A 115,343-nucleotide genomic window follows, 5' to 3' on the forward strand; every position below is an offset into this window, starting at 1 on the left:
TGCAGACACAAAACAAAAAGTAAAATGAAACAGTAACAAAATTAAAAACTTATGCCAAACAAACAAATGAGAAATGCACATTATTTAATAATTAACGAAAAGTAAACACCTACATTAATCTTTAAATTTAAGACAATTATGGATATAAGAAAACAACTCATCATTCTTATACTGGTACTTCTATGTGCCCCGGTTTCTGCACAAAAGAAAGAGAAACTGATCACACTGAAGTTCACAAATATCCCATTATCAGAGGCTATGCCAAAAGTGGAAAAGCAAAGTGGATACACTTTCTTCTATGAATCGCAGCAAATAGACATCAAACAGAAAGTCAGCTTGAATGTTAAGAATGAAACTATTAATAAGACAATAGCAGCCTTATTGAAAGGGACCAATGTTAAATTTGAAATCGACGCAACACACATTATTTTATATACCGGAAAGAATAACAAGGCAATATCCGGACAACCACAGAACATCTCTGGTACAGTAATTGACGAAAGTGGTGAACCGATTATCGGAGCAAATGTCATGGTGGAAGGAACCAGTACTGGTGTCATTACAGATCTTGACGGAAAATACACAATCAACGCACCGGCAGGGAGTAATCTCAAAATCTCCTATATCGGTTATGTAACACAGACTGTAAAAGCTGGTAGAAACAGTACCGTAAAGTTAGTGGAAGACAGTAAAACACTGGCAGAAGTCGTGGTAATCGGCTATGGTACACAGCGTAAGTCCGACCTGACCGGAGGTCTGGTATCAGTAGACCAGAAGAAGCTGAACATGATAAATAGCAGTAACTTGATGGACCGTCTTGCAGGACAAATCCCGGGCTTAAGCGTAACTACTGGTGATGCGAAACCGGGTGCAGACCAAACCCTCCGTGTACGTGGTGAAAACTCATTAAGTGCTGACAATGCACCGCTCATCGTATTGGACGGTATTCCTTACAACGGTTCTTTGAGTGATATTGACCCAAACATCATCGAAAGCCTTAGTGTCTTGAAAGATGCTTCCGCAGCAGCTATCTACGGCTCACGCGGTTCCAATGGTGTCATCTTGATTCAATCAAAGAAAGGCAAGAAAGGTGCACCCCAAGTTACATACAAAGGGCAGTTCAGAATGTCGCAACCCCAACAGACCATTGATGTGATGACTCCAGACGAATACATCACATTTAAACAAGACATTGCACGCCTGAAAGATGGATGGAGCGGTGACCAATTGGCTCCTGAGAATATTCTGAGTGCCAGCGAACTTATAAATTACAAGAAAGGCGTTACAAACGACTGGCAGGACTATATTTTCCGCAATGCATTTACCATGGAACATCAAGTAGGCATTTCCGGAGGTACTGAAAGCACCACTTATATGGGGGCAGTTTCCTATCTGGATCAAGAAGGTGTAGTCTACAACTCCGCCATGAAACGTTACAATATCAATTTGAGTGTCACACAAGTATTAAATAAATGGCTGACTATCGGTATACAGACCCAATTTATTCAAAGAGATGGCGGTGGTATAACCCCGAATATTGAACATGCTGTAAAGCAAAGTCCTTATGGTATCTACAAAGATGAAAACGGCAAGTATTATGAAGAACCTATGGACCAATCTCTGATTATTAACCCGATGGCCAATGTCAATGCCGATCAAGATCAAACAAGACGTAACTTCTTCATCAACACCTATGCTGACATTCTGTTGCCGGTAAAAGGTCTTTCAGCCCGTACAACCTTTGGTTACAACTATCGTAGCGACTTTACCGGCACATACTATGGCCGTGACACCAAAGACGGTAGAACAGCCAGCGGAAAAGCCAGCATCAACAATGAACACTACTGGGATTACACTTGGGAAAATCTGCTCAAATATAATCGTGAATTTGGCAAGCACCGTTTCGACGCTACAGGTTTGTTCAGTGTACAACAAACTCAGAAAAAGACTTCCAAGTCAAGTGCCGAAAGTTTTGTAAACGATGATTCCAGTTATCATAACATCAATGCAGGTGAGAAAAATAAGACTGTAGGATCCGGTTTATCAGAAACCTCGATGTTGTCTTATATGCTTCGCTTGAACTATTCATATGCAGGGAAATACATGCTGACTTTGACCGGACGTTCCGACGGTTATTCTGCCTTCGGTGCAAACAACAAGTATGCATTCTTCCCGTCAGTGGCTGCTGCATGGAACATTGCTTCCGAAAGTTTTATGGAAAATGCACAAAACTGGCTGGACCAATTGAAGCTCCGCGTATCTTATGGTTCTAACGGTAACCAAGCCATCAACCCCTATCAGACATTGGACCGTCTGCACCTCACAAACTATATCTGGGGTGACGGTGGAGCAGGTGTCAACGGTGCTTATCTGGCCAACGACGGTGTCGGAAATCCGAATCTAAAGTGGGAAACAACCCAAACATTCAACGTCGGTATCGACTATTCATTCTTCAACGGCCGTATCAACGGTAACATTGAAATGTATGTCGCCAACACAAAAGACTTGCTGATGAAACGTACTGTTCCTATCATGAACGGCTATAAAACCATTTGGGATAATGTGGGTAAAACACGCAATAAAGGTGTTGAATTTACCTTGAACACCGTCAACATACGTAATAAGGACTTCGAATGGAGCACCGGAATCATCTTTTCACTGAACCGTGACAAGATTGTAGACCTACGTGGTGACAAAAAAGATGATATCACCAATAAATGGTTCATCGGCAAACCCTTGCGAGTTTACTACGACTATGACGTCGACGGCATCTGGCAGGAAGGTGACAAATTCACCTATACCGCAGCAGACGGTACAGAAAAAGAGATCCAAAAAGGTGCCAAACCAGGTTCTGCCAAAGTGAAAGATGCAGACGGAAACGGTTATATTGACTCCAATGACAAAGTTATCATCGGTTCAAAGAATCCAAGCTTCCTCATGTCTATGAGCAATACATTGACTTACAAGAACTTTTACTTGTCATTCCTACTGAATGGAACCTTCAAAGTTACACGTGAGTTGAACGAAGCCAATATCGGAAGTTGGAGTTACAACTTATACAACTATCTGCATAATGCCGATTACTGGACACCGGAACACACCAATTCCAAATATGCTTCTCCAGCATATAACAACTTCGACGGACACAGCTATTACAAAGACTTTACATACATCCAAATAAAGAATATCACTTTAGGATACAATTTTGAAAAGAATTTTGTAAAGAAATTGGGACTGAGCGGTTTGGGAGTCAATATCAGTGTGGAGAATCCTTATACATTCTGTGATATACGCAGCGTATTGAACTATGACAACAGTTGGTTTGCCTCTTACCCGACTGCACGTTCCTACGTACTTGGACTGAACTTATCATTCTAAACTTACTTAAATATATATACAATGAAAAATTATATATCAAAAGCAACTCTAGCTCTGTTAGTAGCTCTGTCTGCTACCGGTTGCTCTGACTTTCTGGATGAGAAACTGAAAAGTGAACTGGCTCCGGACAACACATATACAAGTTCCTATGGTTTCGAAGTAGGTTCTACCGGACTTTATGCCGAAGCACGCTCTGAATACAACACTTGGGGTGAAAACGGTGCCTTCATGCACAATGCCGCTTGCCCTTACGAAGCATTGCAGATTGCCACTGACCTTGCTACCATGGGCACTAAAGACGGTTCTATCCAACCGTTCGGTTTTTTGACATTAACTCCAAATACCGGTATTGTGGGTTCCTACTGGAACTGGGCTTATAGCCTGATTGCAGGAGCCAATGAGATGTTGAAATACTCGGAAATAAACACGAACTGGGATAATAGCACAGACAAGGCGCTCTATCAGGCAGAATCACGTTTTTTCCGCGCCTATGCATACCGTACATTGGTTTATCTGTATGGAGACGTTCCTTATGTAGACAAGATTCAAGATCAGTTCAGAATCGATTTTACCCGTACACCGAAGGAAGAGGTTATTGCCCACATGGTAGAAGACCTTCAGTTTGCTGTCGAGAACCTGCCTACTGACCCTGATGCCGTAAAAGTCGGCAAGCTGACCAAATGGGCGGCAGAACACTTACTAAGTGAGGTTTACTTGATGCAGGGTGATTATGCAAAGGCTGAAACTGCCGCAGAGAATGTCATCAACAGCGGATATTTCCACTTGATGGAAGACCGCTTCGGTGAAAAGGTAAAAGCAAACGGCGATGTGTTCTCCGACCTATTCGTTGAAAACAATCAAAATCGCACATCCGGCAATATGGAAAGCATTTGGGTCATGCAGTTTGAATATAACACTACTGGTGGCGGTACAAATTCCGATGACTGGACACGCCGTGCCTGGGAACCCAAATACTTCGAAATTACCGGTTTTGTTTTGGCAGACTCACTGGGTGGCCGCGGCTTGTCGCAATTGGTACCAATGAAATGGTGGATTGGAGAAGATACCGGTTTCTTTGATGAAGAAGACATTCGTAATTCCGAATACAACATCAAACGTAACTGGTATTACAACAACGAGAACATGCCCGACCTTTATGGTAAAAAAGCCACGATTACAGACGAAACATGGTTTACCACCTTCCGTCTTTATCCGGCTCTGACAAAATTCTTCTATGGCCGTTCCGAAAACCTTTCTTTGACCGGTTCCTACCGTGACCGCATGAAGTTCCGTTTGTCCGAGACTTATCTCTTACTCTGCGAAGCAAGGTTGGGGTTGAACGATATTTCAGGTGCCCGCGAAGCAATCAATGTTGTACGCCGTCGCGCACATGCTCCTGAAATTACGGACAGTGAAATGACCATGGACTTCTTGCTGGACGAACGTATCCGCGAGTTGGTAGGTGAAGAATCACGCCGCTTTACCTTATGCCGTACCGGCAAATTATTGGAGCGTACCCGCAAATACAATACAGAATCGGGGCCCGTTATGCGTGATTACCACACATTATGGCCGATTCCTCAGAGCATAATCGATTCAAATACGGGTGCAGAATTCCCGCAAAACGAAGGATATTAACAGCACAAAGACAAAATAAAACACGAATAAAGGTAAAAAGATAGTTTTCAAGATTCTCATAAAGGGAATTGTCCGCGTCCATTGAGAACAAAGGCAATTCCCTTAATTTTATCAATAAACAATCATGAAGATACACAGACAATTAACAGCAGCAGCCTTTCTGTTTATCAGTATGGCAATCATGGCACAAGTGCCATTCAGCAAAAAGGAAGTAAAAGAGAAAATGAAGCAAGTGGCAGACTGGCAAATTTCCAATCCTAACACTGCCCACGAACACCACGACCTGGATTGGACCAATGGAGCACTTTATGTAGGTATGGTAGATTGGGCTAAACTGGCAGAAGAGGAGTACAATGACAGCACCTACTATCAATGGCTCTATAAAATAGGAAGACGAAACTGCTGGCAACCCCATCAGCGGTTGTACCATGCAGACGATATAACCGTTTCCCAATCATTCATTGACTTATACCGTAAATATAAAAAAGAGGAAATACTGGCTCCTACCCTGGCACGTACGGAATGGATTGTCAACCATCCATCCAACGGTACATTCAAACTGGAGTATGGTGACAACAAAACCCTAGAACGCTGGACCTGGTGTGATGCCTTGTTTATGGCCCCCCCGGTTTATGCCAAGCTATACCGTGAAACCAACAACCGGAAATACCTCCAATTCATGGACAATGAATACCGGGCTACCTACGAATACCTATTCGATAAGGAAGAGAACCTTTTCTACCGCGATTGGCATTATTTCGGTAAAAAAGAAGCCAATGGCAAAAAGGTGTTCTGGGGACGTGGAAATGCCTGGGTACTGGCCGGTCTGGCAGAAGTATTGCAGGAGTTGCCCAAAGGCTTGATGGAACGCGCTTATTACGAAGAACTGTTTATCCGGTTATGCACACGTATCGCCGGATTGCAGAACGAAGACGGTTATTGGCATGCCAGCCTTCTGGATCCGGCTTCTTATCCTTCTCCCGAAACCAGTTCCACCGGTTTCTTTGTATATGCGTTGGCCTATGGCGTAAATGCGGGACTCTTGAATGAAGACGATTTCATGCCAGTCATTATAAAAGGCTGGAAGGCACTGACCGATGCTGTAGATGCAAGCGGTAAACTTGGCTGGGTACAGCCTATCGGTGCCGACCCCCGTAAAGTGACGCGTGACATGACAGAAGTTTACGGTGTCGGTGCGTTTCTTGCAGCAGGATGCCAGATATACAAGATGGCTGTAGATACGGAAGCTGATTATATAAAAATCTGGCCAGACAGAAAAACCATGCAGGGAAACCCTTTAAGTGGTTGGGTTGTTTATGCAAATGAGAATGTCAGCGATGACTTCTGGAAGAAATACGACCATATCTATGTACCGGAAAAAGGAACAACCGTGAAAATCTCCGATTATGCACGCACACTCTATATCCGTACGCATTGGAGTACCTTCAATCCCGCCGAAGGAGTCTACGGCTGGGATACCAACGAAAAGTTGAAAAAAGTAATTCAAGGGGCACTCGACAGAGGTATGCGTCTCTCTTTCCGTGTAGTTGTCGACAGCCGCGACCGAAAAAATGAAGCCACTCCGGCCTATGTATTCGATGCAGGAGCCAAATACTATACAGACAATGGAAAACGCTCTCCCTATCCTGATGACCCTATCTTCCAGGAGAAATATGCAAAGTTCATAGAAGCATTTGCCCAAAAATACAATGACCCTGACCTGGTGGAATTTATAGACGGCTACGGTCTTGGCAAATGGGGTGAGGCACACACTATGAAGTACATTGACCCCAAGAACCGGGAAGCTGTGTTCAATTGGATTACAGACCTCTACGTCAAACACTTCACCAAAGTACCTTTAGTTATCAACTACCATCGTTGGATGGGTGCAGGCAAAGACTGGGCAGGTGAGGAGAATTTTGATCCCGATAGTAAACGCTTGTTGGACAGCGCTTGCGAGAAAGGCTTTTCCTTACGTCATGATGCTTTCGGAATGAGAGAGTATTACGGCCAGTGGGAGCGAAACTATGTGAAACCTTGGATTATGAAACGCCCGGTTCTACTGGAAGGTGGATGGATTGTGAGCAAGCACCCTTATCACAATGACCCGAGCGGTTACAAAACAGCCAAAGATGTGCGTATCGGAGAATTTGAAGACGGTCAGGAAGCTCATGTCAACATGATGGATTTCCGTGTAGGAGACGAAACCATGAGTTGGTTCCGTGATGCCTATCCTTTGGTTGAGCGTTTCATCTCCGAAGGAGGTTATCGTTTATATCCCGATTCCATTGTAGTTCCCAAAGAAATGAAGAGTGGTTCAAGAATAAAGATAGTACATCGCTGGAACAACTTAGGCTGGGGATATTGCCCAACCAATATACCACAATGGAACCAAAAGTATAAAGTAGCTTTCGCATTATTGAACCAAGACAATCAAGTAGTCTACTCTTATCTGGACAACAATACTGATTTATCCGTCTGGATAAAAGGCTATCCCACTTCCTATGAGTTCACTCCCAAACTTCACGGGGTAAAAAAAGGAACCTATACCTGGGCAGTAGCTTTAGTCGATACAACCAAAGGCAATGGAAGCAATGTTAAGGGGCTGGATATCTCTGCCAAGGGAACCTTCACTAATTCTGGTTGGTTAAAACTGTCAGAAGTAACTGTAAAATAAATAAGACACCCCATCGACTTTATAAACAAGAGGCTGAATTCAATCTTGAATTCAGCCTCTTGTTTATAAAGTCCAATCCATCTATTTCTTTTGCGGCAACCTCTTCAGCAAGTGGTCCACCGCCGCTTTCAGCTGTGCATCTTCTCCCTTCAAAACAGCTTCCGGTTCATTATAGACCAGGATATCAGGCTGCAACGTGCGGTTCTCCAGATAGTTGCCCTGCATATCCATGCAACCTACCTGCGGAATACCGAATACAATACTTGGATCGATCTGGCTTTCCCACCAGACAGCAGTCATGGTTCCTGCCACGGGAGCACCTATCAGCTTACCGATACCCAACGTCTTGTACACAAAAGGAGTACCGTGGGCATTGCTGTAATTATCCTCGCAAACCAGCATACACGAAGGTTTCAGCCATCTGTCAAAAGGATCGCTGCCGATGTACTGGCCACGCGGCACAAAGCGTTCATACTCCTTGCCGCTAAGTAACGTCGCTACTTGTTCGTGCAGCCACCCGCCTCCGTTATGGCGGGTATCCACCACAACAGCCTCTTTCTTACGACTGCTTTCGCTCAACAAATCGGAGTAAATCTTACGGAAGCTCGGACTATCCATACCTTTGATGTGAATATAAGCAATGCGTCCGCCGGAATATTCATCCACCTTTTTGCGGCAGTTTTCCACCCAGCGCTTATACAACAGCTCATTCTGGGCACCGTAAGATATGGGCTTCAAGGTTTCTTCAAACCGCTTTCCGGTAACAGGATCATAGACCGAGAGAATCACCTTGCGGCCTGCCTTACCTTCGAGTAACGGGAAATAATCAGCGCCAGCCTTAATGGCAACACCATCCACTTTCTCGATAATACAGCCCGGCTTGACATCCGTCTTTTTCTTCGTCAATGGACTCTGAGCTATAATTTCTTTAATCTTCAATCCATCGCCCGCATAAGCTTCATCATAGAACACTCCCAAAGCAGCCGTAGGAAGTGCTGCGCCCGAAGCATAATAACGCGCTCCCGTATGAGAACCGTTCAATTCACCCAGCATCTCACTCAGCATTTCCGCAAAATCGTAGTTATTGTTGATATACGGCAAGAAGCGCTTATAAGTTTCTTTGTATCCATTCCAGTCCGTACCTTGCAAGTCTGCCACATAGAACTTATCATTTACCTGCTGCCAGATGTGGTCGAAGATATATTCACGCTCACCATAAGGGCGGTAATCGAAGAAAGCCTCAAATTCAATTGGAGAAATCTTGCTGCCTTCAATCTCTATCTTCTTCATTCCGTCGCGGGCACAAAGGAAGATATTCTTCCCTTCCTTGTCAGGCTGCAAAGCGCCTGCACCTACTTTCTTCAAAAGAACTTTTGTAACATTCTCTTTCAGATTGTGTTCCCAAAGATCGTACCCATCCTCGAAAACAGAAAGATAATAGAGTTTATCCCCTTTAGCAGAAAGCATGGCATCTGCCATATGCGAGGAGTTGACGGTCAGGCGTACAATACGGTCAAAGCGGTTTGCGAGGTCGAACTTTAACGGCTCTACCTTTTTCTCCTTATCTTTGTCGGCATCCTCTTTTTTCTTCTTAGCATCCTTTTCGTCTTTCTTCCCGGCTTTTTCCTTCTCTGCCTTCTCCGCTTCCTCGAGTAAAGCGGTTTCTTCCTTGTTCATCAAAAAACGGTCGTATGCTTCAGCATCAAAGAACATGATATAAGTATCGTCTTCGGCTCCCCAACTGCCGTGGCTGCGATACCCCGCACGGTCACTGGTCCAAATCATGGCTTTTCCACCCAATACCCATTTGGCATTGCCATCGTTGTATCCGCTCTCGGTCAGGTTCACCATTTCACCCTTGCCATCGGCATTCAGCAGCACAACATCTTTGTTGTTCCATCCACCTACACCGATATAGTCCGAAAGAATCCATTTGCTGTCCGGACTCCACTGAAACCACTGGTCACCGTCCGAATAAGAGTATTGATACTTGCCATCCATAACGGTACGCACATCCTTTGTCTTCAAATTGATGACACGGATGGTGCTGCGGTTTTCGAGAAAGGCAATCTCTTTACCGTCAGGGCTGTATTGGGGTTGGAAAGAAGCGGCATCCGAGTTTGTCAAGCGTTCTTCCTTCAGCTCTGTGGCATAGGTAAACAGCTTTTCATCCTTACGCACAATCGTCGAAGTGTAAAGTTGCCAAAGCCCGCCACGTTCGGAAGCATAAACCAGTGTCCGCCCATCGGGGGCAAAGTCTACGGTACGTTCCTGACAAGGAGTATTCGTTATCTGCTTCGTAGTCTTATATTCCACTGAAGTGACGTAGACATCGCCGCGCAAAACGAAAGCCACTTCCTTACCATCCGGAGACACTGCCATTTCCGTGGCACCGCTACTCTTAATCTGGCGGATAATGTCCTTGTCGTTTCTGTCGGAAACAATGCTGATGTTCACCTTTTGCGCTTCTCCACCGGGAAGCAGGGTGTAAATCTCACCATCAAATCCATAGCACAACCTTCCGTCCGTAGCGGCACTGAGATAGCGTACCGGATTTTTGGTATAGTGCGTCAACTGCACGGCCTTCGCATCTCCGGGAGTACGTCGGTAGATATTGAAAGAGCCGTTTTCCTCACTCAGATAGTAGAATGTTTTTCCATCAGGAGCCCAAACCGGTTCACGGTCTTCTCCTCCGAAAGTGGTCAGCTGGCGGTACTGCGGTTCTTTTCCCGGAGTATACATCCAGATGTCACGGGCAATGGGCGATACGTGATGTTTACGCCAGTAGTCCTCGTAACCTTTCTTATCTTGATACAACATCGCTCCCTCCTTATTGATGGAGATGCACTCCATAGGCATGGACGAAATCATCGTCGGGCGCCCTCCCTCCACTGATACTCGATAGACCTGGTTGAACTGCCCGTTAGAGGGAAAGACAACAGCCTCGGCAGACGGCATGATGCCCGCAGAGAACAAGACATGTCCGGCATCTGTAAAAGCAAGCGGCGTTTCGCTTCCCGAGTGGGTAGTCAGCCGTCGTGGTTCGCCTCCGTCTTTGGCCACAATGTAGACGTCCAGGCTTCCCATACGATCCGAAGCAAAAGCAATCCGCTTACTGTCCGGACTCCATACCGGAGCCGTATCATATGCGGGATTGGTAGTTATCTGCATGGCACGTCCACCGGCAACCGGCACCGTATAGATGTCTCCTTTATACGTAAAAGCAATGGTGGTCCCATCGGGAGAGATGACACTATGACGCATCCACAGCGGAGCATCCTGCGCAAAAGTAAAACCAGCCAGGCAAGCGGCAGCAATACCTAATAGTAGTTTTTTCATAATGATTCTTGTTTTTGGAGAATAAAAAAACCTCACGACTTTTCCTTTCGGAAAAAGACCGTGAGGTTTGCTTATCATTTTAAGTTACCCTCAATTAGAGAGCACCTACTTCCTTCAAAGCGGCATTTGTCTTGTGAACGGCAGCAGCGCTGGCAGCAAATTTAGCTTTTTCGTCAGCAGTCAGTTCCAGTTCAACGATTTTCTCGATACCGTTCTTGCCAAGGATTACGGGAACACCGATACAGATGTCTGATTCACCGTATTCTCCTTCCAGATATACTGAACAAGGAATCATCTTCTTCTGGTTGTGGATGATAGACTCAACGACATAAGCGCCTGCCGCACCCGGAGCATACCATGCAGAAGTACCCAGCAACTTAGTCAGTGTAGCACCACCTACCATAGTAGAAGCTACCACTTCGTTCAGTTTTTCTTCGCTCAGCAGTGTGCTTACCGGCTGTCCTTTGTAAGTAGCCAGACGAGCCAACGGAATCATGGTAGTATCACCGTGACCACCGATAACCATGCCTTCCACTTCGTTGGCGTTGCAGCCCAAAGCCTGAGACAAGAAATATTTGAAACGAGAGCTGTCCAAAGCACCACCCATACCGATGATACGGTTCTTCGGCAAGCCCAGAGACTTCAATGACAGATAAGTCATGGTATCCATCGGGTTGGAGATAACCACAAGGATAGCATTCGGAGAATATTTCAAGATGTTCTGTGCAACCGACTTAACGATACCTGCATTAACACCGATCAATTCTTCACGAGTCATACCCGGCTTACGGGGAATACCGGAAGTAATCACTACAACGTCGGAGTTGGCAGTCTTCTCATAATCGTTGGTACAACCTACAACAGTGGTGTCGAAGCCCAGCAGTTGAGCAGTCTGCATCATATCCATTGCCTTACCTTCTGAAACGCCTTCTTTCACGTCCAGCATTACCACTTCGTCAGCCACTTCATTAAAGGCTAACACATTAGCGCATGTAGCACCTACGTTACCTGCACCTACTACGGTTACTTTTGACATAATTTCTAAAGTTTTTTGTTTATAAGTGTTCTTTAAAGATGACGCAAAAGTACAGCGAACTTCGTAATTAGAGAAATATTTCCGTAATAATTTTAGTTAAATACACATTTAGCCAATGATTAGTGGACGATGATTAATGATTAATGATTAATTTTGCGGACGATTAATGAATGTAGGACGAATAATCAGCCACCAACCATTAATCACTTAACCATTAATCATTATCAAAAATGGCAGTTAAGAAGAATACACTTCTCATCGTGGCAGGCAGCCTCCTTATCTTATTATTAATAGGAGTTACCATTCTGCTGATTTCCGAAAAGCAAACCAACAAGGAACTGGTGATGGAATTCAATCTGGATAAAGAAGACCTTGAAAATCAATACACAGACTTCGCCAGACAATATGACGAACTGAAGTTGACAGTCTCCAACGACTCCCTCTCCGTACTCTTGGAGCAGGAACAATTGAAGACCCAACGTTTATTGGAAGAACTCCGCACCGTGAAGAGCAGCAATGCCACCGAGATACGCCGTCTGAAGAAGGAACTGGCCTCTCTCCGCAAAGTCATGATAGGCTATATCAACCAGATTGACTCGCTAAACCGCCTGACTGCTCAACAGAAGGAAATCATAGCCGATGTCACCAAGAAGTACAACGCCGCTTCCCGGCAAATCAGCAACTTGTCCGAAGAGAAGAAGAACCTTACCAAGACCGTGACACTTGCCGCCCAACTGGACGCCACCAACATCTCTGTGCAGCCCACAAACAAACGCGGCAAGACTGCCAAGAAGGTGAAAGACATCGTGAAGTTCAAAATAAACTTCTCCATCGTGAAAAACATCACTGCAGAGACCGGCGAACGTACCCTCTACATCCGCATCACCAAACCGGACAATGACGTGCTGACCAAAAGTTCCTCGAACACCTTCCCATACGAGAACCGGGAACTGGTATATTCCATCAAGAAGTATATAGAATACAACGGAGAAGAGCAAGCCGTCACCGTATATTGGGATGTAGAAGAATACCTCTATGCAGGCACCTACCGCGTAGACATTTTTGCTGACGGTACCCTTATCGGTTCGCAATCATTCAGCTTGAATTAATACAAAAAAATCTAAATTATTTTGCAATATCATTGAAAGCCTATACATTTGCATCGTTGTTTATGCAATTATTGTTGCTGTATAAACTACAGATTCATCACCTTAATTAATGTATAGCCCAATGAAAAAGTTCTTCTGTTTCATCTGTTTGGCATACCTATCCTTCCCCATGAAGGCCCAGGAAGCATTAAGCTTGGATAGTTGCCGTGCATTGGCAATCTCCAACAACAAAGAACTGCTGATAAGCCAGGAAAAAATCAACGCCGCCCACTATCAAAGGAAAGCGGCATTTACTAATTACCTTCCCAACATTTCGGCCAGCGGCGGATATATGCGCAGTCAAAAAGAGTTGTCCATCCTCAGCGACGCTCAGAAAGGAGCCTTGTCCGGATTGGGTACAAGTCTCAGCGGACCGTTACAGCAGGCTGCCCAAGTTATCGCACAGCTTCATCCAGAACTGGCAGGCCAATTGCCGGCTTTAGGACAAAGCCTGGTAGGTGCCCTCGACGGTGCAGGCCAATCCTTGGTTGACGCCTTTCGTACAGACACCCGCAACATGTATGCGGGCGCACTGACCTTGACCCAACCCCTATATATGGGCGGCAAGATACGTGCCTACAACAAAATTACCAAATACGCCGAAGAGCTGGCCCGCCAGCAGCACAACACCGGTATGCAGGAAGTAATTCTGAGTACAGACCAGGCATATTGGCAGGTAGTGTCCCTTGCCCATAAAAAGAAGCTGGCAGAAGGTTATCTGAAACTACTGCAGAAGCTCGACAGCGACGTTGACAAAATGATTGCCGAAGGCGTTGCCACCAAAGCAGACGGACTCTCCATCAAAGTAAAAGTGAATGAGGCCGAAATGACCCTGACCAAAGTAACCGATGGCCTGAGCCTTGCCCGGATGCTGCTGTGCCAATTGTGTGGTCTCGACCTTTCCACTCCCGTCATGCTCACAGACGAACAGAAGGAAGACCTGGCTCCCACTACTCCGGAAAACGGTGCCATCGACATCAACAATGTTTATGCTACCCGTCCCGAAGTGCGTAGCCTGGAACTTGCCACGCAGATTTATAAGCAGAAAGTAAATGTCACCCGTTCGGAATATCTTCCTTCCATAGCACTAATGGGCAGCTATATGGCAACCAACCCTTCCGTCTTCAACAGTTTCGAGAAAAAGTTCAAGGGGATGTGGAATGTGGGTGTCATGGTGTCGGTACCCATCTGGCACTGGGGCGAAGGCATCTATAAAGTAAAAGCAGCCAAATCGGAAGCACGCATCGCCCAATACCAGTTGGATGACGCCAAAGAAAAGATAGAGCTGCAGGTCAACCAGTCGGCTTTCCAAGTGAACGAAGCTGCCAAGAAACTGACCATGGCCGAAAAGAACCTGGAAAAAGCCAACGAGAACCTGAGATACGCCACACTTGGCTTTGAGGAAGGCGTTATACCTGCCAGCAATGTGCTCGAAGCGCACACCGCATGGCTTTCTGCCCAATCGGAAAAGATAGACGCACAGATTGACGTAAAACTGACGGAAATCTATCTGAGAAAGGCAACGGGGGAATTGACAATTGATAATTGATAGTTTCTTCAATCGTAAATAGTAAACAGTCAAATAGTAAATAATATGTTGGATACAAAATCACAAAACAGTAACATGTTGTTGGCATTCCTCACGCTGACGGGAGTGATTGCCATCGTTGCCCTTGTAGGTTTCTTCATGTTGCGTAAAGGGCCGGAAATTGTGCAAGGACAAGCAGAAGTAACGGAGTATCGAGTATCGAGCAAAGTGCCGGGACGTATTCTGGAATTTCGTGTAAAAGAGGGACAAAGCGTACAAGCCGGAGACACCCTTGCCATTTTGGAGGCTCCGGACGTGCAGGCCAAACTGGAACAAGCACGCGCCGCCGAATCGGCAGCCCAAGCCCAGAACGAAAAAGCTCTAAAAGGCGCCCGTCGGGAACAGATACAAGCTGCCTATGAAATGTGGCAAAAGGCACTGGCCGGACTGGAGATTGCCGAAAAATCCTACACGCGTGTGAAGAACCTGCACGACCAAGGCGTGATGTCTACACAAAAGCTTGACGAAGTTACCGCCCAACGCAATGCAGCCCGGGCTACGGAGAAAGCCGCCAAAGCCCAGTATGATATGGCCAAGAACGGTGCGGAACGCGAGGACAAAGCCGCTGCCGCTGCCTTGGTGGAACGTGCCAAAGGAGCTGTGGCCGAAGTTGAATCGTACATCAAGGAAACTTACCTGATTGCACAGACTGCCGGTGAGGTATCCGAGATATTCCCCAAAGTAGGCGAGCTCGTGGGCACGGGTGCTCCCATTATGAACATCGCCATTCTGGACGATATGTGGATAACCTTCAATGTACGCGAGGACTTGCTGCAAGGGTTGGGTATGAATACCGAATTCGAGGCGTTCATCCCTGCACTCGATAAGAATATCCGCCTGAAAGTGTACTATATGAAAGACCTCGGCACATATGCCGCCTGGAAAGCGACCAAGACTACCGGCCAGTTCGACCTGAAAACATTCGAAGTAAAAGCCGCTCCGCAAGAGAAGGTGGAAGGACTGCGTCCGGGAATGAGTGTTGTATTGAAGAAGTAAAGGAGTTATGAGTTATTGGAGAGGATGATGGAAAGAAATAAGAAACATACGGCTTTGTGGAATGTAGCAAGACGCGAATGCCGCCGTCTTGTTTCCCGCCCGCTCTATCTGTTCTGTATGGTGATAGCACCGTTGTTCTGCTACATATTCTTCACCACGCTGATGGACTCCGGGCTTCCTACGGACATGCCCGTAGGTGTGGTGGACCAAGACATGAGTGCCACTTCACGCCAGCTGATACGTAACTTGGACGCTTTTGAGCAGACAGCCGTCGTCGCCCGCTACCCTACCATCAACGAAGCCCGTACCGCCATGCAGCGCGGAGAGATTTACGGTTTCTTCTACATTCCCGAAGGTACCTCTGCCAAAGCGCAGGCCGGACGGCAGCCCAAACTCTCTTTCTATACAAACAATACCCTGCTCATCGCAGGTTCACTCCTCTTCAAGGACATGAAGATGATGAGCGAATTGGCATCCGGTGCCGCAGCACGTAGCACCCTATATGCCAAAGGAGCTACCGAGGAACAAGCGATGGCCTTCCTCCAACCCATCGTCATAGATACGCATCCACTCAATAACCCGTGGCTGAACTACTCCGTATATCTGTGCAACACCTTTGCACCGGGCGTATTGATGCTGCTTATCTTCATGGTAACCGTCTATTCCATCGGAGTCGAGATAAAAGACCGCACCGCCCGCGAATGGCTGCGCATGGGCAACAACTCCATCTGGATTTCCCTTGCCGGCAAACTGCTGCCGCATACCGCCATCTTCTTCCTGATGGGAATATTATATAATGTATACCTCTACGGTTTCCTCCATTTTCCCTGCAACAGCGGCATCCTGCCGATGCTGCTTGCCACTCTTTGCCTGGTGCTGGCATCGCAAGGCATGGGAATATTGATGATAGGAACCCTGCCTACCCTGCGTCTGGGACTCAGTTTCGCTTCCCTATGGGGCGTACTCTCTTTCTCCATGTGCGGATTGTCATTCCCCGCCATGGGCATGCACCCCGTATTGCAGGCATTGGCAAATCTGTTCCCCCTGCGCCACTATTTCCTGATTTATGTGGACCAGGCACTGAATGGATACCCCATGATTTACTCGTGGGTCAACTACGTAGCGCTGCTTATTTTCATGATGCTCCCGTTCCTTATAGCCCATAGGCTGAAAGGAGCGTTGGTTTACTATAAATACATGCCCTAATGAAAGACCTGACGTTCAGACAGAAAGTGATACAAGGCATTCATGACTTGTTCTATATATGGAAACGGGAATTCGGCACCACCTTCCGCGACCAGGGCGTGCTCATCTTCTTCGTGCTCGTTCCGTTGGTCTATCCGTTGATATACGCTTTCATCTATACCAACGAAACTATCCACGAAGTGCCCACTGTCGTGGTGGATGACTCACGCTCCTCGTTGAGCCGCGAATACCTGCGGAAAGTGGACTCCAGTCCCGAAGTGAGCCTCGTGAGCTACTGCGCTGATATGGAAGAAGCCAAACTGATGTTGAAGGACCGCAGGGCATACGGTATTATCTACATCCCCTCCACCTTCAGCGACGACATTGTACGCGGTAAGCAAACGCAGGTCAGCATCTTCTGCGACATGAGCGGACTGCTGTATTACAAAGCCTTGCTGACTGCCAACACCAACGTGTCGCTTGCCATGAACGCAGACATCAAAGTGGAGCGAAGCGCCAATACCACCGACCGCCAGGACGAGATTACCGCCTACCCGATAGAGTATGAGGATGTCGCCCTCTATAATCCAACCAACGGATTTGCCGCTTTCCTGATTCCGGCAGTATTGGTATTGATTATCCAGCAAACGCTGCTACTCGGCATCGGCTTGTCTGCCGGGACGGCACGCGAACAGAACCGCTTCCGCGACCTGGTGCCTATCAACCGCCACTACAACGGCACACTACGCATTGTGATGGGAAAAGGGCTGAGCTACTTCATGGTATATTCACTGGTATCGGTATATATACTGTGTGTGGTTCCATGGCTTTTCAGCCTCAACCAAATAGCGATACCCGGTGTCCTGACTCTGTTCACCCTGCCCTACCTGGCCGCTTGTATTTTCTTTGCCATGACAGCATCCATTGCCATCCGCAACCGCGAAACGTGCATGCTGCTGTTCGTGTTCACCTCCGTGCCGCTGCTGTTCCTCTCCGGCATTTCATGGCCGGGAGCTGCTATGCCCGCTTTCTGGAAGTACTTCTCGTACATCTTCCCTTCTACCTTCGGCATCAACGGCTACGTACGCATCAACAGCATGGGAGCCACACTCAATGAAGTCTCTTTCGAGTACCAAGCACTATGGATACAAACGGGCTTCTACTTCATCACCACGTGCCTGGTATATCGCTGGCAGATATTGCAGAGCAGGAAACATGTGATTGAAGAGTATAAGAAGCATAAGAGTATAGAAGCGTAACACATTGTTCCAAGCCTACGAAACAAAGTGTTCACATGCGTTTGAACACTTTGTTTCAGCGTATCAGAACAATTTGTTCCAATATATAAAAACAGTTTGTTCGCCATATTGAAACAGTCTGTTCCCTTATAGGAAACAGACTGTTTTGTTAAAGGAAACAAATAGTTGCCCTACAGCATCGGCAAGGCAGCAAACAGACAAACGGTTGTAATACCTAATTACGGTCGCACGTGTTTCTCCAATATCGGGTAAAGTATCTCAGCATACCTCATAAAGCCCAAATCGGTAAAATGAATGCCGTCTACTGTAGCCTCCCCGTCGTGGCCGATGATGTCACGGGAAGCAAGGAAATAGATGTTTTTCTCTCCACGTTGCTTCAAAGAACGGAAAAAGGCATTCAATGTCTCATTCTTGTCCTTTACCTCCTTGGCAATCCTGGTGTCAAAAGGAGAGTGGGTAAAGAGAGGGTCTTCCACGAAAAGGACAGGCGTATCGGGATGCTTGCTGCGGATGATGGTATAGAATTTGTCAGCACGCTCCTTCATCTGCTCCACAGTGGCATTGGGTACGAAGTCAAGGACAAACATGGAAGCATCTACGCCAGCTATGACATCAGCAATCTCCAAATCGAGCAAGGCATTGCCACTAAAGCCCAGATTGATACACTCGCGATTGAGCCAACGTTCCAGAATATTGGTATGTGCCATACCCGGACGAGAAGCACAACCACCCTGCAAGATACTGGTACCATAGAACACCACCGGTTTCTCGCGTTGCGGCAAGTCCACTGCCGGTTGAGTAATCTCGGCAAGAGAATCCACTCCGATAGAAAGTGAAGTAACCCCGTCATATAAAGAAAGGTACAAGAGATATTCACGCTCCTCAGGCAACATATTACTTACAATAGTCGCCTTGTTGACTTTGCCCTGCGGACGCCCGCTACCGGCAAATATCCACTTACCGTCTTGCAAGCAGTAGAGGTCGAGGCCTTTAATGCCGGTCGGTGTCATGTGGTTCATACTCATATTGTTCCTTACTTCCCATTTGGCGGAAATGCTTGTAGAGTTGGAACGGAAGCGCACGGCGAGTCCGGCACTGTTGCGGCCTAAGTCCCACAATGGCTTGCGGGAGATGTTCTGCAGAGAGTCCGGCAGACGCTCATAGCGGGTAAGGGTAGATTCTGTTGCTTTGCCCAGAAGGGGGAAGGTGGAAGCATCATGATAAACAGTCTGGGCATTGGCAACAGCGGCCAACAACAAGCCCATCAGAAGAATTCGGATTCTCATATGACAAGATATTAAGTGTTAAGTATTATGTGGCAAAGATACAAGGTTTCTTTGAAAAATGAAGAAATAGGAGCATTTTACATCAATTAACTCCCACATGCTTGTTTCTTTACGAAACATTCGTAATTTCGCAAAAAACAATCCATATGAGACACATCCATTTCATCTTAGCAGGCTTCCTACTGTGTATCTGCTGTACCCTGCAAGCCAAAAACCGAGTGATTGACCAACCACCGTTTATCGTAAGAAACACGACTTCCATCGAAGTGAGTAAAGTAGTCATCAGTGACACGGCAACCGTGCTCCACATCTATGCCAAGTATCGTCCCAAGTACTGGATACAGATTGCACCCGACAGCTACCTGACAGACAATAACGGAGAAACCTACCAACTGCGTTCCGGTATAGGCATCATACCAGGTAAAGAATTTTGGATGCCCGAATCGGGCGAAGCGGAATTCCAGTTGGTCTTTCCTCCCCTATCCGACAATGCTACCTCCTTCGACTTCACCGAAGGCGAAAAGGTGGAAAACGGATTCAGCGTCTGGGGAATACAACTGAAAAGCAAGAAACTGCCGGAACTGGCACTTCCCCAGAACGCCGTAGTACACAAAGCCGACCCTAATGCCGAACTTCCCGAACCGGTCATCCAATACGGAAAAGCCATGCTGAAAGGAAAACTCCTGGATTCACGCCCCAATATGGGAATGCCAATCAGTATTGCCGTGTGGGAGAATATCAAAGGAGACATCACGGACATACCACTCGACATCCAGCCTGACGGCAGTTTCACCAAAGAAGTAACATTGCCCGGCACTACCCCATGTACCATATATTTGGGTAGAGAGCATATGCTCCAGTTCTTCATGGAACCCGGCAAGACAACAGAAATATACGTCAATCTACGCGAAGCTTCCCGGCGCAAGTCTAAATTCCACAGCGAAGGGAAACCCTATGGAGAAATGGTATATATCAACGGACCGCTGGAAACCGTGGCACAAGAGTTGAACGGAAACCACCTCGGCATCGACATGCAAGACAAGCTCTATCAAAACATAGCTGCACTGGCTGGCAAGGATATTGATGCAGCCAAAGCATACGTACTTCAAATATCCGACGAAACACAAGAAGCAATAGACAAGTTGCCTTATAGTGCTTCTACCCGACAACTTTTGACTATCAATAACAAACTGATTACAAATGCCATGCTGTCTTCCGTTGCCAGCATCTTGACATCGGCTGCCCTACACGCCAATCTCATCAAACGGGAGGAAGCAAACAACTACTATCAGGAACTTGCCCGGAAAGTACCCGCCAACTACGTGTCCGACGAAGATATGAGTATATTGAATGTGCCGCAAGCAGTCTTGTCCAACCAGTATGTACAAATGGCTTCAAGGAATGTCGAACGGAGTGGAGAATTGGCCAAAGCCTGGGGAAGCGACAAAGGTATCTTCTTCGATATAGCCCGTAATGTCACCCTCTACCGGGGTATCAAGAACTTCACCCCGCTCACCGACGAGCAAAAGGCCACCGTTGCCGCCATGCCCGCCGCATACCGTGAAATGCTGACTGCCGCCAATGACGAACTGCTGGCACAACTCGAAGCCAACAAGAAAAAGACGGGCTACACCATCAACCAAGTGGACGCCAACGTCAGCAACGAAGATTTGTTCACTTCTATCATCAGCAAATTCAAAGGAAAAGTATTGTTAGTAGATTTCTGGGCCACTTGGTGCGGTCCATGCCGTATGGCAAACAAGACGATGGCCCCCATGAAGGAGGAACTGAAAGACAAGGATATCCTATATCTGTACATCACCGGCGAAACCTCCCCCTTGAAGACCTGGGAGAATATGATTCCCGACATCCACGGCGAACATTTCCGTCTGACAGATGCCCAATGGAAATACCTATCGGATGCATTCAAGATAGAAGGGGTACCGACTTATCTGATTGTAGACCGCGAAGGAAACACCACGTTCAGACAAACCGGCTTTCCGGGAGTGGAGAAGATGAAGGAAGAGTTGCTGAAAGTGACTAAATGACAAACTGATAAAAAAAAACAGCAGGCTTATCACCTGCTGTTTTTTGTTTTATCAGTATACCGCTATTACTTTTCAGCCCATTCCTTGGCTCCCTGCTCTTTCAGTTTAGCAGTAAATGCCTTTGCCTTCTCCATAGCAGCCGCTTCCTCTTCCGGAGTTGCATATGCATGCTTGTAGCCCTTCACCACATTCCATTCACCACGGGTGAAATCGGGGAATGCCACAGCCGCACAACCGTTGTCCATAGAAAGTTCTCCCAATTCTGCAAGGCAGCACCACTCAGCAAGGTCGTATACATCCATATCCAAAGGAAGACCGTTTTGCAGGCAATATACCAGACGGCTGTCCATCACGAAGTCCATGCCACCATGACCTCCTACTTCCTTCGCCATCTCACCGTACTTCTTTAAAATGGGATGCTGGTATTTCTCCACGAGTGCCTCCATCTCCGTCTCCGGCAGGAAACCGTGTGAATTCAAATCATCCACTTTGGGCTGAACGCCCGATGCACTCAGCTGGTCAGCGTCAAGCGCATACCCTTCTACCGGATATTTGTTGGCGAATCCCTTGGTACCCGTAAGCTGATACAAACGGTTATAAGGCTGTGGTGTCATTACATTGTGCTGAATCTCAATCACCTTTCCATTGGCTGTACGAATCATGGTCGTGGTATGGTCACCGTTACGGAATTCCTTGCACTCCTCGCCGGTTCTTTTTTCTACCAGCTCCTTGCCCACTACAGACTTGGTATCCATGGCTACCAACGTTTCCATACGGTCACCACGGTGAATATCCAGTGCTTGCGCCACCGGGCCAAGGCCATGGGTGGCATACACGTCACCACGATGCTTCATGTTGTAGTCCAAACGCCAGCCCAGCTTGTCATTTTCTCCATTCTTCCAATAATGGTCCCAAAACGGGCTCAAATTATGTATATAAGCACCCTGCGCACGGATAACTTCACCGAACACGCCATGCTGCGCCATGTTCAGCGTATTCATCTCGAACCAGTCATAGCAGCAGTTCTCCAGAATGAAGCAATGCTTACGGGTAGATTCACTCAAGTTAATCAAATCCCAGCATTCCTGCAGATTCATAGCCGAAGGCACTTCTATCGCTACATTCTTTCCATTCTCCAACGCACACTTGGCAACGGGGAAGTGATGCAGCCAGTCTGCAGCAATATAAACCAAATCTATATCATCACGTTTGCAGAGTTCCTCGTATCCTTTGTCACCGGAATAGACGGCGGCTTTGGGCATGGATGCCTTCTTCAAGAGCTCCTGACATTTATCTGCACGGGCCTCTTCATAATCACAAAGAGCCACTACCTGCGTACCCGGAATATAAGTGAAACGCTCCACTGCTCCGGGGCCACGCATCCCCAAACCAACAAAACCCACACGGACTGCCTCCAACTTCGGAGTAGTCAGTCCCAATACACTCTTCTGTCCTGCCGGACGCTCGGGAGTTTTGACAACAATGGTACCATTCTGCCATTCCCATTGAGTTCCCTTCTCTGTGGTTTGCACAGTAGAAGTCTGGCTTGTGCATGCACCCAATACGAAGCACATTCCCAGCAACAACGATTTAACTGTTCCCATATTTCTGCTTTATTTAAGGTAAAAGAATTCATTGCAACAAAGACAGCGCAAACCGAATGCAGAATAAAATGAACCCGTTCATTTTTTATGCTGAGGTGCCGCCAGTCTTCGCTTCTTCTGCAAAGATAGACAATCTTAGCCAAAAGAAGATTATCAACAGCCATGTTCTTTTCAATCTGGCAAAAGAATATACACACAGCAGGAACATTTAGATTAATTAACTCACTGTTTGATGTTTATTTACGAAATATTCGTAGATTTGCATTGAATTCATTTAAATACTTTATCCATGGAAAAGTTAACGATACAAGAAGAAGAAGCAATGTTGTACATTTGGGAACTGGGCAGTTGCTTCGTAAAAGACATTGTTGCCAAATATCCCAAACCGGCGCCTCCCTACACAACTGTAGCATCTATTGTGAAAAACCTGGAGCGCAAGCAGTATATCCGTGCCGCACGTGTAGGCAACACTTACCAGTATACCCCGCTTATACGCGAAAGCGAATACAAACGTACCTTTATGAGCGGTTTTGTGCGCAACTACTTTGAAAATTCTTATAAGGAAATGGTTTCGTTCTTCGCCAAAGACCAGAAGATTTCGGCCAATGACCTGAAAGACATTATAGACATGATAGAGAAAGGAAAGGAGTAAACATGTTAGCCTATTTTCTGAAAGTGAATGTAGCGATAGTACTGTTTTATGCATTCTATCGGCTGTTCTTCTACAAAGACACGTTTTTCGGCTGGCGCAGAACCGCACTGCTCTGCTTCTTTGCCGTTTCTGCCGCCGTACCTCTGCTGAACATACAAACGTGGATTACGGAGCAGGAACCGATGGTGGCCATGGCAGACCTCTATGCCAGCGTTGTGCTACCGGAACTCACAATAGGCACCGAAGCGGCTCCTACCGACTGGAAAAGCATCCTTTCAGAATATGCCAATATCGCCTATTGGGGAATAGTGGCATTGCTGATGATACGCCTCATCATGCAACTGGCGGGCATCATCCACCTGGCATGCCGATGCCGCAAGGTACAAATAGGCAACACAAATATACATCTGCTTCCCAAAGCAGACGGGCCTTTCTCCTTTTTCCACTGGATTTTTATCCATCCGTCCTCGCATACGGAAGAGGAATTCAACGAAATATTGACCCATGAGCAGACACACGCCCGGCAATGGCACTCCATTGATGTCATCATCAGTGAACTGGTGTGCATTTTTTGCTGGTGCAATCCCTTTGCCTGGCTCATGAAACGGGAAATCCGCACCAATCTGGAATATATGGCCGATGCCCGCGTATTGGAGAACGGCTATGACTCCAAAACCTATCAATACCATTTGTTAGGATTATCACATCAAAAGGCTGCAGCAACCATCTATAACAGTTTCAATGTTTTACCTCTAAAAAAACGCATCAAGATGATGAACAAAAAGAGAACAAAAGAAATAGGAAGGACCAAATATCTGATGTTCCTTCCTTTAGCGGCCTTACTTATGATTGTCAGCAATATCGAAGCAGTGGCACGTACCACAAAGAAGATTGCAGCGGAAGTCATAGAGGCTGTAGACGCCAAAACCGGACAAGCGGTACCGGAAGTTCAAGCCCCTCAAGTAGCTCCCCTACCGGAACAAGATACGAAAACAGTGACTTACAAAGGAAAGGTAGTGGATAAGGATACTCTCGACAATCCGATTTTTGAGGTAGTGGAACACATGCCCGAATTCCCCGACGGAGGCATGTCTGCACTAATGGAATACTTGAGCAAGAACATCAAATATCCGGAAGCAGCCATGAAGAAAGGTACGCAAGGACGGGCTACCGTGCAATTTGTAGTGGAGAAGGATGGCAGTATTACCAATGTAAAAATACTGCGCGGCATTGACCCGGAATTGAATAAAGAAGCCGTACGCGTAATCAGTGCCATGCCCAAATGGAAACCCGGCACACAAAAAGGAGAAGCCGTGCGGGTAAAATATACAGTTCCCGTGATGTTCCGTCTGACGGAAAACAATACACAGGTTAAGTATGCTCCCATTGAAAGCAAAATAGATGAAATGGTGGTAGTGGGTTATGCTCCCGAAGAGGCAACCTACCCGGAGGAAGTAACCGTTTTCGAAGTCGTAGAAAAAATGCCGGAATATCCCGGCGGCATGTCCGCAATGATGGAATTCATCGGCAAAAATATCAAATATCCGGTAGCCGCACAAAAAGCTAAGATTCAGGGAAGAGTGGTCATACAGTTTATAGTGGATAAAGAAGGGAACATCATCTGCCCCAGAGTAATCCGTGGTGCCGACCCACTGCTAGACGCTGAAGCAATCCGTCTGACTACTATCATGCCCAAGTGGAAGCCCGGCATGCAAAGAGGACAAGCTGTAAACGTAAAATATACAGTCCCCATCATGTTCCGTCTGCAAGAACCGGAGAAAAGCCCTGCTGTCCAGAATGCCACTGTTACTCCAACTAAATAAACTAATTTTCTCTCTAAACAAGTCTAAATGAAAAAGGAGCAGTTACCCGTCGCCGGGTAACTGCTCCTTTTTCATAAGGAAAATATCCATGTTTATTTATGCACTTCCACAATCCGTGTCGGCGCCATTTCCATATTTCTGCGGTCTACCTGACGGACTACGGCAGCAGCCAGTTGCAGGAAAGCGCGCCCGGTCACCGTATTCTCATCCAAAGCAACCGGAGTCCCCTTATCACCGCTCTCGCAGATACTCTGCACAATAGGAATTTGTCCCAGCAAGGGTACGTTCATTTTCTCAGCCAGTCTCTTTGCGCCTTCTTTCCCAAAGATATAATACTTGTTTTCCGGCAATTCGGCAGGCGTGAACCAAGCCATGTTCTCCACCAAACCGAGAATGGGCACATTCACCTTATCATTGGTAAACATATTGATGCCTTTGCGGGCATCTGCCAGCGCCACAGCCTGCGGCGTGCTAACAACGATAGCTCCTGTCAGTGCCAAAGTCTGCACCACTGTCAAGTGAATGTCGCTCGTTCCGGGAGGAAGGTCGATAAGGAAATAATCCAGTTCTCCCCAATCGGCATCACCAATCAGCTGCTTCAAGGCATTGCTTGCCATACCTCCCCGCCACAAAGTGGCCTGGTCGGGGTCTACAAAGAAACCGATGGAAAGCAACTTGATGCCATACTTCTCTATCGGAACAATCAAGTCACGTCCACCAATGTTCTCTGCCACCGGACGGGCATCTTCCACTTGGAACATCTTTGGAACAGAAGGCCCGAAGATATCAGCATCCAGCAGACCTACTTTATAACCCAACTTTGCCAAAGACACGGCAAGGTTGGCAGCAACCGTGGACTTGCCTACCCCACCTTTTCCGGAAGACACTCCGATAACATTCTTCACCTGGGGTAATAGTTTACCCACTTCCGGACGTGCCGCCTGACGGCTTTCAGTCGTAATCACAACCTCCACCTCGGGAGAGACATACGTATGTATAGCTGTCTCGGCAGCCTTCACCATTGACTTCATGAACGGATCAGTCGGTTTCTCGAATGTCAACGAGAAGCTGACCTTCATCCCGTCAATCCGCATGTTATCGGCCACCATCTCAGCCTCAACAAGATTCTTTCCGGTACCGGGATAACGCACTGTTGCCAATGCATCAAGGATTAATTTTGGATATAATGTCATTGTATTTACTATTTGACGATTTACTATTTACTATTTTTATGCGAATCAGTAGTAGTTTTAACCACTGATTCACATCATTTGCTGGTTTGCAATCCGCTACGCTTGCTACGGTTATAACTGCGGTACTCATCCAGCTCTATCTCCACATCCGGTTCCTGCAACTCGCCCTCTTGCGGAAGATGGAACTTGATGTACTTGATATTCAAACCACGATCCAGCCATTGTTGTTCATAATAGGTCTTGATGCTGAGTATCTCATCAGCCATGCCGGAGTGGTACAAGTCTTCCGTCATCACATCCACCGGCAGCCGGTTTCTTTCAATCATGTACCGGGTATAGGTAAACATGAAGTTGCTGTCCGTCTTCAGATGGACTATGCCGTCATTCTTCAGGAACTTGCGGTAGCGCTCCATGAAATAAGTGGAAGTAAGCCTTTTGGTCGCCTTCTTCATCTGCGGGTCCGAGAAAGTGAGCCAGATTTCGCTCACCTCATCCATAGCAAAAAAGCGGTCGATGATTTCGATATTCGTACGCAAGAAAGCAACGTTCTTCATGCCCGACTCCAGCGACTCGGTGGCTCCCGTCCACATGCGGGCACCCTTTATATCCACTCCGATGAAGTTCTTTTCGGGAAACATGCGTCCCAATCCGACAGTATATTCTCCCCTACCACAGCCCAGTTCCAGGACAATGGGATGGTCGTTCTTGAAAAACCGCCCGTGCCAGTTCCCTTTCATGTCAAACGGCACATTATCCACCGCGGAATACGGATACTCGAAAACATGCGGATAACTCGCCATATCGGCAAACTTCTCTAACTTGTTCTTTCCCATTTAAGAAGCATTGAAACATAAAACATATTATTTTAGGCACGGATTACACGGATTTTCACGGTCTCTCTTCAATCTATCCGTGCTTTCCGCGCAATCCGTGCCTAAAAGTATAAAAAACAAAGTCCCGGCAAGTCTTATACGATAGACATTGCCATCACCGTATTATTCAACAATCGTCACCCACCCGTGAGTATCCGGCTCGTCACCATACTGGATGGCACGCAGCTTGTTGTAGAGCTTCGTACATACCGGTCCGGGTTTTCCATCCTTGGAAATAACGTATGACTTGCCGTTCTCTACGTCGTCTATACGTTCGATGGGGCTGATAACGGCAGCCGTACCGCAGGCACCCGCTTCCTCGAAAGTCAGCAACTCTTCTTCGGGAACCGGACGGCGTTCTACCTTCATGCCCATGTCCTCTGCCAGCTGCATCAGGCTCTTGTTGGTGATGGAGGGCAGGATGGAAGTGGACTTCGGAGTGATATATGTATTGTCCTTGATGCCGAAGAAGTTGGCGGCGCCACATTCGTCCATGTATTTCTTTTCTTTGGCATCCAGATAGAACTCGCAGGCATAGCCCAAATCGTGCGCCTTCTTGTTGGCACGCAAGCTGGCTGCATAGTTGCCTCCTACCTTATAGACACCCGTACCGAGCGGTGCCGCGCGGTCGAATTCGCGGATAATGACATACGGATTGGTTGAGAATCCACCCTTAAAGTAAGGACCTACCGGGGTCACGAACACCACAAACAGATATTCGCTGGCAGGATGTACGCCTACTTGTGCACCGGTACCCACCAGCAACGGACGGATATACAGAGAAGCACCCGATTCATAAGGCGGAATGAAACGCTCGTTCAGCTTCACCACCTTCAGAATAGCTTCTTTGAAACGCTCCGTAGAAAGTTCCGGCATCAAGATGCCACGGCAAGTGGATTGCAGGCGGGCTGCATTCTCCTCCAAACGGAAGATACGCACTTTACCGTCTTTGCCACGAAAAGCCTTCAAACCCTCAAACGCTTCCTGACCGTAGTGCAAACAAGTGGCAGCCATGTGCATAGGAATGGTTTCCTCACTGCAAACTTCCAGTTCGCCCCATTGTTCGTTACGATAGTAAATTCTCACATTGTAATCTGTCTTCATATATCCGAACGGCAGATTAGCCCAATCAAGTTCTTTCATATCTCAAAGTATTAGTTACTTCTATTACGTACATTTTGCAACAAAAATAGCTTTTATTCTTCAGATTCCCACTTCTCCGACAGTAATTTTTCAATTTCCTTGTCAGCTTTGGTCAATTTATCGCTGCAAAATGCTATAATTCCGTTTGCTTCCTTTATTTTTTCAGCAAGCACATCTATCTCCAGTTCGTTGTTGTCTATCTGGCTGACAATTTTCTCCAAACGTGCCATGGCTTCGGAGTAGGTCTCTTTTTTCTTGGTTACCGGCATAATTGAAATTAATTAATCGTTGTACTTCTCAAGCCGTTTGTCAGAATTCCCGTCTTTGGGCGATGCGTTCTCCCACTTCATCTCCTTGGACGTCAGTTTCAAAATATGATATTGTTCAGTACAATGTTCCTCTTTATCATACAACTTAATCAATTTTTCATCAAGACTTATGATATAAGTTCCACGAAAAGGGACTCCGTTAGATAACGGGCTTCCGGTATAAACTTCATAGGTCTTGTCTGCATTAAACGTATAGCAGGTCACAAAATCGTCCTGCAGGACTGGTTCTTTCACAATCCACTTACCTACCAGTTGAGGAATTTCGACCTTATCATCCTCATCCGTACATGAAATAAAACTAAATGCCATACTTATCAGTATCAGCATAAAAAACAAATTTTGTGTTTTCATCTTTGTTCATTTTAAATGATTTAAACAATATTCATAAAATGCAGAGATTTGCAAAACACTGCATGAATGAGAGGAGAGTTAAATATGTACTATTGAAACCACTTCACCATTCTGCAGACGGGTTGTTATCATATCATTCTCCTGCAGTTCATCTGCATTCTTCACTACTTTCCCATCTTTCAACGTAATGCTGTAACCGCGGGCCAACAACTTTTCCGGTGAAGCATCTGCCAATCGTTGTTGCAACAATTCCAGGCGATGGCGATGGCGGAACAAAGAGGAAGTCACAGCCTGCACCACATCTTTCCGCACAGTCAGCAAAGCCATTTTTGCATCGGATATACGATGGTATGCGGCAGAAGGAATCCGGTTCTTGTAACCAGAGAGTCTGCGCTGTTCCTGCTGCAACAGATTCCTGACACCCTCATGCAAGCGAGAAGCAAGCATTTCCAGTTCATCAGCAGCGCTGTCCATGGACTCTATTAAGAATTCGGCAGCCGCCGTAGGGGTCTTTACACGGGTATGTGCCACAGAATCCAGCACCGTGTCATCCCGCTCGTGACCGATGCCCGTTATGACAGGCAACGGAAACTGTGCACAAGCAGCAGCAAGCAGATAAGTATCGAAACCGGATAAGTCGGACGTGGCGCCTCCACCGCGAATAATGACAACCACATCAAACTCGGACAAGCGTGCATTTACCCGGTCGAGAGCAGAGAGGACAGACTCCTCCACACGGTCGCCCTGCATCAGGGCAGGAAACAGTTCCGTATAAAAGTAGAAACCCCGGGAATTGTTTTCCAGCTGATGACAGAAGTCACCATAGCCCGCCGCCGTCGGTGAGGATATGACGGCAATACGTTGCGGCAGGCGGGGCATATCCAGTTCTTTATTAAGAGTGAGCACCCCCTCTTCCTCGAGCTGTTTCAGTATCTCCCTGCGGCGGCGTGCCATATCGCCCAAGGTATAGGTGGGGTCTATGTCCTGCACCGTAAGGCTATAGCCGTAAAGTTCGTGGAAGCTGACGGTGACCTGCACCAGCACTTTGATGCCCGCAACAAACGCCTGCCCCGTGGCTTCCTCAAAATAGGGCTTCAGCAGGCGGAACACATTTGCCCAGATTGTTCCTCTCGCCTTAGCTATCAGGCTGTTGCTGCGAGGGTCTTTCTGCACAAATTCCAGATAGCAATGCCCCGTACTGTTGGTACGCACATCGCTCAACTCCGCCTGCACCCAACACTCGTCAGGAAGGCATTGTTCCAGACTGCGGCGCACAAGGGCGTTGAGCTCATACAAAGACAACGATTCCATATGGCTATCTTTTGAGCAGATAATCCTGATATGCTTTCCACATATCGGGCACGCCATAACCGTAGATGTTATCGGGAAAATCGGCACGGTCACCGGAACGGCGCACCAATTCCATCACTTCTTTTGCCGTAAGTTCGGGGCAAGCCTGCCACAAGCAGGCCACCATGCCGCACATAATGGGTGAGGCAAAAGAGGTACCGTTCGCCCTTCCCTGGTTGCCGTCCGTGCGTATCACGTCGGCACCCAGCCCGACGGCTACAATATCCGGCTTTATCCGATGGTCTGCCGTATTCCCTACAGACGAGAAAGGAGCCAGGACAGCCTCCTTGTCGACAGCGCCCACCGTCAACACATTCCCGGCATCGCCCGGAGGCGTAATCTTCTTCCAAGAACCGGCGCCCGAATTTCCGGCACTGCATACCAATACCATGCCCTTATCGGCTATGCGCGATGCCTGACGTGACATCAGCGCATGGTGCCCATCCAGATTGCGGAGCTTATAATTCTTGGATTTATCATCGAAAGCGTAATATCCCAATGAAGTATTGAGTACATCCACTCCCACGCTATCGGCATATTCCACAGCCGCAGCCCAGTAGTCCTGCTCTACCAGATGCTCGGAGTATTCGTCTTCGCTGCGCAGCAACCAGAAAGAAGCTTCGGGAGCCGTACCGGTCATGACACCGGGGCGGTTCATGGCGATGCACGAGAGCACCGCCATGCCGTGGCTGCTTTCGGCAAATATATCCGATTGGGGGTTCACAAAATCCTTCGTACCCAGGATGCGGATATTCTGCATGGCGGTTATCTTGTCGGCATTGTGGAAGCCCGCGTCGATAACGGCAATCGTCATTCCTTGTCCCTTGAAGCCTTCTTCGTGCAGCTTATCGCCATTGCTCAGCCGTATCTGGTCGACAGCCAGTCCATAAATGCTGTCGGGATGCACGCTCGGGCGGTTTATCAGAGAGTCGCGCTCCGTTGCCATGAACGGCCCGTCACCTCCGGGAGCTATCCATACCTTTTCCGTCTCCCGGACAAAAGGCAGAGCGGCAATGCGCTCCACCAATGCAGAGTCGTTGCAGGACACTGTAACAAAATTCTCCCACTTGCCGGTAACGACAATCTTCACGCCTTGCCTGCGAATCTCATCCACATACTTACGGCATACCGGAAGGTCTGTCGAGTCTATCGGAAGGTTCTGCTTGCGGCGGCGCTCAATCGCCTTTTCAGAAAGGAACGCTTCCGGATGTTCCAGCGAATACGTGGTGGCAGCCTTGTCCTTCAGGCTGATGCGATACTTCAAAGTGTCTTGCCGGGCCGATGCGCCTACAGCAGCCAAGATGAAAAGTAGAAGGAAAAAGAGTTTTCTCATATATCTGTGTTTTTATTATTTTCTGCAATATACATCCCGATGCCCCGTTGGGAAGCGATGAATGAGCCGCCAACCACACGCCGGCCGACGTAGAACACGGCAGACTGTCCCGGAGCAATGGCAGAAGCCTCCGACAAGAAGCGCACCAGCAGACGCCCGTCCTCCAGGCGCTTCACGGTGCAAGGGATGGGTTTGCTGCGGTAGCGGATGCGCACGGTAAGCTCTTCACTGCCAAAGAATTCCGCCTCGTCAATCAGGTTTTCCTCTTCGGCAAGCATGTATCCGGCTTTCAACTGCTCCGCATCGCCCAGCATCACGGTGTTCTTCTGCGGATTGATTTTCAGCACGTAGGCAGGTTTGCCCAAAGCAATCTCCAGCCCCTTCCTCTGCCCGATGGTGTAGTAAGGGAATCCTTTGTGCCCGCCCAGCTTGACGCCTTCCGAATTGACAAACCATCCCGGCCCCACCTCGCTGTCTATCTCCGGAGAGTGCTCGCGCAAGAAGTCGCGGTAGTCGCCCTTGATGAAGCAGACTTCCATACTTTCCCCTTCTTCCGCCTTGAGCGTATATCCTTTATCACGAAGATACCCGCGGACCTGCATCTTGGTGAACGCCCCCAGCGGGAAGATGCACCGCTTCAACACCTCCTGCCCCAGCCGCCAGAGGAAATAGGACTGGTCTTTCTTGTCGTCATCTCCGGCAACGATGTAAGTCTTCCCGTTCCGCTCCTCCAGACGGGTGTAGTGCCCGGTAGCGACGAACGCACAGCCCAGCCTGTCCGCCCACTCCGTCAGGATGCGGAACTTGAACAATGGATTGCACATCACACAAGGATTGGGAGTACGCCCCCGGCGATACTCATCAATAAAGTTCCGAACGATAATCCGGCGGAAAGCATCGCGCTCATCCGCCACATAGTGCTCAATTCCCATACTGTCGGCAAGGCTGCGGGCTTCCACCGGTTCGTCTCCCCACACCCACATGGTGAGACCGATTATCTCATAGCCCTGCTCCCTCAGCATCAGACAAGTGGCGGTACTGTCTATACCTCCGCTCATGCCGACCAATACTCGCTTCCCGGGTTTGTTCATATTCTGCAATTCATTTATATAGTCTGCAAAAGTACGCGTTTTCAAGCAGAATACACAGCTTTTTCGCTAAAGAGAAATGTATTTTCATCCTCCATCTCCTTCACCTTCTCCCTCAATCTTCCTATTCATCGGCTTTTGCGGTGAAACTCCTTTCCTTCGCGCTACCTCGCCCCGCAGGTGCTCCCGCATCTTCTTATCGACTGCGTACCGGTCTTTCACTGCACATTCCCTCCCCTCGGCATAACCATGTATGAATCAGCAGACAAGCACTGCAAAGACAGTGCATCCATTTTGCAGTAGCACTGCAACCGTATTTGCAGTGACGCTGCAACTGTTATGCAGTGACACTGCAACCCTTTTGCAGTGACGCTGCAACCGTTGTGCAGTGATGTTGCAGAAGTGAGGGAGTGAGGCTGATGAAGGGAGAAAGTGTCGCCGCGCCTTTACCGCAGTGAAGCCGGCAGCTGTCAATTGACGGCTGCCGAACCTTCAACGGGAAAGCGGACACAGAGTAAAAGCAGTTTCATCGCAAAAACCGATGAACGGGAAAGATTGGAGGGGGATTACTTCCTCAGCAGAACCGAGACAGTCTTCGCTCTGAAATAATCTTCGGACATGTAGAGCAGCCCTGCGTAGGCGCCATATCTTCCGTACGAATTCTTCAAGAGATAGTAGAAGCGTCCCGCCTCATCGTGCGCCGTGCCGATGAGGTGCATCATGTGGTCGTCTGTGGTAAGGAAACGCTCGAACTCATGTTGCCGCATCTCCTGTGTCACCGGATGCTGCGTCCAAAGAGCCATTCCCTGACGCGGACTGAAAGTATCTTCGCTCACATCTCCATGCCAAGCCACCGTCTTGCCGGCAGACAGCGCACGGCGCACCACCTGCTCCAACTCGTCCAGCGGAAGGTTGAAATAGCACTGATGCTCCCAGTTGTCCGGTACTTCCAATATAAAAGGGGTATAAAAAGGATGATGCGTGAAGCTCGTCAACTGCACATAATCCTCCGCCTTGAAGCGAAGCGAGTCGGCAAACGAACGGGCGGTATAGCTCCTGCCACGGTAGAGAAACGAATCGGGCACCGCCCCCATCTGCTCGTCCAGCAGGGCTACAGCGCGTTTCCTGTAGCCGGGGAGGTCGCAATGCTTCACGGCCTCCTCCGCCAGCTTCTTCAGTTGTTTCAGCAAAGCCCCGTGGTCATGCCTTTTGCTTCCCTGCCGTCGCCCCCGATATGCTTCCAACGGCAGCACACCGTCTTCCTCCAGCACACGGAGGAAAGAATGTCCCAGTCCGCCATTCCTGATTTCTTCCCTGCCGCAAGAGTAATAGTAGGCATCAAGCTGATTCAAGTATTTCTGCCTGACCATGTACATAGGCGACAGGCGCACGGTATCTCCGGGATGCCCCGCCAGCCAGTCAGACTCCAACAGAGAGGCCGAAGCATAAGTCCAGCAGGTAGAAGTGCGGCCCTGGTTCAGCGCCGGCGTATGGGCACACACTGCATCCGGTACGAAAACATGCGCCTCCAACCTCTTTTCCGTACGTGAACAGGCGGACAGAGCGAGGGAAAGGCATAAGAGGGGAAGTAATTTATTCATATGCAATCTATTAAATACAAAATTATTATTTCTTGTCTTGCCCTGCAAATATATTCATAATGAAATTAAAACTCAACCTATTCCGTACGCGTAATGCAAACCATTACGGAATATTGTAAAGAGCAACCATCTCTTTTGCTATATCACCCAACCGGCTACGCAACAATGAAGGCTGCAAAACCTCCACATCTGCCCCGTGCGAAAGCAACTCCTGCACAAAATCATACGTTGGCCGTATTCGGTATTCGTAAACGGTATGTCCTTCCGTAACTTCTACCGTACGTTGGGAATGATGCAATGGCAAGGCATCAAAATACTTGTCCTGAGGAGCGTAGACCTTCAACTGCACAGTCTCTATCCCTATATCATCATCTGCTACAATGCCAAAGCAGGCATCAAAATAAGACTGAGGATTGAATTCTTCCGGATAGTAAAACGTTTTCTCCGACACCTCCAAATCAAGAATACGGTCAAGCGAATAAATCATCACGCGATTATAATGCGGACTGCGTGCCACCACATACCAGCGCTGCCGGAACAATTTCAGACAATAAGGTTCTATTTCAAAGTTAGCAGGTACCTGTTGCCGAAAACTCTGATAGTCCACCTCAACAATCATACCGTCGCGCATCGCTTCAATCAGCGGAATCAGATACCGCTTTCCAGAAGGAACTTCTTCAAGCAAAATACGTGATTTTAGCTTACGGCTTTCAACTATCAGGTTGTCTACCGCAAACGAATTCAACAGCCACTTGCGCACACAACCTTTTTCCAATTCTTCTGTATCCTCTATATAATAGCAATAACCTCCACGCTTGATGCATTCAATATTGATGTCAAACAGCTCTTCTATCGCATCCCGATGATGATGAAAAGTACGGAGTGAAAGAGTTTCTCCACCACTTAGTTCCGAACGAAGCCAGCGAGCGTTGATTTCCTCGAATGTAATCTTACCCGCACGATGAATGGTCTCCAAGAGCCAAACATAACGACTAAAAAGTTCCTTACCCATATTGTTTTAACTTATAATTATTTATAGCCAAGTCTCAATCCTCAATTATCTTATACCAGAGTTCTGCCGCCAAATGGCATAATCCCTACCTACCTTTGCCGTAATCAAACCAATTCTAAAAACAACAGACCATGGACGTATACTCAAAAGAAACCTTTGAACTCATCCAATCAGAACGAGACACTGCCCGAAAACGGCACATACTGACAGCCATCGAGATGGAACTAAAACGAATTATCCCCACCACAACCATCCCGGGCCACCATTGCACTTATCCGCGTTTAGACAAAATCCAAGATAGAGAGACTTTGGATAGAATAGAATACCTCTTACACACAAGAAGCTATCTGCTGAACCAAATGTTCCTATGCAACCAGGCCGAAAAAGAACGTTTCAAACAAATCAATGAACTGCTTCTCGGACTGACCAGGCAAATGTATGCCCACACTGCTAATCTATATCGAGCCATGCACCAATCACTGAAAGACGAAACTTTTGATGATGATTGTGAGATTGAAGGTCGATTGCTGTTTAGCCACAACGGAAGCGAGTCCGTACTTGTTCTGGAAGAAGATATGTTCTATTCTTCGGACTTCAACCGCATAATCAAACTCATCGATACACTGCTCGATAAAAAAGGGCTTGCCGAGATAGAAAGTTGTTCCATTTCAAATGGCATCGACAATATACCGGATGTAACTGACAAAGCACTCGGTTTAACCGATGAACTCGATGACGAAACAAGCTGGGCAGAAGGCTGCTTGAGCAGGTCTGAACTGGAAGACATCTGCATTTGCCATGCAGTACACGACATTTGCACCCATAAGCCCTACTCTATCCCCGACCTATTGCGGATGAATGATTTCTGGGTGGAAGCCGAAGTGACATTCCAGCACTTTGCTTCCCAAACCAACGAGTAACGTCCAAACCCCTTATCTGCATCATCTTTTTCAGACATCAATAAGACAAGCTGTAAAAACATGCTGTTTGAAAAAACTGTTCCTACAATGTCTGAAAAAGATTTTGATTCCATCCACACTATCTTGGTCAGCGAATGGCGGCAAATGTATCAGCCAAGCTCCCTGCCATCTCTTCGATGTTGGTTCCTAAATAGGAATAACGCCGGGGATGGGAAGTCCATATCACCTTGGTAGAGTAGCCGGGCAAGGTATATACAGCCTGTAGCTTGTCCTTGTAATACACTTTCTGCCACTCAAAGTCCATACCCTCGAATACATCGTCACGTTCTTCCCAATTGAAAATGAAGATAAAATCCGGGTGGTAGGCTTCTATCACCGACTTCAATTTCTCAAAAGGGCGACCGGCTTCCCGGATTTGACAATAACCGTCCAAAGAAGTTATCGCTTCCCAATACCCTTCTTTCGATAAGCTGGTCTGCTGCTCTATGGCATTGATGTTTCCGTAACCAATCTCTTCGAGTATCACTTTGTCTGCGGCACTTATCTGCATTATGTCTTCAGTGTATCTGCCCGTGCGTATCAGTAGATGCAGTTTGGCAACCATTGTCCAAAAGGAACCGGCGTTATTTTTCCATCCCAACATTTTTTCAACATCTACACATGCCGCGTTTTTCCCCAGATAGTCTTCCAAAACATGATTCGTAAAAGCTTCGAAAAGTTCTTCTTGCTCCACCCAATAATAAGTATCCCTGCCCATATAGAATATTTTCACATCGGCATCGTTATATCGGGGCATCGTATAGGGCACAAATGGTCCCCATGGATACCCACAAGTATACAACGGTTGTGTCTTCTCGCAAAAAGCCTGCAAAAAAGGCTTGAAGTAATCTGTGTTAATACAGTTCATATCTTTAGCTTTTTAAGGTTGGCACAAAAAAATATACCGGTCAATCAAGTGCCGCGAAATCAAAATCCCCTCTGTTGCAACAAGCTTTCTCATAATCGAAGCTGTAGAGACGCATATAAGCCTCCTTCAGTTCTTTTGCACAATTACTGAAAGGATCCGACATATTGATTTTAGTCGTAACAATCACTTCCATCTCCGGTGTCAATACCAGACCATTTACTTTTTTAAGTCTCTTGGGCTTTACTTTAAATACTCTTGACATAATTACATTGTTCTCTAAATTCACCTACTCTTCTCGGTTTTCGGCATTTCCGGCTGTCATAACAAAAGAAAAAGGACACAGCACTCACTTTTTCCTATTTCTCCGGTTAGGTTCTGGTAAACCTTGAAATCAAAATAAGTAAAAGCAGCCTGTGCCCTTCGTGAGGGTACAAACCAACTTAGACCTATTGTTCTTGATTTCATGTTTAATTTACCAGATTTAACCGAATCGAACAATTGTCCGCAAGTTTGCAATATGTCTTGCCCGAAGGCTATTATTATCGTTTACATTCCAAAAAATCTTTTATTCAACACAAAGCTATAAAAACTTTTCCAAAATGCAAGCAGTAATCCCCAACATACCATGCAGACTACTTTTACTTTACCGCAAAAGTAGCTGCCGGATATGCCAAACAGTTGCATATCATCGCTTAAATGCAAGGCACTTCCGCCACAATTCCTAAACAGAAATTTATGTATCGGCATGAAAAGTTGCCTTACCATTCTCACTGCTGTATCTTACAGTATTACCGTCTCTACCCGATAATCCACTTACTGCCCGGTATCAACGAGATGAGCTTGGTTGCCACGAAACAACTGATAAACGTACATACCGCTATAACCGGAATGGCAGCCACGGTGGGCAATCCCAATGTAGACTTAAACACCGACACCCACAAGCCAAGCCAGAATATGTGCATAAGGAACATGCCGTAGCTGAGTCTCGACATTTCGGCAATGAAGCGCGGAGGTTGCGGAATGCTGATGCAACTGAACAGCAGAAACGTGCCTGCCGTCAACGCCACGCAATTAAGGGTGCAGAAAGCCCATCCCACCTCAATGACCGGCGTAGAATGAACCACTCCCGGAACAGCCTGGACATAGAACGACCATATGGTAGCCACCGCCCCGACCAGCATAAGCAGGAAACCGACCCACAGACGCAAGGAACGCCCCCAAGTAAGATGCACGCGGATATAATGTGCCAGCACAAGGTAGCCCAAATAACCCGAGAAATACCATAGCATGTGATATTCGTTCCAGAAGCACTGTCCCCACACCTCACCAAACCAACGGTTGAGGAAAGGTATGCAAGTAGAAACCAGGAACAGTCCGATGAAGAAACGTTCTTCTTTCGCCGAAACCTTCTCCAGCCACGGTGAGATGACCGGGATGAACAGGTAAAGGCCTATCAACGGATACATGAACCAGAAGTGTCCGGCAAGCATAGGAAAGTTCAGCCAGATGCGTGAAAGGTCGTTCATAGACTGTTCGCCGTCTATCTGTCCCCACAACATGGGCAACGTGCTGTACAGCACCATGAAAAAGATGAACGGCGGCATGATGCGCAGGAAACGTTTGCGGTAAAACTCCCAACAGCTTTGTCCCTTCTTCATAGGCGCAAGCAGGTAAGCCGAAACAATCATAAACAGAGGCACAGACATACGTGAGAAGCCATCGTAAATAGATACCCATAACCTATCGGCCTCGTTCTGAAGGAAAGCCTGCGGTCCCACCATGTCCGTAGAACCTACAGCTCCATAATAATTCTCGCTGGCATGAACCAGCATGACCAAGAAGCACGCAAACACGCGCACATAATCCAAAAAAGCAATACGTTTCATTTTATTTCAAGTTTTCTGTTTATGCAAAGGAGTTAAAGGTATCAGCACTTCACTACTGTCCGCATCATTCATCAATTTATTCTTTTGTATTCGGGAACGCAGTTATCCTTAACCGCGCCGCTCCCATGGGGATGAGTGTGATTTCTTCTTTATCGCCTCTCGCCGCATCCTCTTCGGGCAACACACCACACAACCCGGTTTCATCTATTTCCCATTCGGGAACCAATCGGCCGACAGCCTTCACCTCCAAAGGTACATTGGCCACCGTAAAAGGGTAGTCGTCAGCCGGCCATGATTTACGGATTACCTCGAAGTGCTTCAAGGGTTCTGTCTTGTCCAACACCAGCGAATAATTCCACGCGCTGCCGGGATATATCTCAGTAGTGGGCCATTTTTGAGGGTCAGCATCTTTCTGCCATTTAGAATCACCGATGGCCGTTTCGCGGCTGTCCTTCTCCACATATTTCTCAGCAATCTTAAGAGAGAGCGTGAGAGGACCGTAATCCACACTTACGCTGTTTTTATTGACCTGCCAGGTGCGCATGGACAAAGACATCGGAAACGTCAATTCCACGCGGTCCCCATCCGACCACTCGCGATGGATGCAGAGATACTTTCCTGCCACGGGAGCCGCATCCACTTCCTCACCATTCACGCGCACTTTCGCCTTTTGAGTCCATGAAGGAATCCGGAAATAGAACGGGAAGACGACTTTCCCCCCGGTAGAGACAGAAAAGCGGATGTCTTCCTCAAAAGGATAATTCGTCTCTTCGTGCAAAGTGATTTCCTTTCCATCAGCTACTTTCACCACAGCCTTGCAAGCTGCATAAAGAGCCGTTGCCACTCCATTGTCGGGAGTTGCCAAAACCAGATGTTCGGCAAAGTAGGGCCAGCCTTGTGCATGATTGTGCTGGCAGCAACGACTGCTGAAAGGATTCATCGAAAGAAACGGTCCGCGGTTGTCGATGCCCGGATGATGATTCTTGGAATCACTGACGACATGGTTCGGGCAAGTGATGTAGCGCAGCGCTTTAAAGTCCGGCATCACGGCAACCGGATAAGAGTTAAATGCCACTTCTTCGCAATGCTCGGCCCATAAGGGGTCGCCCGTCATGCGAAGCATAATTTCATCGGAAGCCATCTGCTCAACCAGCCCGCAGGTTTCCACCCCCTGGCGAGGGTCGATATATCCCAAACGGGCATTCTCATCCGCCCCGAACATGCCGCCGGGCACCTGCCCGAAAGTACGACGGATCAGCCGATGGACATTATAAGAGGCTTTCAGCATGGCAGAATCACCGGTCTGCATATAATAAGTGGCAGGCTCACGGAAACATTGAGCAATGTTTACGTTGTGCCAGTTGGGCAAAGAGGTCGACTGAGTCCAGTCCGCAGTGTTGCGATGAATCTTTTCGGCCAATTCGAGCAAAAAAGCATCTCCCGTATGGCTGTAAAGCCAGTAGATGCTGATGATATTATCACCTCCACGACTGTTCTCCCAAAAGTCTTCCAGAAGCCGGTCGTCGGGGACCGTCATCTGCCATTTAAAGTAGTTTGTCATCAGGTCTATGACACGCCGGTCCTGAGAATACTCGTAATAAGATTGCAGGCACCAGAGCATGATCATCTGTGCCCAAAGTTCGCGCTTCCCATTGCGTTCGTTGACCGGGCCGAAATAACCGTCCGGCTGGCAGCTGGCAAATACGCCTTCAATCCAGTATTTGGTTTCTTCTATCATCTCCGGATCATTCAGAATATATGCCAAACTGCTATACCCTTTGAGCCAATAGGGAACTTCCTCCCAACCATGGTCTCCGCCGGTCGTAAGCCAGGCATTGTCATCCTTTTCCAACCAAGCGCTGATTTCCCCTAAATGTCCGGTCAGGCCGTCGCGCTGCAACTCCAGAAATTTCCTTACCCAACCCTCGGGGCGGATGCTGCCTACCGGCAATTTTATAAAGTTCAACGGACGAAGCGGGGCACGGTAACCCATATAATTGGCATTGACAGCATGTGTATCCGGCCGGTCCACCACCGTCACCGTACCGGCAGAAGAGGCAGAAGTACAAGCCGTAACCGAAACTGTCAATGCCACGAAAAGGAGGGCAGCCACCCATGTATATAAGTTCTTCATGTTATATCTTAATCAATGTTATTCAATAAATCCACCTTCCCCTCATTAACCAACTTCAATATCAGCTCACCGAAAAGGGTGTTCTGCCAGGCAAACCAGGGGCGGGTGAAGTTGGTTGCATCATCCTTATGAAACGATTCGTGCATAAAGCCGGTACCGGCATCCGTATCCATCAGCATCTTGATGCAAGTTTTGATTTCGGCATCATCCCGGCTTGTGAAGGCTTTCATCATAATGCTCATGGGCCACACCATGTCATAGCCGATATGCGGTCCGCCGATGCCCTCGCCGGCTTTGCCGCTGAAGAAATAGGGATTGCTGTCGCTCCACACAAAACAGCGGGTATTCTGATAAATGGGGTCATTGACATCTACATCTCCCAAATAGGGCATGGCAAGCAAGCTGGGCACATTGGCATCGTCCATCAGCAGATGATTGCCGAAACCATCAACCTCGAAAGCATAGATGGTACCGAATTCAGGATGGTTGTAGGTTGCATAGCGTTTCAAAGCCATCTCCACCTCATCGGCCAAGGCACGGCAGTCGGCAGCCAGGGCAGTCTCCCTGTTCACTGTTTCCAGAATCTCGGCAGCCTTGCGCAAGGAAGTGACGGCAAAGAAGTTGGAAGGCACAAGGAACTGAAGCGTTGTGGCATCGTCCGACGGGCGGAAGCAGGACACGATGAGTCCCACCGGACGGACAGGAGCACCCAGACCGTCATTGTTCAGCGTATCGAGCGCACGCTCCGTCTTGCGTTGGAATTTGTAGGGACTGACACCCTCTTTGCGCTGCTGCTGACAAAAAGTAGTATAAATGTTGCGGATGGCTTCCAGCCATTCAGCACCGAAAACCGAAGTGTCACCCGTCACCTGCCAGTAGTGATAAGCCAACCGCAAGGGATAACAAAGCGAGTCGATTTCCCATTTGCGTTCATGCAGTTCGGGCTTCATGTCAGTAAGGTCACTCATCCAATGCCCATCGGGCAGCGCACCGTCGTTGTAGGCATTCGCATACGGGTCGATATTGATGCACTTGAACTGGCGCAGAATAACACCAGCCAGCATCTCTTTCAGTTTCGGGTCGTTGTTGGCAAGCTGCACATATGGCCATACCTGCGCCCCTGAGTCACGCAACCACATAGCATGGATGTCACCCGTATATACAAAAGTATCAGGCTTTCCATCGCTACCCTTGCGGAAGTGCACAGTAGTATCCAGCGTATTGGGAAAACAGTTGGCAAACATCCAGGAAAGCTTGCGGTTCTTCAAAAGTTTCTGTACACGGGCAATCTCTTTCTCCACGGCAGTGGAACGGAAAAGGCGTTGTTTCTCTTTAGGACGGTTAGAGGAATAGTTTCCGGCAGATGCCGTATTGTCCTGCACGGCCACAAAACCCGCATCGGCAAGAAGGCAGCTACCATTGGCAGCCTGAACCATCCCGGCAGCCGCAGCCAGAACAAGACTGAAACAAATCTTTTTGGAATTAAGACTCATATTTCTTCTATATAAATTTGAATTGAAAATTGCTATTAGTCAAGTGGGGTTTGGGTAGCTTTCACTCCCTCGAAAGTCATGCGCACCGGCTTTATCTTTCCTTTTTTGTCAAAGTACATCCGATCAATGCAGGTGGCACGGCTGTTTGCAGCCGTTTCTCCCAACGGGCGACGGTGGTAAATGATGTACCATTCGTCCTTGCCTTTTCCACGCACCACCGAATGATGTCCGGCACCGGTAGCTACACCGGCATCCTGCTGAAGAATTATTCCCTCGCGATGGAACGGTCCGAAAGGAGAGTCGGCAATGGCATAGGCCACACGGTAGTCGGGGCTTCCCCAACCGCCTTCCGACCACATGAAGTAATACTTTCCGTTACGTTTCAGCATGAAAGGACCTTCTACATAGTCCTGAGGAGTCACTTCTTTATAGACTGTGCCATCATCAAAAGGAACGACACCAAGTAAATCGGGAGACAGTTTCACGATGTTGCAATGCCCCCATCCGCCATAGTACATATAGTAAGTGCCATCGTCATCGCGGAACACAAACTGGTCGATGGGTTGTGCGCCATTCACAATCTTATCAATCAAGGGCTTGCCCAGCACATCTTTGAAAGGACCTGCCGGATTGTCTGCCACAGCCACACCGATACCGCCAATCTCAGAGTTGTTCTGTATGTCGTTCCCTCCGAAGAAAAGATAATAACGGTCATTGGCCTCGATGACAGCCGGTGCCCACAAAGCACGGCGCAGCCATGGGATGTTTTCCTTTGAAAGCACGCGTGGATGCTTGGTCCAATGCACCAAGTCGGGCGAAGAATAGGCATCCATAAAAGTCTGTTCATCATAAGGAGCGGAATATGTAGGATAAATCCAGAACTTCCCGTCCAGCACCACCCCCTCAGGGTCGGCATACCAACCGGGAAAAATCGGATTGCCGCTGCGTTTCTTTTGAACTTCTTCACCGGATTGCGCATAAAGAGAAGAAGAGGCACAAAACAATGCCAGGCAGTAAATAGTAAGTTTCTTAAGTTTCATGGTAAATAGGGTTTTCGAACAGTGATTTATCGTAAAAGAGAGAGGGTGTGCCAAAACGTTTTTCAGCTATCATTCCGTCAGACATTCGGCACACCCTCATCATTAATTGCTATGGTTTTGGCTTTGAAATCACTTCTTCTTTTTAAGCGTTTTCGAGAAGGAGTAAGGAGCGTCCTCCTCTCCTGCCCCACGCTGTTTGTTGGGCACATTGTCCATAGTGAAACGCAGTGAGGAGCCGTTCATCAGTTGCCCGTGCGTCAGATAGTTGCGTGTATAGTCAACGCCGTCCACTGTGAGTTTCTGCACGTAGCGGTTGGCGCGACTATTCTCAGGAGCTTCAATCGTCACAGTCTTGCCATTTTCCAAGTGCAGACGCACAGAACGGAAGAGAGGAGCACCCAGCACATACTGGTCTGTACCCGGACAGACGGGATAGAATCCCAAAGCTGAAAATACGTACCAGGCAGATGTCTGGCCGTTGTCTTCATCACCGCAATAGCCGTCGGGATTGGCATTGTACATGCGCTCCATGACCTCACGCAGCCAGTACTGCGCCTTCCACGGCTGGGAGGAATAGTTATAGAGGTAAATCATGTGCTGTATGGGCTGGTTGCCGTGAGCGTAGTTGCCCATGTTCATGATCTGCATCTCCCGGATTTCGTGGATGACACTGCCATAATAGCTTTCGTCGAATACAGGCGGCAGCACAAACACGGAATCCATCATCCGGTTGAAGGAATCCTTGCCCCCCATCAAATCAATGAGCCCTTGCGGATCGTGGAAAACCGACCATGAATAATGCCAGCTGTTTCCTTCGGTAAAGGCATCACCCCACTTCAAGGGATTGAACGGCGATTGGAACGTACCGTCCTCATTCTTGCCGCGCATCAGCTTGTGGGCAGGGTCGAAAAGATTCCGGTAGTTCAGCGCGCGTTTGGCGAAAGGAGCCAGTTCTTTCTTCGACTTGCCGAGCGAAAGTCCCAACTGGTAGATGCACCAATCGTCATAGGCATACTCCAGCGTACGGGCTGCATTCTCGTTGATACCCACATTATAGGGCACATAACCCAGCTTGTTGTAATACTCATGTCCCAGGCGTCCGGTAGAGGAAACCTCGGGATGCACATTCTCCGTACCGCTCTTCACGGCTTTCCATAATGTCTCGATGTCGTAGCCACGCAGACCTTTCAGCCAGGCATCCGCCACCACAGAGGCGGAATTGTTGCCCACCATGCAACCACGGTGTCCCGGACTGGCCCATTCGGGCAGGAAACCGCTCTCCTTGTAAGTGTTGGCCAATCCTTCCTGCATCTTGGCATTCATGGATGGATACATCAGGTTGAGGAAGGGGAAGAGACAACGGAAAGTGTCCCAGAAACCGGTGTCGGTAAACATATAGCCGGGTAGCACCTCACCATTATAGGGGCTGTAGTGCATTACCTGACCTTGCGCATCTATCTCGTAGAAACTGCGCGGGAAAAGCACCGAACGGTAGAAACAAGAGTAGAAAGTACGCAGACGGTCGAGGTCGGTATCCTGCACTTCAATGCGGCCCAGCACCCGGTTCCATTCGTCACGCCCGGCTTTCGCCACCTCTTCAAGCGTCCGGCCACCCAGTTCCTTCAAGTTCAACTCAGCCTGCTCGTGACTGATGAATGAGGAAGCCACACGTACATTCACCTGCTCGCCACGGAGGGTATGAAAACCGATGATGCCACCGGCATGATTGGCACCTGCCTCGGTGGTACGGGAATCAATCTTTCCGTCCTTCACGGCAGCAGTATAAGTAAAAGGCTTATCGAACTGCAATACAAAGTAGTTCTTGAAATTGCTTGGCACGCCACCGCTGTTCTTGGTAGTGTAGCCTATGATTTTCTTTTCAGCCGGAATGATTTTCACAAAAGAGCCGTTGTCCATGGCATCTACCACCACATAGGCTTCCTCCGTTTCAGGGAAAGTGAAACGGAAAGCAGCGGCACGCTCGGTAGGAGCAAACTCCGCCGTCACATCATGGTCGGCAAGATAGACCTTATAATAATAAGGAGTGGCAGTCTCGGCTTTGTGAGAAAACCAACTGGCACGCTCGTCCTGGTCGAAAGCCACCTTTCCGGTAACGGGCATAATGGCAAACTGTCCGTAGTCGTTAATCCACGGGCTGGGCTGGTGCGTCTGCTTGAAGCCGCGAATCTTGTCGGCATCATAGGTGTAAGCCCATCCGTTACCCATGGTTCCGGTCTGTGGAGTCCAGAAATTCATGCCCCAAGGCATAGCCACGGCAGGATAAGTATTACCCGTAGAAAGGGAATGCTTGGACTGCGTGCCAACCAAGGTGCTGACGTAATCCACAGGTGTAATCGGCTCATCAACCGGCAACGAGGCCGCCTGCATACCGCCAACAAGAAGGAGGGCGGTTCCCCATGCAAAGAGTCTTTTCATTCGTTTGGTAAATTTTGTCATTGTTTATTTTGCATCAACTTGCCTTCAAGCATCTTCATGTAATATCCGCCTATTACCGAGCGGGCCTTGAAGCCACGCCAGTTGGGTTTGTCGGTAAACACCCAGTCGGACATCGGCACGCGGTCTATCGTTTCGTTCATGAACTTATGCACCGGGACGATGAATTCACGGAAAGTAGCCTGGTCGGGAGCCATAGTGGCAGTCCACATAATCCAGTCGGTCTTGGTGTAAGTCTCACGATTGTCGAGGGGCAGACCATAGATATTCTGCTTGGCCAGATAATAAGGTATCTCCATTTCTGCAATTTTGCTGTCGAAGATGTCCAGTCCGAGCAGTCTGTCCCAAACCAGGTTGTACTTCTGGCTCCATGTACCCGGCTTGTCGAAAGTCAGGCGATAATGGTCGCCGTCGTTGGCCATGCGCTCCCATTCGGTAGCCATCTGGCGTGCCTTCGTTGTATAGGCTTCGGCCACATCCTTCTTGCCGAGCATTTCAGCCAACCGGCCATAAGAGGCCACTCCTAAAATTGCCTTGATGGAAAGATTGGTGTTATGCGCAAAGTGTCCGGCGAAGTCATCGGTACAGAGTTGGTTTTCAGGGTCAAGTCCCTTTTCCACCAGATAGTCTGTCCAAGTGGTGAGCACTTCCCAATGTTTGGCAGCATAGTCGGCATTGCCTTCTACGGCAGCAATGGCAGCTGTAAGAATCAGCATGTTTCCACTCTCTTCCACCGGCATATCGCCTCCGTAGACCTGGCCGTTGGCAAGAGGATAGGTACCCAAATCATGGGCGGCGAAGGGCTTGGTCCATTTGCCGCTTTCACTATAATGGAAGATACCGTTCATCATGCCCTTCTCCAGTTCCGGATTATAAATCAGATAGAGGGGAGCTGAGGGATAAGTCAGGTCCACCGTATTGATACAGCCGTTACTGTTGTTTTCCTTCGACAGCCACAACAGGTCACCGTTGGGGGCTTCCACCAGTTTGTGGGCGGCAATGGACTGACGGTAGGCCAACGCGCAGAGTTCGGCATATTCCTTGCCGCCTGCTGCTGAAGCGTCTTCCATCAACTTCTTATCGAAAGCATAGCAACGTGCCAGCAATTTGTCATACTCATTGTAGGCAGCCAGCATTTCAGCCTCGATGGTACGGTCGCCTTTTGAGTTCCAGTAAGGACGCAGGTTTGTACCGAAGTACTGGATGGAATAGATGTCGTCATAGCCCAGCATTATCTTGTCGGTAACATTCTTCACTTTGCCATGGCTACGCACCAAAGCCATGTTTCCATTGCTGTCCTCTCCCTCGAGCGAAGCTGAGTTCAAAGTTCCGTTCACGAAGTTCTTGCGCAGTTCGGTACTGTTGCCGACACTGTATGCAGTGTTTTCCTTGCCGGCAACCATGTAGAAATATCCCCAGTCAATGCGGAGGTCATCGCCCTGCTTTGCCAGGATGTTCTGTTCCTTGCTTCCACTCTTCAGGTAGAGCAGCCCGTCAGCTTCATATCCCTTGCTTGCAGATTGCTGGTAAGGCTGGTCGAGCGCCCAGCGCGGAGAAGCCTCAAAATACACCTCCACTTCGTGTTCCCTGCCGTCACGGGCAGCAACACTATAAGTAAGGTAATTCACGGGACGGCTCAGCAGCTTCAGGTCTTCCATAAAGAGAGGTGCCGTGAAGGTGACTTTCAGGTCGACACCACCACAGGTAAAAGCGTAGTGTGTCTGCATGGGCTGCACGTCGGCAGAGGTCTGCACGGCTGTATTGCCAAACACAGTTTCCAGATGTTTCGGAATCTGCAGGCCGAAGTCGAGCAAGCCGTTACCAACCGGATTGATACATTCGGCGGCAATGATGTTGTCGCCCTGCTTCAAAACCGCCAAAGCCTCATCGGGAAGTTTCACGACTTTGTTCTTGTTGCACGTGGTTCCTGTGCCGTGTATTTTCACTCCGTTGATGTAGAATACGGCATCGTCATCGTTGGAGAATTCCAGATAGACAGGTATACCGGTCAAATCACGGTCAATATTTACCATACGGCGCACCCAGATATTACGGGTTCCCCACTGGGTTTTTGCCGTAGGCTCATTTTCCTTGGTACCAAAGGCACCACGGTCTGACTTCCATTTGGAATCGTCGTAACCCGCAGAGGTCCAATCGCCCGCAGGCTTCTCCGTGGTATACCGGCCCGTCCAATCGCCTTGCTGCGAGGTGGGCACGATGGCATTCATCTCCAATTCCTCGGTTCCCATAAAACGGTAGGAAACACCGTCTACCTTCACCACGCCAATCAGTGGGAAATCCTTACCCGTCCAATGGCGAACGGGGCTGTCATAAAGGTTATCGCTCATGGACCATGCACTGGCATAAGGGTCGATGGTAACAAGCGGGTAGGCTGGAGCTCTCAAGTCATTCTTGACGACTTCATAAGACGTATCCTTGTCACTGCACGCAAAAAGGCATGATACCAACAAGGTGTATAAAAGCTTTTTTCTCATATTGTTTATATAAAATAATTGTTTATGTTGTTACACTTAAAAAAATAAAAGGCCTGAGATTACCAGCAAAACTTCACCGACACTCCGTCAGGATTATTCTCAAACTCTATCAAATATGTATGGCTTGCTGCATGCCAACGCTTGGCATCGAATACTTCTCTGCCGTCGACTGTCACACTCTTAGGACAACGGGGCAGCAGCACCCGCGATACGTTTGAAGTCTCGGCAGGACTTTTCGCCACATAGGAGTACCGGCCTTTTCCGCGTTCTTCCTGTTCTTCGCGACTTGCTGAAGCCAGAACCTGCGGCTTCTTCTTACCGGCTACACGTTCTACATTCAGCAACAAGGCTTGCTCACCCGGATTTATCCGCTTGGAAGTGTAGATCGGTAATTTGGGGTCGAAAAGGTCAATCAAACATCCTTCCACAGTAAACGGCTCGTCGCTCACGCTTTCTTCAAGCACAGCAGCCAAGTCGTAATCTCCCCTTTGCAGATAGAAGTTATTTTTGAACTCCAGCTTCCCCGCTTTCGCATTCTGCTCGTACATTCGGGCCGCAAGATACAAAAAATCTTTGTCACCGCCTTCATGCAGGACATAATCTTTAGGGTCGGTACGGACAATACATACGGTTCCCTTACCGTAACTGTATTCTCCCTGTTCCGGTCTGGCAGGAAGTCCCATCTGCTCAAAAAGATGTGCGGAAGGAGTAGTATAGTTATGCCCGTTGGTATTCCACCATTCTCTTACATTCTGAAAAGGGTCGTTGTCCGTCCCGCTGTAAATCAGCACTCCGCCCTTCTTCACCCAATCGGCAATGTGGCTGTGCGCTTCGGACTCAAGCGGTTTCATGTTTGCATAAGTCATCAGCAACACTTTTGTGTCAGCCAGCGCTTCTTTATAGCCGAGGTTCTCAATGTGGACGGTCTTGACGGGCACACCTCGTTTGAGCAAAGGCAACGCCTGACCGTAGAAGTTGGCAAGTTGTGGGTCTTCATATCCGTTGTGCGTAGGGAAACGCTGGAACATCAAAGAATTTGCCATCAGTACGCTGAATCCTTCGCTTCCGGTCAGTTTATTATCGGTCAGAGGCATACGGTTCAGGGCGTTAATCATCACTTGCATCTGTGTGGAATAGAAACGGGGAATGCGTTCTTTCTTGTCGCTATTGGCACTTGTACGGTATAGCCCTTCGTAGATACGTTCCGGCCAAGGCATCACTTCGTAATCGGCTATGTTGGGATAGAGCAATTGCGCCGTAAAGGTGGCCTGATAATTCTTCTTATAGTCTGCCCAGTCACGCGGCCAGTCTTCAATAGGATCTGTCAGAAAGAACATCTTACGACCGGTGGGAGCAGTCATCGACTCCATGGAACCATACTCCAGATAGGCAGTCTCGAACACACGCTCACGTTTGCGACCGTCAAAGAAATTCGGCTCGCGCGAAGTTCCGGTCCATACCTGAGCGATGTAACCGTCTACACAAGGAAGTGAAGCAAGACTTGCTTCCGGACTGACAATCTGCCATTGCGAATAGTTCACCAACGAGTGGGTGGGAACGTAGCACTTCACGTCCATCCCTTTGCTTTTACCATATTCCTTGGCAAAGGTGAAGACTTCATTCAGTGCACGATAGTACAAGTAATACTTGAGTTTGCTCGACAAGTAAGTGTTTTCCGGAGATTCATGTTGCGGTCTCCAGTCGAAGCCATAGTATTTTTTCCATTCTTTCTTAAAGGACTCACTGTAACCGGCTCTTGCCCAGAATTCCGGTTCCTCCATGAAGATGGCATCCACGCCGGCGTCGATTACTCTCTTCACATGTCTCTCTTTCAGATAACTTAAAAAATTCTCCGATGGTACGATATAGGGCACCATGTGACCGTGCCATATCGTGTCTCCGGCCTGCGTGACCTGCCCTTCGTCCAAATGCCATTTCCCGTCCCATTGTCCGGTGAAATAGTCCTGATATTCACCCCAGGCAATACCGGTCATAAAGTGTATGATATATCCACGCTCTTTCCAGGACTTTACCCGGTCCTCGAAAGACAGCTTGCGTGACTTGTCCGAGGGATTTCCCCCTACTCCATACACCATCACCGCATCGGCCCTGTTGTCGATGGAAGGCTTCCACTCGCGTGAGGTTTGAAAAGTGGTCTTGACATTATCCTTGGTTTGGGCACTTACGGAGATGCCTGTTGCCAAGACAGCCAAACTTATCAAAAAATGTTTTTGCTTCATATTGGTTTCTCGTTTTTATGGTATTAATCATTACTCTTGCCATTATAGTGGCAAAAGATTGCCTATATACAGGCAAGACCGTGCCACTATAGTGGCACAGTCCCGGCTGTATGTCATCAGGCTACGGAATAAGCACTTCCATCGGCTCGCTGTAGTTCCAACGGCGTGTACCGCTACCTACGGGTGTGTCGTAGTTAATACGTGCGGCAGCGCGTACAAACACTTTGCGGCCCGAAGGTACGTTACCGTTCGACTGGATGGTAACTTCCTTCCCCAATAAGCCCTCGAAACTCTTGCCTTCATAGTTGATGCTGCTCGACCAACGCTCGTCGCGTGCCCGGTAGCCTACTGTGTTTGAGTAGCTGACGAAGAATTGGATGTCGGTCACGTTCAAGTATTCGTCCTTCCAATTGCCCATCGGCTGGATTTTCTCACGGAAGACCTCATCCGACACGCCGCGTGTTACGCGTACTTGTGCCTTGATGACACCGTTGCTCACCTGCGGATTGCCCACAAACTCGACGTTCAGGAAGGGCTGCACCTCGAACTTCACTTTCGTCGTGCCACTGATTTCAGTATTGACAGAGCCGTCGTGAAGCAAGGTACCGTCTGTATTCTCACGTACTAACGGAATGAACGGACCGTCGATACGGACATTATACTCACCCTTGAAGATTTTCGTGTTCTGGAATGTACCGTCCATCATGCAGTAAAAATCCGGGTTGTGTTGCACATTGTCACCCCAACTCAATTCGGTCAGGCGGACACGGATGCCCTCACTGCCCTGGTCGGTCAATACACGCTTACCGGTCGCTTCATCTACCACCTCACCCCAGATAGTCTCGGAAGGTTCCTCATAGTTGTCTATTTCGAACATACTACACGAGGTTAACATGAACAGGGCGCTGAATAAGCTATAGAATATTGTCTTTTTCATACGTTTTAAGTTTTTAAATTATTGAGTTTTATCGATTAGGCTGCTGGTCAATCACAGGACTCTTAGAAACCTCACCACCCGGAATCGAGAAGTAATAGTCCAAAGGAGTGTAGCCAAAGTCTTTGTCACCGGCAGTCGTATAGTTGAAACAAACGTCGAAGAACCACTTGCCTGTCTCCGTCGAATAGAACGGATAGATACCACGGAAACGATAACGGGTCGTGTTGCTGAAACGGTCCTTGTCACGTTGCTCACCCCAGAATCCGTCGCGACCTTCATAGTGGTTCACACGCCAGCGGCGCAAATCCCACTTGGTCTTATGTTCGAAAGCCAACTCTTTGCGGCGTTCCTTGCGGACGATGTCGCGGCTGTCGATTGTACCAGCCAGTGAGGAAGTCAGTAACCGGGCACCAGCACGTTCGCGGATGTCGTTGATAGCTTTCGTTGCAACACTTAGCATATCCGTGTCGTCCGGCGAAGATACACCAGCCAGTGAAAGTTCCACAGCAGCCTCGGCCGCATTCAGCAACACCTCGGCATAACGCATCAAGATGAAAGGTTGTGCACTGTTACCTTCCCGGGGAACAAATGCAGGGTCAGGATTCAACCATTTACGTGCCAACAGACCGGTCATGGCACTTCCACCATCTTCATAGAAAGGACCGTTCTGACCGGCAGCCTTCATCGTAGAGCCGTCGGGCAGGGTTACAATTTCCTGCTGGTCTTCCGATTTCGGACTGAGATAAAGCGTTTTGGGCTTCTCTTTATAAGCACTCAGATGGTTGTACTTAGTAGTGGCCGAACCATACGAATAGTCGCTAAGAAGTGGCTTGATAGGCGTGGAACCCGTATAAACACCGGCATAAATCTCAATCTCCTTGCCTTTGAACATATCACCGGGGAAGATGACATAAGCACGCAGACGAGGCTCAGCATTTTTGTAGTAATCCATCGGACTATCATACATAACGTAGTTGCCTTCGGTAGAAGAATTGCCCGTCGTCACCTTCAGGGTACCATCAGGATAACGGTCGAAACCGTCGAACAGCTCTACAAAGTCGGCTGTCGGGCAAACGCCACAATTCAACGGAGCCTTGAAGGTAAGCGGCAGATTGTAAGAATCGTAAGCGTGAGTGCTCGTGGGATAAGCGTACTCCTTCACATAGATGTTCTCAGGATTATTACTGAGATCGGAGAACATATCTACCATATTCTGATATTGCGCTTCCGGATCGTTAGCAGCCCATTTCTTCTTGTAAAGTGAATATACACCGCTTTTAATCACCTCTGAAGCAGCTTTGTAGGCTTCGGTGAAGTACTTCTTGGATGCCTCTTGCCAACGGCTTTCATCGAATCCAATCACACGTACGCCCGTTTTGGCACCCAAGCCGGTCAGACGGCCGGTTACCGTTTCATTGTATTTAGCTACACTACCTGCATAGAGCATCGCTTCCGACTTGAAAGCCAGAGCCACGTACTTGTTGCTATAGCCGCTCTTGGGACTGCCGGGCATCATCAGTTCGATGGCCTTGTCATAGTCAGCCAAAACCTGATTCCAAGTTTCTTCCTCACTGGCACGGGGCACTTCCAAGTTGCCGTCTCCGGGATACTGGATGACCTTTGTTACCAAAGGGATACCACCGAAACGACGGGCCATGGCGTAGAAGACCGTGGCACGCACGTAATAAGCTTCACCCAAATAGTGATTGTAGGTAATCTCGGCGTAAGAGCCTTGGTATTTCGGCAGGTTCTCAATCAGGTAGTTGGCATCGCGCAACAATTCAAAAGCTTTACCCCAGTAAGCATTGTCTTCACCGGTAAACGCACGGCAAATACCATCGCGGTTCATTGCTTCGCCGGTACCATCGATACCGATAGCATTCAGCCATCCGTTAAAATTCAAACCCCATTGAGACAGATATTTGAAATCTTCCCACGGCATATTGCTATATAGACGCGCCATGTAGATGTCCATACCCGATTCGTTGGAAAGCAACGACTCGGAAGTCACGATATTTTTGGGAGCAATATCCATATCGACACATGAAGTGGCGAGAGTCATGCACAACATCGCGGATATCAGTTTATGTTTCATATTTACTATTTTTTAGGTTTATATCATTGATTACTTAGAAAGAGAGGGAAACTCCCAGTGTATAGGTCTTGTTCAACGGATACATACGGCCCAGATCGTCATCGGGATGCTCAGGGTCAACGAACTTCACGCCAGTGAAAGTCAACAGGTTGTAAGCATTGGCATAAACACGCAGGCTGGCATTGGGAATCTGCTTCAGTTTTGGGAAGGTATAGCCCAACTCGATGCTCTTCAGACGGAGGTAAGCAGTGCTTACGCGGTTGAAAGCAGAATTATTTTTTGCCCAACGGCCTGTGTAAGCATAGTGACCGGAAGTCCAGACTGTAGAAGGATCATAGGGATCGGCTTTCGGGTCTACAGGATGCCAGCGGTCGAGGAACTGTGTCAATGCACCACCGCCATTCTTACCCCAAATTTCGTGCAGAGGCTCTTTGTATTCCATAGAACCCAGTGCAGAACCTTGCAACAGCATATTGAAGTCGAAGTTCTTCCATTGCAGGCCGGCATTCAAGCTGAATTGCAACCACGGAGTCTGGTCAAAGGCAAACGGATGTTCGTCCTGACCGTTAATCTCGCCGTCACCATTCCAGTCTTCATACTTATAATCACCCGGCAGGACGTCGCGTTCCTTGAAGCCGTAGTAATTCCAAATATCGTTCCAACTGGTGTAACGACCGGCGGAAGTATAACCAAACTGTACCCCTTGATAACGGTTCGTCAGGTTGTCGTTGCGCCAGCGATCATACGAGTTGGCCCAAGGTCCTTTTTCCGAAGCAGTCAGGTATTTCTGACGGGTAACGGTAGCAATACCCTTCAGGTTATAGCCTACTTCACCAATCTTATTACGGTGGGTCAGCTCCAATTCCATACCGAATTGGCGGTCGCTGTCCAGGTTTTCACGCGGAGCAGTGGCACCTACCACGGTAGGCAGGGCACCGGTACGGCGAGCGAAACGGCCGGTACGCAAACGGTTGAAGTAGTCGAACGAAACACCCAGCAGACCGTCCCATCCTTCAAAGTCGAAACCGATGTCGAATGTCTTCGATTTGAACCAAGTGATGTTCTCGTTAGGCAATGCCATAGGACTGGCTGCACTGATAAACTTGCCGCCGAAAATGTAGCCCGGCGAATAACCGTTGTAGTCGCCGTTGGCCATGTTGCCGCTAGTCGAAGGATAGGTGTACCCCATAGCCCAGTCATAATTCAGGTCGCCGTCATCACCAAGTACACCGTAGCTGGCACGCAACTTCAACTGATTGACAAACTTCAGAACATCGATACTCTTGAAGAAAGGTTCTTCGGAGATTCTCCATCCAGCCGATACGGAGGGGAAGAAGCCCCATTGGTGTCCCTTGGCAAACTTGCTGGAACCGTCGTAACGGAACTGTGCTTCCAGCAGGTAGCGGTCGGCAAACGAGTAATTGATACGGCCTATCAAGGCTTCGTTGGCCTGTTCATAAAGGTCGTTATTACCGGTCTGCATGGCACCAATCTGGCCTTCGGTCACACCTGCCAGCAGGTAAGGCATGGAGAATGCTAGGTCGCGGACAGCGTAGAAGTTGTCGCCGTTGCGTTTCTGCACCTCCCAACCAATAACACCACCCACGTGGTGAACATCGTTAAAGGTGCGGTCGTAGTTCACTGTGAATTGTCCCAACATCTGCGACTTGTCATAAAACTCGCGGCGCATGTTGCTGGGCGAACTTTCGTTATAGACTTTCTGCTTGTAGGTACCGGTCTGTTCGTCATAAGCATACTGGTAGTACTCTTTACGGAAAGCCTCGTTGTTGTCGGCACGGTAGTCGTAACTGAACATGGCTTTGGCAGTCAACCCCTTCAATACCGGAGTGTATTCGCCGAAGTCTGCCGTCAGAGTAGCCGAGGACTGGAAATATTTCTGTTTGTACTTCTTGTAACCGGAAATGTCGGCCGTCATCATGGCCACAGTGTTCTGTTCCATATCCAAACCGTTGTAGTTCAGCATTGTTCCCTCGGGATCGGCGTATGCCGGATAGAGAACACCTTGACGCCAGTAGTTACGGATGATGTCTTGTGAGCTGGTGTAAGGCGTGTTGCGTTCGTCGGAGATACCGCTCACGCCGAGTTCGAACTTTATACCTTTAGCAATTTCAGTCGAAATGTTAGAGCGCAGGTTGAACTTGTTGTAGTTCAAGTCTCCTGAGCGGAAGATACCTTCCTGATAGAAGTAGCCCATGCTGATGTAGAACTTCGTCTTCTCGGTACCACCGGAAATACTGATGTCGTGTTGCGTTTGCGGAGCCACGTTAGAGATAATCAGGTCGTTCCAATCCGTTGTACGGCGCGTGCCGTTGCGGAATGCTTCGAAACTCTCTTCGCTGAAAACCCATGAACCGCCGTTGATGTTATTCATCGACATTTCGTTGAACAGTGTCATAGATTCATAAGGATCACACAGTTCAGGCATACGTGAAGGCTGTTGGAAAGTGTAGGAACCGTTGTAAGAGAATTCCGTTTTTCCTGCTCCTCCTTTTTTAGTAGTCACCAGCACTACACCGTTGGCGGCACGTACACCATAAATAGCGGCTGAAGCATCTTTCAACACAGAAATGTCATCAATATCCATTGCATTCAAACGCTGGAATTCTTCCGTGCTCCGGGGAATTCCATCGATGATAATCAATGGAGCACCCATACCGCGAACATCGAAACTGTTGTTGAAAGTTCCGGGTTCAGAGCTCTTCTGCCATACACGCAAACCGGGAATACGTCCCGTCAGCATGTTCTGCGGATTTTCGTTCTTGGTCTTTATCATATCCTGACCTTTTACGGCAGAAACGGCACCCGTCACCGATCCGCGACGCTGTGTTCCGTAACCTATCACCACCACTTCGTCTATCATCTTGGAATCGGTTTCCATGATGATATTGATAGTGGTACGTCCGTTCACTTTCTCTTCCTTGTCTTTCAATCCCACATAAGAGAAGCTGAGGATACCGTTCGCGGGAGCACTGATGGTGTAGCGTCCGTCAATGTCGGTAATGACACCGGTGGTAGTACCTTTCACCATGACGGCAGCGCCAATGACCGGCTCGTTGGTATCGTCCATAACTATTCCCGAAACGGAAATAGAGTTTTGTGCGAAAATATCTGCCGGAATCAGCATCAGAAGTAACGCCATAACCATGCAGGATAATCCTTGTCGCATCTTGCTAAAATTCTTCATAGTCCATTATTTTTAAAATTATTTTTTGCTCCATTCATAATTCGCCAACACTGCATACTCGGCTGCAAAAGCAAAAGTGAACATGCCTTCCACATTGTTCTTGGTCCTTTCGGCTTTATTCCAGCCCACCAGCAGGTTAGTGGGAAGCATATGCTTGTATTGATAATTTTCGTAGGCATAATCCAGATTGTTCTGGAAAGCCTCGATACAGCTTGCAGCAACAGTGTGGGCTGAATAAGCATCCACATATCCGCGCATCAGCACACCGTTGAACCAATTGCAGAATCCACTGATGTCAAATGTATAGCAACCTGGTTTTGTGGCATCAGGTTTGGCAAAGTAAGCAAAGCTATTATCAGTCAATTCAGCCAAGTCCGTCCGATAGGCAGCATCGCCCGTAGCTCTGAGAAGGTCGGCAGCACCGGAAAGCATCGTACCGCTGTTGTAAGTGATGGCCGGACCTACGCGATCGCGCAATTTGGAACCCGTCCGATAGCGTTCGCCATCAATGGTGACATATTTTATGTCCGGCGAATCATAACCGCCCATCATGTCGTCGTACACTCCATCGGGTCTCAGCAAATACTTCTTTTGCCAATCATAAACGGCTTTGGCAAAACCCAGATAATAGTCGGACTTTTTCTCCGTGCGCAGCTTGCGGCTGTTATCGGCAGCCACATAACCGTAGGTCACTTCGTCTGACTTGCCTTTGTAAATTTCATGAAGCCACACCAACGGGCTGACAATGGGACCGTTGCTACAAGAGTGCTTGGTGAGATACCCGGGGCCCCATGTGATGCCTCCCAACGGATTGCCTTGTTCATCAAGAGTGCAATCCCAACCGTCGAGCACGTATTCCATCAGGTATTCCGCCTTTTCCAGATAACGTTGCTCACCAGTGATATGATAGGATTCCAATAATTCACGTACCAGCCACATCTGGTCATCGTAAACATTGAGGATGCCTTCTACCTGGGCAGCTCCTTTGTCGTTTCCACGGTTTACGCCGTATACCGTCCACTGCTTGGTCTGCGTATAAGAGGTCAGCGTAAAAGTACCTGCATAATACTCCAAATTATCATAAAGTTGGGTCAAGAGTTCCTTGTAACGGTTAAAGTGAGAATCATAAAGAGCCGTTTCACCCTTTGCCTGCCCGGTCTTCATGGCTTTCATCGCAGCGTTTACAGCCTCAATGGAACTGGTGTACATCCACACACTGCCCAACTCGCTGGAACGATTGCCTGTATAAGGATTGTAATAACGTGACATAGCCATGCCCGTACCCGTGAAATAGCACTCCACGGCATTGTCAATCAGCTCTATGGCACGCGCCACGTTCTGCATCGGCAGATTACCCGCAGGAATATCCGTCCCCCCGCTGCCCGGCTTTTCATCAGCAGCAGAGTCGTTGCTGCAAGCCACTAACGTCCATAAAAGCAAAGTCAGTAAAGTAAATAAATTTTTCATTCTGTTCATATCATACTATTAGTTTCTTCAGCCTTCCCCCTCCTCCTTCTTCCATAAGATGCAGAAAGAAGTAAGGGGAAAGCTTCAAGAATAATTAAAATCAGTAGTTTGTCATTCCATTGTTATGCTACGCAGCACCAGCTTGTTCTCGTCGCCGTTCTCTTCTCCTTTGAAGATACCGATAGTCAACATCACGTCTTCTCCGTTGAACTGAGACAAATCGTAAACAAAATCGGCATATCCTTCCGGATCTCCCTTTCCTCCTGCCTCATGGATAAACTTCCAGCAACCGTCGGCGGCAGCCTCGGCAAACTGGGCCGTATTGGAGGCAGGTGCCAAGTGCATGAGAGTTCCATCCATGCGGATGGCTGTCACCTTGAAGAAGGTGGCATTCGTTCCGCTGAAATTGCGGGTCTTCAATGTCATCTTGTTGCGTCCGGATGCAATGGAGAACTTGGCATAGAAATAGGATTCGGGCACGGTTGTGCTCACATTGTTTCCACCACGTGTCTTTATCAGATAACCTTCGGAAGGGAATACCTCAGGGTCTTTGCTGAGCGGCATATACGACCACTCGGCACAAACGTGGTCTACCTCGCGCCATGCACGATAAGCGTCCACATAGTTATCGCGGCTTCCTCCGATGGGGCTCATACCCGTGAACTGCGACTTCACTTGCGGCATGGTAGAACGTACCATTTCCTGAGTCATCTTCCAGCCGTCCAGTTCTTCGACTGCTGTTCCCGGCAACCATCCCCATCCTTCAACAACTTCCTTGGCAAAAGCGATGCGACGCAACACCAATTGCTTCCAGTAGTCGCCTGTCTGGGCGCGGAATGTACCGATGGCAATGATTACTTCCTTACCGATGTATTTGCTCAAGTCTACCGGAACAGAAGTGTAATTTTCCGAGGCATAGGTTCTGACGTCGCCCACCATCTCAGCCTTCGGATCGGCAGCAGTCAGGTCTACCACCTGCACGCCATAGTATGCCGGAGCAGCTTCGTCGGCACTGTGCGTACGAATCTGGAGGGTCATCATGTAGTTGTCTTCTGTAATCAGCTTGCTTCCGAATACAAAGGAATCGAACATCTCCAAGTCGGCGGGGTTCTTGCGGTCGTCTTCACTGTTGCGAATGCGGAGAGTGGTACCTTCGTTCTGCTCTTCCCAGTCGCCACGGAAATCCATCGTACACATGTAATTGCAAGCCCAGTCCCAATGGGGATAGCTTTCGGCGTTTCGTCCACCGCGGTATTCGTTATAATACCATTTTTCGGCAGCTTTCAAGTCGTCGATGGTCAGTCCGCGCAGGATTTCCGTTCCCCCCATACGCACGTCTGTAGTAGCAATGCCATCCACAAAGTCGGCCATAACCACTTTCTTCACGATAGAAGCATAACCATCTTTCGTAAATGTAACGGTATAGTCCGCCAGCGGCAAATTGCCAATTTCAAACGTACCGTCGCTTCCGGTGGTGGTAGTCTGTGTAGAGCTGATGCTGACTGTCACCCCTTCCAACGGAGCACTTCCCTTTCCTGCATCGGTCACTTTTCCTTTGATTTTTGCAGCTGCATACTCCATCTTAGGGCTGACTTCGGCTACTTGTTCTTCGTTGAATTTTCCTGCCACAACGGTAACGCTTACCGTCTGGTAATCGGCTTTCGTAAATGTAATTATATGTGTACCTATTGAAATGTTTTCGAGTGTATATACACCCTGTGAATTTGTCGTGGCTTGAGGACCGTCCGGTGTAGCCGTTATACCGGAACCATCGACCAAGACCGTTACCCCTTCAAGGGGAGAAGATAAATCGTCTGTGACGACACCCGTCACTTTTCCATAAGATAAAGCCCCTCCGCCCGTGTCATCATCCGAGCAGGAGCTTACCATGAACACCATACTTATAAGCATGGTCATCAGTCCGAAGACTTTTAGCTTTTTTGCCTGTTTCATAGTTTAATTATTATTAGAAGTTAATATAACAAAGGAGCCGATGCCAATCGCCCACATCAGCCTCAGGGCATTGTAAACCGCCCCCTCGACCACAAATTTGATTTTGCATGGGTTAATTTTAGGGTTAATTTGCGTATAATGGGACAAAAAAAACATTAATCCGAGCTATTTTAACCCATAAAAGAAAGGACAGACTGCACTTGACTCTTCAAGTATCGAAAGGGGAAACGTGAATCAAACAATTATCGCACGGTTCTACTAACCCCCCATTTCCAACAGTCCATTTGTCCTCTTTTATCAACGCCGGAACCTTAATTCTTAAAACGCTAATTATCAGAGGCTTTATAATAGTGTTATCTCAGTATACGACTAAGATACCCTAAGTATACGACTGAGGGTACCTAAGTATAAGACTGAGGTATCCTGAATATGCGACTGAAGTCAAAAGCTTTTTGATTTGTAAACATTTATCAGACATAACAAGAGCCATCGGACAAGCTGAAAGAGGCAGACCGAAGAATAAAAAGAGAGAAGACTGAAAGCACCGGATGCAACGTGCCGGGGAACTAACTCCAGTAAAGACTGAAAGGATGAGGATAATCTTCCCCCGTATATTTTTTGTATTCTGCCACAAATTTCTGGTAAGTGCCAATAGCGGCATTCTCATGCTTGAGTATGAAAAGCGACTTGAGGCAACAAGACAAGGCTGTCTCGTTCACCGGGTCGATATTGAATTCCGCTTCGGCCAAACTCACAGTTTCCGCATAATCCTGCGCCTCGAAAGCCTCCTTCATCAACTGCAAGACAAGCACTTCCAAGAGGCACTCCACATCTTGCTTAAAACCGTCGAACAACGGACCGTCCATAAAGCCGACAAACTTGCCACGCCCTACGATATACAAGAACTCTTGTCGGCACTCCTCTATCCGGTTTTCGGCAACTATCGCCATAAAACGCAAATAGTCGCAATAAAAATCGGAGGACAGCGTGAAACGGAAACATCCTTTTTCGTAAACCAGTTCTATGCCATCCAATTCTTTTAGAATTTTGCGCAGGTGATTGATGGCTACTCCACGCGAGTTTTTCACTTTGTCCTTTGGCTTGTCGGGCCATATCAAATCGCTCAGTTGCTTGGAAGAAATTCCGTCGGCATCGCTATAACGCAAAATGAGACAGAATATCTGCTTGATACGCAAGGAAAACATATAGGAGATATTGCGTCCGTTCCGGTCGAAAACGGAGAAATCACCGAATAAATACATCGAATTGACAGTTCCCGTATCCACTGCCATCTTCTCCACCTTTACATCAGAGGCTTCAGGAAGTTGTTCCTTGTCCTGTCGCACAGCTTTGCCATCCTCGCCCTTGCCGGAGTTTCGATGCCGCTTGTACACTATCCACACGCTTCCGCCAGCTACAGCCACAACCGCGGCTACCAGTACCAGCCACACATGTGAAGCATTTCCTCCACCGTTATTTGCTGTATATTTTTCAAGAGAAACCGGTGGAAACAACAGTGAGTAGACAGAAAATTTGGAAGACACGTCGTCGCTTGTTTCCTGCACGGTCACAAAAAGCCTGCTTTGACGCTCGTTGTAATAAAGACGAGCGTTCGTCGTGATTTTGTCGGAGTAAATGGGAATGGAATCACCCAATATATGACAACTGCCATCTTCTACAGAAAAACGGTAAAGATGCAAAAACGAGTTGGAGACACTCTCGGGATAACGCAAGACATAGAAACAAGAGTCATTCAGTATAACCATATCCTGCGCCGGAACCATATTAGGCTGTCCTTCTGAAATGTCCCAAAGCTTCTGCACACGCATTTCTTGCAAATCCACCTTATAAAAATCGTGAAAATAACGACGACCTATCACCTGGTCGCCCGACTCATTGCCCATGCCCCCGAAAATGTAGACAGAATGATTACTGTCCAGATAACCGGCCGAAGAGAAATAGCGCGGACAAAGAAAATCGCCGGACAGAGAACCCAGCGTATTCCAACGTTCCTCCTCTGCATTGAACATATAGAATTTATTGCTGTAGTACATATTGCCGAAACCGCCGAAAATGGTGTAACGTTTGCGAACTGCATCATAATAGGAACAGTGATGATGCAATTGCATACTCAGCCGACTGTAACTCTCCACCCTCCAGCCCAACGTATGCAAGTCCAAACTCGCTATCATAGGCTCTGAATCTCCATTCTCAGTATACACCTCGTAGGCATAGAGCCTTTCACTGCCACTATCGAAGAAACTGCCGGCAAGAAACAGCTTCACAGGACACCGTTCGGCAAAAGCCTTGGCAGAAGTGCTTCCCGTCTCCATATTGTAGACGAACAACGAATCACGGTTGAAATAATAAATCTCGTTTCTGTCGGCATTGTAGCAAGAACCAGCTTCCGAAGCCGACGCAAAGCCACCCTCTTTCCTCCAGTGATAGGCCTCGTTAATCAGCCATATCGGGTTCTCCACTTTTCCATAAAGAGTACCCTCTTGGTTACAGACAGATTCTCCGTCCGCCTCATCCAAGGGAAATGTGTAAGTATGCTCGGCATTCACAACCAGCTTGTCAACAGCTATCTCCGGAACGTCAATGATGTGGTCGCTCTTACCGAACACGATTTTCGGACTGAACTCATCAGAGAGCAACACCCCCTTACATACCTTTTCTTGATCGTGAATTTTGAGAGTAATCTCATCCTGCTTCAGGTTGAAAGCTATCTTCACCTTGAACCAATGGGATTTCATCGCCTCCGCCTTACTGACAGGCAAGGCTATCAACACACACTTCCCCTCCTGGTTCAGACGGAACAAGATGTCATCGCCACGAAAATCAAAGAAAAGATTGAAAATCTGTCCTTCGTCAGCTCCCTTAACCCGCAATACATAGCCGACACTCTCGGTAGAATACAGAGCCATGTTGAACTCCAAGTCAAAGTAGTCTTTGAAAGAGGGACAACTGTGGGCAAACACATCATAGGATGTCCTTTCGTCGATAGGGCTGGCTGCGCCACGAAATCTCAATCCGTATGCGGAAACCAGTTGGGTAGTGCAAAGACTTATTATTAAAATGATATATCTATATAAATGTACCATTAGGTTTTCATTTAAGGTTATGCAATGCCATCATAAAACATTAGCCAACATTTATTAAGAAATGATGGGAAGATTAAAATGCAAATATATAAAATATTAATGAACGAATAATATTTTGCTTAAATAAAGTAAGTTCCTATACAGCTATTATAAAAGACTAAAAGTCCGTATCATCTCCGCTCCTATAGAGGCGGAAGATGTACGGACTGGATGAGAAGTAGATACAGAGATGTTATGAAGACTACATGGAAAAGTTATGACGCAGGTACTCCCGTCACAATTCCCCGACCATGTGTCCCTATATAAACCCGCCCATATTCCTGCATGTCACCGCAGATATGCAATACCAGGCCATATTGATGGGCATCATCGTTGATACGTACCCAAGAGTTCGCCGCATCGTCAGAACGGAAGAAACCGTATTGCCCGTTGACTACGCCTATCAGATAGATGGCAGGATAATCATTGCCTGGCTTTGCCTTGCCGAAACCAAAAGCATAGATGGTACGTACCTTATCCAAAGCACGGAAATCAAATTTTTCTGAAGCAGCAGAGCGGTACAAACCATCATAAGCTGCAATCCACAAATCTTTTTCATGACCGGGAGTAGCGTAGATACGGTCTTGTCCTCCACGCGGATCTCCTCTTCGTACGGCGGCACCGGCATTACCCCGTTGGAACCGTTTAACAGTTAAATTCAATGTGTCGGCATGAAAAGTCGCCCCACCATCCTCGCTGCTATACAATATTTCGGCCACAGCATCTACAGCATAAAAACGTTGGGGGTTCACCTTGTCTGCAATGATGCGGATATTCTTAGGCAAACCACGGCAAGATTGCCAAGAAGCCCCCTTATCACGGGTCAGATAAGCCTCCGAGCGGTCGGGTGTCCAAATCCAAGAAGAGCCGTCTGCTGCCACGGCGATATGCCCATTACGAGACTTTTCCGTCGGAACGGTGGCACACATAGTCCAGTGCCTGCCCCCATCTTCTGAATATGAAATGGTCTTTGCACCCGGCTGATGGCCGAACAGTGTACCAACCCTGACTATCAAATCCTGCTTCAGCCAGGCACCCGTCACTCCATTCGTATTTCCGAAATGAGGATTGGCATGGCTGCCCAACGAATCGGGCCGATTGAGGTCGAAATGCGTAAAGCCACCATAGTCACCGATACCGGAAATCAGGCGCGCGCCTTTTTCGGGAGCATAAAGTTCGAGGGGCACGGTCTCTTCAATACCGGCAGACATGATGCTCCATTTCACCGGTTCCCCGCGTTCCACGGCCGACAGGTTGAAAGTTTCCCAACCGCCGAAACCGGTGGTAAACATGGCATGTTCGGCGTCAGCAGGGTCTATCTCAATGTCGAACATCCAGTGCAGGGGCGCCACCTCTGTATAGGGAGCTTTAGAATAATCATACTCATATCCCGTCTTGAAAATCGGTTTCCAGCTTTTGCCACCGTCGGTCGTACGGAACATCTCATCACTCTTATAACCGTGTTTGCCTCCCAAGCTGTGTGTACTGGCAATCAGATGTTTCGGATTACGGGCATCCACTGATACAGCTGCATAGCCAAATCCCGCTTTTCCGCCATCGGACAGTCGGACGGGCGAAATGTCCGTCCATTTGTCTTTACGTATATCGTACTTCCAAACTCCACCGTCCTCCATCTGACTCGGACCGGGAGTATCTCCGTACGTCAATACTAATTGGCCGTCACCGGTCAAAACCATATGTGTGGGACGATACTGCACCGGCTGTCCCTCAACCGGCTGCCAGCTTTCACCATAGTCGTGGCTCACGAACAGATTTTCCCTTCCCATCAATGAAGCCGCCACATAAATGTCACGGGTACCACGCCCATCTTGAGTACCTTGTACATCGTAGACTATGCAGACAATGCCACTACCGCGATTCCCCCATGCAGCACGGTCGGCAGGATTGAACTTCTCGGAGACATCCGGGAAAGACACCACCCGTGCCCAGCTCTGCCCCTTATCCATACTGCGCCACAAACCATGCAAACGGGTTCCCATATAAATGATATTCCCATTCTGCGGGTCCACCATCATCCGTTCCCCATTACCACGCCCGTTCTCGTTGCCGCCCATCGTAAAGGGCACATCGATACGGGCAAAGGTTCTGCCGCCATCATAAGAACAAAGTATGGCCCCATTGGAGCTACTGGTATACGTACCGCAGGCAATATACACGTTCTGCGGATTCTGCGGGTCGATGGCAATGCTCTCCACCCCCTGCAGATTACTTTCATCCAGACTTATCCAGTCCAGCAAGGGCGTCCACTGGTTGGAAGCAGCGTCCCACCGGTAGGCTCCTCCCATATCGGTGCGGCAATAACGGACACCAGGAGCTTCTGGGTGAAAAACGATACCGTCCACAAAGCCTCCTCCCACTATCGGTACGCTCTTCCATTCGTAAGAAACGGAATTCACCGGAGATATATCTTGGGCGAGCATCGGCATGCCGCCCAGTATCAAACTTATTCCTGCTAAAAACAACTGTCTTTTCATAAGCATCAGGGTTCTAAAACAAACGTTCTTGATATTTCCTTCAAAGATAAGAATATTTCATTGATATTTCAGACTGAAACATTTGTGGCAGTGCACATACAATCCTAACAACCAACGTTTTAATAAAAACAAGAAACTAAATCAAGCCATAAAAAGATTAAAACGGCACCCATCGCAGTTCTTCCCTCCAACAGTTTTTTGTAACAACAATGCAACATATATGACACAAAAACACAACACGCATGTCCGAACTTTGTCGCCGACAAATCATTCGACAACAACAGATTATGAAAAAAGGTGCATTGACAGTACTAATTGCCCTGCTGCCGCTGGCCGCAATTGCCCAAACGCCCTCCATCAATGAGGACGGAAAAAAGATTGAAAAGGAGAAAATGGAAACCAAAGACTACCTGCCGGAAGTCCACGGAACCATCCGCGCCAAATACGAATATCAGACCACCATGGGTGCAGGACGTTTCGAAGTACGCAATGCCCGCGTCAGCGTGACGGGCAACGTATTGCCCAGCGTAGCCTACAAAGCCGAGATAGACCTCTCCGACGAAGGCCAAATCAAGATGCTGGATGCCTACGCCCGGCTTTTCCCGACAAAAGGACTGACAGTCACCGCCGGACAAATGCGCGTCCCCTTCACCATCGACGCCCACCGCTCGCCGCACCAGCAATACTTCCCCAACCGCTCGTTTATCGCCAAGCAAGTGGGCAATGTACGGGACGTGGGATTCACAGTAGGATATACCCTGCCTACCGATGTACCTATCACCGTGGAAGGAGGACTTTTCAACGGTTCCGGACTGACCAACCAGAAAGAATGGCACAAGGAAGTGAACTACTCCGCCAAAGCCCAGTTTCTCTTCACCAAAGGACTGAACCTGACACTAAGCGTGCAGAGTATCCAACCGGAAGAAGTACGCATGCAGTCCTATGACATCGGCGCTTACTACGAAACCGGCCGTTTCCATATCGAAGGCGAATACTTGTACAAGCAATATTCCGGCAACGCTTTCAAAGATGTACACGCCGTCAACACCTTCATCAACTACGACCTGCCTCTACGAAAAGTATTCAACAAGATGTCTTTCCTGCTACGCTACGACATGATGACCGACCAGAGCGACGCCAAAACCGCCGATGAGGAAACCGGCAGATTGACAGTGACCGACTACAAACGCCAACGCCTGACGGGCGGCATCACCTTCAGCCTCAGCAAGGCATTCCGCACAGACCTCCGGCTGAACTACGAGAAATACTTCTATGCCAAAAACAGCATAGCGAAAGAGTCGGAACAAGACAAGGTGGTATTGGAATTGATGGTACGCTTCTGATATTTCCTGACTTCCCCTTGCTTTTTTCATTCCAAAAAGGTATATTTGGAATAAATTATTCCGAGTTATGGCAAATCCAATCATACCCGGCATACTGCAGACTGAACAAGACTTATTGTATAGTAAGCTGAATGCATACAATCAAGGGAGAGCCTCTTATAAGGAAGTGGGCGCCTATCTTGTCGTACTGCCCCGACCGGAGCATCTCCAATATACTTTATGGATTTACTCTCCACTGCCCGGAAGACAGTCCATCTTCTACATTTGCGACCTTTCCACCGACATTCACGAAACGCTGCGGATGGCAAGCACGCTATGCTTCTACTCACCGCGCAGCCTGTTGCTTGTGGAGTACAATGCCAAAAGAATGCAGAGCAAAGGGGACGACATTATCTCCGTAGGCAAATACCACGGACACTTCCTGCACGAAATCCTCCGTATAGACCCTGCCTATCTTACGTGGATAGCTTTCAAATTCCAACCACGCATCCCCAAGCAGGAACGTTTTGTACAGATTGCCAAGATTTACCATTCGGTCCATCTCGACATACAACGGAGAAAAACGTACCAGACCACCGGCGGACGTTTTCTGGGGAAGGAAGGCGAAAAAGTGGAGAACCTGACGCTGACGGTGTTCAGCGTGCGACTGGAGGACAACCCCTACAAGACGCAGCTCAAAGGGACCACTCCTTATTTCTATGTGCGCCAGGTGCTGAAGCTGAAAGACTCCATCGGCAACTTCGTCAGCATCCGGCTGAATGCACGCACGGCAAGCCGGAAATCATGCCAGCTGCCCGCCGTGGAACATGCCTACCAGGTAGGGGAACTGATGGAGATAGCATCGGCACGCATCGCGCGTACCTATATAATAGGAAGTACGAAATACACCCGGTTGACACATGTGAAGCTGCACATCCCTACCGGGTAAAAGATTTTCTATCAGATACGAACCACACGCTGCATACGGCTGCTTTCCCAGCCTGCCTCTATCAAGCGGATGACTCCGACCACCTCGCGGGCATCGCTCTGCAAAGGTTCGCCGTGACAAATATGCCGATAGATATTCTCGTAAAAAGCTGCATAATCACCGGGAAGGCTTGGATAAGGTTCATGCACGATTCTACCGCCCTTTTCCGTATGAAGTATCCCCCAAGAGGATTTGTCCTCCTCGCCCCAGTGCGGAGTGACGGGCAATACGCCTTCGTTCAAGGCGGCTTCCTGCGGGTCGAAACCATATTTCACGTAAGAACCTTCCCTGCCGTGGAGGACGAAACGGGGTTCGCTCGCACACATCAGATAGCTGGATTTCAGCGTTATCTTTACTTCGGGTGCCTTTGAGGGGCGTAGCAAATGAATGATGAAGTAGTCGTCTACCTTGCTGTCCTTGCGCAACGTGGCAATATCTGCAAAGACGGCTTCGGGCATACCGAACAGCTGCACAGCCTGGTCTATGACGTGGGCGCCCAGGTTATAGGTCAAGCCACCGCCATCTTGTCCGGTTTCCTTCCAAGTATTCGGCTTGATAAAATTACGATAACGGGGGAAGGTGGATTCAAACTCCACCAGATGTCCCAGCAGGCCTTTGGACAGTATTTCCTTGACCGTCAGAAAATCGCCGTCCCACCGGCGATTCTGGTAAACGCTCAAGGTCAGCCCCCGGCTTGCGGCAAGTGCCACCAGCTCCTCAGCTTCTGCCACGGTGGTAGTGAAAGGCTTCTCCACAACCACATGCTTGCCAGCTTCGAGGGCGCGGCGGGCATACTCATAATGAGTGCTGTCCGGTGTGTTGATGACAACCAAATCCAACCCTTCCAGTCCGATAAGTTCCTCAAAACTCCGCACAATACAAGCGTCGGGATACTTTTCCCGGGAGAGTTCCTTACTGCGCTCCGTAACGGCAGTCAATTCAAAATGAGGGTTGGTGGAGATGAAGGGAGCATGGAAAACACGTCCCGACATTCCGTAAGCGGCTAATCCAGTTCTTATTTTGTCCATATGATATTCTTTTTTCTTTCCTGCAAAATTAATAAATCCAATGCTATAATTCAATGAACGGAGAGTGATAAAGTTTCAGCTGGGCAAGAAAGCTAAAATTCACAAACGAACGGTTCTTCGTTCAGAGATAGAGATTTTCGACCAAGGCGTGACGGATGTCCATAAAGCCAAATCATCTAATGTGGCCGGATAAGGGTATTCCTCCTTTAAGTCTGCTTCCAGAGCTTTCAACATGATGTAGTCCATCCCCTGATGATGGCTATCAACTTCCAGTGCCTTCCTACCCCACTGTTGCCAATAGGAATGTTCATAGCAGTCTATATAAGTACGGTCCGCCTCCCAAGTCTCATCGGGACTGCTCCCTTCTATATATATAAGCCGTCTGTCTCCCTGCCAGATTCCTTTCGTGCCTTGTATCTCGAAGTCCAAACTGCGCGGACGGGGCAAGGTGGTGTCGTGGGTCAGCGAGAGAAGGATGCCGTTTTCCGTTTCCAACTGAGTGATGACAACATCTCCCGTCCGTATCTCTACATCTGTATTTCCACCGAGGTCTTTGATACGCTGCAACATGCCCGCCGGTTTGGAGGCGAATGAGGTAAGACTTCTAATCCGGTCTTTCCGGTTGATGCCCGCAATCATGCAAAGGGGAGCCAGACCATGGGTGGGATAAAGGTCACCGTTCTCCTCTTGATAGAACTTGCTACGCCAGACGCTTTCCGTCTTTTCCCGATTACCGATATTGCCCGCATCGTCCAGCAACAAGTGCCGCAGGTCGTGCCGATAGCCACCTCGCATGTAGACAATCTCTCCCAACAGACCTGATTCCACTATATTGAGAATGGAAAGGTTTTCGCGCATAAAAAGTGTATTCTCCAAAGGATATACGCGGCAGCCATGCTGCTCTGCCAGTTCCATCAAAGGAGTATATTCATCAATATAGAGCCCTCCCTTAATCTCCAACGCCACGTGGCACCCGTGCTCCACACATAGCAAGGCATGCTGCACATGGTATTGCCAGGGAGAGGCGATAAACACCAATTCCGGATGATGCTCCTTCAGCATGTCAAGGCAGGCATCCTCCCCTTGGTTATAGCAAGGGATACCGGATATTTCCGACGACTTCACACCCGGGTCGGCAACTGCCTGAACCTGAAAGAAAGGTATATTCTGCAATAATCTAAACAGTTGTTTGCCACGGTATCCCACACCGATAAAAGCAGTCCTCACCTTATCCATCTTCCTATTTCTCTAATTTTACCAACTCTACAACTTTATGGGTTGCATCTATGCGATAGGACAACTGCGGAGTAATGCTACATAGCAACGACAGAAATTCATTCAGGCTTTCATCGCGCAAAGTCGCTTTGAAACTGAGCTGATGCAACTCCGGCGCTATCTGGAAGCGATAACCGAAATGCCGGGACAATTCTTCTTTCTTATTTTCCAGAGTATGCCCCTCAAAAACAATCTCCTTATGTTCCCATGCGTATATCTGGTTCAACGAACGCTTCTCTATCTTGTAAGTTCCGGAGCGGTTGTCATAGACAAAACTTTCCCCGGGTACCAACACCGCATTCTCGACAATACCTTCCACATCAATCTCCACCTTTCCATTTTTCAAGGTCACAATGTCCTCGGCTTCTTCCGCATAGGAAGAGACATTGAAATTCGTTCCCAGAACGCGGATGTCATAGTGACGGGTATGTACATAAAACGGTTTACCATTTTTATGCTTCACATCGAATATCGCTTCTCCCTCCAGCTGTACACCGCGTGCTTTCCGCCACCCCCCCAATGAATAGGTCAGTTTGGAACAAGCGTTCAGCAACACCGTAGAGCCATCTGGCAGCACAGTCCTGGCCTGCTGTCCTACTTCTGTTTCCAGAGTAACCAGCTCCACAGATGAACTGATACCAGAGTAATAAGCATTGGCCTGCCAGCCCACGAAGGCAACGACCACGACAACAGCGGCGTAAAGGAAGAAACGCCTCCATGACACATTCTTCTTTTTTGGAGGTGTGCCCGCCTGCTGTGACAGACCGGTTCTCTGAGCAAACTTCTGCCACTCGTGTTCCGTATCCGCTTCCTTGCAATCATTCTCATAATTGAGATATACATAAGAGTCCTTCAGCGAGAAAAGGAAGTCCTGATTCTCCTTCTTTTCCTTCACCCAAGCTATCAACTGCCGGGTTTCTTCCTCCGTCAGTTCATTCTTCAGGTATTTTATAAAATAATCTTCGTTTATCATCATCACATCGTTATTTAAACAAATCTTTGACAAATAGCAGAATTAATACGGGCAGATAATCACCCAATGATTTCTTAATTAGTTTGAGTCCGCGGTAAAGTTGGTTCTCAACGGTACGCACAGACAGATTCAGCACTCCGGCTATCTCGTCGCTACGCATTCCTTGGTTCCGATTCATTCTGAAAATGGTTTGGCACTGCTTGGGCAGCTTGTCAAGCGCTTCCAGATACCTCTTATTCAAATCCTTGAAATAAAGATCATTCAAAATATTATGCTCAGCCGTATAACTGGCAAGTTCTAGTTCCCGCAGGGTCATCGTCTCTATTTTAGAAAAGTTATTCAGTATGGTATCCCGGCGGATTTGTTTCACGCAGAGATTCTTCATAATGCGGAACAGGTAAGCACTGATGGCTTCGGGAGCATCAATATGAGTACGATGTTCCCAGAAGGCGATAAAGCACTCCTGGACAATGTCCTTTGCCTTGTCACTGTCATGCAACAATCCGTAGCAAAAGACGTACATCCTGGGATGGTACTTTTTGTACAACCACTCAAAAGAAGCGGCATCCCCCTGCTGTATTTTGGAAAAGAGAATATGTTCTTCCATGTATCCCCTCCTTTTCAAGTATAGTTATTCATAGGCATAACAATATGAACCAGATTATCAAAACGGGTTAATAAAAAAGGGACCAGAACATTAAAGAGCGTCCAAATATAAAGGTTTCCATATCATCTGCCAAAAAAAAGGAGTTTTTTAACGAGGTGCAGGAACAATATTCATCATGAATGTTAATAAATGTTTTATTTCTATTTTCAAATGAGTAATTCTATATTTGCCGGACTCTTTAATTAATAAAGGCCTTAAAACATTAAAGAGAAAAATTATTATTAACTAAAATCTAATTCATTATGGGAACATACTGGTCACAGAATGCCCTGACAAGATGTCCAAAAAGACTTTGTCTTCTATTACTGCTTATTGCAGGCATATTCCCTCTTGCTTCTCATGCACAGAATGCAGGTATCAACATCAAGCTGACCGACAAACCTCTATCCGCATTCATTCAAAGCATTGAACAGCAGACAGACTTTAAATTCTTCTATGAACAACAACAAGTAGACGTGAAACAGCATGTCACTGTAAATGTACGGAATGCATCCATCAACGCCGCCCTGGAACAAGCTTTGAGGAATACGAATATTGCCTATTCAATCTCCGAAAAACGAATTCTTCTAACCCAAAAACAAGATAACGCCCCGTCGCAGTCTGGTAAGGTCATACTTGCCAAAGGACAAGTGACGGACAAGAACAGTATCCCCGTCATCGGTGCAAACATTCTTGTCAAAGGCAGTACTCTAGGATGCATTACCGACATAGACGGTAATTATTCACTGGAAGTACCTACCGGAAGCACACTCGTTGTCTCTTATATAGGGTACACTACCCAGGAAGTGACCTTAAAGAACAACAAGTTCCGGCAGATTGTGCTGGAGGAGGACAGCAAAATGTTGGATGACGTGGTAGTGGTAGGATACGGTACGGTCAAGAAACGCGACTTGACGGGCTCTGTGTCCAGTGTAAAAGGAGACGACCTAAACTTGAACGGCGTATCTTCCATCGGACATGCACTCGAAGGTAAGGCTGCCGGACTCTATATCCGCCAGAACAGCGCACAGCCCGGTGGCGGTCTGGACATTCTGGTCCGCGGTGCCGGTTCCGTCAATGCCAGCAATGACCCGCTCTATATCGTAGACGGTTTCCCCATCGCTAAGCTGGACCAAGCCTCGGGTGGAGATGCCAAAATGGACCCGGGTACACAAGGAATCCTAAACTTCCTGAATCCGAACGATGTAGAATCCATCGAAGTGCTGAAAGATGCCAGTGCCACTTCCATCTACGGTGCACGTGCTGCCAACGGTGTCGTTATCATCACCACCAAAAGAGGTAAGGAGGGGAAAGCCCGTGTGAACTACTCATACAACTACTCTTTCCAGAAATACACAGACAATTATGACCTCTTGTCTCTGCAAGAATGGATGGTAGAAAAGAACAGCACCACCTGGGAATCCTGGTTATGGAACAACAACGTGTCCCCTTGGGGAAACAGAACGCTGGAAGAAGCACAAGCCAATCCTGCCAACGGAGTGGCATACAGCCGACCTTACTCGGACAATGACATTGCAGGCGCCGGCCCCGGAACCGACTGGTTGGGACTGATTACACGCGACGGACAGATACAGGAACACAACGTCAACCTGCAAGGTGGTAGTGAAAGTACGCAATACATGGTGTCGTTCAACTATTACGACCACCAGGGTATCGTCAAGAATTCCGGTATGACTCGTTATACTGCCAAAGCAAACATTGACCAGAAGTTTCTGAACATCTTCAAGGCAGGTCTGAACCTTACATTGACCCGCATCGACAACGACAACACTCAGTTAGGTTCCGGGCAATTCGAAAACTCCGGTATCATTCGCTCTGCCATACAGATGGGTCCCAATATCCAGGCGTATGACGAAGCAACCGGTACGTATCCCATCAACCCCTTACTGGGACAACAGCCCAACCCCTACTCCTTGCTGAACAATACGGACAAAGGACGTACTGACCGCCTCTTGGGTAATATCTTCATCGAAGCAAAACCCATCGCAGGACTGACACTGCGCGTCAACGCCGGTTTGGACCACGCCAATGTGGACCGCAAAACCTACCAGCCCCGCAGCACGCTGAACGGAAAGAATCTGAATGGTGTAGCCTACATCTACAATACCGACAACAACCAGTATCTGATGGAAGCAACTGCCACCTATCAGCGCACTTTCGCAGATATCCACAGCATCAACCTGCTGGCAGGCACCTCTTACGAAAAATTCAATTATGACGCATCGGAACTGGGCAACAACAATTTCATCACAGATGCATTCCTCTGGAACAACATGGATGCCGGTACAGGTACCAAAATCACCAAATCCACCTCTACCGAGAATAAGATGATGTCCTACTTCTTCCGTGCCGGATACATTCTGAAGAACCGCTATCTGCTGACAGCTACACTGCGTGCCGACGGTGCCAGCGTATTTGCCAAGAACAACAAATGGGGATATTTCCCATCGGTTGCAGCAGGATGGACCATGAGCGAAGAAAACTTTATGCGCAACATTGACTGGCTATCCAACCTCAAACTGCGTCTCAGCTGGGGACAGACCGGTAATGCAGACATCAGTACCAATGCCTTTGCCAGCTACGGAGCACAAGGCAGCTGGATAAACTCCGACTACAAAACGGTAAGCGGCGTCATGAAAAGCCGCCTTGAAAATCCAGACTTGAAATGGGAAACGACAACTGAATGGAATCTCGGACTGGACTTCGGCTTCTTGAAGAGTCGCATCACTGGTTCTGTGGAACTCTACCAGAGAGTGATTTCGGACCTGCTGAACTACAAGCCCCTGAATACCTATCAGGAGGTGAAGCAAGTAATGGCAAACATCGGCAAGACGCAGAGCCGTGGTATCGAAGTCACCTTGAATACCCGCAACATTGTCACCAAAGACTTCTTCTGGGAAACATCACTGACGTATACCAAATACAAAGATCGCTGGAAAGAACGCACTCCGGACTGGAAACCGAACGTATATGAGAAAGAGACAGACCCGATACGAGCCATCTACTCCCGCCGTGCCGACCATATCATGCAGATAGGTGAAGAAGCTCCTACCGCACAGCCGGACCTGCGTCCGGGACAGATTGTCATCAAGGACCTCGACGGCTATGTACGCGATGAAAACGGCAACCCGAAAGTGGATGAGAACGGTCGCTTCATGCTGCTGGGACGCCCCGACGGCATCATAGACGAAGCCGACACCGAACTTATCGGTACGTTGGACCCGGGCTGGATGGCAAGTATGACCAATACATTCAAGTACAAAGGTTTCGACCTCAATATCATGTTCAACGGTATGTTCGACCGCATCATGCAGGACCCCACTGAAATGGATTTCGGCGTAAACGGCGGTGGAATCGCCCAAAGCGGCTACAACATGTTGCGAACCATCAAAGACAGATGGACCTTCGACAATCCGTCGACCACACGTCCCAGCTCTTACTACATCACCGGAACTAACTATACGGCAGGAGACTTCTTCTACCAGAAAGCCTGGTTCATCCGTCTGCAGAACATCAGCCTGGGATATACACTGCCCAAGTCTTTACTGGCAAAAACTAAGGTGCTGAGTAATGTACGTTTCCATGCTTCCGTCAACAACCTGTTTGTTATCACTCCCTATAAAGGCCTTGACCCCGAAACAGATGCTTATGCGGCAGCCTATCCCAATGCACGTACCTTCAGCTTCGGTGTAGATGTTTCATTCTAATCATTTATAAAAAGTATTCTTATGAAAAAGTACTGTAAACTATTTATATTGGCAGCAGCTCTGATGGGAGGCTTGTCTCTGAACAGCTGCATAGACCTTGACCCCATAGACTATTCCGACATCAATCCGTCCAATTTTCCACAAACGGAAACAGACGTTGAGTCGATGGTCAACTCATGCTACTACTCTGTACGCTCCAGCTGGTTCGACGGGCTCTTCTCAACCAGTGAACGCGGAGTAACCGTAGTAAACGACCTTACCACAGAAATTCTAACCTGCAAATCCGGTTTCCTGAAAGACGTATCCGACCTTAATTTTTTCCCAACCACCGCCGACCTTACCCGCTTCTACTACACAGATACAGATGCATACAGCGACGGTTGGCTCAATGACATCAGCCGCTGCACCTCCGTACTGGCACAGATTGAAGCATGCGACTTCCTGAGCACGGAGAAGAAACAACGCTACGCTGCGGAAATAAGATGTGCCCGCGGACTCATTTCCTATACCTTGTACGACATGTTCGGTCCACTGGTCATAGCTCCGCTGGAAGTACTGGAAAATCCCACAGTGGAAAAGCCGCTGGCACGCCTTTCCAAAGAGGAAATGGTAAAGTTCATAGAAGAAGACCTGATCTTTGCAGCTAGCTACCTGCCCACCCCAGCAGAAGCCGAATACGGCAGATTCAGCCAGGGACTTGCCAATATGCTCCTCATCAGGCTCTATCTGCACGAGAGCCCAGACGACAAGAGTTACTACACAAAAGTAGAAACGATTGCCCGCGAACTGATGAGTTCGTCTTACGGTTACCGCTTGTCTGCAGACTATACGAAGATGTTTGAGATAGGTGGACAAGGTAAGAGCAATACGGAAATAATATGGGCAATCCCCGTCAACACGGAAGCAGTAAGCTGGAATGACTGGCACATGTTCGTACTGCCCACCGACTTTGCAGACCATGGTATGGCAAGTGGATACGAATGCGTGAACAGCACCTGGTATTTCTATGACAGCTTTGAGGAAAATGACGTCCGTAAGACTTATCTGGTGGCTTCTTACCAGGCTCAAAACGGTGACATCGTAGATCGTGAGAACCCCAGTTCACACCTTGAGTTAGGTCCTATTCCATTGAAATACGGCTACGACACCAACGTCACTGGCAATGGAGGCAAAAGTTCTATCGACCCGATTATCTACCGTCTGGCAGATGTGTATCTGACACTGGCAGAAGCGCTCTATCTGAAACCCGGCTCATCTGCTGCGGATAAGGAAGAAGCGATGACCCACATCAACACCATCCGCAACAGAGCCGGACTGGATGGTATCAGCAACAGTGAGGTCAATACGGAAGAAAAGTTCGTGGAAATACTACTGAAGGAAAGAAGCCATGAACTATGGTGTGAGAACGGACAATACCGTGCCGACTTGATTCGCTTTAACAAGTTCGTGGAACATGCCGAAACGGTAAAAGGTACGGCCTATGCCAACAAGAACAAGGAATTATATCCGTTACCACTCTCGGCCATCAACGACGGTAAGGGATTGGTTACACAGAATCCCGGTTATTAATATCCATTGCTCCTCGTCCCCATTCAGGAGATTGGGGAATCATTTAAATACAATATCCTATGAAAACAAGATATACTTTTCACACAGTATTACTGATAGCCCTATTGCTTGGCGGCCTCTTCCATTTCTCCGCCTGCACCTCTGACTCAAAGAGAGCCGAAACACAGATAAGTGTCTCCACACCACCCCGCCCTGCCGGACAGACCGATGTAGTGGGGCTGACCTGCGAACCTATCGAAACCGTGCGCATCGGATTTATCGGTCTGGGCGCCCGGGGTACCGAAGCCATCCGCCGCTTCACCTATCAAAAAGGAATCCAGGTAAAGGCTCTGTGCGACTTGAACCAGTTCCGAGTGGACAGCTGCCAAAACATGCTGAGTCGCGCCAACATGCCCGAAGCAACCACCTACTACGGCAGTGAAGATGTCTGGAAACAAGTGTGCGAACGCGATGACATAGACCTTATCTATATAGCCACCGACTGGATACACCATGCTCCCATGATGATTTATGCTATGGAGCACGGAAAACACGTGGCTTGCGAAGTACCCGCCGCCATGACACTGGATGAAATTTGGAAAGTGATAGACACCGCAGAACGTACCCGCAAACACTGCATGATGCTGGAAAACTGTGTCTATGACTTCTTTGAGATTACCACCCTGAACATGGCGCAGCAGGGTCTTTTCGGAAATATCACCCATGTGAAAGGAGCATACAACCATTGTCTATACGATATCTGGCCGGACTATAATGCCGACTGGCGCATGCAGTACAACATGGCCCACCGGGGAGACGTATACCCCACTCATGGAATGGGTCCGGCATGCCAGTTGCTGGACATTCACCGGGGCGACCGTATGAAGTATCTGGTGGCCATGGACAGCGATCCCGTTTCCCTTCCCGATTACCTGGATAAGCACGGAAGGACCGAAGATGCCAAGAACTTCCAGAACGGAGAAGTCACACTTACCTTGATACGTACAGAAAAAGGTAAAACCATCCAGATTGAGCACAACGTGGCCTCCCCCCGCCCTTACAGCCGTTTGTACCAATTATCCGGAACACAAGGATTTGCCGATAAATATCCGATGGAAGGATATGCTCTGGAAAGTAAGAACCTTCCAGAAACCATCACCAGCGGGCAGACCTTCACTGCCCACGAATACATGCCCGAAGCTGCCAAAAGCAGACTGATGGAGCAATACAAGGACCCCATCATCAAGGACATGGAAGAAAGAGCTAAGGAAGTGGGTGGACATGGCGGAATGGACTTCATCATGGATTCACGCCTCATCTACTGCTTGCACAACGGTCTGCCGCTGGATATGGACGTCTACGACCTTGCCGAGTGGTGCTCACTCATCCCGCTGACCAAACTCTCCATCGAGAATGGTTCGGTTCCCGTAGAAGTGCCCGACTTCACACGGGGAGCATGGAACAAGATACAAGGCTATCGACACGCTTTCGCCCAATAAGAAAAAAGCCATTTTATGAAACCGACCTTTTTATCTCATTTCTTAACACCCATACTGTTGTTCTGCGGGGTAGCTACGCTACCCCTGCAGGCACAGTCCTATAAAGACCCCACACTCTCGCCCGAGGAACGTACCACCGACCTTCTCCGACGGATGACACTGGAAGAGAAAATCGCCCAAATACGCCACATTCACTCCTGGAATATCTTTGACGAGCAAGACCTCAACGAAACCAAGTTGCAAGAATTCGTAGGTGACTTGTGCTGGGGATTTGTAGAAGGATTCCCGCTGACTGGAGAAAGCTGCCACCGGCACATGCGGCGCATACAAGAATATATGGTGAAGCATACCCGGCTCGGAATTCCGGTCTTCACAGTTGCCGAAGCCTTGCACGGTTCGGTACACGAAGGCTCCACCATCTACCCGCAGAACATCGCACTGGCTTCCACTTTCAATCCGGAGCTGGCCTACCGTCGTGCCGCAGAGATATCCAAAGAACTGCATTATCAAGGCATCCGTCAGATTCTGGCACCATGCATAGACGTGGTGCGCGATTTAAGATGGGGGCGTGTAGAAGAGAGTTACGGCGAAGACCCTTTCCTGAATGGCATCTTCGCTTATGAAGAGGCAAAAGGCTATCTGGACAACGGAATATCCCCTATGCTGAAACATTATGGTCCGCATGGCAACCCGTTGGGAGGTCTCAACCTTGCCTCGGTCCATTGCGGTGTGGGAGAACTGCATGATGTCTATCTCCAACCGTTCAAACGGGTTGTCACCTCCCTGCCGATACACGCTGTGATGTCCACCTACAATTCATGGAACCGTGTCCCCAACTCCTCCTCACACTATCTGCTCACCGAGGTCCTGCGCAACCGCTGGGGCTTTCAAGGGTATATATATTCTGACTGGGGAGCCATAGACATGCTACACACCTTCCAGCGTACCGCCTCCAACCAAGCGGAAGCAGCGGTGCAAGCCATTGTTGCCGGATTGGACGTAGAAGCCTCCAGCGAATGTTTCCCACATCTGGCTGCACTGGTCAAGGAGAAAAAAGTAGATGAAGGGATTATCGACAAGGCAGTGAGCAGGGTTCTTCTTGCCAAATTCCGTATGGGATTGTTCGAGGACCCTTATGGAGACAGATTTGCAGGACACTCCTTGCACTCGCAGGAGAATATCCAGGTAGCGCGACAGATAGCCGATGAATCTACCGTCCTTTTGAAGAATGACAAGGACCTGCTACCGCTAAACCTATCTCAGTTGAAATCCATTGCTGTCATCGGACCGAACGCAGACCAGGTGCAGTTTGGAGATTATACTTGGAGCCGTACCAACCAAGATGGCATCACCCCGCTGGAAGGCATACGCAAGCAGGTGGAACCGGTCGGCATAAAGATACGTTATGCCAAAGGATGCAACATGATGTCCATGGATACCACGCAAATTGCGGCGGCTGTTGAAGCGGCACGGCAGAGCGATGCAGCTATTCTGTTCTGCGGCAGCGCTAGCGCCTCGCTGGCAAGGGATTACCACGAAACCAACTGCGGAGAGGGCTTCGACCTTACCGACCTTTCTCTGACAGGTGCCCAAGGGAAGTTGATACAAGCCGTCCATGCCACCGGGAAACCGGTCGTGCTGGTCTTGGTTACGGGAAAGCCTTTCGCCATCGCATGGGAAAAGGAGCATATACCCGCCATCCTTGTACAATGGTATGCAGGAGAGCAGGAAGGCAGCTCCATCGCCGATATTCTGTTCGGAAAGACAAATCCTTCCGGCCATCTGACCGTCTCGTTCCCCAAAAGCAGCGGACATCTGCCTGCCTATTACAACCACTTGCCTACGGACCGGGGATTCTATCATAAACCGGGAAGTTATGAACAGCCCGGTCGGGACTATGTATTCTCCTCTCCCGGTCCCTTATGGGCCTTCGGGCACGGACTGACCTATACAACCTTTGAGTATGCGGATTTGCAGATAGAACAAACAACGGATTCGGTAAAAGTCCTTGTAACAGTGAAAAACACCGGAACACGGGCGGGTAAAGCCGTACCGCAACTCTACGTAAGGGATGTGTTTAGCTCCATATCCACCCCGGTCAGGCAGTTGAAAGCGTTTCAGAAAGTAGAGCTGAAACCCGATGAAGAAGTTCAAGTCCCCCTGCACTTTGCCATCGAAGATTTAGCCTTTACTAACGAAAACGGACAGACGGCAGTAGAACCTGGTAACTTTGAGATACAAATGGGAGATGCTTCAGACCATATCTTGTTGAAAGACATCATCAGTATAGGAAAGACCTCTGCCGATGGGCACCAAACAGAACAAAGACAAGCCGGAAAAGAAATAGGTAAAGGAACCATTATATCCATCAAAGGCATGGTGCGCGATGTGCAGGCCACTCCGGCAGACAGAGTGGAAATCTACTCTACCGCACAGCAACGGGTGGTGGGTGTCACTGATAAAAGCGGCAGATATACCATAGAGGTACCGGAAGATGATATACTTGTTTTCCGCAAATCCGGATATCTAAACGAGGAGGTCAACGTGGCTGGAAAGAGCAGCATTCTGATTACAATCAGAAACGGAACAGACCTTTAGCCGTGAACGTGAAAGAGTAAGGGAGAAGAATCAAAAGACAATAGGTATTCATGCACGAGATGTACATCTCATCCTGTACGAGATATACATCTCACGCAGCATAAGATGTGCATCTCGTACATGAAAAACAATAATGTTTCTATCGGGAAAGTATAGGTTCCCACCCATTATGGGATAAGGCTCTCCATTTCAGTCTATTCCGTCACCAACGGACGCTTACGCCAATCGTCCTTCACATAGCTGTCGGGGTAGACCGTCTTATCAATGATTTCACCACCTTTCAGACGAATCCAGGTGGTGAAAGTACGGGCGCCTTCCTTCATCACAATGACACGTGCACCGTTGGGAAGGTGGTTGTACTCAGTATTGCCACCTGTGAAACGGCCGTAGGCCAGAAGGATTCCTTTCCACATCACGGCATAGTCGTTGTCATGGTCGTGCCCGACAAACATACCCATCACATCACCGGCCTCTTTCATGGCAGTGAACATGCCCGTATTCAGTTCCGGAGCGCAAGCCTTTTCCATGCGGGTACCTATCAGTATGGCGTTCTCGTCAGAAGCGGCTTCATTATATTCCGGCAGAGGGATATGAAAGAATGCCAGTGCAGGCAAAGGTTGCCCACCGTTTTTTGCTTTATAAGCGGCACTCTGCTGGCGGTACCAGTTCACCTGGTCGAAAGTGAGCCAGTCGTACCCTTTTACATCGGGCAGTTTGGAGTAGGAATGGGAATCCAGACAGTAAAGCAGGGCTGCATCCTTCTTGCCGTCCGAGGATTTCAGTGTGAGGACATAGTCGGGGGATTCAACTCCGCCACGGTCGGGTTGGATATTGAAAGGCATGGAACGGATAACATCATAAAGTTCGGCACGTGTTTTTCCCTGCTCGTTGTCGTGGTTACCAAAGGTTACGACAAAAGGAATCTTACGGTCCGTAGCATAGGAAAGCACCTTGCGCATGGCCGTATCGGCAGGTGCGGCATAGACCACATCGCCGGTAAAGACTACTAAATCGGGGCGCTCAGCATCGAGCACCTCGCCAATACGCTTCAAAGCAATGTCTGAAGCCGGATTACCATACTTAAAGTGGATGTCTGTAAACTGGACGATTTTAAACTCTCCGTTCTTGTTGAACTGCAAAGGCGATACTTGTGCCGGGCAGAACAAGGAGGATAAAAGTGTCAGACAAAAGGCCAAAGAGATTTTCTTCATATAAGTGGATGATTAAATTGAGTTGATATTATTATTCCTTTACTATCAATACAGTGGCATAGGCGGATATACCTTCCTCTCTGCCCGTAAAGCCAAGTTTCTCCGTGGTGGTGGCCTTGATGGAGATGGCATCCTCATCTATTCCCATCACCGCGGCAAGCGTACGCTGCATTTCGGGAATATAGGCCTTCAACTTAGGCCGCTCAGCGCAGATGGTGGCATCAATGTTACCTACCGAATAGCCTTTGGTAGCTATCAATTCTATTGTTTTCTTTAGCAGAATCTTGCTGTCTATGTTCTTAAACTCACCGGCAGTATCAGGAAAATGATAGCCGATGTCACGCATATTCGCCGCTCCCAGCAATGCGTCACAGATAGTATGGATGAGCACGTCCGCATCCGAGTGCCCCAACAATCCCTTTTCATGTTCCAAGCGAATACCGCCTAGCCAAAGCTCGCGCCCTGCCACCAGCTGGTGGACGTCAAAGCCAAAACCTACACGTATCTTCATATCGTTGCTTCTTTAAGTTGACACGAAAGTACGGAATTTATATCTGAAAAGAAAAATTTTCATCTTCTTTTAAATGAAAAAAGGAACTGCCAAGCCATCCAAATGATATATTTCAGTTGAATAGCGTAAGCAATTCCTTTAAAAACAAATTATTCTTAAAATCTAATACCTATTGTTTTTTACCTACTTCTTTACGCTAAATTTATAAATACAAGTATGAGTATATTTTTCTTCCGGAGACAAATAAGTTGAAGGGAAATTCACATGATTAGGACTATCCGGGAACTTTTGGGTTTCCAAAGCTAAGGCCTCTCTATATTTTATAGTTTCACCATATTTACCTTTCACCTCACCATTAAAAAAATTCCCACTATAAAACTGTAACCCGGGCTGGTCAGTATACACCTCCATCAAACGCCCACTTTGCGGTTCGTACAAAGAAGCTATCAATCTTACTTTCGCCTCAGTTCTCTTCAGCACCCAATTATGATCATACCCCAAACCATTCCGTAACTGCTCATCCTCCATATTTATCCTGCTTCCTATCACTACTGGATTACGAAAATCAAACGGAGTTCCATCTACCGAGACAATCTCTCCTGTAGGAATCAATAAGCTATCAACCAAGGTTATGCTATCAGCATTAATGGTCAAGATATGGTCAGTAATCGTTCCACCAGACTCACCTTTCAAATTAAAAAAGGCATGATTAGACAAGTTTACAACCGTCGGCTTATCCGTAGTAGCTTCATATATAATTTTAAATTCATTTTCAGATGTCACAGAGTAACGAACCTTAATATTAAGCGTACCAGGAAATCCTTCCTCATTATCCGGTGAAACGTATGAAAAATCAATGGACTTATCAGAAATCCTATCAACATTCCATACTCTCATATCTAATCCTTTCAATCCTCCATGAAGGGTTTGTCCATTATTATTAAGAGGCAATTGATATTGTACACTGTCTATCATAAACCTTCCTTTTGAAATACGATTGGCATATCTTCCTACAATAGAACCCAAGAAACGTTCCCCTTCATTATTCAAATAGCGATCTATATTTTCATAACCTACAGCTACATCTGCATACTCTCCATCTTTATCAGCCGTCCAAATAGAAACAACCCGTAACCCCAAATTAGTGACTTGTACAACAAGTCCATTACCAGAGTCTATCGTATACAATGAAACAAGTTTACCATTCACCTCCTTTTCAAAAGCAGATGCGTTTAACAACGAAATTTTCCCACTGTCTTTTGGAACACATGAAAACAGAGACAGAAGCATTATAAAAGTAAACAAATATCCCTTCATATTCTTTCTTTGCTATAAATTTATTCAAATTCGCGACCCTACCTAAATAGAAGAGGCTCTAATTGCCTCCATAATATTGGCAGGAGGCCGTTTATTATTTAATTCGTTTTTCATGAAATTCATATACGGAGCCACATAATCAAAAAATTGATAATATCCTTTACATAAATAATTTAACCCAGACTCACCCAATTCAGTTTTACAAAACCGGTTCTTTGGACATTCACCATTACAAGCAAATAAGAATTTACAGTTTTTACATTGTCTTGGTAAAGACCTATACTTGTTTTGTCCAAATTCCAATTGCTTCTCTCCATAAAACATCTCTATCAATGTTTTTGAATAAATATTTCCTAATTTATACTGAGGGAACACAAAATGGTCACATGAATACACATCACCATTAAACTCCATTACCCCTGCATGCCCGCACGTTTTTCCCATTGTGCATATGCCTGGATTTTCACCGACCCAATTCGCCAAAGTTGCGTCAAATAACTGTATGTAATACTCACCGACATCATTATGCACCCATTCCTCAAAAATAGTACATAAGAAATTTCCCCATTGTTCAGGCGTAACAGAAAATTCCATCAATTCAGGAGTATCCTCTCCAATTGTAGCCAATAGGCGTCCGTCATTATGCCTAAAAATACGTTCGACAATAGGAGTAAACTGTATATAACGACATCCTATCTCTTTAAAGAAATTATAAAACTCCAACGGATAGTCTGCGTTGAGATTATTAACAACAGCCATAGCATTCCAATCAACCCCATATTTATTCAATAAATGGATTCCCTTCATCACCTTCACAAAAGAGGGTTGTCCCTGCTTATTCCTTCGATATCTGTCATGAAACTCTTGAGGGCCATCAATAGACACCCCTACAAGCCAATCATTCTTTTTTAAAAATTCGCACCATTCGTCAGTCAACAATGTACCATTAGTCTGTATGCAATTGCTAATTGTTCTTCCGTGAGCATACTTCTGCTGCAACTCCATAGCCCTCTTATAAAAAGCAAGGGGACGCATCAATGTTTCTCCTCCATGCCACGTGAAAAGAATCTGAGGCATAGTTTGAGAATTGATATATTCCTCAATAAACTTCTCTAATAGCTTGTCATTCATTACATGTTTCGGCTCATCTTTATACAATTTAGACTTTTCCAAATAATAACAATAACTACAAGCTAGATTGCATACAGCACCAACCGGTTTAAGCATTACATACAACGGATGGGCAAATGGTGCGAAAATTGCCATATCTTCTACAACTAAAATAAAATATTACACAAATAAATATACAAGCTCAATGAAACAAATAATTGTGTTCATTTCTCCTAAAACGATAACGCTGGCGTGGTATTGGCAAAGGGTCATGCGTTGAAATATCCCATCTCAAAAGTTCCTCTATCATTTCATTTTTTACTTTATTAAATTTCTTGTCAGAAAACAAATTATTCAGTTCTGAAGGATCCGCTTTGAGATTATAAAGTTGACCATTAGCATTCATATCATAAACCAGTTTCCAATCCCCCTTCCGGAGCATGCGCATCGTTCCACTTTGTGTCCATGTATTAAGTTCATCAAAAAATAATCCCTTTTTACCTACTGCCCCCTCTTCCCTATAGTCCGTGGCATCCACCTTCGTATAATACATTCCGCCAAATCCATCTTGAGCCATGACGCTTCTGAATTCTTGTTCCGGATATTCTTTCCCTTGTAAGAGCGGCCAAAGACTACGTCCCTGCACTCCCATTGGAATTTCAGCTCCTATTATTTCACAAATAGTAGGAAAAATATCAATAATACTCACATGAGCATTGTGAGGAATAGCAGATGCTTTAATACCAGGACCAGTCCACTGCATAGGAATACGCGTAAGAACATCATCAAGTCCTACCCCTTTTTTCATTAAACCGTATTCGCCTACATAGTCACCATGATCTGCAACAAATATAATTATCGTATTATCATATACTCCGTTTTTCTTCAGTTCCCCGACAAAGCGTGACAATTGGTCATCTATCATACGCAACATTCCGTGATAATTTGAACGTAAGCGCTGCAGATTTTCCCTATATCCGACATGCCCTTGTGCCATCATTTCGGCTAATAATTGATATTCCTCGCCTTTAGTATTTAAATCTTTGGCTGAACTTCCCATTTCAGGAAGTGATTCTGGAGGAAACATTGAATAATAGGGCTCGCAAACTTGATAAGGATTATGAGGCTCAGCAATCGAAAACCACATCAGAAAAGGTTTATCCTTATGCGAATCAATCCAATGACAAGCATCATCTACCATCCGATAAGGCAACTGCGCTTCTACTCCATAAGGGGATGGTTCCATACTGGCATACATATCCAGAGTTCCCAAATACCGGTCAAAAGCCTTTCCTTTCTCACTCTTGTTCCTTGACTCCTGTCCACCGTGATTATACGGACTCCAATAATCCACCCGGTCAGCAGTAAGATGTGAGTGATTTTTTCCAACCATAGCAGTGGTGTATCCTTTTTCTTTAGCTACATCAAAAAGATCCTTTGTATAGTAGGCATCTTTTATATTATGATTGGACTTAACATGGGTCGCACTCGGAAATCTTCCGGTCAACATTGAAACACGTGCCGGACCACTGGCTGGAGCAGAGGTATAAGCACAGTCAAACCATGTACCATTTTTGGCCAGATTATCGGCAAAAGGCATCGTGTTCAGCGGATATCCTTCCCGTTGTAACAAATCAACACGCAATTGATCTGCCATAATAATGATGATATTGGGCTCCTTCGTTACTTCCTGTGCAGAGATAGAAGATAAAACTGAAACTGAAACTGAAACTCCTGCCAAGATTTTCTGCCTAACATTACTTTGCATAATCAAATATAGTTATTATTCAATACAAATTATTTCACAAGTGTTTTATTATTTAGGAGAAGGAACAACCATACAGCGTTTCGCCCATTCTTCATATTGTTTTTGCATCTTCGCTAACCTATCTGGATATTTGTCAGCAACATTGTGCATTTCGGTTCTGTCCTCATTAAGATTATACAGTTCCCACTGTGCTTTGTTACCTGGCTGAATTATTTTCCATCCGTCTTTAGCAATAAGAGCTTTTTCATTGAAATGTTCGAAGCCCAAATATTCATGTCCCTTCCTTTTACTACCCTTTAAAATAGGAACAAGACTCTTACCTTCCAACGGAAGAATTGAATTGCCTTGATATTTTTTTGGATATTTGGCCTTTGCCAAGTCAATGCACGTAGCCATTATATCTATTACATGTCCCGGCTGATTTGTAATTCCCCCTTTTCCTTTATTTATACCTTTGGGCCAGAAGGCTATCAAAGGTGTATTGATTCCTCCCTCATAAGATTTCGCTTTCCAAAAACGGAACGGCGTATTAGCAACATTAGCCCATATCGGCCCGATAGATGCATAAGAAAGCTCGGAACCCGGCAAAACTTCTTTCTTACGAGGATAAATAATCTTTTCTCCAATGCGAGTCATATCCGGACGGTCATTCTCTCCTTCGCTGTAGTTTTGACAAACCTCACTACTACAACCATTATCGGACAAAAACAAAATCAATGTATTGTCTAATTGATTATTCTTCTCTAAAGCATCTATCAGTTCACCAATTCCCTGATCCATTCTATCCACCATGGCAGCATGTACAGCCATTGCTCTTGCATCCCATTCTTTAGTCGGATTATCTTCCCATTTTTTAGGACTTTGACGAGTAGTCAGAAAATTATCTGCACCTGAAAATATACCCAGTTCTTTCATTCTCTCATAACGTTTCTCCCTAATAGCGTCCCATCCTACTTTATAAGTATTCTCATATTTTTTTATATCCTCAGGAAGAGCATGCAACGGCCAATGAGGAGCGGTATACGACAGATAAAGAAAAAAAGGTTTATCTGCATTCGCATATCTATTTACATAAGATACAGCACTATCAGACAAGGCACGTGTTATATAATAATCTTTAGGTACATTTCTTACCGGAATGTCACCATTGACTAAACTGAATGGATCAAAATAATTTGCAACGCCATAAATAATCCCATAAAAATCATCGAATCCACGATTAACCGGGTAACATGCCTTATCGGCAAAATCTTCATGGTACACATGATGAGCAAGCCATTCACGCTGGTCAGACTTCAATGGAGTTTCAGCGATATGCCATTTACCTACCATTCCTGTTTGGTAACCAGCCTCTTTCAGAACCTCTGCTATAGTAACTCCATTCTCTGTCAATTGTCCTCTATACCCCGGCAAGTTATCATTAAATGTCATCCGTCCGATACCCGCTTGATGAGGATACAATCCAGTAAGTAAAGATGCCCGCGTAGGACAACTACGACTTGCATTATAAAAACTATTGAATCTTATCCCTTCTTGTGCCAACTTATCCAAGTTGGGGGTCTGAATTTCTCCTCCATAACACCCCATATCAGAGTAGCCTAAATCATCGGCAAGAATTACTATTATATTCGGACGGTTATCCTGCTGGGCATAAGCATACATGGAAGTCAATGTTAAAGCCCCGAAAGCTGTTGTATGTAATAACTTATTCATTATATTTTATATTTAATTGGTTACGATTATCAGTTCCTTACCTTCTTTCAATTGACTATGAGATATGAAATAACTATCTAATATTTTCTCTCCATATCTAATCTCATTTATCTTCTCTCCAGCTCCTTTCCTAGTTATTATGAAATCCGTCCCATCCAGATTAAAAATAACCTTCTCAAATAAAGGAACAGTCACAATATATTCTGGATCAGCTGGCGAGTAAGTATACAGACCGATAGCATTCAAAACATACCAAGATGACATCTCACCAGCATCATCCATACCAGAATAAGCCAATTTCTTAGGTCCCATCCTATAATAACCATTCAGAACTCTATTCAAAAGTTTCTGCGCTTTTTCCTGCTTATCCACAAAATAATACATATATATAGAACTGTGCCCCGGCTGGTTTCCATGGCAATATTGTCCAATAAAAGTTGTCAAATTATGAGCCTCATACCCATCCCATGGGATCATAAACAAAGAATCAAGCTTGTTTTCAAATGCTTTCTTACTTGGATAAAGTGCTATGAATCCCTCCGAATCATGCGGAGCAAAGAATGTAGATTGCCAACCATTCGCTTCACGGTACATATATTCATAAAAAGGTCTTTTAGGATCAAATGGTGTAATCCATGTTCCATCTTTCAAACGTCCGCGCATAAACTGGGTTGAGGGGTCGAAAAGATGTTTGTAACTATCAGTCCTTTTCATTAATTTTTCATAGTTTTCGCTATCGCCCAACTCTTTAGCTAAAAGTGCAGTAGCGTAGTCATCATAAGCATACTCTTGTGTTTTAGTTACAGCAGCTTTAGCTACAGTTTCCAATTTAGGGTTCGTAATATCATCTTCCGAAATCCATCCTTGCTCCATATATTCTTTAATGAAACGTCTCCCCCCCATTGGACCTTTACCACTACCTTCCACAAAAGCATTATTAAGCAATAATTCATAAGCTGCCTGTACATCAAAATCACGTATTCCCCTCAAATAACTACCTGTTACAAATGTTGACGCATGATCACCGTGGAAAAAGGTAGGCATAAACCCACCGATTTTTCCTCTATCCGTTATTGATTTTATAACATCTGTTGCCACATCAGGTGAAATCATTCCCAATAAAATCAATTTATTACGATAATCATCCCAAAAAGATGGATTGCTATAATAGCGAAAACCTTTATTTACGGTATTTCCATTTGCATCCACAAATTCTCCATTTGCATCACTAAGAAGAATGGGCCATAGGAACGAGCGGTAAAAAGTAGAATAGAATGTCTCTTTTTCTTCTTCCGTACCTCCAATTACACGTATCTTAGACAACAATTTTTCCCATGATTCCTCTGCTTCAGTTCTTACCTGACTAAAACTCTTAGCCAACATTTCACTTTCTAAATTTTCTTTGGCATTTTCTACACTGACATAAGAAAATCCCACTTTTAGCTCAAGCGGTTCCGCTATATCATCATTATCTAAGAAATTCACAACACTAACTTCTGTTTCATCATCTTTCAAGGATTCTATATTACGAATTTTATGATTAGTTACCGCATAGAAGTAGAAAGTAGATCCGGCTTTCTGATATCCTATAAAAACATTATTATCCCTTTTTTCCAATTTCCAATCTTTTACATGTTCATTCGAACGAGCAAGATCAGCCAAGAGTTTTTTATTCTTACCGTCCTTATAGGTATATTTATGATAGGCACAACGCAATGTAGAAGTTACCTCAGCATTTATATCATATTTTTCAAGGTAAACTTGATAATAACCGGGACTGGCCGATTCATGTTCATGACTATAACTGGAATAATACGTCTTAGGTTCCACTTCTCCACTAACACCAATAAATGGAACATAACAGAGATTCCAATGTCCCTTACTAGTATGTACAAAAGCATATATAACAGTATCTTCATATTGGTAACCCGAACCACTCCGCCACATTGTTACGGGAGTTACTTGTACCATTGAGTTCGGCAAAGAGGCACCTGGATAGACTTCAGCTCCCCACGCCCGTCTGGTTGGCTTATACCCTAATTCAGTACTATCCCACAAAGTTGCAGTTCCGATAAAGGGATTAACATAATCAGTCAATCGGTTCGATTTTTTAGCGACAGAACAACCAACTAAAACGCATAGCATATTTAGCAAGATAATATATTTGACAAGTTTCATCTTATTGTATTTTTAATGTTTCTTGGGATTCCATTTATGCTCCAAAGCTCTCATTTCAGTTTCTTGCCCCTTATCACCTTGTGAGTCCATCCATCTCTGCAATTGCCGACGCAACTTTTTCACTTCAGATGCATATTTTACATCATCAATCAAGTTATGCATTTGATAAGGGTCGTTTATTATATCATATAATTCTTCTTTAGGACGATATTGATATTTATGGATTTGCTGTTTTGCAAATATATCATTTTCCGCTTCATTTATCCATGAAAACCATACAGGATCTTGTTTGCGAGTGATTATATTCTGGAAAGGCACCTCCGGAGTTAAATTTAATATATAGCTGAATTTGTCATTTCTCACACTGCGAATACCGTAATAATCTGCCCCATTCGCAATGCCCCTCGTTGTTTGTATGCCAAATACATATTCCTTATTTGTCTTTTTTCCTTTTATCACAGGCAGAAAACTTTTTCCATCAAGACCTTTGGGCACTGATGCACCAGCAATATCAAGCAGGGTAGGTGTGACATCTACATATTCACACATGGCATCCGTTTCACTTCCAGGCATAGTGACCCCTTTCCAACGTACAATAAAGCCAGTTTGCAAACCAGCATCATAACAAGTCCATTTGGCAAACGGAAATTGATGCCCTTGTTCACTTGTAAATATAAACACTGTGTTTTCATCCAGATTATATTTCTTAATAAGTGCATCAATTTTGCCAACATCCGTATCCAGCTGATTAATTTCGGCAAGATAATTAGCATAATTCTTCCTTGTCTCTTTTGTATCGACAAGTGTTGGAGGAAGCGTCAACTTCTCTGCATCAAAAAGCGACCGATTGCCTCTTGTCCAAGGAGAGTGTGGATCATTTGAAGCCAGATACAAAAAGAAAGCTTGTTTCTTTACTGCAACATCAGCAATAAAAAGCTCTAAATCCGGAATATTCAGATTTTTATAGTCACCACTCAAATACTCAAAAGGGAATGCCTCCAAAGGAGCAATATGCCGTTTACCTTGCATGGCTACCCGATAACCTGCCTTTTTCAAATAATACGGAAGCGTCTTAACTCCTTCATCAATAAATGTATGATTAGGATATGCACCCGACTTCACTGGATAAAGTCCTGTCAACAAACAATGTCTGGTAGGGGAGCTCATAGCCGTAGCCTGAAAAAATCGGTTGAATTTCAAACCTTCAGATGCAATTCTATCAATATTAGGAGTTACGGCATCCGGACTCCCATAGCAACCGAGATCCCCCATACGGCAATCATCAGCTATAACCAAAATAATATTGGGAAGTGTATTCTGGGCTACCGCGGATATACTCGAAAGAGTTACACCAGCCATCACCAACAATTGCGTTTTACAGATATTCATAACATCCATATCTAAATTATCAATATTATACCTTTATTCTGCAGATAAAGAGTTACATATTTTTTTATTAATTTCTCTAACTCTTTCTTCCTCTATTTTTATGGCCTTGCGATCATAAGTCATCAGTCCATTCACTTCCACCTCAACATCGGTCGTTTGTGTATAAACAGCACCCGACACCCCTCTAGGGACAAGTTCAAGCAAGCTTTCCCCAAACTTTACATATTCATCAGTAACTTCTTTAGTGTTTTTAAACTGCACATATCCCCAGTTCTTATTAGGTTGCCAAAGGTGCCCCTTCATAGGTAAGCCAATACCACCATATTCCCCAACCACATTTACCTGAGTGGGTTCATACATCATCAACTCCGGCCGGGGATACCGATGTATATCCAAAATATCACCCACCTTATAATAATGATTACCACCACTAGCAGCATTTACCAATCGGGAAGGGTCATAATACTCTGTCCATTCTGCTATTTCTTTTGTTTTGAATTGTCCCCAAGCCTCATTGAAAGGAACCCAAACAACAATAGAGGGATATGGCATAAGATAGTCCATTATTTCTCTCCATTCTTTCTTAAAATTCTCTTCTGATTCAATGGAGCGTTCGTTCTCCTTACCATCAAAATAATTATATTGAATCCATTTAGGAGAATTATCACCACTCGGCATATCTTGCCACACAAGAATACCTAGACGATCGCAATGCGTATACCAGCGTGCAGGCTCTACCTTTATATGCTTACGAATCATATTGAACCCCCAATCTTTCGTTTTCTCAATATCATATGCCAGAGCTTCGTCTGTCGGAGCTGTATATAATCCATCTGGCCACCAACCTTGATCCAAGGGACCAAACTGGAAACAGTCTTTATTATTGAGCTGCATACGCATAATACCATCCTTATCCTTATGCATTGAGATTTTACGCATTGCAGCATAACTCTTAACTTTATCAGTCTTCTTCCCCTTATCTAACAAAGTTACCTCCAAATCATATAAGAAGGGAGATTCCGGAGACCATAACTTAACATCTGCAAGAGCAAGTTCCAATGTTTCCCCTACAACACCCTTAGTCATTGCCACTATGGTATTCTGTTCCTTCAATACAATCTGCACGACATCCGACGATGTAGTGTTTTGTGTACCAACTTTCACTTTCAAGTTCTTATTATCAATATCTGCAACAGAAACTACATTAGATATATATTTGCTACTTACCGGCTCTAACCATACCGTTTGCCAAATACCAGAAACCGGAGTGTACCAAATAGCATGGGGATTCTTTACTTGTTTCCCTCTAGGTATATACGATTCATTTGTAGGATCCCAAACCTTCACTACAAGCTTCTGGCTACCTGATGTCAAAAAAGGAGTTATATCAAATTTAAACGGTACATATCCCCCTGTATGTGTACCAATTTTCACATCATTCAAATATATCTCCGCTTTCCAGTCAACTGCTCCAAAATGTAAAAGAATATTCTTACCTCTCCAGCTAGAAGGAATATTGAAAGTTCTCTTATACCACAATTCTTTCTCTTTACCCAATTCTTTCTGCACACCAGAAAGACTTGATTCAACAGCAAAAGGAACAAGTATCTTTCCATCAAATTTTTGTGGTTCTTTTTGTCCGAAGGGTAAAATCGCATATTCCCATAACCCGTTAAGGTTCAACCAGCTGTCCCGTTCCATAATAGGACGGGGATATTCCGAAAGTATATTATCAAGATTAAGCGTTTCCGCCCATGCAGTCTTAATCTTATCACCTGCAGGTTTCCACTGAGCCGACATAGATATACTTAAAAATAAGAATGCAATAAATATTAATTTAGTTTTCATCTGATACCAATATTATTAAGTGTTTATAAATTCTATAATAGTAATTATGTCTATAACTATAGCAATCCCTTATTGAATACTGTTCAGTAAATCAGTCTTACCTTCATTCACCAGTTTCAATATTAACTCACCAAACAGTGTATTTTGCCATGCAAACCATGCACGAGTAAAATTAGCAGGATTATCCTTATGAAAAGATTCGTGTATGAAACCTGTATCTGCATCTGTATTCATAAGCGTCTTAACACACCATACAATTTCCTTATCATCCTGGCTCGTAAATGCTTTCATCATAATACTCATGGGCCATATCATATCATAGCCAATATGGGGACCACCTATTCCTTCACCAGCCGTTCCCTTGAAGAAATAAGGATTATCCTTACTCCACACAAACTTCCGTGTATTCTGATATATAGGATCATTGACATCCACATCTCCCAAATATGCCATTGACAAAAGACTCGGAGCATTAGAGTCATCCATCAAATATTGATTTCCAAAACCATCGACTTCAAATGCATATATCTGTCCATACTGGGGATGATTGCAGACCGCATATCTCCTAAGAGCATCCTCCACTTCCTGTGCCAAATGCACACACTCCTCAGACATAGCCGTTTCCTTATTCACTGTTACCAAAATCTCAGCAGCCTTACGCAAAGATGTTACTGCAAAGAAATTAGATGGAATCAAGAATTGATAAGTTGTCGCATCATCTGAAGGTCTGAAACAAGATACAATCAAGCCAACTGGATTCACTGGATTACCCAATCCATTATTGTTCATTGTATCCAATTGCCGTTCTGTTCTACGCTGAAATCTATAAGGACCTACTCCATTTTTACGTTGTTGCTCCTTAAAAGTTTTCAGAATATTTTCAATAGCTTGTAGCCATTCTTCATCAAATATACTTATATCACCAGTCGTTTTCCAATAATGATAAGCCAATCGTAGAGGATAACAAAGAGAATCTATTTCCCATTTCCTTTCGTGCAACCCCTCTTTCATGTCAGTCATATCCCGCATCCACTGATGATCCGGATTGGGGTCATAAGGGTCCAAAAATGCATTCGCATAGGGATCTATATTAATGCACTTGAACTGCCGCCGAATAACCCCTGCAAGCATCGCCTTCAACTCTGGATCTTGATTAGCCAGCTGTACATAAGGCCATACTTGCGCACCCGAATCACGAAGCCACATAGCATGTATATCTCCAGTATAGACAACCGTATCATCCTTACCATCTGTTTTCCTATAACGCACTGTAGTATCTAACGTATTCGGGAAACAATTTTCAAACATCCACGCCAGTTTAGGATTAGTCAACTCACTTTTAATTCTGCGTATTTCGGCCTCTACAGCTTGAGAAACAAATAGTCTATCTTGAAGTAAAGGGCGTTTGGTCTTATATTTTAGAGCTGTAGTAGCTACATGTGTATTATCTTTGGACAATACATAATCTGAAGCCTGAGCATTGCTTCCAGTAGCCAATACCATGGCCAATATATAAAAACTAATACTTCTATTTTTCATTTTTTCTTTATAATTTATAGATTACAATTTAAGATTGCAAGGCGTGCATACATTTCTACCATAGCAGCCTGCGTCAACAACCATTTTTTCGGGTCGCAACATTCTCCACTATAATCCACACCAAACAAGCCATATTCATCTCTTGCATGAAGCCATGCATAATCCAGACTTTTAGCAAATTCCGTCACATACATATCATTTTTATCCAAACTATATAACTCTGCAAAACCTCGTAACATAACGGCAGAAAACCATACATCTCCCTTTTTCAATAAACGGATCTGCTTTCCACTTGCCGTTACATAGTCTCTAAAAAAATAATCATAACATGACTTTGCTATTTTCTGGGCATCGATAAGATATACCGTATCTTTTGTCAACTTATATTGAATCGCCGCAGACTGCATCATTTGTCCGCTATTATAAGCATGCTTTGCCGGTCCAACACTTCCGTCAATATTTATCCGATCAAAATACAAATAATCAGTCTTGTCTTGAAGATGTTCCTTTGTCCAACTATACATTTCCTTTCCCTGATAAAAATAAGTACTGTCTTGAGTTGCTTCAAAAAGTTTGAATGCAAGCACCGAAGCAGGAGCATTGGTACAAGTATTCTTTGAAAACTTCTTTTGTTCACACCAATAGATGCCTCCATCAAATGTATCATCCATGCCACTAAGAATAAAACTCCAAATCATCTTGGCTTTGCCCAAGTACTCCTTATCCCTTGTTAACATATACAGATTTGTAAACTCAATGCCTATCCATATATTATCATCATAATAACGATCCGATTGATGAACAAACGTCACATACGACGCATAGGCATGTGGTTCTCTTTTTATATCATAATATTCTTCTAAACCGGACAATACTTTTTCCTTCAACAATCTATAAAGTTTTTTATCCCGTGTAGCCTCGTATAAAGCATTCACAGCTGAGAAGGTACCCGAATAAGGCCATAAATAAGAATAGTCTTTGGGAATGCTGTTCCGTTTATCAAACAAAATCTTTTCAGAAGCTTTGTCAAAAGGAAATGTTTCCCGCAGCAAGCACGAATTCGGAATAGAATAGTTCTGATAGAGGGAGTCCAGAAGTATCCGGGCTCTCTCTAAACAGACATTTTTCTCCATTCCACTGTTTTTTTCATTATTCTCCACATTACAACCAGCCAAACTGACGCCAATGATAAAATTAAAAACCAAAAACAGTCTCAAGAAGAAGTTCGTTCGCATCACAATCATTAACTATGGTTTTCTTATGATAGTTATAGTACGGCTCTGTGTAGCCAAAGCAGTTTTAACTCCTCTATTAGAACGTACAGTCCACTTTAGCGTAACCTCTTGCCCGGCAGCGGCACCCGCTTTTTCTGCAATGCTATTCAACACAGTTGGTGTAATTGTAGCTCCAGTACTCAAACTCTTGTTGTCAGAAGCTTGAATATGGACCGGAGAAGAGAAATTCCCTTCCGCTTTGTCAAACAACACATCATAATACACAAGGCTATAACCATCTTGCGCCTCAGCCTCTTCCCATTCAAACAAGACATTACCCGATGATTGCAGATCAATACGGCTATTATCTATCGGTACTATAAGAGCTTCTACTGCCGTAACATTCAAATCTTCAAATTCTTTGGTATCATCGCACCCCACAAAAATCATCATTATTCCCCAAAGCGATGCTATAAGGATAAACAATAAACTATTTCTCATCTTTTCAAAATTTAATTAATAAAATCAATAACCAGGGTTTTGCCCCAAATTAGGATTAATCACCAATTGCTGTCTCGGAATAGCCCATAGATAATCACGATCCTTATTAAAGCTTCTATCACGATAAGTAAAATACTCCAATTTACCTTCATTCAATTTAAATTTTGCACCCCTAACCGGTTCATTCAACACAGTTTCAGCAATCTTCCAACGACGGATATCATAGATGCGGGTTCCTTCCAAAGCAAGTTCAACACGACGTTCATCCCTAATAATCTGGCGTAAATCTCCATTAGCAGGATAATCCATTGCCGCCGAAGTATTATCAAATCCTGCCCTCTGACGAAGCCGCTTGATAGTCTTGTCCCAGATATCTGAATTCATTTCACCAAGTTCATTTTTAGCCTCTGCATACATCAATAGGACATCGGCAAAACGCAATGTTATGAGATTGATATTACACTGCCATGAGGTACCAGTAGTCCATGCCTCTTGATTTGTATCATAATATTTGCGATAAAAGTATCCGGTATGTCCTCCGTTTTCGCGTCCGATCTTATCCAACGTATTATTTTTAGGATCATTCGGATCCACATTTACAGTAATCGCATTGCCTTCTTTATCCTCAATGACACTGCCATGATGCACAATAGTCATATCAAAACGTGGGTCACGGTCAACATAATCCCCCTTACTTTCATCCCATTTACTGCCATCCTTCATTAAATAAGTATCTACCAAGCTTTGAGTCGGGCTTGCCAATACGTACTGTACCAGCGGTAGACTAAAAGGAACATAAGTAGAAATATTACCCCAAGTTCGTTTTTCGGGAACATACTGAATATCCAGAATGATTTCTGAGTTGTATTCATTTTCCTTGAAAAAGAGTTTCTGGTAATCAGGGAAAAGTTCATACTTACCGTAATTATCTGTATTAATAAGCTTTTCTGTATATTGCACAACCTTTTCCCATTCATTGAAGTTCAATGCAATTCTTGCATTCATTGCCATCGCCGCACCAGCAGTAATTCGGCCTCTATCTGTAACGTCATACTCTTCCTTTGTAGGAAGTATCTCCGCTATTTCCTCCAATTCTTTATGTATCCAAGCTACAATTTCAGACTGAGTTGTAGGAGAAATAGTCTTTGCAGTTGCCTCATCGATATCCTCCGTAAAGAAAGGAACATCTCCGTACCAGTTTGTTGCTTGAAAGAATAAGAATGCCCTGACAAATCGTGCTTCCGCTTTCATCCGGTTTTTACGACCTTCGTCCATAGGCACACGGTCTATATTCTCCAAAAGAGTATGCGCCGTTTTAATGCCGCTATATATACTTTTCCACACATCATCAAAAAGAGCAGTAGATGACGTTGCTTGTCCATTGCCAATAGTCTTCACAGCATCACCTCCATAACCATTATAGAGATTGTCACTCAATCTTTCATCGCGAAAGAGCCAATCTGCCGAATTCATTTGCTTGTAAGCCATATTCAGCAAAGCCGATGCATTTGCTTCAGAAGTCCAATAAGTCTCATCCGTATATTTGTCAGTAGGAATCACATCCAGTTCGACGCAGCTCAACATTGACAGCATGCAAAATAAGGATAGACACCAGGATGAATATCTAAATAATATTGCTTTCATAATTTATATTACATTTAATCATTTTCAAAATTGAATTTCAATTCCACCACCAAAATATTTCAAGGTCGGATAATTTCGTCCACTATTGGCACTGCTAGTATCCATACTGTTACCAAATTCAGTTGATTCCGGATCAATGAACTTGTTCTTAGTAAATGTCAATAAATTCTGACCATTCAAAAACACTCTAACCTTTTTCATTCCTATTTTTTTCGTATAGGAAGCAGGTATTGTATAACCAATCTGTATATCTTTCAAACGAAGATAAGCAGCATTATATAAGTTTCTATCCGATGAATGTTTATAGTTGTGCTGATAAGATGACGAAGCCACGTTTATCAACCGAGGATATCTGGCATCCCTATTGTCCGGAGTCCAATAGTCCAGTTGGTGCTCATATATCACATATGAATAACTTCCATGGAAAGCCTCAATCATTTCTCCCCGGAGGGCCATATCACGTTTTCCAACTCCTTGCCACAACATACTGAAGTCAAGACCTTTCCAACTGAAATTATAATTAAACCCAAAGACATAACGCGGGAAAGCATTTCCAAGTACAACCCGGTCATCATCATTTATTACTCCATTCTTATCTATATCAACGTATTTCACATCTCCCGGTTGCAATTTTACTCCCTCGAATTTCGGAGAATTCTGGATTTCCTCTTCAGTCTGGAACAGTCCATCAGTCCGGAATCCATAATAACTATTAATGGCTTCCCCCTCTCTAATGATTCGTTCAACACCATCAGTCAGCTTTACAGACTCATCCCCATATTCCAGTACCTTGTTACGGGAATCTCCGATATTGAAGCCGAACAAATGAGAAAAATCTTTATGCTTGAATCTATAGTTAACAGTAAGTTCCCAACCATTATTGCGCACCTTACCAATATTAGCTTTTGGGACAGCCCCTCCTAATGTGCCGGGACTTAATGGTGTCAATAAAATATCTGAAGTATTCTTTTGGAATACATCAAAAGTAACATTCAATGCATTTTTCAAAAAAGAAGCATCAAAACCAATATTAAAGGTTTTGGTTTTCTCCCAAGACAATTCAGAATTTCCAAATGTAAATCCTGTACCTGTTACAGAAGAATTGTTAAAACCATACTGATCTGAATTTACTTTATAGGTAGTCAAGTACTGATAATCATCAACAGTTTGTGAACCTAACAAACCATACGAACCACGGATTTTCATATCTCCTACTTTGTCCTTCCAAAATGACAAAAAGTTCTCTTCAGATATTCTCCATCCTAAGGACATTGATGGAAAAAAGCCCCAACGATTATCTTTTGCAAAACGGGAAGAACCATCATAGCGAGCATTCACTTCTGCATAATACTTATCTTTATAGGAATATCCTAATCTTCCCAGCCATGAATGCAAAGCACGTTCACGGAAACCATTCGGAGTATTGTAACTTGAAGTTTCATAAACTGTATCATCTGTATCCTGATAAAGGTCTGGATCGACAAAATTACGTCTGATTTCATTTTTTTCACTACGGAAAGATTCAGATGTAAATCCAAATAAACCCGTCACTTGATGCACATCATTATAAGTATGATTGTAATCAAGGAAAAATTGCAAGTTCAGCATTGTTGCTTTATTGTTATAATCCTGAATACTATAATTTTTACTTTGTCCAGCATTAGCAATCTGATCTTTATTTAAATATTTATATACCGGGTAATATCTTCTCTTAATCAATCGATGCTCTGAAATAATATCATAACCAACAACACCTCTCAATTTCAGTCCTTGCCAGATTTTCAGATCACCAGAAACAATTCCCTGAAAATGGTCTTTGTCATTAGTTGTCAGTCCACCATGCCTCAATCTAGCCAAATAATTACCACCGGTCGTTATTTCATTATTATAATACTTGCCATCCTCATCTGGATACAGTGAATAAGTATTATAGGTTGGAACACGCATAACGTCTGCCAACTGCATATCTCCTCTATCCGAGCGTCCCTCATTTCTATCATAAGCAAGAAGAACCTTTAACTTTAAACGCTGGATTTCAGAAGTCAGATTACTTCGGAAATTATATTTCTTGATACCAAAATCTTGTCCTTTAAAGTTGCTTTCCTGATCATAGTAGCCAAAAGACACATTATATGTTGTCACTTTCGAGCCACCTTGCACATTAATATTATAGTTCTGCTGCAATGCATTCTTCATAATGGCTTTATATCCCCATTCACTATCTCCTTTTGCAAACTCATGAATCTGTTCTGGAGTATAAATAGGATCTTTCCCAGCATTCACATATGAATCATTCCGTAACAATGCATTCTGATATCCTGATACAGGTTTTAATAATATATCAGGATTTTGATTTCCTACAGATGCAGTAAACGTAACAACCGGTTTCATATCAGTTCGTCCCTGCTTAGTTGTAATTAAGATAACTCCATTTGCCGAACGAGAGCCATAGATGGCCGCCGTACCCGCATCCTTCAAAACAGAAACGGACTCTATATCATTCGGATTAAGCAGATTCATTGCATTAATATCATTTGCTGCCATGCCATCAATCACAACCAAGGGATCATTGTTATTCATAGAACTGACTCCACGGATATTAATATTAATATTATTATTATTAGGATTCATGTTGCGTTGTTGTATAGATAGACTTGGCGTCGCACCTTGTAATGCTTGAGTTATATTGGCTACAGGACGATCCTTTATCACATCATCACGAATCTGGTCTACTGCGCCAATTACATGTTTACGGGTAGTCGTACCGTAACCAATGACAATTACTTCATCCAGCAATTCACTATCTTCTTTCATAGTAATTGTATGGAAAGAAGCATTTCCTGCCTTCACCTCTATTTTATCATAACCAATATATGAAAATACCAAAATATCATTTGCACTACATGCAATCGAGAAATTACCATTTACATCTGTTACGGCACCATTGGTGGTTCCTTTGACAACTACACTCACCCCAATCAGAGGTTCTCCTGTCGCATCTTTTACCACACCTTTTACCGTTGCATTTTGTACCGGCTGAGGAACAGTAGTATTTTCGGTTTGTTTGGCATATATATTTCCACTATATACAGAGAAGGAAAACAAAGCCCATAAACCTAAAATCAGTGGTTTATACTTTTCAAAAATCATACAAGTCTTGATTTAATGATTAAACTTATTAATTCTAAAATTCAGAAACTAAAAGAACCGGTTATTACTTTCATAATACTTAAGATTTAATTAACTACTCATATTCGCGATATGTGTTTCTCATCATGATTTGATGGTGCAAATATAGACTGAATAAGTACATCCTGAGTACGGATTCCAGCCATAAAAGCATCACTATAGGGAAAAGTAGGAATTCGTACTTTTCTGTACCAATACCGTACTCCCCATCTATAAAAGAGCGTGTTAAGGCATTTTTATAACTTCTCCCAAGCACTGGCTTCACGGATTAACTTGAATAACCTGATTCCATTTCAGTTTTACTGGATATCCCCAATCCGGTTTTGCTGGATCACAAAAGTCACCGACAGCTTTCATCCGGGCATAAAGCAATGCGGTAAGTTCGTCGCGCTTTTTGCTGTAGTTAGGATCATCATAAAGGTTGTTCATCTCCATCGGGTCGGCCTCAAGGTCGAAAAGCTGAGGATGACGTTGCCCTCCAACATTGTAGAGTATAAGTTTAAAGTTATCCTTTTTAATGGCACGCTGGAGGTTGATGTATGCCAATAGTATGTCCTCGCGTTTTTTTACCATGGGGTTCTGTATGGTTTGTGCCAATGAAAGGCCTTTAACAGTAGGCGGCACTTCTATATCCGCAAGCTCACAAAGAGTGGGATAAATATCATAAAGATAACAATAAGCATCACACATCGCATTCTGTGGAATGCCGGGACCGCATATTACCAAAGGTACTCTCACTGCTGCTTCATACAAGTTCTGCTTGCCCAGCAGCCCATGTTCCCCGACACAAAGACCGTTGTCCGACGTAAAAACAATGATGGTATTATCAACCTTGCCACTGCTTTCAAGTACATCAAGGATACGTCCTATCTGAAAATCCACTTCGCTCACCATGCCATAATAATTAGCCCTTTCAGTAAGTACCTGAGCCGAAATGCGAGGAGTGGAAAGCAACTTTTCATCGCGTTCATTAAGGTCACCGTTGTCAAATGGGTGTTGTGCAACAAAATTCTCGGGCATCGGAACCTCAGTACTAGCGTATTTATGTCCGTAGTGAGGCAACACATTGCGCGGATCATGAGGCGAAGTAAATGCAACATACATCAAAAAAGGAGTGTCGTCCGACGCCTTAGCTTCAAGAAATCTGATAGCAGCATCGGCATATAATTCGGACGAAAAGGTATTGAGTGACGCATCCACCCATTTACCGTTGGTATTATTGTACTTCCCTGCCGGATCGTACTGATGCAGGTAAGGGCACCGATGTCCCAGTTCATTGTATTTCCCGTAAGGATGCATTCCACCGAAAAAAAGGTTTGCACCTGTAGAAAACGAACGGGTAAACGAGGCATTGTCACTGTGCCATTTACCAGTTGCAAAAGTCGTGTAGCCATTCTCACGGAATAGTTCCGGAAAAGTTCTTTCATTTTCCGGAATAACGCCGCCATTGCGATGTATATCCATCAAACCACGCCCGGTAAGAAGCATTGCACGGCTGGGCTGCGAAATAGCACCATTGAAACCTCCCATTACGTGAGTTTGGGTGAATGATATACCACGGCTGACAAGCCGGTCCATATTCGGGGTCTGGATTGTACCGTTACCCCAAGCATGGATAGTGCTGAAAGTCTGGTCGTCCGTCAGCAGGACAAGAATATTAGGACGCTTCGGCCCGTTCCCCTTATCATTACCTTTCTCCGTATTCGCTCCGAATGCAGAGAGTCCGAAAAAAGGCATGTTCAATAATGCCGGAAGGCATAAAAACAAGGTTTTGTTTTTCACTTTCAAATTCATAATGTTTTTTATTTAATGACTAAATCTACTAATGACAGCCCCCAATCTATAACCGGAAACCCGTTGTAACCGTCAAATGGTCTGTTTGTCTTGATGAAACAAAGTGTTCCATACCTTGAAACAGTTCGTTTCACTATTAGGAACAACTTGTTTCCTTATAGAAAACACTTTGTTCTATAGGTATGAAACAAAGTGTTCAATACTATGAACTAATACATTATACTTTTACCATACAACGGAACAGTTATATAAAAGAAGTGGAAGATAAATCTGCTTACACTATTACTTCCACAGTTACCTCCACCTGTAATACACTTATACTCACTGAATTAGTAGAAATAATATGGAAGTAAAAAATCCTGCTTACACACATAACAGATTGATTATTATCAAACTATCAAAAAAGTGCAAGCAAATGGGGATAGAACAACTAAACTTTGTTGGAAACGATGGTTTAGTTCAGCCTTTTAGGGAAGATGTAGCATTCGTTCGCCCACTCCTCCCATTTCCGGACCATCTTCTTCAGCACATCCGGATACTCAGCAGCTACATTATTCCACTCAGTTCTGTCTTTTTCAATATCATACAGTTCCCACTCCTTCATTTTTTCATCCTTTACAGCTTTCCAATTTTTCCACCGTACAAAACAATTATTGAAGTGTTCACCGAAGATATATTCATGTATTTGTTTATCAGGATTATGAACCGTTGACATCAAGCTAGTTCCTGCCATAGGAATAATCGAATTTCCGTCATGATAAGTTGTCGGATATTCTGCTCTGGCAACCTCTACAAATGTAGCCATGATATCAGGAACAAAACCTACGTTTCTTCTTATCTGGTTGCTATACTTTCCAAGCACTTCCGGCCAGGAAATAATCAATGGGGTAGCAATGCCTCCTTCATAGGCCCGTACTTTATATTTCCGGTACGGTGTATTGCTAACCTGTGCCCAAGGCAGTCCATAAGAAGGATGAACCCAGCTGTCAAGCTTATTAATCTCACTTGTGCTTCCGAAACCTTTTTCCGAATAAGGTTCTGCACATGCCCCATTATCCGAGAGAAAAAGTATAAGAGTATTGTCAAGCTTACCTTCTTCTTCCAGATAATCAATCAACTTTCCAATGTTATAATCCATGCAGTAAACTTGGGCGGCATAAACAGACATCCGCAAGGACGAACTATCACGTTCTGCTTCCGTAAGCTCATTCCAGGCACGAGATTCCCATTCGGCCAATTTCCAATCAGGATTGACTATACCCAATTCAACCATTTTCCGGTAACGCTCTTCACGAACGGCTTCCCATCCCTTGTCATATTTGCCTGCAAACTTTTCCAAATCCTTGTCTTTGGCATGTAGCGGCCAATGGGGAGCATTGTACGCCAAGTAAAGAAAGAACGGATTATCATCCGTCTGTTCATCTATAAACCGAATGGCATAATCAGTAAAAGCATCCGTTGTATAATAGGGGGATTGAGGAGCAGGCAAATTCGTATTATCCAGAGTCAAGCCCCGTCCGCCCTGAGGTTTCAAATAGCTGGAAGCACCGGCCAGTATTCCATAAAAATGCTCAAATCCCCTCTGCAACGGCCACTTTTCCTTGCCATGCATCCCAACATGCCATTTGCCTGTCATGTATGTATGATAGCCAGCCTCTTTCAGCACCTCAGCAATTGTCACACAATTACGGTTGAGAAAACCCATATAACCATGGACTCCTCTATTTTCCGGATGTTTTTCTCCTTTCTTGATGCCGGGATCTTCAGACATAGCTCCGATGCCGGCCTGCTGCGGATAAAGTCCGGTCAGCAAGCTGGCACGGGTAGGACAAGAACGTCCAGAATTATAAAACTGCGTATATCGTACTCCCTTTTGTGCCAACCGGTCAATATTGGGAGTCGGAATCTCACCGCCATAACACCCAACATCCGAATATCCCATGTCATCTGCCATAATAAGTACAATATTAGGTCTTTCATCAGTTTCTTTGCTGGTTCGTATTGTTTCGTCTGCCATACACGGCATAGCAGACAACATCGACAAGGCGGATGTTCCGCACAAGAAATAACTCTTTCTCATTTTTTGTATTTCAATTAGTATTACATACTATTATATAAGGTCAAAATTCCGGTAAAGAATTCCACCACTCAAGAGCCAATTTACTCAACCGACTTGCCACCTGAGGATGTTTCTTGCTTAAATCAACGTTTTCCCTCAAATTATCCTCCAAATCATACAATAAGACATTTGTACTGTCTTTATCAACCAACAGTTTCCACTTGCCATACCGCACCGCAATAGCCGGACTGACATCTTTGTCTGCAGGCCGGGGGAATGCTTTGCTTTCATTTCTTCTATATTCCCAAAAGAGAGGTTCTCTCCTTTCCTGCGGAACCCCTTTCAAAGCCGCACTCATGTCCATGCCATCACTTTTACAATCAGCAGGCAATTTGATTCCAGCAAGTGAACTCAAACTCTTGTACAAATCCAGAGCGCTGACCACCGTAGTATCGTCCGTTTTCCCCGAAGGAATTTCGCCTTTTGTATCCCATATTATAAAGGGCATATGTATACCTCCCTCGAACAATGAAGCTTTACATCCTCTCATATTACCGGCCCGGCTTCCCTTGAAACTGGGTGCAGGCCCGTTGTCACTGGTAAAAATGACAATGGTATTGTTTTCAAGATTCATATTTTTAATTTCACGCAGCAAACGTCCTATTTGCCTATCATATTCGGCAAGCACCACCCGAAAGTTCTTTTCCGATTCCTGCCCGTCCGGAAAGACCTGCTGTTGCTCAAAGTTTCCAACCCACGGAGTATGCATGTCATCCGGCCATAAGTTCACAAAACAAGCTTCTCCTCTGTGACGTTCTAAAAAAGCCAGCGTTTTATCAACGAAATAGGCTGTTCTATTCCATCGCTTTACACTATCCTGCGGAGACCAAATCCAATCCGTTGCCGTAAGTAACGAATCCGGTTGAGGGCTTTCATAGGTGCTGCAATATTCGTCATATCCATAAGCGACAAAAGGGGGAGCATTCCGGACATCCCGTCCCCCTCCCAAATGCCATTTCCCGAAATGACCGGTTTTATATCCGGCATTCTTCATCACTTTGGGCAAGGTGGGAGCCGAAGGGTCCAAATAGTCGGCCATTTCCGCAGCTTTGTTTCCAGCCTTTCCTTGTAAATAAGTGGTTATATGCCACTTGCCCGGGTACATCCCGGTCAGTAGGCCACAACGCGAAGGAGAACTGATAGGAGATGCACTATAATATTGATTGAACCGTGAACCTTCTTCTGCCATACGGTCAATATTGGGAGTAGGTATAAATTTACCACCATATATACCAATATCACCATAACCCATATCATCCGTAAGCACAACTATAATATTAGGAGGCAACTCAGCGTTATTCCCTGCCAGACAAGGCAATGTCATAGGGACTGTCAGGGCAGGCAATAGTCCCAGTAAACACATTTTTTCCTTTTTCATCATTGCTTCTTTATTTTCACGTCCATTTGAGCTCCCGTATCACCCTGCTGCCGCATCCACGCCTCAAGTTCCCCTTTCATCATAGCAATACGTTTCGCATACTTCTTTTCTTCTGCCAAATTATTCAACTCCCAAGGATCTTTCTGCATATCATAAAACTCTATTGCAGGACGTTTTACATATCTGTCAACAAAATATCTTGCCCGTTTATCTGTTTTTGTACTCTCAATCCAGCTTGCCCAAACGCTTCTTTCATTCTTAAGATTCATCAGATGTTTTTCAAAATACTCTACTTCAGGAGTCAAGTTCAATATCAGTTTATATCTCTTGTCCCTGATGCTACGTATCGGATAGGCTGTCCCTTCCGGGATATTATTATGTATACCGTAAGCAAAGCGACGGTGTTCTTTCTCTTTGCCGAACAATGCCTTCAGGAAACTTTTCCCATCAATGCCCTCTATTTCATCTCCACCGACAAATTCCATTAAAGTAGGTAGAATATCTTCATACTGAACGATAGCATCACTGGTCGATTTGGCCTTTATTTTTGCAGGATAGCGAGCCACCAATGCACTGCTTTGACCGTAGTTCCAGCAAGTCCATTTTCCTCCCGGCAACTGTGGACCTTGTTCTCCAAGAAATACAACTAAAGTATTATCCAGTTTGCCAACCTCTTCAATAGTTTTCAATACATCACCAACCTGATTATCCAAAGCCCGGATTTCAGCCAAAAGACGTCTGAAAAGTTCACGCGTTCCTTTATTATCAACGCAGTTAGGAGGCAGTATAACCTTATCTGCATCAAATTCATCCTTATTTCCGCATGTCCACGGAGCGTGGGAAAGCGTACTGCAAACAAATAAGCAAAACGGACTGTCCTGTCGCATAAAGTCACGAATGCCATCCACTGTATAGTCAGCAGTCACAGCAATACAGTTCTCCTCAAACCCCGGAACCTTCTCAAAATTGAAAACACTTTTAGGAACAGTATGCGTTTTTCCTGCACGCCCTACCCGATAACCCGCCTGGGGCAGATAATACGTGACGCTCTTTATATCAGAATAGGATATTTTATGATTTTGATAAGAGCCGTGCCGAGCAGGATAGAGTCCGGTATATAAGGAAGCCCGAATAGGCACACTCATTGCACAAGAGGCAAAGTTATTAGTGAATCTGATTCCTTCTTCAGCTATCCGATCAATATTCGGAGTCTTGAGGTTCTTCCCTCCATAGCAACTAATCTCATTCGAAGCAAGATCATCTGCCAAGATTACTACAATGTTCGGTTTCTCCTGTGCTTTTAAGGTACCGGCAACAGGCAGTAGTGCAAGACATGCACCTTTTACAATATTCCAATTCATACATCCAATTTTTAAGTCCGTATTAGATTATTTGATAGCAAAATTAGTGCATCCCTTCCTTAATAAGAGTACTCAAACGCGACAAAGATGTACGAATATGGTCTGAAAGACAGAAAGCTTCTTAAGAATTTTCCAAATTTGTTTTTGTGATGTCTTTACGCATCTGCTCTCTATATTTTTTAGGGGTCATTTCAAATTTCTGAGAAAATATTTTGAAGAAGTTTCCCCGGTTGATAAAGCCGGTCCTATCCATAATCTCTTCAACAGACAAGTTTGTATTAATTAATAGTTTCTTCACAATATCCAGCTTATACTCTCTGATTATATCATTCGGCTTCTTAGGAGTTATTTCTTTTATTCTCCGATAAAACTGACGCGTACTGTATCCTAAAGAAGAGCTAATGGTTTCAATAGAAAGCTCCGGATTAGTAATATTCGAATCGATTACCTGATATACTTTTTCCATGAATTTCTTATCTTCCTCGTGCACCAGCTTACCCTCATTTATCTCAAATGAGCTCACAGCCGAAGAGAAATATTGCTTCAAGTCTTCTTTTCTCTTGATGAGCCGTTCCACTACTTTTTCCAAATATCTCACACTGAAAGGCTTGGTTATATAAACCTCTGCTCCGGAATCAATACCCCTTACCTGATCCTCCACCGTATTCTTGGCAGATAAAAGAATCATTGGTATATGTTTGCGCAATTTATCTCCCTTTATCAATGTAGTAAGAGAGATACCGTCAATGTCCGGCATCATAATATCCGATATGATTATGTCCGGTGAACTCTGCTCCAAACAAGACATCACCTCTGTTGAATTATTAATGGGAATTACATTATATTTATCAATAAATATTTCTGTAACAAACCATAGCATGGCCGAATCATCATCTATAATCATTATTGTCTGCTTATTCTTGTCATATTCAGGAATGACAATCTCAGGAACAGAACTGGTTTCCTCCATTTTTCGGGAAACGTTCTCTATAACAGTCACACTTGCATTACCAAAAAACTCATCACCCTCCGTAGCTTGCTCTATTGACAATTCAGGGAGAATTACAGTAAAAGTCGTTATATCATTAAGCACACTGGTTACGGTTATTTCTCCCTCTAACAATTTCACCATATTATTGCATATAGCCAAACCCAATCCATTTCGCGACGTTTCATGTGCTTTATTCTGGTCTTCAAAATTATCAAGTACGGTATATCTATCAAAAATCTTAGAAAGATCATCTTCTTTAATCCCTTTGCCTGTATTAGCTACAACAATATACAGCTTTTTGTCTTCAACATACACATCTACACTTATTTTTCCTTTGACTGATGCATATTTAAAAGCATTGGATATAAGATTAGTAATTATCTTATTCAAGCATCCCGAATCAGAGTTCCAATATATATTGTCGACTATATTTATTCTATAATCAAGCAGCTTATTACTTGTCAATTCTGAAAAAGGTTCAGCTATATTACGGGCTAATTCTGATATGGGACAGGATTTTATCTCTACTTTTTTATGTCCCGTCTCCAAACGTCTGAATTCAATTAGTTCTGCAATCAGACTATTCAGTTCCTCCGCATTATGCTTAATCAATTTGGCATATTTAATAATGAGGCTATCTGATTTGTCGTATGAAATAATCTTTTCGCAAGGACCATATATTAACGTCAAGGGAGTACACAGTTCGTGAGTTATATTAGTAAAGAATCGTAATTTTGATTCATAAACATCTTCGCGTTGTTTTCTTGTCAGCTTTTCTACGATATTCTCTTTTTTCATTCTATACCATTTAATACTCAGCCGTACAATACAGTAACCAACCAATAACAACAATAAAGTATAGACCACATATGCCAAAGTAGTCTGATACCACGGGTATGATATGTTTATCACAAGTGACTGAACCGCACTTTCCTTACCTGTAATATTATTCCTATACTTCACCAACAAAGTATATCTGCCCGGAGAAATATTGGTGAATGATGCGGAATTGGAGCCTCCATTGTCAATCCAAATATCACTAAGTTCTGCAAGTTTATAAAAATAAGTATAATCATTCCCATTTATATAATCTATAGCAGTAAACGATAAAGAGAAAAAATTTTGTTCATAATTCAAAGTTATATTTTTCCTACTATTTTCAATACTTACAAAATCATTTATATTATACTCTTTACCGAATATAGATAAGTTGCTAAATTGAATTTCCGGATTATAATCCAGTTTAGGAAATCCATTGACCGAAACAGTGACAAAACCGTTTATCCCTCCAAAAAACAAAGTGCCGGAAGGTATATGCTTGAAGTATGCCCCATCACTGAACTCTGTTACCTGAAGATCGTTCTGCTTCCAATATGTCTGGAAGGTATTCTCCGAAACATTATACTTTATCAATCCTCGATTAGTGCTCAACCACAAATTATTGTATTCATCCTGCAACATTCCATGTATCACATTCTTCGGCAAAACATTTGTCTTGTCAAATACATATCTATCTCTATCATAATAAATTCGGGCAAGCCCATAACTTGTAGCAAACCAATAGCTTTTGTCACTCTTTAAAATAGAAAACACATCGTTCAATGTCTGGCTTTCGCTTCCTTCATTTAAACTGTAAACTTCTATTTTATTGGTACGATTATTAATTTTATAGGCTCCATATCCTCTATTGCCAAACCAGATAATCGAATCGTTCTCCTTATAAGAGGTGAAAAAATAGTTGGAAGGAATTACACCATTATCAAACAAAAAGGTCGTATCTTTCTTCAATACCGGATTGCCGTCTTTTTCGCCAAGCTTAGCCTTTACAATCCCTTCACCCACCGTAGCAATCCAAAGAGTAGAATCATTAAATTCACAAACAGAATATACATATCTTAAAGGTTTGTTACCGCCTAAAATATCTATATTCTTTATACTACTACTTTTATATGAATAATAATTCAGACCATTTTCACTGCCTATCCATAAAATATCTTTCTTACCAGGTACTATTGTATAGACAGAGTTACTTTTTAACAAGCTATTATTCGTAAGAAACTGCACTGATTTTTCTCCTTCATTAACAGCCGCGTCATAATTTTCAATTTTCACAATGCCATTCCCTTTTGTTCCAAACCAAAAAGTACCGTATTCATCAATATAAAATGTTCTTATCGGCGTATTTAGATTGTATGGCAAATCTCTCAACAACGTCGTCCTGAGAGTATAGGAATCATTGTAATACATATACACCCCCTGCCCATCAGTACCCACCCATATAATATCCTGAAATTTATCTTTTTCTATACAAAAGATACCGGATTTGATATTTATATCGTGAATAGAATATCTATCTTTAGATTCTGGAATATGCTGCAAAACAATCAGTCCACTTGATTTAAAACCAATAAAATATTCACCTTTATGCTGAATTATAGCTGAAATTTCTCCGTACCGTTTTACTTCATCAGACAAATCATAGATATAATACTTATTGCAACTAGCAGGGTCATATTCATAAAGGGCATATTTATTATCCACAATATAAAAGGTATCGTCATCATAAAAACACCACATGACCTTCTCCTCATCATCAAACAGTTTTTTAGGTTCTAAAGAGATACTTCCATCAGGATTAGAATTGATTGAAAAACTAAGATTGTTTCCGCTTTTCATAAATATCCACAATATATTTCTTTTGTCAATAGCAACCTCGAGGATGTCATCTGCTATGAGGTTATCTACTTGTATTCCACGAAATTGCTGTTCCTCAGGCACATAATAATAAATGTAATTATCACTATTAACGACAAAGATTCTATTATCCGTACTATTCACTACCCAGTTTTTCCCCTTAAACTGCCTGAATGAATGTACCGTTTGAGAATACTTCTCCAAACGATCAAGACCATAATTGGTCTGAATCCACAAAATATTATTCTCAGCTTCCAATATACTCTCTACTATATTCCCAGACAATATCTTTTTCTTATCAATGGGGTTGTACAACTGAAAGTTCAGCCCATCAAAAAAGTTGACCCCCTCACAAGAACCAAACCACATAAAACCATCCCCATCCTGACAAATAGATAATACTGCACTATTGGAAAGTCCATTCTTGCTGGAATACTGCCGCAAATTATAAGCCGAAGAATAATTATTAAACAGAAATAACAGAAAGATAACAGAAACATGGATAACCAGATTATATCTTGTTCTCATAGAATTAAAATTAAAATCATTACAACTTTCTGTACGAAAGGAACTACACCAATCGCCACTAACTCAACACTCTTCATAAAGGAGTACAAACTATACCTTTTAAAAATCATAAAGCTTTTATAGGCTAATTTATCTCAAAATCTTATCGCAAAAATAATATTTTTATTCTTGTAACACCATACCTATTTAATAAAAAATAGGATTTAACTCTTAAAGGTATAAAGGAATGATATGGTGATAAAATACCATGGCTAATAACACAAACAAGACCAGTCAAAACAAGCTTGTCTTTTCCTGATTTAGCTAGACGCTTTTTCTTTTTATAACCGATATCAGTAGACGGTTCTTGGAATGTTGTACTGGTTTAGTAGCCACTTCTTCCCAAGCCCTGCTGATATAGTAGACACAGCAAAGTGAGTTGTCCTGATTCTGTTGACAGTCATCTTGCTGGATTTGCAGAACCCGTACTTGCTTGTCCGGCTTTGCAAAGATATTGCATCCTTCTTTTCATTGCTACTTGTGGAAGGATATTTTTTCTTCTTCCACATTTTCTTCTGTATTCCCTTCTCCAGATGCGCCACAGCAGGTATTTTATACCCGATACTCATATGCGGTCTGCGATGGTTATAGAAATGTATGTAGCGAGCTATGACATTTCTTGCATGCCCGATGTCGTTGAACCGGCCTCGAGGATGGCTGCTTTCCGCCTTAATAATCCCGTTGATACGTTCCGCAACGGCATTGTCGGTGGGTTTGTAGTCTTCCGTCATACTGACGGCAATGCCATGTTTCTGAAGAAGTGCCACATATGGGTCGCAACAGTATTGTACGCCACGGTCTGAGTGATGTATCAGGCCTATAAGATTTCACTTCCTTTCATTTCAACAGCCTGCTCTATAGCCTGTTGCAATGCATTGATGGTTGCCGATACCCATAAGGTGTCGGTAA

The 115,343-nt window shown here is 45.6% G+C and carries 73 protein-coding genes and 1 pseudogene (2 of these 74 cut by a window edge); 19 read left to right on the forward strand and 55 right to left on the reverse strand.

Annotation, left to right across the window (positions count from 1 at the left end; genetic code table 11):
* The 4 genes and pseudogenes from NQ510_RS01250 to NQ510_RS01265 form a co-directional block, all read left to right on the forward strand.
* Positions 1–28, forward strand: the 3' end of a protein-coding gene (locus NQ510_RS01250; RefSeq protein WP_008664214.1) for a FecR family protein. It extends 992 nt beyond the left edge of the window; 28 of the gene's 1,020 nt are visible here — the last part of the coding sequence; its start codon lies off the left edge, out of view; its stop codon occupies positions 26–28.
* A 110-nt stretch (positions 29–138) separates the two neighbouring features.
* Positions 139–3,378, forward strand: a complete 3,240-nt coding sequence (locus NQ510_RS01255; RefSeq protein WP_005829787.1) for a TonB-dependent receptor — start codon at positions 139–141, stop codon at positions 3,376–3,378.
* A 21-nt stretch (positions 3,379–3,399) separates the two neighbouring features.
* A complete protein-coding gene (locus NQ510_RS01260; protein WP_005829785.1) occupies positions 3,400–5,016 on the forward strand; it encodes a RagB/SusD family nutrient uptake outer membrane protein in 1,617 nt (538 codons plus the stop codon).
* A 124-nt stretch (positions 5,017–5,140) separates the two neighbouring features.
* A pseudogene (locus NQ510_RS01265) lies at positions 5,141–6,250 on the forward strand (glycoside hydrolase family 88/105 protein); the annotation flags it as partial.
* Between the two features lie 1,524 nt (positions 6,251–7,774).
* Here NQ510_RS01265 and NQ510_RS01270 read toward each other — a convergent pair.
* Both NQ510_RS01270 and mdh read right to left on the reverse strand, forming a co-directional pair.
* Entirely contained in the window at positions 7,775–11,032 is a 3,258-nt protein-coding gene (locus NQ510_RS01270; RefSeq protein ID WP_008664220.1) for a S41 family peptidase, read from the reverse strand.
* 94 nt (positions 11,033–11,126) lie between these two features.
* A complete protein-coding gene (mdh, locus tag NQ510_RS01275; RefSeq protein WP_005829779.1) occupies positions 11,127–12,068 on the reverse strand; it encodes a malate dehydrogenase in 942 nt (313 codons plus the stop codon).
* A 230-nt stretch (positions 12,069–12,298) separates the two neighbouring features.
* Here mdh and NQ510_RS01280 point away from each other — a divergent pair, with 230 nt between their 5' ends.
* The 5 genes from NQ510_RS01280 to NQ510_RS01300 all read left to right on the forward strand — a co-directional run bounded on the left by NQ510_RS01280 (position 12,299) and on the right by NQ510_RS01300 (position 18,244).
* Positions 12,299–13,177, forward strand: a complete 879-nt coding sequence (locus tag NQ510_RS01280) for a hypothetical protein (protein WP_005829777.1) — start codon at positions 12,299–12,301, stop codon at positions 13,175–13,177.
* Positions 13,178–13,298: 121 nt separating this feature from the next.
* Complete coding sequence (locus NQ510_RS01285) at positions 13,299–14,765, forward strand: TolC family protein (RefSeq protein ID WP_008664221.1); 1,467 nt, start codon at positions 13,299–13,301, stop codon at positions 14,763–14,765.
* A gap of 45 nt (positions 14,766–14,810) precedes the next feature.
* Complete coding sequence (locus tag NQ510_RS01290; RefSeq protein WP_005829771.1) at positions 14,811–15,800, forward strand: HlyD family secretion protein; 990 nt, start codon at positions 14,811–14,813, stop codon at positions 15,798–15,800.
* A 27-nt stretch (positions 15,801–15,827) separates the two neighbouring features.
* Entirely contained in the window at positions 15,828–17,006 is a 1,179-nt protein-coding gene (locus NQ510_RS01295; protein ID WP_009037852.1) for an ABC transporter permease, read from the forward strand.
* Complete coding sequence (locus tag NQ510_RS01300; protein ID WP_005829766.1) at positions 17,006–18,244, forward strand: ABC transporter permease; 1,239 nt, start codon at positions 17,006–17,008, stop codon at positions 18,242–18,244. Before NQ510_RS01295 ends, NQ510_RS01300 begins: the two co-directional genes overlap by 1 nt.
* 218 nt (positions 18,245–18,462) lie before the next feature.
* Here NQ510_RS01300 and NQ510_RS01305 read toward each other — a convergent pair whose 3' ends face one another.
* The gene (locus tag NQ510_RS01305; protein ID WP_005829765.1) at positions 18,463–19,530 is read right to left on the reverse strand and encodes an SGNH/GDSL hydrolase family protein; all 1,068 of its coding nucleotides are present in this window, start codon (positions 19,528–19,530) and stop codon (positions 18,463–18,465) included.
* Between the two features lie 146 nt (positions 19,531–19,676).
* Between NQ510_RS01305 and NQ510_RS01310 the strand changes: the two genes are divergently transcribed.
* Positions 19,677–21,578: a TlpA family protein disulfide reductase gene (locus NQ510_RS01310; protein WP_005829764.1), complete on the forward strand. Its 1,902-nt coding sequence runs from the start codon at positions 19,677–19,679 to the stop codon at positions 21,576–21,578.
* A gap of 65 nt (positions 21,579–21,643) precedes the next feature.
* On the opposite strand, the gene NQ510_RS01315 is transcribed toward NQ510_RS01310, so the two are convergent.
* Entirely contained in the window at positions 21,644–23,182 is a 1,539-nt protein-coding gene (locus NQ510_RS01315) for a Gfo/Idh/MocA family protein (protein ID WP_005829763.1), read from the reverse strand.
* A gap of 289 nt (positions 23,183–23,471) precedes the next feature.
* Between NQ510_RS01315 and NQ510_RS01320 the strand changes: the two genes are divergently transcribed.
* Together NQ510_RS01320 and NQ510_RS01325 are read left to right on the forward strand one after the other, a co-directional pair.
* Complete coding sequence (locus tag NQ510_RS01320) at positions 23,472–23,834, forward strand: BlaI/MecI/CopY family transcriptional regulator (RefSeq protein WP_005829755.1); 363 nt, start codon at positions 23,472–23,474, stop codon at positions 23,832–23,834.
* A gap of 2 nt (positions 23,835–23,836) precedes the next feature.
* Positions 23,837–25,657, forward strand: coding sequence for a M56 family metallopeptidase (locus NQ510_RS01325; RefSeq protein ID WP_005829752.1), 1,821 nt, complete (start codon positions 23,837–23,839; stop codon positions 25,655–25,657).
* 92 nt (positions 25,658–25,749) lie between these two features.
* Here NQ510_RS01325 and NQ510_RS01330 read toward each other — a convergent pair whose 3' ends face one another.
* The 10 genes from NQ510_RS01330 to NQ510_RS01375 form a co-directional block, all read right to left on the reverse strand.
* Positions 25,750–26,850: an Mrp/NBP35 family ATP-binding protein gene (locus NQ510_RS01330; protein ID WP_005829749.1), complete on the reverse strand. Its 1,101-nt coding sequence runs from the start codon at positions 26,848–26,850 to the stop codon at positions 25,750–25,752.
* 74 nt (positions 26,851–26,924) lie between these two features.
* Positions 26,925–27,683: a tRNA (guanosine(46)-N7)-methyltransferase TrmB gene (trmB, locus tag NQ510_RS01335; protein WP_005829747.1), complete on the reverse strand. Its 759-nt coding sequence runs from the start codon at positions 27,681–27,683 to the stop codon at positions 26,925–26,927.
* A 162-nt stretch (positions 27,684–27,845) separates the two neighbouring features.
* Entirely contained in the window at positions 27,846–28,865 is a 1,020-nt protein-coding gene (locus tag NQ510_RS01340) for a branched-chain amino acid aminotransferase (protein ID WP_005829743.1), read from the reverse strand.
* A 53-nt stretch (positions 28,866–28,918) separates the two neighbouring features.
* Positions 28,919–29,134: an exodeoxyribonuclease VII small subunit gene (xseB, locus tag NQ510_RS01345; protein ID WP_005829741.1), complete on the reverse strand. Its 216-nt coding sequence runs from the start codon at positions 29,132–29,134 to the stop codon at positions 28,919–28,921.
* Positions 29,135–29,146: 12 nt separating this feature from the next.
* Complete coding sequence (locus NQ510_RS01350) at positions 29,147–29,545, reverse strand: lipocalin-like domain-containing protein (protein WP_005829739.1); 399 nt, start codon at positions 29,543–29,545, stop codon at positions 29,147–29,149.
* A gap of 78 nt (positions 29,546–29,623) precedes the next feature.
* On the reverse strand, positions 29,624–30,856 hold the full coding sequence (xseA, locus tag NQ510_RS01355; RefSeq protein ID WP_005829738.1) for an exodeoxyribonuclease VII large subunit: 1,233 nt from the start codon (positions 30,854–30,856) through the stop codon (positions 29,624–29,626).
* Between the two features lie 4 nt (positions 30,857–30,860).
* Positions 30,861–32,228: a S8 family peptidase gene (locus NQ510_RS01360; RefSeq protein ID WP_005829736.1), complete on the reverse strand. Its 1,368-nt coding sequence runs from the start codon at positions 32,226–32,228 to the stop codon at positions 30,861–30,863.
* Entirely contained in the window at positions 32,225–33,319 is a 1,095-nt protein-coding gene (gene mnmA / locus NQ510_RS01365; RefSeq protein WP_005829733.1) for a tRNA 2-thiouridine(34) synthase MnmA, read from the reverse strand. The genes NQ510_RS01360 and mnmA overlap by 4 nt, the downstream gene beginning before the upstream one ends.
* A gap of 563 nt (positions 33,320–33,882) precedes the next feature.
* A complete protein-coding gene (locus NQ510_RS01370; RefSeq protein ID WP_005829726.1) occupies positions 33,883–34,917 on the reverse strand; it encodes a C1 family peptidase in 1,035 nt (344 codons plus the stop codon).
* Between the two features lie 103 nt (positions 34,918–35,020).
* The gene (locus tag NQ510_RS01375; RefSeq protein WP_005829725.1) at positions 35,021–35,929 is read right to left on the reverse strand and encodes a helix-turn-helix transcriptional regulator; all 909 of its coding nucleotides are present in this window, start codon (positions 35,927–35,929) and stop codon (positions 35,021–35,023) included.
* 131 nt (positions 35,930–36,060) lie between these two features.
* On the opposite strand from NQ510_RS01375, the gene NQ510_RS01380 reads away from it, so the two are divergent.
* Complete coding sequence (locus NQ510_RS01380; protein ID WP_005829722.1) at positions 36,061–36,849, forward strand: hypothetical protein; 789 nt, start codon at positions 36,061–36,063, stop codon at positions 36,847–36,849.
* Between the two features lie 127 nt (positions 36,850–36,976).
* On the opposite strand, the gene NQ510_RS01385 is transcribed toward NQ510_RS01380, so the two are convergent.
* From NQ510_RS01385 to NQ510_RS01460, 16 genes are all read right to left on the reverse strand, one after another.
* A complete protein-coding gene (locus NQ510_RS01385; RefSeq protein WP_005829720.1) occupies positions 36,977–37,756 on the reverse strand; it encodes a hypothetical protein in 780 nt (259 codons plus the stop codon).
* A gap of 40 nt (positions 37,757–37,796) precedes the next feature.
* Entirely contained in the window at positions 37,797–38,018 is a 222-nt protein-coding gene (locus NQ510_RS01390) for a DUF6140 family protein (RefSeq protein WP_005829718.1), read from the reverse strand.
* A gap of 535 nt (positions 38,019–38,553) precedes the next feature.
* Positions 38,554–39,642: an acyltransferase gene (locus NQ510_RS01395; protein WP_005829712.1), complete on the reverse strand. Its 1,089-nt coding sequence runs from the start codon at positions 39,640–39,642 to the stop codon at positions 38,554–38,556.
* A 76-nt stretch (positions 39,643–39,718) separates the two neighbouring features.
* Entirely contained in the window at positions 39,719–41,776 is a 2,058-nt protein-coding gene (locus tag NQ510_RS01400; protein ID WP_005829711.1) for a beta-L-arabinofuranosidase domain-containing protein, read from the reverse strand.
* 8 nt (positions 41,777–41,784) lie between these two features.
* On the reverse strand, positions 41,785–43,269 hold the full coding sequence (locus tag NQ510_RS01405; protein ID WP_005829710.1) for a glycoside hydrolase family 125 protein: 1,485 nt from the start codon (positions 43,267–43,269) through the stop codon (positions 41,785–41,787).
* Positions 43,270–43,304: 35 nt separating this feature from the next.
* Complete coding sequence (locus tag NQ510_RS01410) at positions 43,305–44,309, reverse strand: glycoside hydrolase family 43 protein (protein WP_005829709.1); 1,005 nt, start codon at positions 44,307–44,309, stop codon at positions 43,305–43,307.
* Between the two features lie 129 nt (positions 44,310–44,438).
* A complete protein-coding gene (locus tag NQ510_RS01415) occupies positions 44,439–46,745 on the reverse strand; it encodes a GH92 family glycosyl hydrolase (RefSeq protein ID WP_034525873.1) in 2,307 nt (768 codons plus the stop codon).
* A 17-nt stretch (positions 46,746–46,762) separates the two neighbouring features.
* Positions 46,763–49,258 carry a glutaminase domain-containing protein gene (locus tag NQ510_RS01420; RefSeq protein WP_005829705.1) on the reverse strand — a complete coding sequence of 832 codons (2,496 nt, stop codon included), beginning with the start codon at positions 49,256–49,258 and terminating at the stop codon, positions 46,763–46,765.
* Positions 49,259–49,317: 59 nt separating this feature from the next.
* Positions 49,318–51,498, reverse strand: coding sequence for a hypothetical protein (locus NQ510_RS01425; protein WP_005829703.1), 2,181 nt, complete (start codon positions 51,496–51,498; stop codon positions 49,318–49,320).
* A 121-nt stretch (positions 51,499–51,619) separates the two neighbouring features.
* On the reverse strand, positions 51,620–52,435 hold the full coding sequence (locus NQ510_RS01430; RefSeq protein ID WP_005829701.1) for a DUF3823 domain-containing protein: 816 nt from the start codon (positions 52,433–52,435) through the stop codon (positions 51,620–51,622).
* Between the two features lie 28 nt (positions 52,436–52,463).
* On the reverse strand, positions 52,464–54,530 hold the full coding sequence (locus NQ510_RS01435; RefSeq protein WP_005829699.1) for a RagB/SusD family nutrient uptake outer membrane protein: 2,067 nt from the start codon (positions 54,528–54,530) through the stop codon (positions 52,464–52,466).
* Between the two features lie 34 nt (positions 54,531–54,564).
* Positions 54,565–57,735, reverse strand: a complete 3,171-nt coding sequence (locus NQ510_RS01440) for a SusC/RagA family TonB-linked outer membrane protein (RefSeq protein WP_005829697.1) — start codon at positions 57,733–57,735, stop codon at positions 54,565–54,567.
* 18 nt (positions 57,736–57,753) lie between these two features.
* Positions 57,754–59,211, reverse strand: a complete 1,458-nt coding sequence (locus NQ510_RS01445; RefSeq protein ID WP_005829695.1) for a glycoside hydrolase family 76 protein — start codon at positions 59,209–59,211, stop codon at positions 57,754–57,756.
* 102 nt (positions 59,212–59,313) lie between these two features.
* Entirely contained in the window at positions 59,314–61,155 is a 1,842-nt protein-coding gene (locus tag NQ510_RS01450) for a carboxypeptidase-like regulatory domain-containing protein (RefSeq protein ID WP_005829693.1), read from the reverse strand.
* Positions 61,156–61,721: 566 nt separating this feature from the next.
* Positions 61,722–64,259 (reverse strand): hypothetical protein, encoded by a 2,538-nt coding sequence (locus tag NQ510_RS01455; protein ID WP_005829689.1) that lies wholly within the window; start codon positions 64,257–64,259, stop codon positions 61,722–61,724.
* Between the two features lie 254 nt (positions 64,260–64,513).
* Positions 64,514–66,793, reverse strand: a complete 2,280-nt coding sequence (locus NQ510_RS01460; protein WP_227239144.1) for a WD40/YVTN/BNR-like repeat-containing protein — start codon at positions 66,791–66,793, stop codon at positions 64,514–64,516.
* 287 nt (positions 66,794–67,080) lie between these two features.
* On the opposite strand from NQ510_RS01460, the gene NQ510_RS01465 reads away from it, so the two are divergent.
* Entirely contained in the window at positions 67,081–68,136 is a 1,056-nt protein-coding gene (locus NQ510_RS01465) for a porin (protein WP_008664240.1), read from the forward strand.
* 67 nt (positions 68,137–68,203) lie between these two features.
* Complete coding sequence (locus tag NQ510_RS01470; protein WP_005829682.1) at positions 68,204–69,064, forward strand: exodeoxyribonuclease X C-terminal domain-containing protein; 861 nt, start codon at positions 68,204–68,206, stop codon at positions 69,062–69,064.
* 11 nt (positions 69,065–69,075) lie between these two features.
* Here NQ510_RS01470 and NQ510_RS01475 read toward each other — a convergent pair whose 3' ends face one another.
* From NQ510_RS01475 to NQ510_RS01490, 4 genes are all read right to left on the reverse strand, one after another.
* Positions 69,076–70,131 carry a Gfo/Idh/MocA family oxidoreductase gene (locus NQ510_RS01475; protein WP_008664244.1) on the reverse strand — a complete coding sequence of 352 codons (1,056 nt, stop codon included), beginning with the start codon at positions 70,129–70,131 and terminating at the stop codon, positions 69,076–69,078.
* 99 nt (positions 70,132–70,230) lie between these two features.
* Complete coding sequence (locus tag NQ510_RS01480; protein WP_005829678.1) at positions 70,231–71,367, reverse strand: Gfo/Idh/MocA family protein; 1,137 nt, start codon at positions 71,365–71,367, stop codon at positions 70,231–70,233.
* A gap of 4 nt (positions 71,368–71,371) precedes the next feature.
* Positions 71,372–72,382 carry a FecR family protein gene (locus NQ510_RS01485; protein WP_005829676.1) on the reverse strand — a complete coding sequence of 337 codons (1,011 nt, stop codon included), beginning with the start codon at positions 72,380–72,382 and terminating at the stop codon, positions 71,372–71,374.
* 7 nt (positions 72,383–72,389) lie between these two features.
* Positions 72,390–72,986 carry an RNA polymerase sigma-70 factor gene (locus NQ510_RS01490; RefSeq protein WP_005829674.1) on the reverse strand — a complete coding sequence of 199 codons (597 nt, stop codon included), beginning with the start codon at positions 72,984–72,986 and terminating at the stop codon, positions 72,390–72,392.
* A 302-nt stretch (positions 72,987–73,288) separates the two neighbouring features.
* Here NQ510_RS01490 and NQ510_RS01495 point away from each other — a divergent pair, with 302 nt between their 5' ends.
* Genes NQ510_RS01495 through NQ510_RS01510 form a run of 4 tightly spaced genes read left to right on the forward strand, consistent with a single transcriptional unit; the run spans position 73,289 to position 82,398 of the window.
* The gene (locus NQ510_RS01495; protein ID WP_005829671.1) at positions 73,289–76,753 is read left to right on the forward strand and encodes a TonB-dependent receptor; all 3,465 of its coding nucleotides are present in this window, start codon (positions 73,289–73,291) and stop codon (positions 76,751–76,753) included.
* A gap of 21 nt (positions 76,754–76,774) precedes the next feature.
* A complete protein-coding gene (locus NQ510_RS01500; protein WP_005829669.1) occupies positions 76,775–78,322 on the forward strand; it encodes a RagB/SusD family nutrient uptake outer membrane protein in 1,548 nt (515 codons plus the stop codon).
* Between the two features lie 59 nt (positions 78,323–78,381).
* Positions 78,382–79,800, forward strand: coding sequence for a Gfo/Idh/MocA family protein (locus NQ510_RS01505; protein ID WP_005829667.1), 1,419 nt, complete (start codon positions 78,382–78,384; stop codon positions 79,798–79,800).
* Positions 79,801–79,815: 15 nt separating this feature from the next.
* A complete protein-coding gene (locus NQ510_RS01510; protein ID WP_005829665.1) occupies positions 79,816–82,398 on the forward strand; it encodes a glycoside hydrolase family 3 C-terminal domain-containing protein in 2,583 nt (860 codons plus the stop codon).
* Between the two features lie 194 nt (positions 82,399–82,592).
* Here NQ510_RS01510 and NQ510_RS01515 read toward each other — a convergent pair whose 3' ends face one another.
* The 21 genes from NQ510_RS01515 to NQ510_RS01615 all read right to left on the reverse strand — a co-directional run.
* Positions 82,593–83,609, reverse strand: a complete 1,017-nt coding sequence (locus NQ510_RS01515) for a metallophosphoesterase family protein (RefSeq protein WP_005829660.1) — start codon at positions 83,607–83,609, stop codon at positions 82,593–82,595.
* Between the two features lie 31 nt (positions 83,610–83,640).
* Positions 83,641–84,120, reverse strand: coding sequence for a 2-C-methyl-D-erythritol 2,4-cyclodiphosphate synthase (ispF, locus tag NQ510_RS01520; RefSeq protein ID WP_005829658.1), 480 nt, complete (start codon positions 84,118–84,120; stop codon positions 83,641–83,643).
* 183 nt (positions 84,121–84,303) lie between these two features.
* Positions 84,304–85,437, reverse strand: coding sequence for an aldose epimerase family protein (locus NQ510_RS01525; RefSeq protein ID WP_005829656.1), 1,134 nt, complete (start codon positions 85,435–85,437; stop codon positions 84,304–84,306).
* A 42-nt stretch (positions 85,438–85,479) separates the two neighbouring features.
* Entirely contained in the window at positions 85,480–86,703 is a 1,224-nt protein-coding gene (locus NQ510_RS01530; RefSeq protein WP_005829655.1) for an anaerobic sulfatase-maturation protein, read from the reverse strand.
* Between the two features lie 46 nt (positions 86,704–86,749).
* Positions 86,750–88,315 carry a sulfatase family protein gene (locus tag NQ510_RS01535; protein ID WP_005829653.1) on the reverse strand — a complete coding sequence of 522 codons (1,566 nt, stop codon included), beginning with the start codon at positions 88,313–88,315 and terminating at the stop codon, positions 86,750–86,752.
* A gap of 48 nt (positions 88,316–88,363) precedes the next feature.
* Positions 88,364–89,977 carry an arylsulfatase gene (locus tag NQ510_RS01540; protein ID WP_172679948.1) on the reverse strand — a complete coding sequence of 538 codons (1,614 nt, stop codon included), beginning with the start codon at positions 89,975–89,977 and terminating at the stop codon, positions 88,364–88,366.
* Between the two features lie 63 nt (positions 89,978–90,040).
* Positions 90,041–92,206 (reverse strand): GH92 family glycosyl hydrolase, encoded by a 2,166-nt coding sequence (locus NQ510_RS01545; protein ID WP_005829649.1) that lies wholly within the window; start codon positions 92,204–92,206, stop codon positions 90,041–90,043.
* Positions 92,207–92,218: 12 nt separating this feature from the next.
* Positions 92,219–93,604: a sulfatase family protein gene (locus NQ510_RS01550; RefSeq protein WP_005829647.1), complete on the reverse strand. Its 1,386-nt coding sequence runs from the start codon at positions 93,602–93,604 to the stop codon at positions 92,219–92,221.
* Positions 93,605–93,628: 24 nt separating this feature from the next.
* On the reverse strand, positions 93,629–95,443 hold the full coding sequence (locus NQ510_RS01555; protein WP_005829645.1) for a glycoside hydrolase family 2 protein: 1,815 nt from the start codon (positions 95,441–95,443) through the stop codon (positions 93,629–93,631).
* Positions 95,444–95,512: 69 nt separating this feature from the next.
* The gene (locus NQ510_RS01560) at positions 95,513–96,982 is read right to left on the reverse strand and encodes a glycoside hydrolase family 125 protein (RefSeq protein WP_005829643.1); all 1,470 of its coding nucleotides are present in this window, start codon (positions 96,980–96,982) and stop codon (positions 95,513–95,515) included.
* Positions 96,983–96,996: 14 nt separating this feature from the next.
* Positions 96,997–98,217, reverse strand: coding sequence for a glycoside hydrolase family 76 protein (locus tag NQ510_RS01565; protein WP_369739246.1), 1,221 nt, complete (start codon positions 98,215–98,217; stop codon positions 96,997–96,999).
* Positions 98,218–98,229: 12 nt separating this feature from the next.
* Positions 98,230–98,697, reverse strand: coding sequence for a SusE domain-containing protein (locus NQ510_RS01570; RefSeq protein WP_005829639.1), 468 nt, complete (start codon positions 98,695–98,697; stop codon positions 98,230–98,232).
* A 24-nt stretch (positions 98,698–98,721) separates the two neighbouring features.
* The gene (locus NQ510_RS01575) at positions 98,722–100,341 is read right to left on the reverse strand and encodes a RagB/SusD family nutrient uptake outer membrane protein (protein ID WP_008664258.1); all 1,620 of its coding nucleotides are present in this window, start codon (positions 100,339–100,341) and stop codon (positions 98,722–98,724) included.
* Between the two features lie 24 nt (positions 100,342–100,365).
* Positions 100,366–103,491, reverse strand: a complete 3,126-nt coding sequence (locus NQ510_RS01580; RefSeq protein WP_005829635.1) for a SusC/RagA family TonB-linked outer membrane protein — start codon at positions 103,489–103,491, stop codon at positions 100,366–100,368.
* A gap of 300 nt (positions 103,492–103,791) precedes the next feature.
* Positions 103,792–105,324: a sulfatase-like hydrolase/transferase gene (locus NQ510_RS01585; RefSeq protein WP_005829631.1), complete on the reverse strand. Its 1,533-nt coding sequence runs from the start codon at positions 105,322–105,324 to the stop codon at positions 103,792–103,794.
* 454 nt (positions 105,325–105,778) lie between these two features.
* Positions 105,779–107,341 (reverse strand): arylsulfatase, encoded by a 1,563-nt coding sequence (locus NQ510_RS01590; protein ID WP_005829627.1) that lies wholly within the window; start codon positions 107,339–107,341, stop codon positions 105,779–105,781.
* Positions 107,342–107,444: 103 nt separating this feature from the next.
* A complete protein-coding gene (locus tag NQ510_RS01595; RefSeq protein ID WP_005829625.1) occupies positions 107,445–108,824 on the reverse strand; it encodes a sulfatase family protein in 1,380 nt (459 codons plus the stop codon).
* Positions 108,821–110,182 (reverse strand): sulfatase family protein, encoded by a 1,362-nt coding sequence (locus tag NQ510_RS01600; RefSeq protein ID WP_005829623.1) that lies wholly within the window; start codon positions 110,180–110,182, stop codon positions 108,821–108,823. Before NQ510_RS01600 ends, NQ510_RS01595 begins: the two co-directional genes overlap by 4 nt.
* A 121-nt stretch (positions 110,183–110,303) precedes the next feature.
* Positions 110,304–114,395: a hybrid sensor histidine kinase/response regulator transcription factor gene (locus tag NQ510_RS01605; RefSeq protein WP_005829621.1), complete on the reverse strand. Its 4,092-nt coding sequence runs from the start codon at positions 114,393–114,395 to the stop codon at positions 110,304–110,306.
* A gap of 332 nt (positions 114,396–114,727) precedes the next feature.
* The gene (locus tag NQ510_RS01610; RefSeq protein WP_005829615.1) at positions 114,728–115,201 is read right to left on the reverse strand and encodes an integrase core domain-containing protein; all 474 of its coding nucleotides are present in this window, start codon (positions 115,199–115,201) and stop codon (positions 114,728–114,730) included.
* Between the two features lie 50 nt (positions 115,202–115,251).
* Positions 115,252–115,343 carry the final stretch of a DDE-type integrase/transposase/recombinase gene (locus NQ510_RS01615; RefSeq protein WP_005829613.1) on the reverse strand. It continues 349 nt past the right edge of the window, so 92 of the gene's 441 nt are visible here — the last part of the coding sequence; its start codon lies beyond the right edge, outside the window — the gene reads right to left on this strand; it ends in the stop codon at positions 115,252–115,254.

It is taken from the genome of Bacteroides uniformis, from assembly GCF_025147485.1.
Lineage (GTDB): Bacteria > Bacteroidota > Bacteroidia > Bacteroidales > Bacteroidaceae > Bacteroides > Bacteroides uniformis.

Excerpts from the sequence above, each read along its gene's own strand:
- NQ510_RS01400 (WP_005829711.1), bottom strand. The coding sequence starts at position 41,776 with ATGAAGAACTTATATACATGGGTGGCTGCCCTCCTTTTCGTGGCATTG.
- NQ510_RS01300 (WP_005829766.1), top strand. The coding sequence starts at position 17,006 with ATGAAAGACCTGACGTTCAGACAGAAAGTGATACAAGGCATTCATGAC.
- NQ510_RS01315 (WP_005829763.1), bottom strand. The coding sequence starts at position 23,182 with ATGGGAACAGTTAAATCGTTGTTGCTGGGAATGTGCTTCGTATTGGGT.
- NQ510_RS01510 (WP_005829665.1), top strand. The coding sequence starts at position 79,816 with ATGAAACCGACCTTTTTATCTCATTTCTTAACACCCATACTGTTGTTC.
- NQ510_RS01575 (WP_008664258.1), bottom strand. The coding sequence starts at position 100,341 with ATGAAAGCAATATTATTTAGATATTCATCCTGGTGTCTATCCTTATTT.
- NQ510_RS01305 (WP_005829765.1), bottom strand. The coding sequence starts at position 19,530 with ATGAGAATCCGAATTCTTCTGATGGGCTTGTTGTTGGCCGCTGTTGCC.
- NQ510_RS01540 (WP_172679948.1), bottom strand. The coding sequence starts at position 89,977 with ATGTATGCTTATGCCCAGCAGGATAACCGTCCGAATATAATAGTAATT.
- NQ510_RS01460 (WP_227239144.1), bottom strand. The coding sequence starts at position 66,793 with ATGAAAAGACAGTTGTTTTTAGCAGGAATAAGTTTGATACTGGGCGGC.
- NQ510_RS01330 (WP_005829749.1), bottom strand. The coding sequence starts at position 26,850 with ATGACATTATATCCAAAATTAATCCTTGATGCATTGGCAACAGTGCGT.
- NQ510_RS01405 (WP_005829710.1), bottom strand. The coding sequence starts at position 43,269 with ATGAGTCTTAATTCCAAAAAGATTTGTTTCAGTCTTGTTCTGGCTGCG.
- NQ510_RS01545 (WP_005829649.1), bottom strand. The coding sequence starts at position 92,206 with ATGAAACTTGTCAAATATATTATCTTGCTAAATATGCTATGCGTTTTA.
- NQ510_RS01385 (WP_005829720.1), bottom strand. The coding sequence starts at position 37,756 with ATGAACTGTATTAACACAGATTACTTCAAGCCTTTTTTGCAGGCTTTT.
- NQ510_RS01470 (WP_005829682.1), top strand. The coding sequence starts at position 68,204 with ATGGCAAATCCAATCATACCCGGCATACTGCAGACTGAACAAGACTTA.
- NQ510_RS01480 (WP_005829678.1), bottom strand. The coding sequence starts at position 71,367 with ATGGATAAGGTGAGGACTGCTTTTATCGGTGTGGGATACCGTGGCAAA.
- NQ510_RS01595 (WP_005829625.1), bottom strand. The coding sequence starts at position 108,824 with ATGATGAAAAAGGAAAAAATGTGTTTACTGGGACTATTGCCTGCCCTG.
- mdh (WP_005829779.1), bottom strand. The coding sequence starts at position 12,068 with ATGTCAAAAGTAACCGTAGTAGGTGCAGGTAACGTAGGTGCTACATGC.
- NQ510_RS01395 (WP_005829712.1), bottom strand. The coding sequence starts at position 39,642 with ATGAAACGTATTGCTTTTTTGGATTATGTGCGCGTGTTTGCGTGCTTC.
- NQ510_RS01430 (WP_005829701.1), bottom strand. The coding sequence starts at position 52,435 with ATGAAAAAGACAATATTCTATAGCTTATTCAGCGCCCTGTTCATGTTA.
- NQ510_RS01450 (WP_005829693.1), bottom strand. The coding sequence starts at position 61,155 with ATGAAACAGGCAAAAAAGCTAAAAGTCTTCGGACTGATGACCATGCTT.
- ispF (WP_005829658.1), bottom strand. The coding sequence starts at position 84,120 with ATGAAGATACGTGTAGGTTTTGGCTTTGACGTCCACCAGCTGGTGGCA.
- mnmA (WP_005829733.1), bottom strand. The coding sequence starts at position 33,319 with ATGAACAAACCCGGGAAGCGAGTATTGGTCGGCATGAGCGGAGGTATA.
- NQ510_RS01550 (WP_005829647.1), bottom strand. The coding sequence starts at position 93,604 with ATGGATGTTATGAATATCTGTAAAACGCAATTGTTGGTGATGGCTGGT.
- NQ510_RS01375 (WP_005829725.1), bottom strand. The coding sequence starts at position 35,929 with ATGGGTAAGGAACTTTTTAGTCGTTATGTTTGGCTCTTGGAGACCATT.
- NQ510_RS01325 (WP_005829752.1), top strand. The coding sequence starts at position 23,837 with ATGTTAGCCTATTTTCTGAAAGTGAATGTAGCGATAGTACTGTTTTAT.
- NQ510_RS01285 (WP_008664221.1), top strand. The coding sequence starts at position 13,299 with ATGAAAAAGTTCTTCTGTTTCATCTGTTTGGCATACCTATCCTTCCCC.
- NQ510_RS01600 (WP_005829623.1), bottom strand. The coding sequence starts at position 110,182 with ATGAATTGGAATATTGTAAAAGGTGCATGTCTTGCACTACTGCCTGTT.
- NQ510_RS01420 (WP_005829705.1), bottom strand. The coding sequence starts at position 49,258 with ATGAGAAAAAAGCTTTTATACACCTTGTTGGTATCATGCCTTTTTGCG.
- NQ510_RS01410 (WP_005829709.1), bottom strand. The coding sequence starts at position 44,309 with ATGAAACTTAAGAAACTTACTATTTACTGCCTGGCATTGTTTTGTGCC.
- xseA (WP_005829738.1), bottom strand. The coding sequence starts at position 30,856 with ATGGAATCGTTGTCTTTGTATGAGCTCAACGCCCTTGTGCGCCGCAGT.
- NQ510_RS01310 (WP_005829764.1), top strand. The coding sequence starts at position 19,677 with ATGAGACACATCCATTTCATCTTAGCAGGCTTCCTACTGTGTATCTGC.
- NQ510_RS01515 (WP_005829660.1), bottom strand. The coding sequence starts at position 83,609 with ATGAAGAAAATCTCTTTGGCCTTTTGTCTGACACTTTTATCCTCCTTG.
- NQ510_RS01435 (WP_005829699.1), bottom strand. The coding sequence starts at position 54,530 with ATGAAACATAAACTGATATCCGCGATGTTGTGCATGACTCTCGCCACT.
- NQ510_RS01360 (WP_005829736.1), bottom strand. The coding sequence starts at position 32,228 with ATGAGAAAACTCTTTTTCCTTCTACTTTTCATCTTGGCTGCTGTAGGC.
- NQ510_RS01580 (WP_005829635.1), bottom strand. The coding sequence starts at position 103,491 with ATGATTTTTGAAAAGTATAAACCACTGATTTTAGGTTTATGGGCTTTG.
- NQ510_RS01350 (WP_005829739.1), bottom strand. The coding sequence starts at position 29,545 with ATGAAAACACAAAATTTGTTTTTTATGCTGATACTGATAAGTATGGCA.
- NQ510_RS01270 (WP_008664220.1), bottom strand. The coding sequence starts at position 11,032 with ATGAAAAAACTACTATTAGGTATTGCTGCCGCTTGCCTGGCTGGTTTT.
- NQ510_RS01415 (WP_034525873.1), bottom strand. The coding sequence starts at position 46,745 with ATGAAAAGACTCTTTGCATGGGGAACCGCCCTCCTTCTTGTTGGCGGT.
- NQ510_RS01295 (WP_009037852.1), top strand. The coding sequence starts at position 15,828 with ATGGAAAGAAATAAGAAACATACGGCTTTGTGGAATGTAGCAAGACGC.
- NQ510_RS01505 (WP_005829667.1), top strand. The coding sequence starts at position 78,382 with ATGAAAACAAGATATACTTTTCACACAGTATTACTGATAGCCCTATTG.
- NQ510_RS01560 (WP_005829643.1), bottom strand. The coding sequence starts at position 96,982 with ATGAAAAATAGAAGTATTAGTTTTTATATATTGGCCATGGTATTGGCT.
- NQ510_RS01555 (WP_005829645.1), bottom strand. The coding sequence starts at position 95,443 with ATGAAAACTAAATTAATATTTATTGCATTCTTATTTTTAAGTATATCT.
- NQ510_RS01590 (WP_005829627.1), bottom strand. The coding sequence starts at position 107,341 with ATGGCAGACGAAACAATACGAACCAGCAAAGAAACTGATGAAAGACCT.
- NQ510_RS01525 (WP_005829656.1), bottom strand. The coding sequence starts at position 85,437 with ATGAAGGGATATTTGTTTACTTTTATAATGCTTCTGTCTCTGTTTTCA.
- NQ510_RS01605 (WP_005829621.1), bottom strand. The coding sequence starts at position 114,395 with ATGAGAACAAGATATAATCTGGTTATCCATGTTTCTGTTATCTTTCTG.
- NQ510_RS01585 (WP_005829631.1), bottom strand. The coding sequence starts at position 105,324 with ATGAATTTGAAAGTGAAAAACAAAACCTTGTTTTTATGCCTTCCGGCA.
- NQ510_RS01485 (WP_005829676.1), bottom strand. The coding sequence starts at position 72,382 with ATGATGATAAACGAAGATTATTTTATAAAATACCTGAAGAATGAACTG.
- trmB (WP_005829747.1), bottom strand. The coding sequence starts at position 27,683 with ATGGGAAAGAACAAGTTAGAGAAGTTTGCCGATATGGCGAGTTATCCG.
- NQ510_RS01440 (WP_005829697.1), bottom strand. The coding sequence starts at position 57,735 with ATGAAGAATTTTAGCAAGATGCGACAAGGATTATCCTGCATGGTTATG.
- NQ510_RS01255 (WP_005829787.1), top strand. The coding sequence starts at position 139 with ATGGATATAAGAAAACAACTCATCATTCTTATACTGGTACTTCTATGT.
- NQ510_RS01280 (WP_005829777.1), top strand. The coding sequence starts at position 12,299 with ATGGCAGTTAAGAAGAATACACTTCTCATCGTGGCAGGCAGCCTCCTT.
- NQ510_RS01530 (WP_005829655.1), bottom strand. The coding sequence starts at position 86,703 with ATGGCAATTTTCGCACCATTTGCCCATCCGTTGTATGTAATGCTTAAA.
- NQ510_RS01565 (WP_369739246.1), bottom strand. The coding sequence starts at position 98,217 with ATGCGAACGAACTTCTTCTTGAGACTGTTTTTGGTTTTTAATTTTATC.
- NQ510_RS01570 (WP_005829639.1), bottom strand. The coding sequence starts at position 98,697 with ATGAGAAATAGTTTATTGTTTATCCTTATAGCATCGCTTTGGGGAATA.
- NQ510_RS01390 (WP_005829718.1), bottom strand. The coding sequence starts at position 38,018 with ATGTCAAGAGTATTTAAAGTAAAGCCCAAGAGACTTAAAAAAGTAAAT.
- NQ510_RS01490 (WP_005829674.1), bottom strand. The coding sequence starts at position 72,986 with ATGGAAGAACATATTCTCTTTTCCAAAATACAGCAGGGGGATGCCGCT.
- NQ510_RS01455 (WP_005829689.1), bottom strand. The coding sequence starts at position 64,259 with ATGGTACATTTATATAGATATATCATTTTAATAATAAGTCTTTGCACT.
- NQ510_RS01500 (WP_005829669.1), top strand. The coding sequence starts at position 76,775 with ATGAAAAAGTACTGTAAACTATTTATATTGGCAGCAGCTCTGATGGGA.
- NQ510_RS01495 (WP_005829671.1), top strand. The coding sequence starts at position 73,289 with ATGGGAACATACTGGTCACAGAATGCCCTGACAAGATGTCCAAAAAGA.
- NQ510_RS01290 (WP_005829771.1), top strand. The coding sequence starts at position 14,811 with ATGTTGGATACAAAATCACAAAACAGTAACATGTTGTTGGCATTCCTC.
- NQ510_RS01445 (WP_005829695.1), bottom strand. The coding sequence starts at position 59,211 with ATGAACAGAATGAAAAATTTATTTACTTTACTGACTTTGCTTTTATGG.
- NQ510_RS01425 (WP_005829703.1), bottom strand. The coding sequence starts at position 51,498 with ATGAAGCAAAAACATTTTTTGATAAGTTTGGCTGTCTTGGCAACAGGC.
- NQ510_RS01370 (WP_005829726.1), bottom strand. The coding sequence starts at position 34,917 with ATGAATAAATTACTTCCCCTCTTATGCCTTTCCCTCGCTCTGTCCGCC.
- NQ510_RS01535 (WP_005829653.1), bottom strand. The coding sequence starts at position 88,315 with ATGCAAAGTAATGTTAGGCAGAAAATCTTGGCAGGAGTTTCAGTTTCA.
- xseB (WP_005829741.1), bottom strand. The coding sequence starts at position 29,134 with ATGCCGGTAACCAAGAAAAAAGAGACCTACTCCGAAGCCATGGCACGT.
- NQ510_RS01380 (WP_005829722.1), top strand. The coding sequence starts at position 36,061 with ATGGACGTATACTCAAAAGAAACCTTTGAACTCATCCAATCAGAACGA.
- NQ510_RS01260 (WP_005829785.1), top strand. The coding sequence starts at position 3,400 with ATGAAAAATTATATATCAAAAGCAACTCTAGCTCTGTTAGTAGCTCTG.
- NQ510_RS01340 (WP_005829743.1), bottom strand. The coding sequence starts at position 28,865 with ATGAAAGAACTTGATTGGGCTAATCTGCCGTTCGGATATATGAAGACA.
- NQ510_RS01475 (WP_008664244.1), bottom strand. The coding sequence starts at position 70,131 with ATGGACAAAATAAGAACTGGATTAGCCGCTTACGGAATGTCGGGACGT.
- NQ510_RS01320 (WP_005829755.1), top strand. The coding sequence starts at position 23,472 with ATGGAAAAGTTAACGATACAAGAAGAAGAAGCAATGTTGTACATTTGG.
- NQ510_RS01465 (WP_008664240.1), top strand. The coding sequence starts at position 67,081 with ATGAAAAAAGGTGCATTGACAGTACTAATTGCCCTGCTGCCGCTGGCC.